This is a genomic window from Bacillus sp. WMMC1349, from assembly GCF_013155385.1.
In the GTDB taxonomy this organism is placed as follows: Bacteria; Bacillota; Bacilli; order Bacillales; family Bacillaceae; genus Bacillus.
Window position 1 is genome coordinate 1,253,701 of record NZ_JABJUQ010000007.1, and the last position, 115,343, is coordinate 1,369,043.

118 protein-coding genes, 8 pseudogenes and 3 riboswitches (2 of these 129 only partly in view) are annotated in these 115,343 nt (G+C 38.0%); of the genes and pseudogenes, 87 read left to right on the plus strand and 39 right to left on the minus strand.

The genetic code is table 11. The features are described from left to right. The 4 genes from HOO54_RS08705 to HOO54_RS08720 all read left to right on the plus strand — a co-directional run. Positions 1 to 464, plus strand: partial view of a DedA family protein gene (locus tag HOO54_RS08705; protein ID WP_172294346.1) — the 3' portion only. It extends 178 nt beyond the left edge of the window; the window shows 464 of its 642 coding nt (coding positions 179–642); its start codon lies beyond the left edge, outside the window; it ends in the stop codon at positions 462 to 464. A 47-nt stretch (positions 465 to 511) separates the two neighbouring features. Beyond that, a riboswitch (yybP-ykoY riboswitch) is annotated at positions 512 to 684 on the plus strand. 49 nt (positions 685 to 733) lie between these two features. Further along, positions 734 to 1,495, plus strand: a complete 762-nt coding sequence (locus HOO54_RS08710; protein WP_172294348.1) for a TerC family protein — start codon at positions 734 to 736, stop codon at positions 1,493 to 1,495. A gap of 259 nt (positions 1,496 to 1,754) precedes the next feature. Next, positions 1,755 to 2,510 carry an RNA polymerase sigma factor SigI gene (gene sigI, locus HOO54_RS08715; RefSeq protein WP_172294351.1) on the plus strand — a complete coding sequence of 252 codons (756 nt, stop codon included), beginning with the start codon at positions 1,755 to 1,757 and terminating at the stop codon, positions 2,508 to 2,510. Further along, positions 2,507 to 3,574: an anti-sigma factor domain-containing protein gene (locus HOO54_RS08720; RefSeq protein ID WP_172294353.1), complete on the plus strand. Its 1,068-nt coding sequence runs from the start codon at positions 2,507 to 2,509 to the stop codon at positions 3,572 to 3,574. The genes sigI and HOO54_RS08720 overlap by 4 nt, the downstream gene beginning before the upstream one ends. An 8-nt stretch (positions 3,575 to 3,582) precedes the next feature. Here HOO54_RS08720 and HOO54_RS08725 read toward each other — a convergent pair whose 3' ends face one another. Both HOO54_RS08725 and HOO54_RS08730 read right to left on the minus strand, forming a co-directional pair. Continuing rightward, on the minus strand, positions 3,583 to 3,777 hold the full coding sequence (locus tag HOO54_RS08725) for an alpha/beta-type small acid-soluble spore protein (RefSeq protein WP_172294355.1): 195 nt from the start codon (positions 3,775 to 3,777) through the stop codon (positions 3,583 to 3,585). Between the two features lie 229 nt (positions 3,778 to 4,006). After that, positions 4,007 to 4,723 (minus strand): DUF1836 domain-containing protein, encoded by a 717-nt coding sequence (locus HOO54_RS08730; RefSeq protein ID WP_172294357.1) that lies wholly within the window; start codon positions 4,721 to 4,723, stop codon positions 4,007 to 4,009. Positions 4,724 to 4,860: 137 nt separating this feature from the next. Here HOO54_RS08730 and htpX point away from each other — a divergent pair, with 137 nt between their 5' ends. The 7 genes from htpX to HOO54_RS08765 all read left to right on the plus strand — a co-directional run bounded on the left by htpX (position 4,861) and on the right by HOO54_RS08765 (position 12,900). Continuing rightward, positions 4,861 to 5,751 (plus strand): protease HtpX, encoded by an 891-nt coding sequence (gene htpX / locus HOO54_RS08735; RefSeq protein ID WP_172294359.1) that lies wholly within the window; start codon positions 4,861 to 4,863, stop codon positions 5,749 to 5,751. Between the two features lie 256 nt (positions 5,752 to 6,007). Next, on the plus strand, positions 6,008 to 7,357 hold the full coding sequence (locus HOO54_RS08740; RefSeq protein ID WP_172294361.1) for a TrkH family potassium uptake protein: 1,350 nt from the start codon (positions 6,008 to 6,010) through the stop codon (positions 7,355 to 7,357). Positions 7,358 to 7,429: 72 nt separating this feature from the next. Further along, positions 7,430 to 9,421 (plus strand): penicillin-binding transpeptidase domain-containing protein, encoded by a 1,992-nt coding sequence (locus tag HOO54_RS08745; protein ID WP_172294363.1) that lies wholly within the window; start codon positions 7,430 to 7,432, stop codon positions 9,419 to 9,421. Between the two features lie 127 nt (positions 9,422 to 9,548). Continuing rightward, positions 9,549 to 9,704 (plus strand): hypothetical protein, encoded by a 156-nt coding sequence (locus HOO54_RS08750; RefSeq protein ID WP_172294365.1) that lies wholly within the window; start codon positions 9,549 to 9,551, stop codon positions 9,702 to 9,704. A gap of 2 nt (positions 9,705 to 9,706) precedes the next feature. Next, complete coding sequence (locus HOO54_RS08755) at positions 9,707 to 9,877, plus strand: hypothetical protein (RefSeq protein ID WP_172294367.1); 171 nt, start codon at positions 9,707 to 9,709, stop codon at positions 9,875 to 9,877. A 315-nt stretch (positions 9,878 to 10,192) separates the two neighbouring features. Further along, positions 10,193 to 12,403, plus strand: coding sequence for a PAS domain-containing sensor histidine kinase (locus HOO54_RS08760; RefSeq protein WP_172294369.1), 2,211 nt, complete (start codon positions 10,193 to 10,195; stop codon positions 12,401 to 12,403). Positions 12,404 to 12,408: 5 nt separating this feature from the next. Continuing rightward, the gene (locus HOO54_RS08765; protein WP_172294371.1) at positions 12,409 to 12,900 is read left to right on the plus strand and encodes a methylated-DNA--[protein]-cysteine S-methyltransferase; all 492 of its coding nucleotides are present in this window, start codon (positions 12,409 to 12,411) and stop codon (positions 12,898 to 12,900) included. A 201-nt stretch (positions 12,901 to 13,101) separates the two neighbouring features. Here HOO54_RS08765 and HOO54_RS08770 read toward each other — a convergent pair whose 3' ends face one another. The 4 genes from HOO54_RS08770 to fosB all read right to left on the minus strand — a co-directional run bounded on the left by HOO54_RS08770 (position 13,102) and on the right by fosB (position 16,512). Continuing rightward, on the minus strand, positions 13,102 to 13,932 hold the full coding sequence (locus tag HOO54_RS08770; protein ID WP_172294373.1) for a translation initiation factor eIF-2B alpha/beta/delta subunit family protein: 831 nt from the start codon (positions 13,930 to 13,932) through the stop codon (positions 13,102 to 13,104). Between the two features lie 5 nt (positions 13,933 to 13,937). Beyond that, positions 13,938 to 14,972, minus strand: coding sequence for an S-methyl-5-thioribose kinase (mtnK, locus tag HOO54_RS08775; RefSeq protein WP_172294375.1), 1,035 nt, complete (start codon positions 14,970 to 14,972; stop codon positions 13,938 to 13,940). Between the two features lie 66 nt (positions 14,973 to 15,038). Continuing rightward, a riboswitch (SAM riboswitch) is annotated at positions 15,039 to 15,176 on the minus strand. A gap of 77 nt (positions 15,177 to 15,253) precedes the next feature. Continuing rightward, positions 15,254 to 16,033, minus strand: coding sequence for a carbon-nitrogen family hydrolase (locus HOO54_RS08780; protein ID WP_172294377.1), 780 nt, complete (start codon positions 16,031 to 16,033; stop codon positions 15,254 to 15,256). Further along, a complete protein-coding gene (gene fosB / locus HOO54_RS08785; protein ID WP_172294379.1) occupies positions 16,030 to 16,512 on the minus strand; it encodes a metallothiol transferase FosB in 483 nt (160 codons plus the stop codon). The genes HOO54_RS08780 and fosB overlap by 4 nt, the downstream gene beginning before the upstream one ends. Before the next feature lie 169 nt (positions 16,513 to 16,681). Here fosB and HOO54_RS08790 point away from each other — a divergent pair, with 169 nt between their 5' ends. Further along, positions 16,682 to 16,921: an aspartyl-phosphate phosphatase Spo0E family protein gene (locus HOO54_RS08790; RefSeq protein WP_172294381.1), complete on the plus strand. Its 240-nt coding sequence runs from the start codon at positions 16,682 to 16,684 to the stop codon at positions 16,919 to 16,921. Between the two features lie 35 nt (positions 16,922 to 16,956). Here HOO54_RS08790 and HOO54_RS08795 read toward each other — a convergent pair whose 3' ends face one another. Next, positions 16,957 to 18,447: a sporulation kinase KinD gene (locus HOO54_RS08795; protein ID WP_172294383.1), complete on the minus strand. Its 1,491-nt coding sequence runs from the start codon at positions 18,445 to 18,447 to the stop codon at positions 16,957 to 16,959. A 184-nt stretch (positions 18,448 to 18,631) separates the two neighbouring features. Between HOO54_RS08795 and HOO54_RS08800 the strand changes: the two genes are divergently transcribed. Continuing rightward, positions 18,632 to 19,087 carry a MarR family winged helix-turn-helix transcriptional regulator gene (locus HOO54_RS08800; RefSeq protein WP_172294385.1) on the plus strand — a complete coding sequence of 152 codons (456 nt, stop codon included), beginning with the start codon at positions 18,632 to 18,634 and terminating at the stop codon, positions 19,085 to 19,087. A 23-nt stretch (positions 19,088 to 19,110) separates the two neighbouring features. Here the strand turns inward: HOO54_RS08800 and motB are convergent, their stop codons facing one another. The 3 genes from motB to HOO54_RS08815 all read right to left on the minus strand — a co-directional run bounded on the left by motB (position 19,111) and on the right by HOO54_RS08815 (position 22,935). Next, positions 19,111 to 19,878, minus strand: coding sequence for a flagellar motor protein MotB (gene motB / locus HOO54_RS08805; protein WP_172294387.1), 768 nt, complete (start codon positions 19,876 to 19,878; stop codon positions 19,111 to 19,113). Further along, positions 19,871 to 20,665 (minus strand): flagellar motor stator protein MotA, encoded by a 795-nt coding sequence (motA, locus tag HOO54_RS08810; protein WP_172294389.1) that lies wholly within the window; start codon positions 20,663 to 20,665, stop codon positions 19,871 to 19,873. Before motA ends, motB begins: the two co-directional genes overlap by 8 nt. 176 nt (positions 20,666 to 20,841) lie before the next feature. After that, positions 20,842 to 22,935, minus strand: coding sequence for an ATP-dependent Clp protease ATP-binding subunit (locus HOO54_RS08815; protein WP_172294391.1), 2,094 nt, complete (start codon positions 22,933 to 22,935; stop codon positions 20,842 to 20,844). Positions 22,936 to 23,161: 226 nt separating this feature from the next. Here HOO54_RS08815 and HOO54_RS08820 point away from each other — a divergent pair, with 226 nt between their 5' ends. The 6 genes and pseudogenes from HOO54_RS08820 to HOO54_RS08845 all read left to right on the plus strand — a co-directional run bounded on the left by HOO54_RS08820 (position 23,162) and on the right by HOO54_RS08845 (position 27,555). Beyond that, entirely contained in the window at positions 23,162 to 24,196 is a 1,035-nt protein-coding gene (locus HOO54_RS08820; RefSeq protein WP_172294393.1) for a YkvI family membrane protein, read from the plus strand. Between the two features lie 73 nt (positions 24,197 to 24,269). After that, a riboswitch (PreQ1 riboswitch) is annotated at positions 24,270 to 24,314 on the plus strand. A 112-nt stretch (positions 24,315 to 24,426) separates the two neighbouring features. Further along, positions 24,427 to 25,086: a 7-cyano-7-deazaguanine synthase QueC gene (gene queC / locus HOO54_RS08825; RefSeq protein WP_172294395.1), complete on the plus strand. Its 660-nt coding sequence runs from the start codon at positions 24,427 to 24,429 to the stop codon at positions 25,084 to 25,086. 1 nt (position 25,087) lies between these two features. Then, a complete protein-coding gene (locus tag HOO54_RS08830) occupies positions 25,088 to 25,231 on the plus strand; it encodes a hypothetical protein (RefSeq protein ID WP_172294397.1) in 144 nt (47 codons plus the stop codon). Then, positions 25,224 to 25,955 carry a 7-carboxy-7-deazaguanine synthase QueE gene (gene queE, locus HOO54_RS08835; protein WP_172294399.1) on the plus strand — a complete coding sequence of 244 codons (732 nt, stop codon included), beginning with the start codon at positions 25,224 to 25,226 and terminating at the stop codon, positions 25,953 to 25,955. Before HOO54_RS08830 ends, queE begins: the two co-directional genes overlap by 8 nt. Before the next feature lie 18 nt (positions 25,956 to 25,973). Then, entirely contained in the window at positions 25,974 to 26,471 is a 498-nt protein-coding gene (gene queF / locus HOO54_RS08840) for a preQ(1) synthase (protein WP_172294401.1), read from the plus strand. A 521-nt stretch (positions 26,472 to 26,992) separates the two neighbouring features. Further along, positions 26,993 to 27,555 (plus strand): annotated as a pseudogene (locus tag HOO54_RS08845) (recombinase family protein). Between the two features lie 316 nt (positions 27,556 to 27,871). Here the strand turns inward: HOO54_RS08845 and HOO54_RS08850 are convergent. The 3 genes and pseudogenes from HOO54_RS08850 to HOO54_RS08860 form a co-directional block, all read right to left on the minus strand. Next, a complete protein-coding gene (locus HOO54_RS08850; protein ID WP_172294403.1) occupies positions 27,872 to 28,393 on the minus strand; it encodes a hypothetical protein in 522 nt (173 codons plus the stop codon). A gap of 2 nt (positions 28,394 to 28,395) precedes the next feature. Continuing rightward, complete coding sequence (locus HOO54_RS24215; protein ID WP_253907644.1) at positions 28,396 to 29,496, minus strand: toxin C-terminal domain-containing protein; 1,101 nt, start codon at positions 29,494 to 29,496, stop codon at positions 28,396 to 28,398. A gap of 41 nt (positions 29,497 to 29,537) precedes the next feature. After that, positions 29,538 to 30,317: pseudogene (locus tag HOO54_RS08860) on the minus strand (ribonuclease YeeF family protein); the annotation flags it as partial. 276 nt (positions 30,318 to 30,593) lie between these two features. Here HOO54_RS08860 and HOO54_RS08865 point away from each other — a divergent pair. Both HOO54_RS08865 and HOO54_RS08870 read left to right on the plus strand, forming a co-directional pair. After that, positions 30,594 to 30,827 carry a hypothetical protein gene (locus tag HOO54_RS08865; RefSeq protein ID WP_253907645.1) on the plus strand — a complete coding sequence of 78 codons (234 nt, stop codon included), beginning with the start codon at positions 30,594 to 30,596 and terminating at the stop codon, positions 30,825 to 30,827. Between the two features lie 61 nt (positions 30,828 to 30,888). Beyond that, positions 30,889 to 31,089 carry a hypothetical protein gene (locus HOO54_RS08870; protein ID WP_172294407.1) on the plus strand — a complete coding sequence of 67 codons (201 nt, stop codon included), beginning with the start codon at positions 30,889 to 30,891 and terminating at the stop codon, positions 31,087 to 31,089. Here HOO54_RS08870 and HOO54_RS08875 read toward each other — a convergent pair. The 6 genes and pseudogenes from HOO54_RS08875 to HOO54_RS08895 form a co-directional block, all read right to left on the minus strand. Further along, entirely contained in the window at positions 31,075 to 31,491 is a 417-nt protein-coding gene (locus HOO54_RS08875; RefSeq protein ID WP_172294409.1) for a hypothetical protein, read from the minus strand. The two genes, HOO54_RS08870 and HOO54_RS08875, sit on opposite strands and share 15 nt — an antisense overlap. 11 nt (positions 31,492 to 31,502) lie before the next feature. Beyond that, positions 31,503 to 31,919 carry a tetratricopeptide repeat protein gene (locus tag HOO54_RS08880; RefSeq protein ID WP_172294411.1) on the minus strand — a complete coding sequence of 139 codons (417 nt, stop codon included), beginning with the start codon at positions 31,917 to 31,919 and terminating at the stop codon, positions 31,503 to 31,505. 201 nt (positions 31,920 to 32,120) lie between these two features. Further along, positions 32,121 to 32,255: pseudogene (locus HOO54_RS24220) on the minus strand (DUF8096 family protein); the annotation flags it as partial. A 515-nt stretch (positions 32,256 to 32,770) separates the two neighbouring features. Next, positions 32,771 to 33,244 (minus strand): antitoxin YezG family protein, encoded by a 474-nt coding sequence (locus HOO54_RS08885; RefSeq protein WP_172294413.1) that lies wholly within the window; start codon positions 33,242 to 33,244, stop codon positions 32,771 to 32,773. Beyond that, a pseudogene (locus HOO54_RS08890) lies at positions 33,237 to 33,410 on the minus strand (DNA/RNA non-specific endonuclease); the annotation flags it as partial. The gene HOO54_RS08885 and the pseudogene HOO54_RS08890, both read right to left, overlap by 8 nt. A 136-nt stretch (positions 33,411 to 33,546) precedes the next feature. Then, entirely contained in the window at positions 33,547 to 34,221 is a 675-nt protein-coding gene (locus HOO54_RS08895) for a hypothetical protein (RefSeq protein ID WP_172294415.1), read from the minus strand. A gap of 244 nt (positions 34,222 to 34,465) precedes the next feature. Here HOO54_RS08895 and HOO54_RS08900 point away from each other — a divergent pair, with 244 nt between their 5' ends. The 5 genes from HOO54_RS08900 (at position 34,466) to HOO54_RS08920 (ending at position 38,496) form a co-directional block, all read left to right on the plus strand. Beyond that, positions 34,466 to 34,996: a serine O-acetyltransferase gene (locus HOO54_RS08900; protein ID WP_216664739.1), complete on the plus strand. Its 531-nt coding sequence runs from the start codon at positions 34,466 to 34,468 to the stop codon at positions 34,994 to 34,996. A 718-nt stretch (positions 34,997 to 35,714) separates the two neighbouring features. Beyond that, positions 35,715 to 36,530: a DUF1672 family protein gene (locus tag HOO54_RS08905; RefSeq protein WP_172294417.1), complete on the plus strand. Its 816-nt coding sequence runs from the start codon at positions 35,715 to 35,717 to the stop codon at positions 36,528 to 36,530. Positions 36,531 to 36,586: 56 nt separating this feature from the next. Continuing rightward, complete coding sequence (locus HOO54_RS08910; protein WP_172294419.1) at positions 36,587 to 37,516, plus strand: DUF1672 family protein; 930 nt, start codon at positions 36,587 to 36,589, stop codon at positions 37,514 to 37,516. Positions 37,517 to 37,529: 13 nt separating this feature from the next. After that, on the plus strand, positions 37,530 to 38,141 hold the full coding sequence (locus HOO54_RS08915) for a Tle-like phospholipase domain-containing protein (RefSeq protein WP_172294421.1): 612 nt from the start codon (positions 37,530 to 37,532) through the stop codon (positions 38,139 to 38,141). Further along, positions 38,113 to 38,496, plus strand: coding sequence for a hypothetical protein (locus tag HOO54_RS08920; protein WP_172294423.1), 384 nt, complete (start codon positions 38,113 to 38,115; stop codon positions 38,494 to 38,496). Before HOO54_RS08915 ends, HOO54_RS08920 begins: the two co-directional genes overlap by 29 nt. 109 nt (positions 38,497 to 38,605) lie before the next feature. On the opposite strand, the gene HOO54_RS08925 is transcribed toward HOO54_RS08920, so the two are convergent. Continuing rightward, on the minus strand, positions 38,606 to 38,794 hold the full coding sequence (locus HOO54_RS08925; RefSeq protein WP_172294426.1) for a YkvS family protein: 189 nt from the start codon (positions 38,792 to 38,794) through the stop codon (positions 38,606 to 38,608). 159 nt (positions 38,795 to 38,953) lie between these two features. On the opposite strand from HOO54_RS08925, the gene HOO54_RS08930 reads away from it, so the two are divergent. From HOO54_RS08930 to HOO54_RS08950, 5 genes are all read left to right on the plus strand, one after another. Then, positions 38,954 to 39,148, plus strand: a complete 195-nt coding sequence (locus HOO54_RS08930; RefSeq protein ID WP_172294428.1) for a hypothetical protein — start codon at positions 38,954 to 38,956, stop codon at positions 39,146 to 39,148. A 94-nt stretch (positions 39,149 to 39,242) separates the two neighbouring features. Further along, positions 39,243 to 40,583 (plus strand): polysaccharide biosynthesis protein, encoded by a 1,341-nt coding sequence (locus HOO54_RS08935; RefSeq protein WP_172294430.1) that lies wholly within the window; start codon positions 39,243 to 39,245, stop codon positions 40,581 to 40,583. Positions 40,584 to 40,638: 55 nt separating this feature from the next. Then, positions 40,639 to 41,106, plus strand: coding sequence for an endospore biogenesis thiol-disulfide oxidoreductase StoA (stoA, locus tag HOO54_RS08940; RefSeq protein ID WP_172294432.1), 468 nt, complete (start codon positions 40,639 to 40,641; stop codon positions 41,104 to 41,106). A 195-nt stretch (positions 41,107 to 41,301) separates the two neighbouring features. Beyond that, on the plus strand, positions 41,302 to 43,188 hold the full coding sequence (locus HOO54_RS08945) for a heavy metal translocating P-type ATPase (protein WP_172294435.1): 1,887 nt from the start codon (positions 41,302 to 41,304) through the stop codon (positions 43,186 to 43,188). A gap of 74 nt (positions 43,189 to 43,262) precedes the next feature. Next, positions 43,263 to 44,357 (plus strand): M24 family metallopeptidase, encoded by a 1,095-nt coding sequence (locus HOO54_RS08950; protein WP_172294437.1) that lies wholly within the window; start codon positions 43,263 to 43,265, stop codon positions 44,355 to 44,357. A gap of 49 nt (positions 44,358 to 44,406) precedes the next feature. Here the strand turns inward: HOO54_RS08950 and HOO54_RS24715 are convergent, their stop codons facing one another. Further along, positions 44,407 to 44,541: a hypothetical protein gene (locus tag HOO54_RS24715; RefSeq protein WP_301539279.1), complete on the minus strand. Its 135-nt coding sequence runs from the start codon at positions 44,539 to 44,541 to the stop codon at positions 44,407 to 44,409. A 211-nt stretch (positions 44,542 to 44,752) separates the two neighbouring features. Here HOO54_RS24715 and glcT point away from each other — a divergent pair, with 211 nt between their 5' ends. The 13 genes and pseudogenes from glcT to HOO54_RS09010 all read left to right on the plus strand — a co-directional run bounded on the left by glcT (position 44,753) and on the right by HOO54_RS09010 (position 61,873). Further along, positions 44,753 to 45,619 (plus strand): glucose PTS transporter transcription antiterminator GlcT, encoded by an 867-nt coding sequence (glcT, locus tag HOO54_RS08955; protein WP_172299447.1) that lies wholly within the window; start codon positions 44,753 to 44,755, stop codon positions 45,617 to 45,619. Positions 45,620 to 45,836: 217 nt separating this feature from the next. Next, positions 45,837 to 47,924, plus strand: a complete 2,088-nt coding sequence (gene ptsG, locus HOO54_RS08960; protein WP_172294439.1) for a glucose-specific PTS transporter subunit IIBC — start codon at positions 45,837 to 45,839, stop codon at positions 47,922 to 47,924. 100 nt (positions 47,925 to 48,024) lie between these two features. Further along, entirely contained in the window at positions 48,025 to 48,291 is a 267-nt protein-coding gene (locus HOO54_RS08965; protein ID WP_172294441.1) for a phosphocarrier protein HPr, read from the plus strand. Then, positions 48,291 to 50,009: a phosphoenolpyruvate--protein phosphotransferase gene (gene ptsP, locus HOO54_RS08970; protein WP_172294443.1), complete on the plus strand. Its 1,719-nt coding sequence runs from the start codon at positions 48,291 to 48,293 to the stop codon at positions 50,007 to 50,009. The genes HOO54_RS08965 and ptsP overlap by 1 nt, the downstream gene beginning before the upstream one ends. A 119-nt stretch (positions 50,010 to 50,128) precedes the next feature. Continuing rightward, entirely contained in the window at positions 50,129 to 50,362 is a 234-nt protein-coding gene (locus tag HOO54_RS08975) for a transcriptional regulator SplA domain-containing protein (RefSeq protein WP_172294445.1), read from the plus strand. Positions 50,363 to 50,395: 33 nt separating this feature from the next. Continuing rightward, entirely contained in the window at positions 50,396 to 51,424 is a 1,029-nt protein-coding gene (splB, locus tag HOO54_RS08980; RefSeq protein ID WP_172294448.1) for a spore photoproduct lyase, read from the plus strand. A gap of 197 nt (positions 51,425 to 51,621) precedes the next feature. Then, positions 51,622 to 52,545 (plus strand): annotated as a pseudogene (locus HOO54_RS25145) (cache domain-containing protein); the annotation flags it as partial. 15 nt (positions 52,546 to 52,560) lie between these two features. Beyond that, positions 52,561 to 53,487 carry a methyl-accepting chemotaxis protein gene (locus HOO54_RS25150; RefSeq protein ID WP_375335829.1) on the plus strand — a complete coding sequence of 309 codons (927 nt, stop codon included), beginning with the start codon at positions 52,561 to 52,563 and terminating at the stop codon, positions 53,485 to 53,487. A 132-nt stretch (positions 53,488 to 53,619) separates the two neighbouring features. After that, on the plus strand, positions 53,620 to 54,405 hold the full coding sequence (locus HOO54_RS08990) for an SDR family oxidoreductase (protein WP_172294452.1): 786 nt from the start codon (positions 53,620 to 53,622) through the stop codon (positions 54,403 to 54,405). 15 nt (positions 54,406 to 54,420) lie between these two features. Beyond that, positions 54,421 to 55,293: an NAD(P)-dependent oxidoreductase gene (locus HOO54_RS08995; RefSeq protein ID WP_172294454.1), complete on the plus strand. Its 873-nt coding sequence runs from the start codon at positions 54,421 to 54,423 to the stop codon at positions 55,291 to 55,293. Positions 55,294 to 55,463: 170 nt separating this feature from the next. Beyond that, positions 55,464 to 57,578 (plus strand): peptidoglycan D,D-transpeptidase FtsI family protein, encoded by a 2,115-nt coding sequence (locus HOO54_RS09000; RefSeq protein WP_172294456.1) that lies wholly within the window; start codon positions 55,464 to 55,466, stop codon positions 57,576 to 57,578. A gap of 213 nt (positions 57,579 to 57,791) precedes the next feature. Next, entirely contained in the window at positions 57,792 to 59,900 is a 2,109-nt protein-coding gene (locus HOO54_RS09005) for a peptidoglycan D,D-transpeptidase FtsI family protein (RefSeq protein WP_172294458.1), read from the plus strand. Positions 59,901 to 60,061: 161 nt separating this feature from the next. Then, the gene (locus HOO54_RS09010; protein ID WP_172294460.1) at positions 60,062 to 61,873 is read left to right on the plus strand and encodes a PAS domain-containing protein; all 1,812 of its coding nucleotides are present in this window, start codon (positions 60,062 to 60,064) and stop codon (positions 61,871 to 61,873) included. Here HOO54_RS09010 and HOO54_RS09015 read toward each other — a convergent pair. Both HOO54_RS09015 and HOO54_RS09020 read right to left on the minus strand, forming a co-directional pair. Further along, positions 61,854 to 63,067 (minus strand): annotated as a pseudogene (locus HOO54_RS09015) (aminotransferase A). The gene HOO54_RS09010 and the pseudogene HOO54_RS09015 sit on opposite strands and share 20 nt — an antisense overlap. Positions 63,068 to 63,201: 134 nt before the next feature. Beyond that, on the minus strand, positions 63,202 to 63,357 hold the full coding sequence (locus HOO54_RS09020) for a hypothetical protein (protein ID WP_172292297.1): 156 nt from the start codon (positions 63,355 to 63,357) through the stop codon (positions 63,202 to 63,204). Positions 63,358 to 63,525: 168 nt separating this feature from the next. Here HOO54_RS09020 and HOO54_RS09025 point away from each other — a divergent pair, with 168 nt between their 5' ends. The 3 genes from HOO54_RS09025 to HOO54_RS09035 all read left to right on the plus strand — a co-directional run bounded on the left by HOO54_RS09025 (position 63,526) and on the right by HOO54_RS09035 (position 66,450). Next, on the plus strand, positions 63,526 to 64,092 hold the full coding sequence (locus tag HOO54_RS09025; protein WP_172294464.1) for an RDD family protein: 567 nt from the start codon (positions 63,526 to 63,528) through the stop codon (positions 64,090 to 64,092). A 45-nt stretch (positions 64,093 to 64,137) separates the two neighbouring features. Beyond that, positions 64,138 to 65,454: an MFS transporter gene (locus HOO54_RS09030; protein ID WP_172294466.1), complete on the plus strand. Its 1,317-nt coding sequence runs from the start codon at positions 64,138 to 64,140 to the stop codon at positions 65,452 to 65,454. A gap of 72 nt (positions 65,455 to 65,526) precedes the next feature. After that, positions 65,527 to 66,450 (plus strand): chemotaxis protein, encoded by a 924-nt coding sequence (locus HOO54_RS09035; protein WP_172294468.1) that lies wholly within the window; start codon positions 65,527 to 65,529, stop codon positions 66,448 to 66,450. 35 nt (positions 66,451 to 66,485) lie between these two features. On the opposite strand, the gene HOO54_RS09040 is transcribed toward HOO54_RS09035, so the two are convergent. From HOO54_RS09040 to HOO54_RS09055, 4 genes and pseudogenes are all read right to left on the minus strand, one after another. After that, on the minus strand, positions 66,486 to 66,944 hold the full coding sequence (locus HOO54_RS09040) for a YkyB family protein (protein WP_172299449.1): 459 nt from the start codon (positions 66,942 to 66,944) through the stop codon (positions 66,486 to 66,488). A gap of 139 nt (positions 66,945 to 67,083) precedes the next feature. Next, on the minus strand, positions 67,084 to 68,385 hold the full coding sequence (locus HOO54_RS09045) for an MFS transporter (RefSeq protein WP_172294470.1): 1,302 nt from the start codon (positions 68,383 to 68,385) through the stop codon (positions 67,084 to 67,086). A gap of 81 nt (positions 68,386 to 68,466) precedes the next feature. Then, a pseudogene (locus HOO54_RS09050) lies at positions 68,467 to 68,823 on the minus strand (L,D-transpeptidase); the annotation flags it as partial. 219 nt (positions 68,824 to 69,042) lie between these two features. Continuing rightward, on the minus strand, positions 69,043 to 69,888 hold the full coding sequence (locus HOO54_RS09055; RefSeq protein ID WP_172294474.1) for a metallophosphoesterase: 846 nt from the start codon (positions 69,886 to 69,888) through the stop codon (positions 69,043 to 69,045). A 149-nt stretch (positions 69,889 to 70,037) separates the two neighbouring features. On the opposite strand from HOO54_RS09055, the gene fadH reads away from it, so the two are divergent. From fadH to moaD, 22 genes are all read left to right on the plus strand, one after another. Beyond that, positions 70,038 to 70,802: a 2,4-dienoyl-CoA reductase gene (gene fadH / locus HOO54_RS09060; RefSeq protein WP_172294476.1), complete on the plus strand. Its 765-nt coding sequence runs from the start codon at positions 70,038 to 70,040 to the stop codon at positions 70,800 to 70,802. A gap of 64 nt (positions 70,803 to 70,866) precedes the next feature. Then, positions 70,867 to 72,087 carry an EAL domain-containing protein gene (locus HOO54_RS09065; RefSeq protein ID WP_172294478.1) on the plus strand — a complete coding sequence of 407 codons (1,221 nt, stop codon included), beginning with the start codon at positions 70,867 to 70,869 and terminating at the stop codon, positions 72,085 to 72,087. Positions 72,088 to 72,542: 455 nt separating this feature from the next. Further along, positions 72,543 to 72,782 (plus strand): YkuJ family protein, encoded by a 240-nt coding sequence (locus tag HOO54_RS09070; RefSeq protein WP_172294480.1) that lies wholly within the window; start codon positions 72,543 to 72,545, stop codon positions 72,780 to 72,782. Between the two features lie 99 nt (positions 72,783 to 72,881). Then, positions 72,882 to 73,400, plus strand: coding sequence for a ribonuclease H-like YkuK family protein (locus HOO54_RS09075; RefSeq protein ID WP_172294482.1), 519 nt, complete (start codon positions 72,882 to 72,884; stop codon positions 73,398 to 73,400). A gap of 136 nt (positions 73,401 to 73,536) precedes the next feature. After that, entirely contained in the window at positions 73,537 to 73,716 is a 180-nt protein-coding gene (abbA, locus tag HOO54_RS09080) for an antirepressor AbbA (protein ID WP_172294484.1), read from the plus strand. A 184-nt stretch (positions 73,717 to 73,900) separates the two neighbouring features. Continuing rightward, entirely contained in the window at positions 73,901 to 74,344 is a 444-nt protein-coding gene (cbpB, locus tag HOO54_RS09085; protein WP_172294486.1) for a cyclic-di-AMP-binding protein CbpB, read from the plus strand. Between the two features lie 108 nt (positions 74,345 to 74,452). Continuing rightward, entirely contained in the window at positions 74,453 to 75,337 is an 885-nt protein-coding gene (locus tag HOO54_RS09090; RefSeq protein ID WP_172294488.1) for a transcriptional regulator CcpC, read from the plus strand. Positions 75,338 to 75,443: 106 nt separating this feature from the next. Continuing rightward, positions 75,444 to 75,911 (plus strand): flavodoxin, encoded by a 468-nt coding sequence (locus HOO54_RS09095; RefSeq protein WP_172294490.1) that lies wholly within the window; start codon positions 75,444 to 75,446, stop codon positions 75,909 to 75,911. Then, positions 75,901 to 76,791 carry a WD40/YVTN/BNR-like repeat-containing protein gene (locus tag HOO54_RS09100; protein WP_172294492.1) on the plus strand — a complete coding sequence of 297 codons (891 nt, stop codon included), beginning with the start codon at positions 75,901 to 75,903 and terminating at the stop codon, positions 76,789 to 76,791. Before HOO54_RS09095 ends, HOO54_RS09100 begins: the two co-directional genes overlap by 11 nt. A gap of 20 nt (positions 76,792 to 76,811) precedes the next feature. Next, entirely contained in the window at positions 76,812 to 77,267 is a 456-nt protein-coding gene (locus tag HOO54_RS09105) for a flavodoxin (RefSeq protein WP_172294494.1), read from the plus strand. A gap of 82 nt (positions 77,268 to 77,349) precedes the next feature. After that, positions 77,350 to 78,060 (plus strand): 2,3,4,5-tetrahydropyridine-2,6-dicarboxylate N-acetyltransferase, encoded by a 711-nt coding sequence (gene dapD, locus HOO54_RS09110; protein WP_172294496.1) that lies wholly within the window; start codon positions 77,350 to 77,352, stop codon positions 78,058 to 78,060. A 68-nt stretch (positions 78,061 to 78,128) separates the two neighbouring features. Next, a complete protein-coding gene (locus HOO54_RS09115) occupies positions 78,129 to 79,262 on the plus strand; it encodes an N-acetyldiaminopimelate deacetylase (protein ID WP_172294498.1) in 1,134 nt (377 codons plus the stop codon). Between the two features lie 44 nt (positions 79,263 to 79,306). After that, the gene (locus HOO54_RS09120; RefSeq protein ID WP_172294500.1) at positions 79,307 to 79,552 is read left to right on the plus strand and encodes a YkuS family protein; all 246 of its coding nucleotides are present in this window, start codon (positions 79,307 to 79,309) and stop codon (positions 79,550 to 79,552) included. 264 nt (positions 79,553 to 79,816) lie between these two features. Beyond that, positions 79,817 to 80,359, plus strand: a complete 543-nt coding sequence (gene ahpA, locus HOO54_RS09125; RefSeq protein WP_172294502.1) for a biofilm-specific peroxidase AhpA — start codon at positions 79,817 to 79,819, stop codon at positions 80,357 to 80,359. A gap of 70 nt (positions 80,360 to 80,429) precedes the next feature. Next, the gene (locus tag HOO54_RS09130; protein ID WP_172294504.1) at positions 80,430 to 80,885 is read left to right on the plus strand and encodes a TlpA family protein disulfide reductase; all 456 of its coding nucleotides are present in this window, start codon (positions 80,430 to 80,432) and stop codon (positions 80,883 to 80,885) included. Between the two features lie 621 nt (positions 80,886 to 81,506). Continuing rightward, entirely contained in the window at positions 81,507 to 82,085 is a 579-nt protein-coding gene (rok, locus tag HOO54_RS09135) for a transcriptional regulator Rok (RefSeq protein WP_172294506.1), read from the plus strand. Between the two features lie 352 nt (positions 82,086 to 82,437). Then, the gene (gene mobA, locus HOO54_RS09140; protein ID WP_172294508.1) at positions 82,438 to 83,016 is read left to right on the plus strand and encodes a molybdenum cofactor guanylyltransferase; all 579 of its coding nucleotides are present in this window, start codon (positions 82,438 to 82,440) and stop codon (positions 83,014 to 83,016) included. A 31-nt stretch (positions 83,017 to 83,047) separates the two neighbouring features. Beyond that, positions 83,048 to 84,058, plus strand: coding sequence for a MoeB/ThiF family adenylyltransferase (locus HOO54_RS09145; RefSeq protein WP_172294510.1), 1,011 nt, complete (start codon positions 83,048 to 83,050; stop codon positions 84,056 to 84,058). 18 nt (positions 84,059 to 84,076) lie between these two features. Beyond that, the gene (locus HOO54_RS09150) at positions 84,077 to 85,369 is read left to right on the plus strand and encodes a molybdopterin molybdotransferase MoeA (protein ID WP_172294512.1); all 1,293 of its coding nucleotides are present in this window, start codon (positions 84,077 to 84,079) and stop codon (positions 85,367 to 85,369) included. After that, positions 85,336 to 85,872 (plus strand): molybdopterin-guanine dinucleotide biosynthesis protein B, encoded by a 537-nt coding sequence (gene mobB, locus HOO54_RS09155; protein WP_172294514.1) that lies wholly within the window; start codon positions 85,336 to 85,338, stop codon positions 85,870 to 85,872. The genes HOO54_RS09150 and mobB overlap by 34 nt, the downstream gene beginning before the upstream one ends. Further along, entirely contained in the window at positions 85,851 to 86,348 is a 498-nt protein-coding gene (locus tag HOO54_RS09160; RefSeq protein WP_172294516.1) for a molybdenum cofactor biosynthesis protein MoaE, read from the plus strand. Before mobB ends, HOO54_RS09160 begins: the two co-directional genes overlap by 22 nt. Further along, entirely contained in the window at positions 86,341 to 86,574 is a 234-nt protein-coding gene (gene moaD / locus HOO54_RS09165; RefSeq protein ID WP_172294518.1) for a molybdopterin converting factor subunit 1, read from the plus strand. Before HOO54_RS09160 ends, moaD begins: the two co-directional genes overlap by 8 nt. Positions 86,575 to 86,605: 31 nt before the next feature. On the opposite strand, the gene HOO54_RS09170 is transcribed toward moaD, so the two are convergent. Continuing rightward, the gene (locus tag HOO54_RS09170) at positions 86,606 to 86,986 is read right to left on the minus strand and encodes a Rok-like winged helix domain-containing protein (protein WP_172294520.1); all 381 of its coding nucleotides are present in this window, start codon (positions 86,984 to 86,986) and stop codon (positions 86,606 to 86,608) included. A gap of 324 nt (positions 86,987 to 87,310) precedes the next feature. On the opposite strand from HOO54_RS09170, the gene yknW (HOO54_RS09175) reads away from it, so the two are divergent. The 3 genes from yknW (HOO54_RS09175) to yknW (HOO54_RS09185) all read left to right on the plus strand — a co-directional run bounded on the left by yknW (HOO54_RS09175) (position 87,311) and on the right by yknW (HOO54_RS09185) (position 89,623). Then, positions 87,311 to 87,958 (plus strand): YknW family membrane protein, encoded by a 648-nt coding sequence (gene yknW, locus HOO54_RS09175; RefSeq protein ID WP_172294522.1) that lies wholly within the window; start codon positions 87,311 to 87,313, stop codon positions 87,956 to 87,958. A 215-nt stretch (positions 87,959 to 88,173) separates the two neighbouring features. Continuing rightward, complete coding sequence (gene yknW, locus HOO54_RS09180; protein ID WP_172294524.1) at positions 88,174 to 88,830, plus strand: YknW family membrane protein; 657 nt, start codon at positions 88,174 to 88,176, stop codon at positions 88,828 to 88,830. 94 nt (positions 88,831 to 88,924) lie between these two features. Further along, positions 88,925 to 89,623, plus strand: coding sequence for a YknW family membrane protein (yknW, locus tag HOO54_RS09185; RefSeq protein WP_172294526.1), 699 nt, complete (start codon positions 88,925 to 88,927; stop codon positions 89,621 to 89,623). Positions 89,624 to 89,718: 95 nt separating this feature from the next. Here yknW (HOO54_RS09185) and HOO54_RS09190 read toward each other — a convergent pair whose 3' ends face one another. Further along, on the minus strand, positions 89,719 to 90,435 hold the full coding sequence (locus HOO54_RS09190; protein ID WP_172294528.1) for a cytochrome c biogenesis CcdA family protein: 717 nt from the start codon (positions 90,433 to 90,435) through the stop codon (positions 89,719 to 89,721). A 555-nt stretch (positions 90,436 to 90,990) separates the two neighbouring features. Between HOO54_RS09190 and HOO54_RS09195 the strand changes: the two genes are divergently transcribed. The 4 genes from HOO54_RS09195 (at position 90,991) to lepB (ending at position 95,238) form a co-directional block, all read left to right on the plus strand. After that, positions 90,991 to 91,746: a DeoR/GlpR family DNA-binding transcription regulator gene (locus tag HOO54_RS09195; protein WP_172294530.1), complete on the plus strand. Its 756-nt coding sequence runs from the start codon at positions 90,991 to 90,993 to the stop codon at positions 91,744 to 91,746. After that, entirely contained in the window at positions 91,743 to 92,654 is a 912-nt protein-coding gene (gene pfkB / locus HOO54_RS09200) for a 1-phosphofructokinase (protein WP_172294532.1), read from the plus strand. The genes HOO54_RS09195 and pfkB overlap by 4 nt, the downstream gene beginning before the upstream one ends. Positions 92,655 to 92,667: 13 nt before the next feature. Then, positions 92,668 to 94,551, plus strand: coding sequence for a PTS fructose transporter subunit IIABC (locus HOO54_RS09205; protein ID WP_172294533.1), 1,884 nt, complete (start codon positions 92,668 to 92,670; stop codon positions 94,549 to 94,551). A gap of 135 nt (positions 94,552 to 94,686) precedes the next feature. Then, positions 94,687 to 95,238, plus strand: coding sequence for a signal peptidase I (gene lepB / locus HOO54_RS09210; protein WP_172294534.1), 552 nt, complete (start codon positions 94,687 to 94,689; stop codon positions 95,236 to 95,238). A gap of 40 nt (positions 95,239 to 95,278) precedes the next feature. On the opposite strand, the gene HOO54_RS09215 is transcribed toward lepB, so the two are convergent. Both HOO54_RS09215 and HOO54_RS09220 read right to left on the minus strand, forming a co-directional pair. Continuing rightward, on the minus strand, positions 95,279 to 95,548 hold the full coding sequence (locus tag HOO54_RS09215; protein ID WP_172294535.1) for a hypothetical protein: 270 nt from the start codon (positions 95,546 to 95,548) through the stop codon (positions 95,279 to 95,281). A 12-nt stretch (positions 95,549 to 95,560) separates the two neighbouring features. Next, entirely contained in the window at positions 95,561 to 95,803 is a 243-nt protein-coding gene (locus tag HOO54_RS09220) for a hypothetical protein (RefSeq protein ID WP_172294536.1), read from the minus strand. Positions 95,804 to 95,950: 147 nt separating this feature from the next. Here HOO54_RS09220 and HOO54_RS09225 point away from each other — a divergent pair, with 147 nt between their 5' ends. Beyond that, complete coding sequence (locus HOO54_RS09225; protein WP_172294537.1) at positions 95,951 to 97,570, plus strand: ABC-F family ATP-binding cassette domain-containing protein; 1,620 nt, start codon at positions 95,951 to 95,953, stop codon at positions 97,568 to 97,570. A gap of 77 nt (positions 97,571 to 97,647) precedes the next feature. On the opposite strand, the gene HOO54_RS09230 is transcribed toward HOO54_RS09225, so the two are convergent. The 3 genes from HOO54_RS09230 to mreBH form a co-directional block, all read right to left on the minus strand. Beyond that, positions 97,648 to 98,880: an aminopeptidase gene (locus HOO54_RS09230; RefSeq protein ID WP_172294538.1), complete on the minus strand. Its 1,233-nt coding sequence runs from the start codon at positions 98,878 to 98,880 to the stop codon at positions 97,648 to 97,650. A gap of 255 nt (positions 98,881 to 99,135) precedes the next feature. Then, complete coding sequence (locus HOO54_RS09235; RefSeq protein WP_172294539.1) at positions 99,136 to 99,267, minus strand: protein YkpC; 132 nt, start codon at positions 99,265 to 99,267, stop codon at positions 99,136 to 99,138. Positions 99,268 to 99,339: 72 nt separating this feature from the next. Next, complete coding sequence (gene mreBH, locus HOO54_RS09240) at positions 99,340 to 100,347, minus strand: rod-share determining protein MreBH (RefSeq protein ID WP_172294540.1); 1,008 nt, start codon at positions 100,345 to 100,347, stop codon at positions 99,340 to 99,342. Between the two features lie 286 nt (positions 100,348 to 100,633). Here mreBH and HOO54_RS09245 point away from each other — a divergent pair, with 286 nt between their 5' ends. The 4 genes and pseudogenes from HOO54_RS09245 to ade all read left to right on the plus strand — a co-directional run bounded on the left by HOO54_RS09245 (position 100,634) and on the right by ade (position 105,113). Beyond that, the gene (locus tag HOO54_RS09245) at positions 100,634 to 100,921 is read left to right on the plus strand and encodes a transcriptional regulator AbhA (protein ID WP_172294541.1); all 288 of its coding nucleotides are present in this window, start codon (positions 100,634 to 100,636) and stop codon (positions 100,919 to 100,921) included. Between the two features lie 309 nt (positions 100,922 to 101,230). Next, a pseudogene (locus HOO54_RS09250) lies at positions 101,231 to 102,539 on the plus strand (ATP-binding protein). Positions 102,540 to 102,607: 68 nt separating this feature from the next. Beyond that, positions 102,608 to 103,270 (plus strand): potassium channel family protein, encoded by a 663-nt coding sequence (locus HOO54_RS09255; RefSeq protein ID WP_172294543.1) that lies wholly within the window; start codon positions 102,608 to 102,610, stop codon positions 103,268 to 103,270. A 115-nt stretch (positions 103,271 to 103,385) separates the two neighbouring features. Beyond that, entirely contained in the window at positions 103,386 to 105,113 is a 1,728-nt protein-coding gene (gene ade, locus HOO54_RS09260) for an adenine deaminase (RefSeq protein WP_172294545.1), read from the plus strand. A 45-nt stretch (positions 105,114 to 105,158) separates the two neighbouring features. Here the strand turns inward: ade and rnjA are convergent, their stop codons facing one another. Beyond that, on the minus strand, positions 105,159 to 106,826 hold the full coding sequence (gene rnjA / locus HOO54_RS09265) for a ribonuclease J1 (protein ID WP_172294547.1): 1,668 nt from the start codon (positions 106,824 to 106,826) through the stop codon (positions 105,159 to 105,161). 4 nt (positions 106,827 to 106,830) lie between these two features. Next, entirely contained in the window at positions 106,831 to 107,040 is a 210-nt protein-coding gene (locus tag HOO54_RS09270) for a DNA-dependent RNA polymerase subunit epsilon (protein WP_172294549.1), read from the minus strand. A 609-nt stretch (positions 107,041 to 107,649) separates the two neighbouring features. On the opposite strand from HOO54_RS09270, the gene HOO54_RS09275 reads away from it, so the two are divergent. Continuing rightward, complete coding sequence (locus HOO54_RS09275) at positions 107,650 to 107,958, plus strand: HAD hydrolase family protein (RefSeq protein ID WP_309244903.1); 309 nt, start codon at positions 107,650 to 107,652, stop codon at positions 107,956 to 107,958. 52 nt (positions 107,959 to 108,010) lie between these two features. Here the strand turns inward: HOO54_RS09275 and def are convergent, their stop codons facing one another. Together def and HOO54_RS09285 are read right to left on the minus strand one after the other, a co-directional pair. Continuing rightward, positions 108,011 to 108,562, minus strand: a complete 552-nt coding sequence (def, locus tag HOO54_RS09280) for a peptide deformylase (RefSeq protein WP_172294553.1) — start codon at positions 108,560 to 108,562, stop codon at positions 108,011 to 108,013. Positions 108,563 to 108,667: 105 nt separating this feature from the next. Continuing rightward, the gene (locus HOO54_RS09285; protein WP_172294555.1) at positions 108,668 to 108,805 is read right to left on the minus strand and encodes a YjcZ family sporulation protein; all 138 of its coding nucleotides are present in this window, start codon (positions 108,803 to 108,805) and stop codon (positions 108,668 to 108,670) included. Between the two features lie 213 nt (positions 108,806 to 109,018). Here HOO54_RS09285 and HOO54_RS09290 point away from each other — a divergent pair, with 213 nt between their 5' ends. The 5 genes from HOO54_RS09290 to lpdA all read left to right on the plus strand — a co-directional run bounded on the left by HOO54_RS09290 (position 109,019) and on the right by lpdA (position 115,085). Then, on the plus strand, positions 109,019 to 109,693 hold the full coding sequence (locus HOO54_RS09290) for a YkyA family protein (protein WP_172294557.1): 675 nt from the start codon (positions 109,019 to 109,021) through the stop codon (positions 109,691 to 109,693). A 487-nt stretch (positions 109,694 to 110,180) separates the two neighbouring features. After that, positions 110,181 to 111,296: a pyruvate dehydrogenase (acetyl-transferring) E1 component subunit alpha gene (gene pdhA / locus HOO54_RS09295; protein ID WP_172294559.1), complete on the plus strand. Its 1,116-nt coding sequence runs from the start codon at positions 110,181 to 110,183 to the stop codon at positions 111,294 to 111,296. A gap of 3 nt (positions 111,297 to 111,299) precedes the next feature. After that, positions 111,300 to 112,277: an alpha-ketoacid dehydrogenase subunit beta gene (locus HOO54_RS09300; protein WP_172294561.1), complete on the plus strand. Its 978-nt coding sequence runs from the start codon at positions 111,300 to 111,302 to the stop codon at positions 112,275 to 112,277. A 107-nt stretch (positions 112,278 to 112,384) separates the two neighbouring features. Then, complete coding sequence (locus HOO54_RS09305) at positions 112,385 to 113,668, plus strand: dihydrolipoamide acetyltransferase family protein (RefSeq protein WP_172294563.1); 1,284 nt, start codon at positions 112,385 to 112,387, stop codon at positions 113,666 to 113,668. 4 nt (positions 113,669 to 113,672) lie between these two features. Continuing rightward, positions 113,673 to 115,085 (plus strand): dihydrolipoyl dehydrogenase, encoded by a 1,413-nt coding sequence (lpdA, locus tag HOO54_RS09310; RefSeq protein ID WP_172294565.1) that lies wholly within the window; start codon positions 113,673 to 113,675, stop codon positions 115,083 to 115,085. A gap of 57 nt (positions 115,086 to 115,142) precedes the next feature. Here the strand turns inward: lpdA and HOO54_RS09315 are convergent, their stop codons facing one another. Further along, positions 115,143 to 115,343: the 3' portion of a hypothetical protein gene (locus HOO54_RS09315; protein WP_253907647.1), read on the minus strand. The gene runs 102 nt beyond the window's last position; 201 of the gene's 303 nt are visible here — the last part of the coding sequence; its start codon lies beyond the right edge, outside the window; its stop codon occupies positions 115,143 to 115,145.

Genomic DNA, 115,343 nt, shown 5'->3' on the forward strand with positions numbered 1-115,343 from the left:
CACTGGGCGGTGTTGTCGGTCCATTAACTCTTTATTGGTTAGGAAGGTATGGAGGGAGACCTTTTTTACAACGCTATGGAAAGTATTTTTTTATTAAGCCGGAAGCGCTTGAAAAGTCAGATCTTTTCTTTGAGAAACATGGCGGTTTTGTTGCGTTTAGCGGCCGGTTTATTCCAGGGGTTAGAACGTTGATTTCAATACCATGCGGACTTGCCAAAATGAATGTTTGGGTATTCTCCATCTATACATTCCTCGCCATTACACCGATTACATTTGTGTATGTTTATTTAGGCTTTTATCTTGGTGAGAACTGGAGTGCTGTCGGTGGATTGTTGGACAAGTATCTTTTACCACTTGGAATATCAATTGCAGTCTTGTCTATTCTTTATCTATATGTAAAGTACAGACAAAATAAAGTGAAAACAGAAAGCCTGGCTTCTTTTTTGAATAAAAATAAGGATTGACAGATAAACGTTAGAGGGTTAATATGATCATATAATTCAATATTTTCTTTTTTCCCAAAGGGGAGTAGCGTCCGGTTTTAAAACCGGAAACAAAGTCGTCAGTTCATGGATCAGTTCCATCGGCTTTGTTGGCATGTATTGATGAAGATATAACCATGTCTAGCAAGACCTTTGCCTAATGTTGGCAGAGGTCTTTTTTGTTTTCTGAAAATACCCTGCTGGATTAGGGGGAATAAGAGAAAGAGACAATACTTAGGAGGAGTTTTTAAATGGATGTAGCATTATTACTTGAATATGGTTGGGTTCTTCTTATATTAGTCGGGCTGGAGGGTATTTTGGCTGCGGATAATGCTCTTGTCATGGCTGTCATGGTTAAGCACTTGCCTGAAGAAAAAAGAAAAAAAGCGCTTTTTTACGGATTAGCCGGTGCGTTTGTGATGAGGTTTGGCGCATTGTTTGCCATCTCATTTCTAGTCAATGTTTGGCAGGTTCAAGCGATTGGAGCAATCTATTTGCTATACATTTCCATCCATCATATTCTAAAACAACATGTTTTCAAAAAAGGCGAAAAAATAAAGGGAACGAAAGAAAGCGGGTTTTGGCCGACTGTGATTAAAGTTGAGCTTGCTGATATTGCCTTTGCCGTCGACTCGATTTTAGCAGCGGTAGCGCTTGCTGTTACATTGCCTTTGACAAACCTTCCTAAAATCGGTGGATTAGATGGCGGTCAATTTATGGTGATCTTAGCTGGTGGTATTATTGGTATTATTATTATGCGTTTTGCTGCAAGTGCGTTTGTCAATTTGTTAAAGAAGCGTCCGAGCCTAGAAACAGCGGCATTTGTGATTGTTGGTTGGGTCGGTGTCAAACTGACGCTTTATACACTTGCCCATCCGCAAATTCATATCATTTCACATCATTTTATTCATTCAGGAACATGGAAGTTCATCTTCTGGAGTGTACTGATTGCGATTGCTCTTGGAGGATGGTTCATGTCAAATCCTAAAAAACAGCAGAATGAGGCTGCATAAAAATAATAAAAAAACTGCCGGTAAATACTGGCAGTTTTTTGTTGGGGAATTTGTCGAAATAACTTTTCATTTTATTAACATGGGTGTTACAAAAACAGCAAAAAACCCCCTTAATCGTCAGCTTCTAATCGAATTAATCTAAATGAAGAACCATCTTGTTTGTCACAATTGAAAAATTAGAAATGTGTTCCACCTCTTCACCTTTGCGAATCCCTAATAAATTAGCTATCATAGATGAGTAGTATAGGGAGGAACTGAGGTGAAACCAGTGCTTAGCCTTGTGTTTAAGACAGGAAAAAAGAAACCGACATTAGAAGAGTCTGTAATCAGCATACAACAAGGAAATCAAAAGTTGCAAAACGAACTAATTGCTCAATATAAACCTTTTGTAGCTAAAACGGTTTCATCTGTATGCAAACGATACATAGATGATAAAGATGATGAATTTAGTATTGGCTTAATTGCATTTAATGAAGCGATTGAAAAATATTCTTCAGAAAAAGGAAATTCGCTGCTTTCTTTTGCAGAATTAATTATTAAACGTAAAGTCATTGACTATATCCGAAAAGAAGCGAGAAATGCTAAAAACGTAAAAATGGATTCGCAAGAAGGTGAAGAACATGAATCTTCTCAAAGTATGATAGAAGCAGAATTATCAATTGATGAATTTAATCGTCAGCTTGAACAAGAACAAAGAAGGGAGGAAATTTTACATTTTAAAGGAAGATTGAAAAGCTTTGGTTTATCGTTTTCTGATTTACTGGAGCACTCGCCAAAACACTTTGATGCGAGACAGAATGCAATTAAAGTCGCATATACGCTTGTTACCCACCAAGAATTGAAGGAGATGCTGTTTCAAAAGAAACAGCTACCTGTTAAACAGCTTGAGAAACTGGTTGATGTTAGTAGAAAAACTGTGGAAAGAAATCGCAAGTACATTATCGCGATGGTGATTATTATCACCGGTGATTACGTTTTCCTTAAAGATTATCTAAAAGGGGTGCTTCATTCGTGAGAAGAGGAATTGTAGTAGAAAAAAATAAAAAATGTGTTACATTGCTAACCCCTGACGGACAATTCTTAAAAGCAAAAAAAACGGAGGGAGAATTTGAAATCGGACAGGAAATTGCCTTTCCTGCAGAAACAAGAATGGAGCGAAGACGTGCAGGTTTTTTTGATTTACTCTCGCTTCGTTCGATAAAAGCCGGTGTTTTCTCAATTGCTGCGATTATGCTGTTTTCTTTTATGTTTATACCTGACTTTTTCAATAATAAAGCCTATGCATATATGACCATTGACATCAATCCAAGCTTTGAATTGGCACTCAATAAAGATTGTGAAGTTGTAGGTCTGGTGGCGCTAAACGAAGATGGAAAAGACTTAATAAACAGTATAGAAAATTGGGAAAAATCGGACTTCAAAGAAGTGATTAGCGAAATTGTGGAAGACAGCGATAAACAGGGATATGTTAAAGACTCAAAAGAAGTTTTAATCACAACTGTTTATGAAAATAATGAAGATGATTCTTATAAAACAATTGTAAAAAGTGAAATTGCCGATGTAACAGAAAAATATGAGAATCAGAATTTTAAGATGGAATTGGTAGAATCAGACATGGGAACAAGGGAAAAAGCCCAAAAAGAAGGGGTCTCAACGGGCCGCTATATCCGTTCTCATGAAAAAGAGACAAAAGATGAAAATGCTGTGGATGATCAAGACAAAAAAGCTGATCAACATCACAAAGATGAAGATAAAAAAGAAAGTAAAAAAGAGAAAGGGATCAAAGATGAGGATCAACCTGAACAACATTCGAATGATGAAGAATCCAAAATAGAAGATCAACCAGATGATGATGATAAAAAACCATTAAATCGAGATGAGACAGGTTCAGATCAGAAGAAAAAGAAAAATGAAGAAACGATTACCCCAAAACAAAATCCTCAAGACAAAAATAGTGACAAGGAAGATGAACAGTTAGAAGAGGGAAGTTCTGAGGATGAGAATGTCAATAAAGCTCCTTCACAAAAGGATAAAAAACCGTCTGACCAAGAAAATCCGCCGAGCAGCCCCGGCGAATGATTTAGGTTTTATTTATTTTTTTCATTTAACTGAGTTTGAGCCTGCTGTACAAGGCGTTTTGTCATTTCCCCGCCAACAGATCCATTTGAACGAGCGACCGAATCTGATCCAAGGTGTACACCAAATTCCTGAGCGATCTCGTATTTGAACTGATTTAATACTTTTTCAGCACCAGGAACAACTAGTTTATTAGTTCTGGTCATGTATTCCACTCCTTTACTTAAGGTTGCTTGTTTAGTTTAAAATAGATGAGCTTTTTTATGCTGGCAATTGTTGATATGATAATGAAAATCACTGGCTATTGTGAGGAAACTGCTGGTAAGTCCGTTGTTTTATAATAAAAAAAGGTGTATGCCTACAATTTGTAGTGCATCACCTTTTTTTAAAAAATCCTTTTTGAGTTTTTCAGTGCCTTCATTGGGAGCCGGTTTTTCACATGTGATATTTGTTAAATATTTGTTGGATCATTGTTTGTGCTGTTGTCTGAATATGGGAGACAACAACTGATAGTACGGTAACTGATGTGGTGTCTTTCACTATGCTCCATTCGTCATCTGAAAGATCATGATAGAATTCGCGAAGACGGTTCGTTTGTTCAATAACGATTGATTTCAGTGCCGATTCAATCCGGATATAATCTTTTATTTGATACACATACTCGAGGACTTTTGCATATCCTTCATAAAAACGAAGCGGGCTAACTACATCGTCTGAACGGTCGGTAATGGTATTAAAAACCATATTTAAAATAGGGCGGATCGTTTCAAAGTCATAAACTGATTTTAAATCCCGTACAATAAGAAGGATAACAGCTTGATCAATCGAGTATTTTTTGCCGAGGTCTGGATGACCCATTAAATCTTTAATATCCCGTTTAATCCAGTTTTGAATGGCTGTTGATTTTAAGCTTGTGAGCTCACATAAATTACCGAGTTCTACAATTTCATTAGTAGAAAGTCCGTGTTCTGTTTTCTGCTTTTTTCGTTCGTATCTCAAGATGAATTCGGGAATCTTTAGTTTATGTTCTGTTTCATGACTGGTTTGATTTCCTGAATTTAACAAGATTGTGAGCGGACTAATATCAAGCTGACCTTTTAAAGCATACATTAATTTTGCCATTTCCAGGCGAGTTAGTTGATAAGGTTCCATGTTCCACCTCGTATGTATTCATGCATTAATAAACATCATAAACATTATCTTACGTCTTATCGCTTGCATTTTCAAACAGATGTTATATAATTTTATTAAACAAGTTCATTTGAACTTATTATAACATGGAGGTTATGATGGGAAAAAGAATTCTTCTCTTTCTGTTGTCGAACATCTTAGTCATTACAACGATCGGTATTGTTTTATCGATTATCAGTTCCTTTACAGGAGTTGGAACGTATTTTACTGCTGATGGAATAAATTTACCAGCACTTCTTGTATTTAGTGCAGTTGTTGGCTTTGTCGGCTCCTTCATCTCACTTTTAATGTCGAGATGGATGGCCAAAATGGCGATGGGTGTGCAGGTGTTAAACCCTGAGAAAGAATCGCTTACCGATGAACAGCAACAATTGGTGGACCGTGTTCATCGCTTAGCACGTGCTGCAGGATTAACAAACATGCCTGAAGTCGGTATTTACAATTCCCGAGAAGTCAACGCGTTTGCAACAGGTCCATCCAAGAGACGCTCACTTGTTGCTGTCTCAACAGGGCTGCTTCAAGAAATGGATGACAATGCTGTTGAAGGTGTGCTTGCCCATGAAGTCGCTCACATCGCCAATGGTGATATGGTGACAATGACATTGCTTCAAGGAATTGTCAACACATTTGTTGTTTTCTTTGCAAGAATTGCTGCATGGGTAGCTACTCGCTTTGTTCGCGAAGAATTGGCACCGATCGTCCACTTTATTGCGGTGATCGTCTTCCAAATCATCTTCTCCATTCTCGGTAGTCTAGTTGTGTTTGCTTATTCACGCCACCGTGAGTTTCATGCAGACAGGGGCGGAGCAGACCTTGCTGGCAAAGACAAGATGATTCATGCACTTCGTTCGCTTGAGCATTATACAGCAAGAATTAAAGAAGAACAAGCTTCTGTTGCCACATTAAAAATTAACGGAAAAAAACAAACTTTACTTTTCTCAACTCACCCGGATTTAAATGAGAGAATTCGCCGTCTTGAAGCAAAATAAATCACAGACTCCTCTTGGATAGGGGAGTTTTTTTATGTTTATATAAAGTGCCTTTGAAAGAAAGTTTTTGTCATTTGCTGAAACATTCGAAAGTCTTGAAGCAAGTGAATTGAAAAATGAATTCAAACTCTGCAAAAGGAATTTATCTCATGATAGAATTGATTTTTTATTCGATGAGCGTATCTGTACATCTAGGAATGTTTCCTTTAAAATGGAACACGTTATGAATAACGACTACAAATAAAAGAGGAATATGATGAAAGTTTTAATGAAGAAAATGTTAAGAGTGCTTTCACCATTTCAATTGATTGCGCTTTATTATGTTTTAGCTGTTACAGTATCCGTTGTTTTATTAAGCCTTCCGGTTGCCCACCAAAAAGATGTAGAATGGTCTTTTATAGATGCATTGTTTACTGCGGTAAGTGCTGTAAGCGTAACCGGGTTGACAGTTGTTGATACGGCTAACACATTCAGTACGACTGGCATTTGGCTGTTGGCATTTATTTTGCAGTTTGGCGGGATCGGAATTATGACACTTGGGACTTTTGTCTGGCTTATTCTTGGGAAACGGATTGGTTTAAAGGAGCGGCGTCTCATTATGACTGATCAAAACCAGACCCATTTATCTGGTCTTGTGAAGCTGATGAAGCATGTACTTGCTCTGATTGTTTTGATTGAGTTAATTGGTGGATTGGTACTTGGATCCTATTTTTTGAAGTATTTTGATTCGGTCGAGGAGGCTTTTATCCAAGGCTTTTTCACCAGTATCAGTGCGACAACCAATGCAGGATTCGATATAACGGGAAGCTCAATGATTCCGTTTCAGGATGACTATTTTGTTCAGTTTATAGTGATTTTGCTGTTAATCTTTGGAGCGATTGGATTTCCGGTGCTCATCGAGGTTAAGGAATTTCTTTTTAGCAGAAAAAAGAATTATATCTTCAGTCTGTTTACAAAGCTTACATCGGTCACTTTTTTTCTATTAGTGGCTGGTGGAGCCATTGGAATTTATTTTTTAGAAGCTAACTTTTTATATGCGGGAAAACCTTGGCATGAAGTATTGTTTTATTCTCTGTTTCAGTCAACAACGACCCGAAACGGCGGTCTAGCTACAATTGATATCAGCCAATTTTCGGATGCAACCGCCTTGTTTATGTGTATCCTAATGTTTATTGGTGCCTCACCAAGCTCTGTTGGTGGAGGTATTCGGACGACTACTTTTGCGCTAAACTTATTGGCTTTGTTTCATTTTGCCAGAGGAAATAAGTCAGTGAAAATTTTCAAAAGAGAGCTCTACCAAGATGATTTGATGAAATCATTGATTGTAACGATGATGGCTAGTTTACTCGTATTTTGTTCAACACTAATCTTGACAATAACCGAAGACCATTCTTTATTACAACTATTGTTTGAAGTATGTTCGGCATTTGGAACGACTGGCTTATCAATGGGGATTACTTCAGATCTTAGTACAATAGGAAAAAGTGTGATTATCCTCTTGATGTTTATCGGAAGGATCGGCATTGTCACACTTCTTTATTTGATCGGAAGGAAAGAGATTGAGGCAAATTTTCATTATCCAAAAGAAAGAATCATTATTGGATAAGGATAAACTTTGTTGATTTCTTTTGTATGGTATAATACTTCATGGCGGACATGAAAAATAGGGGGAAAACAGATGAAAAATAAAATCCTCCATTTGTTTATGGTCATCGGTTTTCTGCTGCTGGCAGGAGCTTGTTCAAATGAACCAACAGCAAAACAAAGCATGGACCAATATGTAGACAAATGGAACAACCGAAACTTTGAAGAGATGTATGACCAGCTTTCAGCTGCCACAAAAAAATCAATCTCAAAGGATGATTTTATTAAACGCCATCAAACGATCTATGAACAGGCAGGAGTTTCTGATTTAAAGGTTTCCATTGTTGATCAGAATGATGAGGATGACAAAAAAGATGTGACAATGATTCCTTACAAAGTCAGTATGAAAACCTTAGCGGGACCTGTGTCCTTTAAGGGAAAAGCAAAGCTTGTAAAAGAAGAAAAGGATGGCAATACATCATGGAATGTTAATTGGAATCCCTCCTTTATTTTTTCTCAATTGAAAAAAGGAGAAACAGTTAAAGTTTCAGCTAAAGAACCTGTTCGTGGTACCATATATGATCGAAATGATAAAGCGCTCGCAACGAATACGGAAGTTCCCGAAATCGGTGTTGTTCCTGAGAAACTCGGAAGTAATAAAGAACAGGTTTTGAAAAATCTGTCAAAATTACTTGATATAGAGTTGGCGGATATCGAAAAACAATTGTCTGCCGGCTGGGTGAAAAACGATTCATTTGTACCGCTTAAAAAACTAAGGCCAGATCAGACGGACATTATTAAAAAAGCGACTTCTTTACCAGGTGTGTTAAAACAAGAAGTTGTTTCAAGATATTATCCTTACAAAGAAAAAGCTGCTCATTTAACGGGCTATATCAGACCGATAACAAAGGAAGAATTAAAACAAAATAAAGAAAATTATAGTGATCATTCATTACTTGGCATTGTCGGTCTTGAACATATTTATGAAAAGACATTACGAGGCGAAACAGGTTGGACAATTACAATACCTGAATCAAGAGCAACGATTGCATCAAAGGATGCCAAGGACGGGGCAGATATTAAAACTGTGATTGATGTTCGAAAACAAGAACAACTATACAACCAATTGAAAGATGATTCTGGTGCTGCTGTGGCTTTGGACCCGCAAACCGGAGAAACATTAGCGCTCGTTAGTGCTCCTTCTTATGATCCAAACGGGTTTTTATTTGGCTGGAAAAAAGGAGAATGGGAAAAATTAAACAAAGACGATGCAGCCCCATTTGCTGCAAAATTTAATAAAACGTATGCACCAGGTTCAACCATTAAACCGATTACAGCTTCCATTGGATTGAAAAATGATGTCATCAAACCTGACGAAGAGAAAAGCATCGTTGGTAAAGAGTGGCAAAAGGATGCATCTTGGGGTGGCTACAAAGTGACAAGGGTATCAGAGCGATTAAGTAAAGTGAATTTGGAAAATGCCTTGATTACATCTGATAATATTTACTTTGCACAAACTGCCATTGATACGGGTGCAGATCGTTTTACAGAAGGCTTAAAATCATTCGGTTTTGAAGAAAAGCTCAACTATGAGTTCCCGACAAGCACTTCCTCGATAGCAAATGATAAAATTGATTCAGATATTCTCTTGGCTGATTCAGGATATGGACAGGGGCAGATGTTAATGTCTCCACTTCATTTGGCAGCCACTTACACAGCCTTTTTAAATCAAGGAGATATGCTCAAGCCATACTTAATAAAAAAAGACGGTGATAAGAAAGAAATATGGCATGAAGGTGTTGTCACTGCTGAAGGTGCGGATACCATTACAAAAGGCTTGAAAGGTGTTGTTGAAGATCAGCGTGGATCTGCCTTTAGACCGGTAGAAAAGGGACTCACAATCGCAGGGAAAACAGGAACAGCAGAGCTAAAAAAGAAAAAGGGTGAAAAAGGAAAAGAAAATGGCTGGTTTACAGCTTACGATTATAAGAACAAAGATCTTTTGATTACAATGATCATTGAAGATGTCTCAGATCGTGGAGGCAGTTCATATGTTGTCAAAAAAGTAAAAAAGATCTTTAAATGAGGGCTATCCAAAAAGTTGGTTTTTTCTAACTTTTTGGAGGCCTTTTTTCTATAAAGTGGATGTGTGGAATCTTTTGTTTAGGCAAGCCTATAGATGAAAAATATGAACAGAAAGGAGAAAGGATATCATGAAACGAAAAGCTGCTCGAGATGAAGCTGCAGTTAACAATAAAACACCTGTTGAAAGCATGAGTGACCATCAATATATGACACAATTTGATGCTGAAAATGGCGATAGAGGTGCTAATCGTAACTCGAAAAATGGAAAACAGGGTGGAGCATGACAATGAAAAAGCATCAAAAAAGTAAAGAAAAACAAAACCATAAAAAACCGATGAATAAACAAGTGCTTGAAGAGGAGTTTTCAAGTGAACTTGGTGATGTCAATGCTTTTAAAATGCTAGATGTGATTGAACATAACAAAACAAAAAAGGCCAAGAAAAACAAACATTGCTGAAAACTTAGCTTTTTGGGGCTGTCCAGTAAGTCTCTTTTTGGACTTTCGGACGCCCTTTTCACGTTTAATAAACACTGATATATCAGCAGTTTGGCAAATTTATGCTCTTTTCGGACAGCTTTTTGATGTAATAATGGATCAATTGGTATTGTCTATCCTGAAGTAATTTAGTAAAACTAAGTACCATTTCCCTGGAAATATTGCAAAGTGAAACAAAAAAATATCCCATTGTTGTAAAAGTTTGAAACAAATGAAGGAAGAACTGATAGATTGTAGAATTATTGGAGGATAGGTTTTGAAGAAGGAGTGTAACAAATGACAGAGACTCTTGATTTAAAAAAATCCTTGAATCTGCAAAACCAGTTAAAAAGCCTGAAAGATGAGAATGATACCTTAAAAACGGAGTTGCATTATTACGAGTTGATGTTCAATGGAACGCTTGACGCTATTTTTATTTTAGACGAGCAAATGAATATCATGAGAGCAAACAATGCCGCTTGTAACATTCTGCAATGTGAAAAAACGGAGTTGTTGAACCGCTCCGCGATCGCGTTTTTGCATGCTGTTTCACCTGAGGAATTAACACGGAATATTCGGTGTTTTTTAGAACGTGGTTATCTAAAGAGAGAAGTAGCCATCAGGTTGGATAATGGATCAGTAAAATATGTGGAGTTTACGGCGAACAAAGGAGTAGGGGAAAATTGCATCTTTGTTGTTATGAGAGACATCTCATCAAATAAGATATTAGAACGTGAACGGACAATGAATGAGAAGCTCTTTAAAGATTTATTTCATAGGGCAGTCGAGGGGATTGTCATTTTTGATAAACAAGGCAGTTTTATTGATGCAAACAATTCTTTTTGCCAAAGCTTTGAGATTGCGACTGGTGAGCTCTCAAACCTGAAACTTGCCGATTTTGTATCCGCTGAAAATACCGATAAACTGAAGAATATGTTAAGAACTCTCTATAGAAAAGGAAAAGCCAAAGGTGAATTGCCAGTACGCCTGCGCTCCGGAACATATAGGCTGTTTGAATTGACAGTCACATCTAATATTTTAAACGGTTTTTATATGTCAATTATGAGGGATATTACTGAAAAGCGTCTCATGGAAAAAAAGCTGTTTAAAAGTGAAGAACGATTTAGAGAAGTGTTTGAAAATGCGATGGATGCAATTATTATCATGAACAAGGATTGGCAAATTGTAAAAGCCAATCAGTCGGCGTGCAAAATTTTTGAATTACCGATGAGAGAGCTATTAACAAAAAAGATCATTGACTTTGTTGACTTAACAGATAAACGTTATTTTTCTATTCGAAAGCGTTATGATGAAAAAGGGGAAATACGAGAAGAACTACAGTTTCGGATGGGAAATGGGCAATATAAAGAACTTGAGTTTACATCAAAGCGGATCATGTTCGGTAACCAGCATTTAACGATTTTAAGAAATGTCAGTGACCGCAAGCGAATGGAAAAAGAGCTGCGGGAAAGTGAACTTAAATTTAGAAAAGTATTCAATGGATCAATGGATGGAATTGTCCTTTTTAACAATCAGTATAAGATCATTGATGCCAACCCTTTAGCAGGAAAAATACTTCACATTCCGATTGAACAATTAAAATCGTTCAATCTTCTCGATATTTTATCTGAATATCAGATTGAAAATGCAGTTTCACAAGTTAAAACGATCTCTTTTGAGGAAATGGATAATGACATTCCATTTTTATTAAACAACCAAAAACAAATTTTAGAGTTTTCTTTTAAGCGAAACATTATTCAAAATATGAATATGGCGATGCTCAGGGATGTGACAGAACGAAAAGAACTTGAAGAGCGGTTGCGCAAGTCTGATACACTTCATGTTGTTGGAGAGCTGGCAGCGGGAATCGCCCATGAGATTCGCAACCCGATGACTGCTTTAAAAGGGTTTATTCAGCTGCTTGAAGGAAGTATTAAAGAAGAAGATCACTCACTTTATTTTAATGTGATTACATCGGAGTTGAAAAGAATAGAATCAATCATCACAGAATTTTTAATTCTAGCTAAGCCACAGGCTATTATGTATGAAGAAAAGAATATTATTAAAATTATGCAGGACACGATGGATCTTCTTCATGCACAAGCGAATTTGGACAATGTCCAGATGCACCTCGATTATTATGGCAAAATCCCACTGATTTATTGTGAACCGAATCAACTTAAACAGGTTTTTATTAATATTTTAAAAAATGCTATTGAGGTCATGCCTGATGGAGGAAATATCTATGTGAAAATTCAAAAGAAAGACACCAGCCATATTACAGTATCCTTGACTGATGAAGGGATTGGTATGGCAGAGGATAAATTAAAGCGTCTGGGAGAACCTTTTTATACAACAAAAGAACGCGGTACTGGACTTGGGTTGATGGTTAGCTATAAAATTATTGAAGAGCATAATGGAGAAATTGTAGTTGAGAGTATAGAGGGGAAAGGTACGACTTTTCACCTGACACTTCCTATTAGACAACACCATGAAGAGGAGGGTTAAAAGCATTGGGCTATTATAGTACAATCAATCTGCCTTTTGGACTAGCATATCTTGTTGAGCAAAATGGGCATTTGACACATTTCCTTTTTGAAAAAGAAAACTTGGGTAGTTTAATCAATTTAGATCTCGAAGAGCGGGATACCGAACTATTAAAAAATGCTAAACTGCAGCTTGAGGAGTATTTTAAAGGGAAACGAAAAGTGTTCACAATCCCGCTGTCACTAGAAGGGACAGCATTCCAAAAAAAAGTCTGGGGAGCACTGCTGTCCATTCCTTATGGAGAATCGAGGAGTTATTCTGATATTGCACATGCAATCGGGAAGCCTCGTGCGGTTCGTGCAATTGGCCAGGCGAATAAAAGAAATGCGCTTCCAATTATGGTTCCATGTCATCGTGTCATTGGGAAAAATCGGACACTGACTGGTTATGCTGGCAATGAGATCGATAAAAAAGCACTGCTGCTTGATATTGAAAAAATTTCTTATCAAGTAAATTGATTAAATATACAGTTCCATTTTTTTGTTTGCAACATATACTTTTATTAAGTTAAAAATGTTGGTGATGGTAAAAAAAGGAGGGCAAACGCATGAAACTGAGTCGCCCGCAAAAGATTGCTGGTTATGCTGAGTGGTTTTTCAAACTTCATGTTCTTACGGCAGAACAAAAAAAGGAAATTATTAAGTTGATAAACAACCGCTTTAAATAAAAAATCTTTTAATTTCATGCTTGTCTGTGATCAGTCCATTTTCTGTAATGATCCCTGATATAAGATGAGCTGGGATATGCCCTCCTTTCGGTGTGTTATGGACTGTTCGCTGACTATCAAAATGACTAGATGTAAAAGCAGGAGCAGCGATAAAAAGCGGGATATCAAATGTTTTAGCTAATACCGCTAACCGGTACGTACCAATCTGACAGGTGTCGTCATCATTTTTGATGATATAATCGGTTCCGGCAATTACAGCTGAAATATTTTTTTTCATTAACATGTAAGTTGCTGTATGATTTTTGATGTATGTAATTTCTGTCTCATGTTGTACTAGCTTCAGTTGATCATCATGCATTTCGCAAGTATAGATGTTAAAGTCAAGACATTTAGTATTTGAAAAAGTATTAGAGATCGTCATGATCATTTCACTGGGATGAAACAGTTGCAAAACATTTTGACCAATCTGCCGGTATATCTCTTCTTCCTTAATCTGGATTTGAATTGCCTTGTGAATAAGAATGGTTTTTGCCTCGTTCACCGATTTTGCACTTTTTGTCTTTTTGATTAGATCTTCCAACAATGATGAGAAACTCGCTGTCGATTTGATCAGTTTATCTTTTAGTGATGTCAGCTGTTTGTGGAAATTGGTAACATTTACCGAATTTATATCTTGGGCGTGAAAAGCAAGTCTGAACACAGCAATACCCATGGTTGGTTTGTTATGAATCGACTCGTATATATCTTCCGTCGCTGTTAAATATTCTGAAAATGGGTTTAAGATTTTAACTGCTGTTTCGTCCTGTTTTGAAAAATCCAACATGTCAATCACTCCTTCAGTACAGTATGAATCATGTCTTTTGTTGTATGGAAATCTTTAGCCTGTTCGATGAACTTTGCACCTATTTTTAAAGCACGCTCTTTTTGTTTGAAACTTCGGTTAGCCAGCCTCATTAATTCACATCCAGCAAAACCCACAGTGTCTGCAAATATTTCTTTTAGTGTTTTTTCTAGAAAATTGTTCGTTTTGTACACGTCTAAGCAGTCTTTTTCCCATGCTTCACTAAAAGAGGAACAGAAAGTTTCCCACATCGTTTCGATATGGTTGAATAAAACAATCTGTTGTTTTTCATTTTTGGATAATGCGGTGAATGTCAGACTAGCGATGAATTGCCCTAAATCAAAACCAAACGGTCCAAAACATGCAAATTTTGGGTCTGTTACTTTTGTTTCGGTTTCTCCAGCCCAAATACTGCCTAGATGGAGATTGCCGTGGATCAGAGTTTCTTCAGAATTGAAAAATCGGTTTTTCAGCTTGTCGATATGAACTTTTAATGTTTCGTTGTTGTTTATTTTCGGCATTTTATTAAAGAAATTCTCCTCCCAAAAGTTTGGGGATGTAAAGTGTTTGATAAGCCGTTTTTTTACCTGGGTGTCCAATGCATAGCTGGAGGAATAAAATAAGGTTTTTCCAAGAAATTCTCCAATATCTGTTGATAGATTTGGATAATCATTCCCATTCATTAATCCTTTTTTGACGATCTGCAAATGGGATAGATCATCTAAAACTGTTACTGCAAGATCTGTATCTGCATAAACCACCTTTGGTACAAGATGAGGAACATATATTGATTGATGAAGAAGTGCGCTATTTTCAATTTTCGCGTACTGATTTGCATCATGTATTGCTTGTTTGATGATTAGCCCTTTGTTTTGAACCTGATCATAAACCTGAAAGATGAGATTGTGATGATCGTTATCCATCTCCCGACAAATTAATTTGCTCCCATTTGAAAAAAAACCAAGCTTGAACATAAGTGCTACTGCTGAGCTTTCTGTTAAAAGATTTTGAACGACAGTCATTTTGCTCCCTCCTAAAAGTAAAAGCCTCTTTCCCAGTGAGAGAAAGAGGCTGATCGCAATCCGCCTCTCTTATCTCTCAGAAATAGATCTGATGGATTTAGCACCGTGCCCTTAAGGCGCAGCTGCGCCCCATTTCACAATGGAATTACGGTCGGTTGCTGTTGGGGTCATAAGGCCAGTCCTTCGCCCAACTCTCGATAAGAGAAAACAGTATGAAATTTTAATGTTTGAATGGTTGTTGAAAATATTAACAGTATTCGCGTTTCTTTGTCAACTGTTTTTTAATATAAATCTTCGCGGATATCTGCAAAAATAGGTATTTCTTTGTGGATTTTTTTTAAATCATGAAGGTCAATTTCCGCTCTGATGACGGCTTCTCCATCTTGAGCTTCAGCAAGAATGTTTCCTAATGGATCAATGATCATACTGTGACCGGCAAATTGGTTTGCTGGATCTTTTCCCGAACAATTGCACGCAGCAACAAAACATTGATTTTCAATGGCTCTGGCGATTAGGAGGCTTCGCCAATGATGAAGTCGTGGCGCTGGCCATTCAGCTGAAACAAACAGTATATCAATCCCTTTTCTAGAATGTTTTCTGATCCATTCAGGGAAACGGATGTCATAACAGATGACACCAGCTGCTTTCATTCCCGCTAGTTCAAAGCAGCCGTCAGTAGAGCCGGAGGAGAGATAAAGATGCTCATCCATCAGTTGAAAAAGATGAACTTTACTGTATTCTTTAACAAGATCTCCACGTTTGTTTGTGATGTACATCGTATTGTAGACATCATTTTGTTTCTTAACAGCAACCGATCCACCAACAATATTGATATTGTTCGCTTTTGCTGTGTTCTGAAGCCATATTTTCGTCTGCTTTCCCTCATCATCTCCAAGCTGCTGAAGGTTCTCCAAATCATAGCCTGTCGTCCATAATTCGGGGAGAATCAACATATCAGAATACCGACTCTCAGCTTCAATTAAACATTGTGCTTTTTTGAAATTTTCTGAAGGATTTCCGTATGATATGGCGAATTGTAGACAAGAAATCGTCCGTTTCAATCTGTTTCACCTCGTTTTCGTAATTTTCGTAATAATTCCTCAATATGGGCTTGATGAAAGGAAAGGTGAGGTTTTTCCTTTTGATAGTATGCAAGTCTGTCGGAAACTGAACCAGTGTGAAGTTCAAATTTATGTCCATCAGGATCTGAGAAATAAATCGAATCTTTATCACCTTTATGACGTTTTCTCCCTTTCAGCACCTTCACACCTAGTGCTTTTAGCTTCGCCTCCCAATCCGGCAAATCGATTTGTGCAATTGAAAAAGCAATGTGTGTGTAGGAATCATGAATCTGTGTTCGCTGAATGTTTTTTTCTTCGTTCAATGCCAGCCAGATTCCGTTTAAATCAAAATAAGCCGTTTTCTCGCTCTTTACAAGCCATTTCGCCGCAAACACCTTTTCATAGAATCTAACAGAGGTTTCCAGGTCAGAAACGGAAAATAGGAGATGATTAATTCCTTTTATTTTGCTACTTTCCATCTAGTATCCACTCCTTTTGTAAGCCGTTACAATCAAGTGATAAATCTATTATACTCGAGTAAACACTTTTTTTAAAAAAATGGGTTTACAAAATAGGTATAATCTGTAATAATGCTCAAGTACGCAAAATTTGGAGATTTGTCACTTTATGTGGTAAGGGGGGAAAAGCATGCACATAGACAGAGAAGCATTGCTAGTTTCCATCAATGAAAAGCGGCAAAAAATGGTGGAAGCTGCTGAAATTCATGGATATACAGGACATGAGACGATTAAACAAAGTCAGGAATTAGATCAATTAATCTATCAATATCAAAAAATGTCTGTGATCGACAATGGTTCGTCAGAACAGCCACTGCATCATTATGTAGACCGCAATGACTGTCTGATTGTTGAAAAATATACGGCATAATGAGATCCGTAATAAGCGGAGGATCTTGAGGCATTTTAATCCGCTTTTTCATTTGATATCGGCAACTTGATCGTTACGGTTGTCCCTTTATGCTGTTCACTTTCTATATGGATCGTTCCTTTATACATAGAGATAATTCGTTTACAAACGACGAGACCAAGTCCAGTTCCTTTTTCTTTAGATGTAATGAAAGGTTGGAAGATTTTGTCCAGCATTTCCTTAGGAATTCCTTCTCCGTTATCTTTCACAACAACTTCTGCCATTTGTTGGTCATGTTCGATTCTAATGGTCAGTTGCCCGCCGTTTTTCATAGATTCTAAAGAATTTTTAGCGAGATTCAAGACAACTTGCTTAATATGATCTTTATTGCAAAAAACGTATGCAGAATTTTTTGCTTGATTATGGACCTCAACCTCTACATTATATAAATGTGCTTCAGAATAAATAATGGGCATAATTTCATCGACCATGTCATTCATCATATTTAACTGCCATTCCTCTGCCGTCGGTTTTCCTAGCACAAGGAATTCACTGACAATTTGATTGATTCGCCTAATTTCCTGATCGATTACTGAGAAGTACATTTGATCTTCCTTTGAGGTATATTTTTTCTGAAGGAGCTGGATAAACCCACTGATCCCAGTGAGTGGATTTCTAATTTCATGAGCTGTGCTCGCTGCAAGGGTGCCAATCAATTCTAGCTTGTGTGTTTCATTTTGGGCGAGCTCCTGCTTTGTCCGCCTTTTCAGCAAAATATACTGTAGTAAGAGGAATAAAATGTTAAGTAAGATAAAAATGCTTAAAAATGAAAACAACAGGCCGCGAGCCATTTGTTTAGACTGAACGGGAGTTGGATAAACTTCAAGCTTCCAAGAAATTTGATCAAGATATGCATCAACAGTTTCACTGTTTTTTTCTGGAGGCGAGCTTCCTGCTGTAAAAACAATTTGATCTTTTTGATTAAGAACTTTAATAGAAAGTTCGGGACTTAACATATCGATAATGTTTTTTAAGTAATCGATGCGAATCGTTGCCATTAAAAAATTTGTCACACGGTCTTTCTCATCAAAAACAGGTGTAAAGATATTCAGCTCATTTCTGTCTGTTGACCCTTCTGTACTGTCGATAATAACAGATTTTTTTGAGTTTTTAGCTTCTTTCAAAACATCCTTGCTAAACAGTATCTTTTTTTCTTGACCAGGCTTTGTATTTAACATGACATCGCCTTTTGTATTCAGCAAATACAGCGCAGAAATACGGGGTTCTTTTTTATAAGTTTCTGTTAGAATTCGTCCAATCTGTGGTTTGCTAACAGGATGGTTAAGGGCTGTTGCCAAAGTACTCATTCGGGCTTCTGTTTCACCAATTAAATAATTGAGTTGGTTGCGATGAATATTCATCGTAACAGACGCTATCCGCCGATGTCTTTCAGCTATATGTTCTAGTCTTTCATTGTATATAAAAAAACTGATAATAAAAGCTGGAATCATGACAAAGCTCAAATAAAGTATAACTTTTTTTAACATTTCACTCTCTCCCAATCACACAGGAATAGAGGTATTATAACACTAGTACGAGCTGAATTATAGAAAGCATGATTAAAATATTTGACTAACATAAATATCCTTTTGTTAAAGGATATCAGTTGACATTTTTCATATAGTTTATTAATGTTTTTCTGTAGTTTGTTTCTTTTGGAGTTGAGAGATCATGAGTAATAGTGAACAGGAACAGTCATTAAAATTATTTATTGTGTTATCACGAGCGTACAGATCAATTAATGATCATATGAATAGATATATTCATCAATATGGCTTAAATCCAACCGAATTCGCGGTTTTAGAGCTGCTTCATCATAAAGGAGATCAACCCCTTCAGCAAATAGGTGACAAGATTCTACTAGCGAGTGGAAGCATTACATATGTGGTCGATAAATTGGAGAAAAAACAACTGCTGGTGAGAAGAGCATCTTCATCTGATCGCCGAGTCACTTATGCACAAATAACCGATCAAGGGGTCAAGCTCTTAGAACAGATATTCCCTGATCATGCTAAAAAGCTGCATCAAATGATTAGTGTATTAAATGCTGAAGAGAAAAAAGCTTGTATTGAACTGCTGAAAAATGTAGGTTTGAACGCGAAAAAACTTCATGATGACAAACAATAAGGAAGCTGCTTTTGGCAGCTTCCTTATTGTTTCGTATTCAAATTTTCTTGACCAATCGGGAGGATGAGAACTTCAACTCGTCTGTTCTTTTTTCGGCCTTCTTCAGTATTGTTTGAAGCGATCGGTTTATATTCCCCATAGCCTTTTGCGCTGAATGTCTTGGCATCTAGTTTTCGGTTTTCAATTAAAAGTCCCATGAAATTGACAGCCCGCATAACACTTAAGTGCCAGTTTGATTTAAATTCAGAATTTCTTATCGGTATATTATCTGTATGGCCGCTAATCACGATATTGCGCGCCGGTTTTAGGACGAGCAAATCGGAAACTTCTCTAGCTAGCGGAATATCTTGTTGACGGATGACCGCTTTTCCAGAGTCGAAAAAGATGTTGTCTTCAATGGATAGAAGGAGTCCTTCATCTGTTAGCTTTGTCGTTACTTTTGCTTCAAGTTTTTTTTCTTTAATAAACTGGTTCACCTGTTGTTGGATTTTTTCCAATGAATGTTTGTCTTCCTCTTTTATACCAGCTTTAGGTTCATCCGGTTTTGTCCCATCATCAGCAGTGTTTTCTTTCGGCGGTGTGAAGCTTGAATACTCCATCATTCCTGTTCCACCAGACAGCACAGTATTGAACGATTTAGACATCATTTCAAATTTTTTGGCGTCAATTGAGCTCATGGCAAACAGTACGATGAAAAGAGCGAGAAGAAGGGTAAGTAAATCCGCATAAGGGATGAGCCAAGATTCATCTACATGTTCTTCATGATCTTTATGCTTCTTTTTTTTAGCCATTTTGATTGTCTCCTTCAGAAACGGCGATATTTCCTCGTTCGCTGGTGGATACATACATTAAGAGTTTCTGTTCAATCACTTTCGGTGACTGTCCTTCCAAAATGGAGAGGATTCCTTCAATCATGACTTCCCTGACTCTCACTTCTGCCTTGGATTTACGTTTTAATTTGTTGGCAAAAGGATGCCACAATACATAACCTGTAAAAATCCCCAGTAGGGTGGCAACGAATGCGGCACTGATAGCATGTCCAAGGGCTTCTGTATCACTCATATTTCCAAGTGCGGCAATTAGTCCGACAACAGCTCCTAAAACACCTAGTGTTGGCGCATATGTCCCTGCTTGGGTGAAGATGCCTGCGCCAACTTGATGTCTTTCTTCCATTGCACTGACTTCTTCTGTCAAAACGTCGCGAATGAAATCGGCACTCTGACCATCGACAGCCATACTCATGCCATTTTTTAAAAACTCATCATCTATTTGACTAAGGTTAGCTTCTAAGGCAAGAAGACCGTCACGTCTAGCAATTTGTGCCCATTCGGAAAACATTGGGATAAGCTCTTCAACTTCGATCATCTTTCTTTCTTTAAACAATATACCGAAGAGCTTGGGAACCTTTTTGACATCCCGCATTGGAAAAGCAATGGTAACTGCTGCGGCTGTTCCGACTACGATGATCAGCCATGCTGCCGGATTGGCAAGAACTGCAGGACTGACCCCTTTCATGACCATTCCGACACCGACTCCAATGATCGCTAAAATGATTCCAATTAATGATGTTTTGTCCATTTTTTCACCAATTCCTTTTAACTAACTTTTCTATAGTTATTATCGGTTTATAGGATTGGAACTTTAGGATGTTTCAAAAATTGCTAAGAATAAGGACTTTTGGATTATGATTAATAAGGGACAAAAGTATTGTTCGATCAAAAAGACCGACTTCTTGAGGAAGAAGTCGGTTACTCTTACATATTTGGTTTAACAGTGATATTATTGTTCTCGACTGTGACAACAACTCCAGAGATCTCTTCGTTTTCAAGCAGGAGGTCAGCTATTGGATCTTCGACTGTTTCCTGTATCGTTCTTCTTAAAGGACGTGCTCCAAATTCGGGATGGCGACCAATTTCAGCGATTTTTTCTTTTGCCTGATCAGAAACCTCGATTGTCAGCTTTTGCTCATGTAACGTTTCTTCAAGCTCTTTCAACAGCAGTTCAGTGATTTTCATGAGATGCTCTTTCTCAAGTGGTTGAAATTTAACAATATGATCAAACCTGTTTAAAAATTCTGGCTTAAAGAAATCACTTAAAGAGTCAATCAAAGATTGTTCACTTAGCAACTGTTCTTCTCTGTTAAAACCGACAGTTGTCTGCTTTTCGGCAGTTCCAGCGTTACTTGTCATAATAATGACAGTGTCTTTAAAGCTGACTGTTCGACCCTGACTGTCAGTGAGGCGACCATCTTCCATAATCTGCAGGAACATGTGTTGAACATCAGGGTGTGCCTTTTCAATTTCATCAAGCAGGACAATACTGTAAGGGTTTCTGCGGACTTTTTCTGTTAATTGTCCTGCTTCATCATGTCCGACATATCCAGGAGGAGAACCAATTATTTTTGAGACGGCATGTTTTTCCATATATTCACTCATATCAAGACGAATCATGGAGTCTTTAGTGCCAAACAGTTCTTCTGCAAGTCTTTTAGAAAGCTCGGTTTTACCAACACCTGTTGGACCAACAAACAGGAATGAACCGACAGGTCTATTTTTTGATTTGAGTCCAGCACGGCTTCGTCTAATCGCTTTAGCAACTTTTTTAACTGCTTGTTCTTGTCCAATGACACGGCTTTTGAGGTTTGCTTCAAGCTCTCTCATTTTTTTCTGATCATCATGCTGAAGCTTGCTGACGGGAATCCCGGTTTTTTCTTCAATGATCGCTTGAATGCTTTTCAGACCGACTGTTACTTGTTTTGTTTCTGTGTTGTGATCAAGTTTATTATACAATTCAGCTTCTTCATCCCGAAGCTTTGCTGCAACTTCATAATTTTCTTCCTGCAATGCTTTTGCTTTTTCTGCCTCTATTTGTTGCAGTCGTTTTGAAGCGTCCTGATCACTGATGATATCGAGTGCTAAATTCGCTTTGGAACCCGCTTCATCAAGCAAATCGATCGCTTTGTCAGGGAGGTGGCGATCTTGAATATAACGGTTTGAAAGGACGGCACACGCTTGAATTGCTTCATCTGTATAAGAAATTCCATGGTAAGCTTCATATTTTTCTTTTAAACCGTTTAAAATAGCAACCGTTTGTTTAATTGTCGGCTCATGTACGAGAATCGGCTGGAATCGTCGTTCTAGCGCAGCATCCTTTTCAATTTGGCGATATTCTTTTAAAGTTGTTGCACCGATGACCTGCAACTCGCCTCTGGCAAGGGCAGGTTTTAAAATATTGCCTGCATCCATAGAACCTTCGGCAGAACCAGCACCCACTAGCAGATGGATTTCATCAATGAAAAGAATCGCATTTTTCCGTTCTTTCAATTCTTTTATCAGCTGTTTCATTCTTTCCTCGAATTGTCCTCTAATTCCTGTATTAGCAACAAGTGATGCGACATCAAGCAAGTAGAGTTCTTTGTTTTTTAGTTTGCTTGGAACAGCACCTTCAGCAATTTTTAACGCAAGACCTTCGGCGATGGCAGTTTTACCGACACCAGGCTCTCCGATTAATACCGGATTGTTTTTGTTCCTCCGGTTTAAAATTTCAATGACGCGTGCTACTTCATGACTTCGTCCAATAACAGGATCAATCAAGCCTGTTTTCGCAGCATTTGTTAAATTGTTCGCTAGTTGATCAAGCAGACCATTTTGCGACGGTGATTGTTGATTTGCTTGGGAAGGCTGACTGAAAAAAGAGCTTCCTCCAAAAAAGTGATCTCCGGAGATATTTGAAGGTTGTGCGATTTTTTTGTAGCAGTCTTCACATAAATCCATTTGTTTTTTTGTAAAGTTGATTTGAATGTTAAGGCGAATCGTCGCCTCATTTCTTTGACATTGTTGACAACGCATTTGCCTAACCCCCTTTAATGATTTTGACCTTTTTTGACCAAAGGTTTAAGAAAAAATGGTCGTTTGTTTGACCATCTCTGACTAATAGTATACATTGACTATCTTTGACTTTCAAGATCTTTGCTTCATTTTTTCTTTTGTTATCGATTGTAAGTTGTTCTTCTATTTTGAGAGCTTGGCTCATATGGTGTAAAGTGAGAAGTCGGGTACTTTATGGGGGATAAGGATGAGTCAATCGAAAGGATCCGCTTTACAACTTGCGTTTGTCTATGTAGGAACTGTGGTAGGAGCGGGATTTGCGACGGGAAGAGAAATTGTGGAATTTTTTTTAAAGTTTGGCTGGACAGGTCTGGCCGGCATTTTGATCAGCGGAATGATGTTTACATTTCTTGGTGCGAAAATTATGTTAATCTCAACGAGGATTAATGCGAAATCATATCAAGAATTAAATAAGTTTTTATTTGGGAAAACATTAGGGAAAATCATCAATGTTTTCTTGCTCCTAATTTTACTTGGGGTTACGTCTGTGATGTTATCTGGTGCGGGTGCCATTTTTAAAGAACAATTAGGGCTTTCTAATCAAATGGGAATGCTTGTGACAATTGTTTTAAGCTTATTCGTCATGATGTGTGGAGTGAAAGGAATATTTAGTGTAAATCTTATTGTCGTTCCCTTATTGTTGCTGTTTTCAACGATCGTCTTGTTTGATTCATTTATTTTCGATGATCCGTCTCTGCATTTTCCATTGGGACTTTCAGCTAATCCGGAATGGTTATTATCTGCTGTCTCGTACGGAGCTTTTAATTTGTCACTCGCCCAAGCTGTCCTTGTCCCACTTGCCTCTGAAATCAAATCGGAAGCCATTATTAAAAAAGGTGCGATTATTGGAGGGTGTTTGCTTACCCTTATATTAACGGCAAGTTTTTTGTCACTGTCAACTTTACCTGATGTTCTTTTATATGAGATCCCAATGGCGCAAGTCGTTTATATTGTTCAACAATCAGTTCATATCATTTATTTGTTGATCATTTTTGGGGAAGTTTTCACATCTGTCATCGGTAATTTGTACGGTCTGGAAAAACAGATTAAGGAATACATTCAAATGAAAAGTTTTTATATTTTTGTCCTGATTCTGGTTACCATTTACTTAACCGGGCAGATCGGCTACGGTAAATTGATATCAACGATTTACCCATTCTTTGGACAGTTGAGCCTTGTGTTTATTTTCTTTCTCATGATGAAAAAAATGCCGAAGTGTTAGGGAGACTTGGCGATCGTCTTGTTTTATGGTAAGATGGCGAAAGAAAAATTGAACAAAATCCGCTTAAAAAACTGCGGGAGAGGTTCTAGCAAAACCCTCTATAAAAAACTAAGGAAAGCTGTATCCTTGGGGTATGGTCTTTTTTCATGTTTTTTTGCTGGACACCTTTCCTTTAGGAAGGTGTTTTTTCATGATGATAGAGTCTATGGAGAAGCGGAGAAGGAGGAATTATGAAACAGGAAAAAGCGATCGTTGTATTTAGCGGCGGTCAAGATAGTACCACATGTCTATTATGGGCATTAAAACAATTTCATGAAGTAGAAGCGCTTACTTTTCAGTACAATCAGCGGCATATTCAGGAAATTGAAGCTGCAAAAAAGATTGCGGAAAAGCTTGGTGTCAAACATCACCTATTAGATATGGCACTTTTAAATCAACTGGCACCAAACGCTTTGACGAGAGATGATATTAAAATTGAAGAAAAAGAAGGTGAACTTCCGTCAACTTTTGTTCCTGGGCGCAATCTTGTTTTTTTAAGTTTTGCAGCAATTCTCGCTTATCAAATCGGAGCCCGGCATATTGTGACAGGTGTTTGTGAGACAGATTTCAGCGGTTATCCGGATTGTCGCGATGCTTTTATCAAATCGTGTAATGTTACTGTCAATCTAGCAATGGAGCATCCATTTGTCATTCATACACCGCTCATGTGGTTGAATAAAGCAGAAACATGGGAGCTTGCCGATGATTTAAATGCCCTTAATTTCGTCAAAAATGAGACACTTACTTGTTATAACGGAATCATGGCCGATGGTTGCGGTGAATGTCCAGCCTGTAAGTTGCGGGCTAACGGGTATTACGAATATATGAAAATGAAAGAGGTGAGAACTTAAAGTGCTTACACATAATGTTGTTGCGAAAATGATCTATGAAAAAGATGAGGGCTTTTTGGAAGAGCTTAATAAACCTTATTGTGTTCAAGTTTTTGTACGAGAAACACTCATCTATCGTGCAAAACAAGGTGATCATCATGGCTAAGCCGATTCCTGTACTAGAAATATTTGGTCCGACTGTTCAGGGAGAAGGGATGGTCATCGGCCAAAAAACGATGTTTGTTAGAACAGCTGGTTGTGATTATTCGTGCAGTTGGTGTGATTCAGCTTTCACATGGGACGGCTCAGCGAAACATGACATTCAATGGATGACTGCACAAGAAATATATGAGTCGCTGCGGAACATAGGGGGTGACGCTTTTTCTCATGTTACCTTGTCAGGGGGAAATCCAGCCCTGTTCAAACAATTAGATGAACTGATTTTCCTTTTGCGAAAAAATGGTATACAAACAGCGCTTGAAACACAAGGGACATTATATCAGGATTGGTTTACAAAAATCGATCATTTAACAATCTCACCGAAACCGCCAAGCTCAATTATGAAAACTGATTTCAAAAAACTTGATGAAATTGTGAGAATGCTTCAGGAAAATGACAGGCTGGCAGCAGCAAGCTTGAAGGTCGTCATTTTTACGCCTCTTGACCTTCAATATGCAAAAGGTGTTCATCAGCGTTATCCATATCTCCCATTTTATCTCCAAGTTGGGAATGATGATATTCATACAGAAGAAAGGGGGCACCTCATCGAAAAGCTATTGCGAAAATATGAAGAACTAGTTACTGCTGTGATGAGCGACCCTGAATTAAACCGTGTCCGCGTTCTTCCTCAGCTCCATACTTTGATCTGGGGAAATAAACGAGGCGTTTAACAAGAAAGGAAGATCAACATGTCAACAAGAAAAGACTCAGAATTAGAAGGGGTAACCCTCCTTGGAAACCAAGGAACGGACTATTTGTTTAACTATACTCCCGCAGTATTGGAAGCTTTTCCGAACAAGCATCAAAATAGAGACTATTTTGTTAAATTCAATTGCCCGGAATTCACATCCTTATGTCCAAAAACAGGTCAACCTGATTTTGCAACCATTTATATTAGTTATATCCCAGATCAAAAAATGGTAGAAAGTAAATCATTGAAACTTTATCTTTTTAGTTTCCGTAACCATGGAGATTTTCACGAAGACTGCATGAACATCATCATGAATGATTTAATTGAATTAATGGACCCGCGTTACATCGAAGTCTGGGGCAAATTCACACCAAGGGGCGGAATCTCAATTGATCCCTACACAAACTACGGTAAGCCAGGCACAACATATGAAAAAATGGCAGAATACCGCTTAATGAATCATGATTTGTATCCGGAGACGATTGATAATCGGTAGGGAGTTGCGTTTGGAGTTGTGTGATCGGAGTGTGACCCGTAGTGTGATGCCGGTGTGGTCACGAATCGACGGCCCTCTTGTGACCACGCGGTGACCAAAATAATACGAATGTGTGACCACGATCCCCGCCTTTTTCGGTGGGGGGTTTCTTTGTATTTGACGATCAAATCTCGCATAAGTCATTTATCTTGACCGGCTACTATAAATGCATTTATTTTGCGAAACTTAAAAACGTAACGTGTCCGATTACTATAACGCGGTAAACACTGGAAGACGCTCGGAGTAAGTACGTCATCCTAATCGAACTATATCGGACTATATAATAAGCCTCGGCCTTCCCACGCGCGACCCCTTGATCATTTTACGATTCTTGACGTTTGAATGCGTTATAACATCGATAAAGTGTGCGTACAATATTATAGAAGTAAAGCGGAATATTTACGATTTATTACGGTTCAATATGTTATGCGTGTAAAGTTCTAAATGTAATCAAAACTTATAATCAAAAATAGGGGATAAAAATGACCGTTTATGGATATGCGCGGGTATCAATGGCGGGGCAAGGTTAGAAGCGCAAGTAACAGCACTAGAGGCGGAAGGTTGCGACGAGTTATTGAGCGAACATTTTACGGGTACAATAACAGAACGACCAGTATTTACGGGACTACTCGCCAAGCTAAAAGAGGGCGACACATTAGTTATAACGAAACTGGATCGTATTGCTCGCAGTGCAACGCAAGGAAGCGAGTTAGTTCGAGAACTTATTGATCGAGGTGTACGTGTACATATTCTAAATATGGGCGTTATGGATAATCGTCCAGCATCGAAACTAATTCGGAATATATTCTTTGCGTTCGCTGAGTTTGAACGGGATATGATCGTAGAGCGCACGCAAGAAGGAAAGGACATCGCAAAGCAACGTGATGACTTTCGCGAAGGCAGACCGCGTAAGTTTAGCAAGCGACAGATCGACCATGCTCTCGACTTACTTGCTACGTACTCATATACCGAGGTAGAACGGATGACAGGCATTAGTAAAGCAACGTTAGTAAGACGTAACCGCGAACGGAAGGTGCAGCTATAAAGGCAGTGTCTTTTTTTTATGCCGGGGGGATGTCAAAAGCTGAGCCGGTTCGTCAGGCGGTTTTTAACTGCGCATTTTAAAAAAATCACTTTGGGAAGCTGTCCGGTAGATTCAAGAAGTACTTGCGCAGCACAAAGGAGTGAAGAATAACGGGGAATAACGGGATTGATGGGATTATGGAACGAAGACGAAGGCGAAGCTTGAGGCGTTATTGAAGTAATTAAAGGGGTGCTATGCCTGCTCGCTTTTTTATAAATCGAAAAAAACCTTGAAAGGCATGAGCCAATCAAGGTTTCTGTTGTAATAAGAATTCAGTTTATAAATCAATTTTTTCGACAAACAGTCCTAGGGCGCTTATTTCTGGAATGATTGGTTCTAGGGATTTTGAACTTTTAACCCCCATTAAATAATCGTATCCGATAAATATTTTTAGCTTTCTCGGAGAAAATATATCAACCCCAATATCTTCTCTTAGCTGTAACCTACATAAACTCTCAACTTCATCAAGACCCGCCTGACTTCCATTAAAATTTGTATAGAAGTCAAGTAAACTTTCGGAGTACAACTGGGAATAAGGTTTTATTAAATTTAAAAATTCGTCTTTTGAGAATGAATGACATAAATTTGCTACAGATAAACTAGTAAGTGAATGAAATTTAATTATTAGTTTCACTGCATCAATATATTTATCCTCAACCCTTATATACTCTTCATCCGTTAGTAATATTCCATCGAAAGATTTCCCAATATCACTGATTGCAGTCCACTCATTTTTTTGATAACATCCAGTTTCATCCCTGAACAAAGGGTCATACTTAGAAATTCTGTACTTGTGCAATATTAATCACCTATCCTATTAAGATTAGCATCATATGTGCCCATCCTAGTGCCTTTACTATTTATAGCTGTCGGGGATTTCGCCATCTTCCAAACTCCACCATTGTGAGGTGGTGAACCATCACCACTTCCTACATCCTGGCTAATGTAGGTTTTAGTTTTCTTATTATAGTAAATTTTCTCGCCATTCCTCGCTTTATAATTTGTTGGTTCATACCCAATCTTCTTTGCTGCAGCTGTTGATTGTTTAGTTGTCATTCTTACCCAAGAATTAACCTTACTAGTACCCTTAGTTCCTTTGTTAACTTTCTCTATTTGAGAATCAAAAGACTTCTTAATGAACTGAATGGCTGCCTTTTGTAATCCTTCAAAACTAAAAACATTTATAGGGATTCCTGCTACCTGCATTTGTGGAACTAAAGGTTTTTTAGCTTTATTAATTTTTGAAGCCGCCTTTTTAGAGATATTGGCGCCTTTTTCTAGCTTTGAGGCTTTTCCTCCTATGTTTCCTACTTTTGTCGCAGAGGTCACAAATAAACTAGCTATAGTTCCTCCTAAATATGTAAAATAATGTGCTTGTGATTCGGCATCACCATGCGTTACTTGCTTATCGTAAGTGTCTTTTAATTCGGTTGTTAAATTTTGAAGGAAGATCGGTGTCTTTGATAGTACCGATTGAGTGTCTCTCAGTACCTGTTCTGGTCCTGAACTATGATACAAATAATTACCTAATGCTGCAAGATTGCGACCAAGTGATATTCCGCCTTTAATAAAATCTTTTCCTAAATCTACTGTAGCTCCACCAGCACCTTTGTAGATATCTTTTACCGCCTTACTATGTTCTTTTGCATGTTCAGGTGGAATATACCACGTACCACCTTCATGTATGAACGGGTTGGGCAATGGATTTTCAAGTTCACTCGACTCGTTTTTTACTCTGCTTTCTGGAATCCGGCTAACGATTTCGTATTTTACAGTTCCATCAGACATGTATTCGCGAACAATTTGACCGTTTGAATACAGCGTATATTTTCCGCCAACAAAGTCTTTACTTGTACCGATCTCATCTGTGACGTATAAAGAAACCGTTGGTTTGTGATCCATTATATTATACAGCTTCCCGTTTATAGTTTGCATGCTAGTATCAATTTCTTAGAGGTAAAAACGGACTCGACTTCATATTTCTCATGTTCCGCTAGTTTTTTAAGCATCATATTCATAGCTAACTTTGACGGATCTTCCATCTGCTGAAGGAGAGAGAGACCTGAAAGGTCTGAAACGCCTTGAGATTTTAAAATCGATCCTTTCTCATAGGTATTAATCTCAATTTTTGGGCCTGACGTATACATCTTTCCAAGTGTTTTCATGTAGGTTTTCATCGTCTCGAGATCGTTTGCAGCTGTCTTCAACTCGTTTGTTTGCTCTCTGTCGAATGTGTTTAGCTTTTCAAGTGTGTCGTTGATCTCTTTCAGCGCTTGTTTCTGATGCTTATCAAAATCACTATCGTCCAACTCGGGTAAATCGACAATATGTTTGACTCTTTTGATAACGTCATTCGTTGAGGAAACCATGCTTTTCGTTTCTCTGTCGGCTTTAGTTAAACCGTCTTCAAGGTCGTTCTCGAGAAAATGTTGTGAGATCAATCCATCATCATGAGATTCTAGTGATTTTAGCGATTTTTTGATTTTCTTGAGTGCTGATGTGTATTCTTCGATAAATAAATCATAGAAACGCAAAAAGGGGGTGTGACACTCCTCGTAAAAATTGCGAATCGCCTCACCGCCTTTTCCCTTTAAAGCATCATCCAGGGCTACGATACCATCAACGCTTTTTTTAATTTTGGCGATTTCTTTGGATTGAACTTTTAATTCGTCAAGCGTTTTATCGATTCCTTCACGCAACGCTTGAACATCAAGAGTTTTCATTGCATTCTCCTTTTTAATACATAAAAATGACATCCAATGAAAAGTTTATCACTTTTATGAGAGAAGCAAATGAATCATTTGGTTTAGGTATATAAACCTAAGTTAAGATATCTATTTATCACTATCTGGCTGGTAAAGAATAATATTGTCTATTGTATACGACCCAGCTTTTGAAAGATGGTTTAATACAGCTAGAATTTTTTCAATGGTGTCAAGTTCTAATCTTTTAGTTTTTCCTTCACAAATACTGGCGAAGAAGTCCGCGAAAAGGTACAGGTGCTTAACGTAGGCCACGATTATGTATTCTATATAGACGAAGAATGGCTTACTCTTTATCGACTATATCACGGCTCTAACGGTCTGGAAATCGGTAAGCATGCAGAATTAATTTACGATTTACCATACGTTTCTAATTCAGTAATGGATATCGAGACAGTCGCGAATATGAACACAATCGAGCTTTTGGCGCACCTTGGCGGAAAATTGGACGAGCTGGTCGATAGAGAGTGACCGCAGTGTGACCGTTTTGTGTGAGCGTTGATATGTCAGGATTTTAACGGAGGATTCCGCCATGCCGATTAAAGAAACAGTTGCTTCTGATATTAAATATTTATTCTTTAAGATTCTTTTCTATATGAATCCAAGCATTTTAGGCTGTTTGCTTGAGGTTCTAAAATATAACTATTTTGCAATGTTAGAGGTAGTGAAAAAATTGTCAAGTGACATTTCAATTATTAAATACATTACTTGTTTAGGCCTATTTTTTTATTAATTTTAAATATTTAGGGTCTTCGTCTTCGAACATTCTGCCTTCTGATTTCTTATTTGCTACAAAAAATAACTCCTTTGCCTTATCGAATCTTTGTAATTCATAGGCTATTTTTCCAATAATAAACTCTCTTTCACCATTGTCTATACGTTCAAGATCACAAATAAACATTAAATCTGACCAGTCCATCGCATCCTGTGGTTTATTTATGAATAGGTAAGTATAAATTATATATTTTACAATATGATAACTTTCATCATATAGAACTCGTGGTTCTGGTAATGCCATCCATGCTTCTTCTAAAAGTTCAATTGACTTCGCATAATTTCCATCACTGTATTCTTGATCACTTTTCTCCATTAAATTATCAACTGATTCTTTTAGCATTGAATTTGGAAATTCCATAATATTCCTCCTTAAATGTGTTCACTTATATATTTTAAATACTTTTTGTCATCTTCTTCAAATAAGCTACTTCCGTCCAACATGTAAGCCCTTAACAAGTATTCTTTTGCTTTTTGTACCTCTTCGCATTCAACTAAGCTTTGGCCAAGCCTCATTAATATAAGTGGATTATGATAGCCATCAGGACTATTTAATGCATTATAGAAACAGTTTTTTGCATCTTCGTATTTTTCTAAAATAAAGTAAGTATCACCTAACGCAATGTAAATCCAACTGCTAGCTTCCCAATCTATTTTTGGAGAAGGTAATAAGTCTAAAGCAGCCTTATACTTTTCTATAGCGTCATCAAATCGATCTTCATCACTCAATTCATCCCCCTCTTCGCATAATCTTACAATCTCATCATATAGATTTTGATCTAGTTCCATTTGCTCTCAAGCTCCTTTTATTTAATTTGGGGGAGATATCTGTCGCGAAGCTTTCCTCCCTGAGAATGATTTATTCTATAATTGCCAAATAGTTAGGGGTCTACATCCATTCTCACATTCTATTAGATTTTGGCCTATAAGATCTACTTATCTTATTCCACCAAGATACTGATTCCGTTCCATGAGGTATATCTGCTTATTTTATAGAATGCCATTTACCATCAATTGATCTTTCAACGAACTTTTAAACACCGTGTAATCACAATTATCACAGCGGTTGTGGTGAACGTCCGGATCCTCTCTGTAGTCGTAAACAGTCGTTGTGTCGTATGATCTATTCGTCCTTAACGCCCATTATAAGAATACGACATAAGCTTGATTGATTCAATGTTATATCAAGTTCCCTTCTTCGTCTTTTCATTGGCATCCAAGTACCCACAGTGTTAACTTGATTCCGAAGCGGTACCTTATAATCTAGCAGCTCGTCATCCACTTAGCGCAATCCATATTTTGATAGATCGATTGAGATAGGAATTTATAAGTGGAGCCATGTCTTGATATTCAAATTTCAAGGCTTCGTAAAGAACGTCTTCAGGCATCAATAGGGAGGGCAAGTAAATATCCTTACCATCCCCAATACAATTGGACATTTCTCAATAGAGAATTCGTTGTTGCACGCATTAAGGTCGGTAGTGAGCCGGAGAGATTTACGTTTAATCCTAACGTGTTTTATCGACAGGCGAAGGCACCGGATAAGACGTTGCTTGCGCTGTTTAACGTGAAGAGGTCGTGATTGGGACGAAAAAAAGCCCTCTCCTCTTTTAATTGAAAGAAGGGGCTTAATACTATTTTTATTTATTTTTTGATTCAATGTATTTCTTTAAAAATTCTTTGTCCTCCTCGTCTTCAGGCCAAAGTCCGAGATAGTCATGCTTCCATATAATTCTTCTTTCATAATCATCAGCTTCAGATAAATCTTCATAATTATAATCGATGTTGAATTCACCATCACTTTGGATAATCATAGTTAGATTTGTCCAAGCTTCTTGATCACTATTCTTAAATTCATACCATAGTTCTGATAAGTTGTCTATTAGTAGTCTCCAAAGTTTACGGTATTCTTCTTTCTCAATCTCAAATAACTCTGGTATATTATGAGAATGTACTGGTGAATCACTTCCATCAGGATAATAATAAAAGAATCCTTTCCGTACATCTTCCAAGATTTCACCATAAATGAAAACTTTTGACCATTCTTCAGGTATAGTCTCTACGATAGTTTCTGCGATTTTTTGATAAATTGTATTTAATCCATTTTCATTCATTATTATTTCCCTCCATGTATATTATCAAATTTAACAAATTTCCATTTTCTTTTCCGACCTTGTATTTTATCTCAAAACTTGTAGGCCTTTGTGAGCTTCCTTTATATATTGGTTTTATTTTAACCTCTACTGATTTTTCATGTTCCAAAGCATCAGCCCATATGCTTTCAAGTTTTTTTCATTCGCCTTTATTTAAGTTGGTGTCCTTAGGTACCTAAGTTCTAGTAGTGATTTTTGTTAGTTTTGGGATGTTATATGTGTAATAATAGGTTCAATTGGCACTAGATAGCTATAATGTTAGTTTATTTATCCCAATAAATTCCGATTTCCTCGAACGAAGCCATACTTTCACTCACACCTTCAGGACTATCTGCTCCAATTATTTTTATTTCACTTTTTGTCAAGGTAATGTATTCATTGGGATTGTTCACTTTTCTCTTAAATATGAATTTTAGTAAGTCTACTTGTTCAGTAGCCATCTCATAATAATCTTGCCAAGAATAAATTGCGGAATCGACATCCATAAACTGCCTCTCTAATAAATAACCAGCATATTGTATTATTTTTACAATATTATCAACTGAAGTAATCGAGTTGTTATCTCCCCAAAATACAGTACTAATAGATGGTGAAGTTCTGCCATCTTCATCTTCTTCAAGAAGATATTCTAAAGTTTCATTTTTTGCTAACTCAAGAACATCCTTTGGTGCACTAGTGAAAAAATCCCAAATTACACCGATATCGTTTCGGATATAGTTCTCATTTCGGAATGCTCCAACAAAATAATGATCTCTGAAACTAATAGTACCTCTTACTCCTGAATCATCAACGACACTATAGTTATTACCATCCCATGAATGTTCATATGACAACTCAGGATAATGAGCAACCATTATGGCATGCACTATCGAGGAAAGTATACAACCGTTCCACAAATTCCCTTTATTTAACTGGCTATTTAAAATCATAGGTTTCATTTTTATCTCCACTCTAGTTAGTCATGTTTTATTTCTTGGATTATCATGAACTGAGGATCACTTATTTGTTAACTTGATTTTCTTTTGAGAAGATACTTGAGCACTACTGTTAACTGTTAGTATCATCTTTATCCCTCAGGATGGTATGATCTTTTTATTATAAACACTGATGCTAAAATGAGGAAAGTTTGATTACAAATAAGGGTTTGTATGCTAAAATTATGAAAAAAAGCAGGTGTTATTTTTGATCTCAACAAAAAAAGAATTGCACGATTATTTAGAACAAGATAAAAAATCTTTAGGAATCTCACACCGAAAACCAAGATTACTAGGGGATGATATTTGGAAATTTCAAATCTGTCTTAGAAAATATGAATATTACGCAAATATCAACTCCAAGTTCCTGAAACATTTTTATAGATATTTACATAAAAAGAAAGGGTTAAAACTTGGCTTTGATATCCCAATTAATGTGTTTGGCCCAGGACTAAGGATCAACCATTGCGGATTACTTATCGTCAATCGCAATGCGAAAATCGGTGCAAATTGTGATATTCATCAAGGAGTTAATATTGGACAGAACCACGACCAATATGATGTTCCGACGATTGGTGATAATGTTTGGATTGGGCCTGGTGCGAAGTTATTTGGCAAAATTAAGATAGCGAATAGAATTAAGATCGGAGCAAACGCCGTTGTGAATAAATCTTTTACCGAAGAAAACATTACAATTGCTGGTATCCCCGCTATAAAAGTTAAAGGGGCAAAACAGTAGCCCGCTCGTCCTGAGCTGGGCTGTATCGTGTGTTATCCATTAACGAGAGCTTTCAAAGTGATCTTTTTCTAAGGTCAATCGACTGATCGTGTCAAAATAATGCTTCTTTAAAAGTAGCCTCCTTTGTCATCTCAATATGTTTTATCACCGCTCATGATCGCTTAATCTATGTATGACACATTCCGAAAACTTTATGTACATGTCTTTAATAAAAGCTGTGCCCTTCACATCCATAAGCATGTTCTTCTAAATTGATGATTACACCATATTTCTGCTAACCCAATCCTATTTTGATTAGCAGCTAAAGTGACAACAAAATCATTACTTGTTGTTTTTTTCTCTAGCTATATATTCTTCTTTTACAACATTTCCAACTAAGTGGACAGTTTTTTCGTGATACCTTAAATCTTGACCACATTCAACTTTTACAAATAAAACCCAAATTTTGATGGTATTAAGCTTTCTCTGATAATATTCATTGTTTTTCCTCCATAATCCCCATTTACCAGTTTAAACATGCGACAATATTGAAGCCAGATTTAAGCCAAATAATTTAAATCATTTGCTTGTTTAGTAAATAATGAAATATACCTATTTTTCACAACTGTTATGTGGTTCTAAACTCTCATTCTTCTCTTTTGGACGAAAAATACATATCGAATGAAATATGGTTGGTTTATAATAAAACGGTTCGAAAAAAAGTTGGAGGAATTTTATAGTGAAGAATCAAAAAATAATCTTACTTAGTATGTCAGCGTTATTATTATTAGGCGGATGTCGTGCTATAGAAAAACCAGAAAAGCAACTTAATCAAAAAGAGTTAGAAAGTGTTAAAAAATTTGGAGATGAAATGTCAAAGGAAAAAAAAGTCGATAAAAAGTATCACGGTAAAATTAAGAAAGTGGTTAGGAAGTTTTTTCTTGATAAATATAAAACAAAGGTGAAGGTCAATAAAATTGTTCGAAATGTCAATAGTGTTAGAGTGTTTGTCGAATCTGAAGGGCAGCCTCATTTTTATACAGAAGCCAGCCTTATTATGCTCAATGAAGATGATATTCTAGCTGGGGTTCATGCAGAAAAAGAGGATGTTGAGGAAGCGATTAGAACTGGAATTTATGCAATGGCTTGCGATAAAGAATTCAAAACACTTGACAATTATTTAAAAAAAGCGACTTCGAAATATCATGTCAAAGCATTAAAGCAAGAGGTTCGTCTTAAAGGCTACACAACCCCATATTACAATATATCAATTTCCTCTGATGCTTTTGGTGTTGACCTAAACAAAATGTATATGAAAAATCCCAAACGAAGCAAAGAGGAATGGCGGAAAATCTTAACAACACATCAATTGAATGATAAAAAAATAAAGATCAACATTCAATTGTATTTGGAAACAAAAAAGTTGAAGGATGATCGTTCAACCTTAAACAAAATCATTCGTGATCTAAAGAAAAAGGATGATATAGCTCCGGGTATATATGAAGTACACATAAAACAAAAACAGATTGAAAAATCTACCAATCGCAAAAAATAATTGTTCTTGTGGGGTACTGACAATGACTAAATACTTGAATAATTGGAGAGTATCAAATGGTGAAGTTAAAAAAACTCTTAACGTTATGTATTGGAATCCCATTACTTTTGGGAGGATGTATGAATTTGCATGGTGAACATGATAAAAAAATGACTGCTGAAGAACGGCAAAAACAATTCGAAAAGGAAAATTATCTCCGTATTCAAGATTATACAGGACAAGGCTATGAATTGGATGGTGGAACACAAACAGCCGGAATCGCCAAAGCCCATCACGCTGAAATCGAAAAAGCAGTCAAGAAATTTTTCTTAGACAAATATAAAACAAAGGTGAAAGTCCACAACATTGTCGGTGCACTTCAGGCAGCTACTGTGTTTGTTGAATCAGAAGGTGAACCGCATTTTCATACATATGCCGTTGTCCCGATCGATCTAGAAACGAAAAAAGTTTTAACAGATAAAGTTTTTTCTCAGGAAGGGCAAGTTGAAGGTGCAATTAACACCGGTATTTATGCAATGGTTTTTGATCAAGAACTTAAAAAGCTTGATGATTACTTAGATCAAACGGTGAAAAAAGAACCGATTGTCGGTACTAGACAAGAAGCAGTTAATCATATTGGCGGAGAAGGATACAGTACGGTTTATTACTATATAACAGCTTTTGGTGATAACCTTGATAAAGCTTATTTAAAGTATTTAAAAGATCCAAATAAAAGCAAAGAAGATTGGAAAAAAGAACTTAAACATAAAAAAATAGATCCCGAAGAATTTGATGTTACTATCCATTTGTATATGGAAAACCCAAACACAGAACCAGACAAAACAATCTTCAATCAGATTGTAAAGGATATAGAAAATATGAAGGGGCTTGCACCAGGATTATACAGTGTGTTTTTACATGATAATACAATTAACAAAAAAGCGGGTTCAAATTCAAAAGACAATACGCTTGAACGAACTGATCCGAATGACATTATCAAGAAGTAGGAGTATTTATTAAATGAGAGATGAAGCAAAAAATGCAAAAAATAAAAAACCAATTAGTGAAGATAAAAATTTAGTAGAACTAGCAGGATACCATTCTTATAAAAATCCTACAGAAAAACGAAAACTTAATGTTGACGGACATATTTATAAAGTAGTTAATGCAGTTTACAAAGACTCCACCGGTCTTGACGTAATGACAGTAAAAAACTTAGAAACAGGCGAATACACCATCGTCTACCAAGGAACCAACCTAACCAATGGAGACCAAGACCTTGACGCCGATAAAGATCTTGCCATAGGTAGGACACATGAACAGTTTAAAGCAGCACGTGACTATTTTGATGAAATGAAAAAAAAGTATGGTGATAAATTAACATCTGTTTGCGGCAATTCGCTTGGTGGTGGTTTGGCGAATGATGTGGCTGTGAAACACTCTGATTTGAAGTGTGTGACGCTTAATCCGTCGGTCTTGCCTGAAGGGGAAGTCGATCATGATCAAGATTATCCGAATATCACAAACTATTTCAGTAAGTATGATCCGCTGACATCTGCGGAGTCTGGTGCGATGATTGCTGACCGAATTCCGGGAAAAGTGATTGAAATACAGATTGGGATGGAAAAATGAGAAGAGCATTAATGGAGTAGTTAAAGATTTGGAACAGGTAGAATCTGACGTTGAAAAGTACCGTAAAGGTATCGAAATTTTCACTCAATGCTTGTATAATTTGCCTTTATTAATAAAAGAATTCAAACCATATATTGACACCGCCATTTTTGAACCGCTTGGCTTCAGCAACATCAATATTTATAATACGGCGGCTGTGTCAACTTTAGAAGAAACAGAATTCCTCTTTTTAGACATTGTTTATCAGTTATCAGATCATAAAGCAGAAGCGATTACCGCCTTATGTCATACAGCAGAAGAGATTGTAAAAACGCTCCGACTATTCAAAGGCGATGTCACAAGGGCAACGATGTAGGAGAACCGGGAAAAACCGCCAGACAATGAGCCTAGCGGTTTTTCAATTTTTGGAAGAACTTGCGAAGTACATTTTAAGGTTCTGAGTGGAATTCTTGTGAATGGGCGATTTAATGTAAGGAGTCTTTTATAATTTTATAGTTTTTATGATTGACGACTGTTAAAGAATCCAATTCTAGGTCTCTATAATTATCCATAATGGTGACATCGACAATTACTGAGTTTTCATTAACTTTTTCGACAACTCCGGTCAGTCCATTTTTAAATTCAATGACATTTCCGACTTTTGCAATTTTCAAAACGACTTCCTCTCCTTTTAAAAAAATAACCTATTGAAAGTATTTTGCAATATTTTCATTGAGAAGTAAAGTAATTTGACACACAAGTTCCGTTCCATTGTCATCAGCAATGACTAAGTGATATAGTAACGTCATAAGAGAAAGAAGGGGAGAGAACGATTGACAGATGAGCATGTAATTGATTTTATAAAACAGTTAAGGGAAGGCGACATTCACGAACTTCGTGTGAAAAAGGAAGATTTTTTGTTCTTTAGATCTATTTTGACAAAACAGGAAGATTTCAAACACTTCCACGGTGTTGCCCAACGAGGTGGTGACATCATTTTTCAATATATGACAGAACCGAGAAGTTGAAAAGTTTTCTCACATGGTGAGAAAGCTTTTTTTAATATTTTTTAGACTTGTCTCATATGATGAGGTAATAATCAGTGAGACAAGGGGAGACCTCATGAACCGTTTTGTGAAAGGAATTATTCTTCTGTCGCTAGCCGCATTTTTTGCGGAATGCCTAGAGTTTGTTATTAACATGATTCTCGCTCGAGAACTTGGAGAGCATGGCATGGGGCTCTATATGAGTGTTTTGCCCTCAATATTTTTAGTTGTTGTTATCGCAAGTCTTGAGTTGCCTGTTTCGATATCAAAATTTATTGCGGAATCTAATCCGAGGTTACATGAAAGTATGTTAAAACATGCTTTTCGGATGACAGCAGTTTGTACCGTTTTTTCTACGGCGATAGCGGCCATCATTCTTCCATTCATTCCTGTTTTTGACTCCTATCATCCCTTGATTAGAGGAATTGTGATTGGGATGATCCCCGCTGTTGCATTTACATCGATTGCGCGTGGCTACTTTATGGGTGTTCAGGAAATGGGGAAAATTGCAATAGCGAATGGACTGAAAAAAATTTTTCAGCTTGTCGGCTTGTTTTTGTTTTTTCAATGGTATTCCTTTTCATTACATACATCTGTACTTATTTCATTGTTTGTTCTGTTTGCAAGTGAAGTGGTTGTGTTTGTTTATTTATATTCCCAGTTTCTTTTGGCAAGACGCGCAGTTGCTGAGGGGAGACATGTCCATTTACGGAGAAACGATGTTTTGAAACGGCTCTTGACTGTTTCCATTCCCACCACAGGTTTGCGGATTTTTCATGCCATTGCCAATGCAATTGAACCTTTTTTAGTGAAAGGAACATTGCTCATTGCAGGTGTTTCGAGCACGGCAGCTATTGATCAGTTTGGTATGCTGTCAGGTGTTGCCATGACGATTGGCTTCTTTCCGGCTTTTATCGCTCATTCATTAATGATTGTCATGATTCCAAGTATTTCTGAAAGCTATGCATATCAGCAGTATGACAAGGTGATCAAGCGGATTAAACAGGCGATTTTCATCACATTGCTTTACGGAATACCATCTGTTCTTGTCATGTATCATTTTGCAGAACCGCTGACCCATTTGTTTTTTGATTCAATTAAAGCTGCTCTTTATTTAAAGTTGTTATGGCCGTATTTTTTATTTCACTTTTTTGTCATGCCTTTGCAAGCTTGTTTAATTGGAATTGGGCTTGTCAAAGATGCATTTTATCATAATGTTTGGGCCAGTATCGTATCGTTTTTAATGATGTATCTGTTTGGATCAATGGAAAGTCTACAAATGGTCGGTATCATTTTAGCGATGAATACGGGGATGATTTTGCTGACAGCCCTTCACTATATCACAATTTGCAAACAATTAGGTGTTTCTCTGTTTTTGACAAATAAAACAGGTGCACCAACAATGGAAAGCCGCTGACTTCATACTTTTTTGTTTTCGAGGGGAAGCTAAACAAAAAAGAAAGGAAGATCAGATGCGAAAACAAGGAATCATTCTCTGTTCACTCATTTTTTTGCTTTTGATAGGATTTCAGCTGGAAGCTTCTGCTGTGGAGATGAAAACAATAGAAGGACAAAGCATTAAGGTTCCGGCACAAGGTCGAAAAACGATCATCCATTTTTGGACTAGTTGGTGTCCTCCGTGTCGAGAGGAACTACCACGTTTTCAGTCCTTTTATGATCAACATCAGTCAGATGTGCAATTAATCACGATTAACTTGTTGAATGCTGAACAAAACGAACGAGCAGTGAAACGATTTATTAAAGCAAATCAGTTATCATTTCCAATCGTGTTTGACCGAACAGGTGAAATGATGAAAAAATATAACGTGATCACGATTCCTTCTACCTTTTTTCTAAATGAAAAAGGGAAGTTGGAAAAATCAATTGTTGGACCGATCACTGTTGAACAAATGAAAACATGGTCTGAGAAAAAAAGCTAAGTTTTTCAGCTTTTTTTATAGTTACTAATGATAATTGTTATCAAAAGCAAATTATAATAATTATTGATATTAAAGATAACAGTTGTATGCTATAATTGTTTTATAAAAGCTTTTAAAATGCTGCCTAACGGCGGCAATTTGTTTTTTAAAAGGAAATTGATGATGATTTGCATTATCAATTAGGAGGCATAGAGGATGAAATTACAACATACATTTAAGCTGATTGAGAATTGGACAAGACATGGTGAATTGGTTGCTGCGCTTTTATCAGGCGCATTGATTCTTGGTGGATGGTTTGTATCTGGTCATGAAACATTATCGATCATCCTTTTCCTATTCGCTTTTTGTATCGGTGGGTTTGCAAAAGCAAAAGAGGGGATCAAGGAAACCATAACTAATAAGACATTAAATGTTGAGCTGCTAATGATTTTTGCTGCAATCGGCTCTGCGATGATCGGTTACTGGGCGGAAGGCGCCATTTTAATTTTTATATTTTCACTTAGCGGTGCTCTTGAAACATACACACTTGACAAAAGTAAACGAGATTTAACGTCACTCATGAAATTAGAGCCTGAAGAAGCCATTTTGCTTGAAGCAGGAGGTCAAAAAAAAGTAGCAGCCGAGGAATTGAAGACCGGTGATTTGATCTCAGTTAAACCAGGTGAGCGGATCGCTGCCGATGGAGAAATTGAATCAGGTGCAACAAGTGTTGATGAATCCGCTCTTACAGGAGAGTCGATCCCAGTAGAAAAAACGATCGGAGATCAAGTGTTTTCAGGGACTGTTAATTTGAGCGGATCTTTGACAGTACGCGTTCTAAAGGCGAATAAAGACTCGCTCATTAAAAAGATTATGAAGTTGGTAGAGTCGGCGCAAAACAGTGTTTCACCTTCACAAGCTTTTATCGAACGCTTTGAAAATATGTATGTGAAAGGGGTTTTGCTGGCTGTCGGATTGCTTTTGTTTCTACCTCATTTCGTGCTTGATTGGAGTTGGGGAGAGACGTTTTACAGAGCGATGGTCTTTATGGTAGTCGCCTCACCTTGCGCACTTGTCGCTTCAATTATGCCGGCTGCATTATCACTGATTTCAAATGGAGCAAGACATGGCTTGCTTGTCAAAGGAAGTGTCTTTCTTGAGAAACTTGGTGAAACAAAAATAGTCGCGATGGACAAAACAGGAACAATCACCAATGGTAAACCCGCAGTTGAAGATTTGATATTGACTTTTGGGATGACAGAGATGGAATGCTTAGAAGCGGCCGCTTCAATTGAGAAGCAGTCCAATCATCCGCTTGCACAAGCGATTGTCAAATATGCAAAAGCTAAAGGGGTGAATCCAGACATCACTGTGTCAATCGAAGAAACATCAGGTTTTGGCGTCAAAGCGCAATTTAAGGGGGAAATGTGGCAAATTGGAAAAGCTGAATTTGTCATGGAAGAAAAACAAAATGATCAGTCGTTTAAAGCTTCAGTTCAATCAATTGCCGCACAAGGAAAAACGCTAGTCTATGTAAAAAAAGGCGAGCGTGTTGTCGGATGTTTTGCTTTAAAAGATCAAATCAGACCTGAAGCCAAAGCGGTAATAAGCGAACTTAATCAACTTGGGATTCAAACAGCAATGTTGACCGGGGACCAGCCTGAAACGGCTAAAGCAATTGCAGAGGAAACGGGTTTGGGTATTGTTGTTTCCCAATGTCTCCCAGACCGAAAAGTGAAGGAAACGCAAAAGCTGAAACAACAATACGGAACAATTGTGATGGTTGGTGATGGCATCAATGATGCGCCAGCACTTGCTACAGCAGATGTTGGCATTGCGATGGGCGGAGGGACTGATGTTGCCTTGGAAACGGCTGATATTGTCTTAATGAAAAATGATTTAACAGGCTTGATAAAAATGGTCAAGTTGTCACGAAAAATGAATCGAATTATAAAACAAAATGTTATTTTTTCTTTAACCATCATCTGTCTGCTCATCTGCGTTAATTTCCTGCAGATTCTTGACTTGCCGCTCGGGGTTATCGGTCATGAAGGGAGTACACTGCTAGTGATTTTAAACGGATTAAGACTATTAAAATCTTAATCTCCAAACAAACAAAGAGAAAAACTGATACAATAATAGATGTCGAACAATTGATCTAAGAAGGAGGAAGCGAATTGGAAAGAATTGAATACATCTCTTCCTGGCTGAAAGAAAAAGATTATCAATTAGCTTTTATTCATTCGAAAGAGAATGTCTTTTACTTAACAAACTTTTATACAGAACCTCATGAACGGTTGATGGGTGTGTTTGTCTTTCAAGATGAAGAGCCGTTTTTTGTTTGTCCGCAAATGGAGGCAAGTCAGGCGAAAACAGCCGGTTGGACATATGATATCATCGGGTATGAAGATCATGAAAATCCGTGGGAACTGATCTCAGCCACTTTGAAAAAACGCAACTTACAATTTGAAAAAGTAGCGGTCGAAAAAGAAACGATATCACTTTTCCGTGCAGAAATGCTGAGAACTGCAGCAAATGGTGCGGATTTTGTTTCTGTAGAAGACAAACTAAACGAATGTCGTGTTGTCAAAGATGAAAAAGAAATTAGCATTCTCCGTGAGGCGGCAAAACTTGCGGATTATGGAGTTGAAGTTGGAGCTAATGCTTTAAAATCAGGTATTTCTGAAATTGAAGTTGTTGCTAAAATCGAATATGAATTAAAGAAAAAAGGAATTCAAGGGATGTCATTTTCGACCATGGTTCTATTCGGTGAGAAATCAGGACAGCCCCACGGGAACCCAGGAAGCAGAACGCTCGACACTGGTGATTTTGTCCTGTTTGATTTAGGTGTCATCATTGATGGATATTGTTCAGATATTACGAGAACGCTTGTCTATCAACAGGTCAACCAACAGCAGAAAGAAATTTATGAAACAGTTCTTCAAGCTGAAATGGCTGCACTTCAAATGAGCAAGCCAGGGGTGAGAATAGGAGATCTTGATTTGAAAGCGCGCGGCATCATCGAAAACGCAGGATTCGGAGAATATTTTCCGCATCGTCTTGGTCATGGGCTCGGGATTTCAGCCCATGAATACCCATCGATGAGCCATAACAATAACGGGCTATTAAAAGAGGGAATGGTCTATACAATTGAGCCTGGTATCTATATACCGGAAATCGGTGGTGTTCGAATCGAAGATGATGTGCTTGTCACTTCAGACGGAGTTGAGACACTCACTCTTTATCCGAAACAGCTAACAGTGATTTCTTAAAAAGTGTGACCCTATAGAGTAAGACAACTCTACAGGGTCTTTTTGTGTGTCAATCTTTAGAAATAAAAAAATCATCAAAAGAACGGAACGGTTTGACTTTATGGTTTTCGTTAAGCGGTTTCATCGCCGCCTTTGCTGATACAACAATAATTATACATAAGAGGATCAAAATAAAGATAGCCATTTTTTCCTCTCCTTTCCCATTAGAGCGTAATCAGTACCGGTACGGTTTTATCTTAAAGTGTGAAATGCATACCATAGCAAGCATTTATTTTTTTCTATGAAAATCGTTATGTTTTATGATCAAATGGGTGTGAAGTTTCGACAGTTTTCATCAAAATTTCTAAAAAAAAATTGACGCGCTTTCATGAGTCTTGTACGATATGATAGATCGAATGACAAAGGAGTTGAGGATCGTGAATAGATCCTTCGCGGTTGAAAAGGTACTCAACAACAACGTATTAATCGCACTTCATGAAGATTATCGTGAGGTTGTCTTGATTGGAAAAGGGATCGGGTTTGGGAAAAAGCGTGGAGATCTTATTGAACATGAGAATTATGAAAAAATGTTTGTTCTCGAAGATGATAAAGAGCAAACCCAGTATAAGAAACTCCTTTCATATGTCGATGAAAAAATGGTTGATATCGCCAATGACGTGATCTATCATGTTGCACAAAAAAGTGGTCAGCCTTTAAATGAACATATTCATGTCGCTTTGACAGACCATATCGCATTTGCGGTTATGCGCCTAGAAAAAGGATTTGATATGAAAAATCCATTTTTGCTTGAGACAGAATCACTTTATCCCAAAGAATATGAACTTGCCAAAGAAGCTGTTGAGATGATCAATGAACAATCAGACATCAAGCTTCCAGAAGGAGAAATCGGGTTTATTGCCCTTCATATTCACAGCGCTTTGACGAACCGTCCTCTGTCAGAAGTGAATCAGCATTCACAGTTGATTTCGAAACTTGTGCAAATGATTGAAGACGCTTTCGAGATGAAAGTGAATCGAGAAAGTGTTAATTATTTGCGGCTGATCCGCCATTTGCGGTTTACGATTGACAGAATTAAACGGGAGGAACCGATCCAAGAACCAGAAAAATTAATGTTGTTGTTGAAAACGGAATATCCGTTATGCTATAATACTGCTTGGAAGATGATCAAGGTCTTGCAGCAAGCGCTTAAGAAACCTGTTCATGAGGCAGAAGCCGTTTACCTGACATTGCATTTGTATCGTTTGACTAATAAAATTTCATAACGCCTTTATAACGTGTTACTGATTCGATCAGGCATGAGTGAAAAAGGGAAGAAATGAAGACGCTGTCTTTTATTTCTCTATACCCATAATCACTCATGCCTTTTTTGCGTTTTGTTGATGAAATGTAAACGGTTAAAGTGTAAAAAAATGCCTATTGAATATTAGTAATGAATTTTTGCAGCAAGGTCAAACTACTCTTAGAGGAGGTAATAAAACTATGTTTAAATCATTATTTGGTGTTTTACAAAAAATCGGGCGAGCGCTCATGCTTCCAGTTGCCATTTTACCAGCTGCAGGGCTTCTGCTAGCGATTGGTAATGCGATGCAAAATGAGCGAATGATTAATGTCGCACCGTTTTTAAAGAATAATGTCGTTCAGTTGGTTGCAAAAGTGATGGAAAGTTCAGGAGACGTTATATTCTCTAACTTAGCATTGCTATTTGCTGTCGGGGTGGCGATCGGTCTTGCAAATGGAGACGGTGTCGCTGGTATTGCTGCTATTATCGGCTACCTTGTCATGAATGTAACGATGAGTGCGGTGCTAATTAAAATTGGTCCAATACCTGCTGATGCAGTTGAAAGAGCAAAATATTTTGCTGAAAGCCATCCTCAATATACGACAATGCTTGGAATACCTACGTTAGCCACTGGGGTATTCGGCGGGATCATCATTGGTGTTCTCGCAGCTGCGATGTTTAATCGCTTTTACAGAATTGAACTACCGCAATATTTAGGCTTCTTTGCTGGGAAACGTTTTGTACCGATTATTACATCTATCTGTGCATTGCTCCTTGGTTTACTTATGCTGTTCATCTGGCCGCCAATTCAAGGCGCATTAAATAGTTTTTCAACAAATTTGCTTGCCGCAAATGAAGCGTTTGCTGCCTTTGTCTTTGGAGTCATTGAACGTTCATTGATCCCATTTGGTTTGCACCATATTTTCTATGCTCCGTTCTGGTATGAATTTTTTGAGTATACCAATAAGGCTGGAGAATTGGTCCGCGGTGACCAAAGAATTTTCATGGCACAAATTAAAGATGGTGTTGATTTGACAGCGGGTACATTTATGACTGGTAAATTTCCGTTCATGATGTTCGGGCTTCCTGCTGCAGCACTTGCGATTTATCATGAAGCAAAACCTGAAAGTAAAAAGCTTGTTGCTGGTATCATGGGGTCTGCTGCATTAACATCTTTCTTAACAGGGATTACTGAACCGATTGAATTCTCATTCCTGTTTGTTGCACCAGTCCTTTTCGGAATTCACTGTATCTTTGCCGGCTTATCATTTATGTTAATGGATATATTACATGTCAAAATCGGGATGACATTCTCAGGCGGTTTGATCGATTACTTCCTATTCGGTATTCTGCCGAACCGGACAGCTTGGTGGCTTGTTATTCCTGTCGGGTTAGCACTGGCGGTTATTTATTACTTCGGATTCAGATTTGCGATTCGCACGTTCAACTTAAAGACACCAGGACGTGAGGATGCGGCTGCTGAACCAGCTTCAGAAGCTGGACAACCAATAGGAGATCTTCCATATGAAATTTTGACTGCCATGGGTGATAAAGAAAATATCAAACACCTTGATGCTTGTATTACAAGGTTGCGTGTAACGGTCAATGATCAGAAGAAAGTTGACAAAGAGCGCTTGAAAAAACTTGGTGCTTCAGGAGTCCTTGAAGTCGGAAATAATATTCAAGCGATTTTTGGACCAAGATCTGAAAACTTAAAGTCGCAAATGCTAGATATTATGGCAGGACGTTCACCACGACCTGAGAAAGTATCTCCAGCTAATGAAGTTGAGCAACAAATTGAAGACGTTATGGTTGAACCTCTACAAAATGAGGCGGGTGAAGAAGTATTTGTTTCACCGCTTGCTGGTGAAATTCACCCAATTACAGATGTTCCTGACCAAGTATTCTCAGGAAAAATGATGGGTGATGGATTTGCAATTCTTCCATCAGAAGGCACTGTTGTCTCACCTGTCAGAGGGAAAATTATTAATGTCTTCCCGACAAAACATGCGATTGGTCTTCAGTCTGATGGCGGTAGAGAAATTTTAATTCACTTTGGAATCGATACAGTAAGCTTGAAAGGTGAAGGTTTTACAGCATTCGTTTCTGAAGGTGATCGGATTGAACCAGGTCAAAAACTGCTTGAAGTCGACATTGAAAATGTGAAAGATAAAGTTCCATCTTTGATGACACCTGTGGTATTCACAAACCTTAAAGAAGGTGAAAGTGTCAATATTAAGGCAAAAGGAACTGTCACACTTGCTCAGGAAGACATCATCAGTATATAAATTTTCACAAAATAGCCGTACTTGTCAGATGACACGTACGGCTGTATGATATAATATTGTGAATGTACTATAGCTTTAATTAAAAGGAGATTGATAAAAAATGGCACAAAAAACATTTAAAGTAACCGCAGATTCAGGAATTCACGCGCGTCCAGCGACAGTTCTTGTACAAACAGCAAGCAAATATGATGCTGATATTAATTTGGAATATAACGGAAAAACCGTAAACCTTAAATCAATTATGGGTGTTATGTCACTTGGTATTGCCAAAGGAGCTGAAATTACGATTTCTGCTTCAGGTTCTGATGAAAACGATGCACTTTCTGCTCTTGAAGATACTATGAAAAGCGAAGGACTTGGCGAATAATGCTTGAAATGAAAGGTATTGGTGCTTCAGCCGGTATTGCAATTGCAAAAGCATACCGGCTTGAGGAGCCGAATTTAACAGTTGAAAAGAAAAACATCTCTGATTTTGAGGCAGAAGTTAAACGTTTTGAAGAAGCTATTGAACAGTCCAAAAAAGAGCTTGAAACAATTAAAAGCCATGCTTTAAAAGAGCTTGGTGAAGATAAAGCAGAAATTTTTTCAGCACATTTATTAGTATTAAGTGATCCAGAACTTTTAAACCCTGTGAAGGACAAAATCAAATCTGATTCTGTTAATGCAGAGTTTGCCCTCAAAGAAACAGCTGACATGTTTGTGTCAATGTTTGAATCGATGGACAATGAGTATATGCAGGAACGTGCAGCTGATATTCGTGACGTCACAAAACGGGTCACAGGACATCTTCTCGGTGTTGACATTCCAAATCCGAGTCTGATTTCTGAAGAGGTTATTATTGTAGCTGGAGACTTAACACCGTCTGATACAGCCCAATTAAACCGTCGTTTTGTGAAAGGATTCACAACAGATATCGGTGGACGAACTTCACACTCAGCGATTATGGCACGTTCATTGGAAATTCCTGCAGTTGTTGGAACAAAAGCAGCAACGAAGGAAATTCAAAACGGTGTGCTGGTCATTGTCGATGGTATTAATGGCGATGTGATCCTTGATCCTTCACAAGAGACAATTAAACAATATGAAGAAAAACATCAAAGCTTTTTAGCACAAAAAGCTGAGTGGGCCAAGCTTGTCAATGAACCAACGGTTACAAATGACGGTCATCATGTCGAACTAGCTGCCAACATTGGAACACCTGATGATGTAAAAGGTGTCTTGGAAAATGGAGGCGAAGCAGTCGGACTTTACCGTACAGAATTCCTTTACATGGGCAGAGACCAGCTTCCAACTGAAGAAGAACAATTCGATGCTTACAAAACCGTTCTTGAGCGTATGGAAGGTAAATCTGTTGTTGTACGTACATTGGATATCGGTGGTGACAAAGAGCTTCCATATTTAGAACTACCAAAAGAAATGAATCCTTTCTTAGGGTACAGAGCGATTCGTCTTTGCCTTGATGAACAGGAGATTTTCAGAACACAATTACGTGCGTTGTTACGGGCAAGTACATATGGAAACCTGAAAATTATGTTCCCAATGATTGCCACTGTCAACGAGTTTAAAGAAGCAAAAGCTATTCTTTTAGAAGAAAAAGCTAAACTTCAAGCAGAAGGTCAAACAGTTGCTGATGACATTGAAGTTGGTATGATGGTTGAAATTCCAGCTTCAGCGGTTATTGCTGACCAATTTGCGAAAGAAGTTGACTTCTTTAGTATTGGAACGAACGATTTGATTCAATATACAATGGCTGCTGACCGGATGAATGAACAAGTTTCTTATCTTTATCAGCCATATAACCCTGCCATTCTTCGCTTAATTACAATTGTAATTGAAGCGGCCCATAAAGAAGGAAAATGGGTTGGAATGTGCGGCGAAATGGCCGGTGACGAAATTGCGATCCCAATTCTTTTAGGTCTTGGTCTAGATGAATTCTCAATGAGTGCAACTTCGATTCTTCCGGCGAGAACACAGATCAGCAAACTGTCTAAAAAAGAGACAGAAGCTCTTAAAGAACAAATTTTATCGATGAGTACGACAGAAGAAGTTGTCCGATTCGTAAAAGAAAACTTCCATCTATCTTAAATCATCTAACAAACTAAAAACCTAGACGGCATGCTGCCGTCTAGGTTTTTTTATTTTTCTGGAATGAGTCTTTCACACTCGGGGATAATACAGGTAGCTATTAGGAAGGAGAATGTCTCATGAAAGAAGATGGTATTCAAGCTGGGGATCAAGTCTATGTTATTTACCGTAATCCCCATGCTGCAAATGTTGCCAATATTAAAGAAGCAGAAGTTGTTGAACATCCGCTTCATGATGGTGAGCTGGCTCTGTTTCTGTATGATACATATCATGCGCTAGCTGCTGATGATGCTGTGTTTTCTTCTTATGAAGAGGCGGAACAGCTTTATCGTCATTTATTTGATGATGCCTAAAAACAAATCAAAAAAGGATGTGTCTGATTTCAAATGGTTAAACCGTTTGTACCCCAACTCGTTTATATTGAACCAAGGGCTTTAGAATATTCACTCGGCAGAGAATTAAGGGACAAATTTATTAGTATGGGTGTTGAAATAAGGGAAACGACATCACATAACCAAGTCCGTAATATACCGGGGGAAGGTCATTTTCAAAAATACCGAAATGCAAAATCGACGTTAGTCATTGGTGTTAGAAAAACATTAAAATTTGATTCCTCAAAGCCATCGGCTGAGTTTGCCATACCGTTTGCAACAGGATGTATGGGTCATTGTCACTATTGTTATTTACAAACAACGATGGGAAGTAAGCCATATATTAGAACATATGTTAATGTTGAAGAGATTCTTGAACAGGCTGATCAATATATGAAAGAACGTGCCCCTGAAGAAACTCGTTTTGAAGCTTCTTGTACATCTGATATTGTGGGAATCGATCATTTAACACACACGTTAAAACATGCGATTGAACACTTTGGAAAATCAAATCTCGGTAAATTGCGATTTGTAACAAAATTTCATCATGTTGACCATTTACTTGATGCTAAACATCATGGAAAAACGCGGTTCAGATTCAGTGTGAATGCTGATTATGTCATTAAACATTTTGAACCAGGTACATCACCGCTCGACAAACGGATTGAAGCAGCGGTAAAGATTGCTGAAGCAGGCTATCCGCTTGGTTTTATTATCGCGCCCATTTATATTTATGACGGATGGCGGGAAGGGTATAGGATATTATTAGAAAAATTAGATGATGCCATTCCGCTTCACCTCAGAAAAGATATCACATTTGAAATGATTCAACATCGATTTACGAAGCCGGCAAAAAGAGTCATTGAAAAAAATTATCCTAAAACAAAACTAGAACTTGATGAAGAGAAGCGCCGCTATAAATGGGGAAGATATGGAATTGGAAAATATATATACCAAAAGGAGGAAGAAACTGAACTCCGTGAAGCATTAGAATCGTATGTAGATGGCTATTTTCCAGAGGCAAAGATCGAATACTTCACATAACATGCAGCTTTAGCTGCATATTTTTTATGTCTTAAATATTAGAAATAAAAGCCGATAAAAAAGGTACGAAGGCGTAAGCAGAGGAGGGATTTAGCATGTTTAAAAAACTGCACATGAAAATTGCTGGTTTTGTTACGATCATATTAGTTTTAACGGTTCTAATTCTTCAATTCTCAACAACATCGATTTTAAAGTCGATGCTTCAAGATGAGGCAAAGGCTTCAACGTCAAGTATTCTTGGTTCACTTAAAGGGAATATCGAACTTCAGCTGAAAAGTTATGAAATGACCTTGGAACGAATCGGTTCCGGAAAAATGGCTACTTCGTTTTTAAGTAAAAAGGATAAAAAGACAACAGAATTGATCAATGATGAGTTAAAGCAGATCAAGGACAAAGATGGCTATGTCAATTTAGCATACATTGGTACAGATCAAAAGGAAATGGTTACATTCCCGAAAGTTACATTTGACAAGGGCTATGATCCAACTGCAAGACCATGGTATAAAGCAGCAGCAGAAACCCCTGACCAAGTCATATGGACAGAACCATATGAAGATGCAGCCACGAAACAGATGACCATTACGGCAGCAAAAGCAATCGTTGTCAACAATCAAGTAAAAGGTGTTGTCAGTTTGGACCTGTCATTAGATTCAATGAACAAAATCATTAAAAATCAAAAAATTCCTTATGACGGTTCTGCATTTATCATTGATAAAACTGGGGTAGCAGTGGCACATCCTTCAAAACAAGGAGAAAATTTATCAAAAGATAACATGTATAAAGAAATCCTCTCTGCCAAAGACGGGATCAATATTGGTGAAGAAAATGTCATTGCTTATCAGTCAATAGACGGAACAAGCTGGAAGGTAGGGGCAGTATTTCAATCTGAAAAAGTGCTTTGGATAGCTAAAGAGATGAATAAAACAGTTATGATGATCTCGATCATTGCCTTAATCGTAGCAATCGTTCTTAGTTTCTTCATGGCCAAAACGATTACCGGACCGATTAAACAGTTGATTTCCAAAACAAAAGCAGTTGCTGATGGAGATTTAACAGTTCAAACAGTTGTTAAATCAAAAGATGAAATCGGAATGTTAGCAGAAGATTTTAATAAAATGGTCGAAAATATGAAGGATATGATCATAAAAGTCAAGTCTTCCTCAGAACAAGTATCTGGATCAACAAACCAGCTGACTGCAATCTCAGATGAAACAGTATCAACAAGTGATCAGATTGCAAAGGCAATCGAAGAAGTGGCAACAGGTGCTACTGAACAGGCAGCAGAAGTTGAGACGATTAACGAAAAATCAGAGAAGATGTTTGTCAAGGTGAAAGAAATCGAACATCATGCTGACAGCATTCAAAAGCTATCAAAAACATCAGAAGATGCAAGTTATAGTGGAATTGATGCTCTTGGACAGTTGTTGATGAAATCGAATGAAGCGAATACTGAAAATAAGAAAGTTGAACAAATGCTTCAGAAATTAGAAGAAAAAACGAAAAACATTGAAGAAGTTGTCACGGCTATCTCAGCCATTTCTGATCAAACCAATCTTTTGGCACTTAATGCAAGTATTGAAGCAGCTCGTGCCGGTGAAAGCGGCCGCGGTTTTGCTGTCGTTGCAGATGAAGTCAGAAAACTAGCGGAACAATCAGCGACTTCTTCACAGCATATCAGAGAAACAGTGAAGCAAATTCAATTAGAAACAAAAGAAGCTGTCTTAGCTATGACTGAAGCAAGCAAAATGAATGGCGAACAAAATCAAATGATTCATGAGACAGGTGAAGCACTTAACAAGATTACAGTAGAAATGCAATCTCTAGTGAATTCAATTGATCATGTCTATTCTGAAATTACTGCTATGAGTGGCGAACAACAAAAAATGACTGACTCTATTCAAAGTATTTCAGCCATTTCACAACAATCTGCAGCAGCAGCAGAAGAAGTCAGCGCGTCGGCAAACGAGCAGCTGACAGCATTAGAAACGATTGCGAAATCAACAGAGTCTCTAAACACGGCAAACAAAGATTTAGTGGATGCAATTCACAAATTCAATATTTAGTTGATGATCCACCACCTTCTAACTTCCTTTCATACAGACAGATGAAAGGGAGTTTTTTTATGTGACAAGGGGACAAATCATTACGATATTGAACGACATGTTACAATATAAAAAGAAGGGAGCTGATGATGGATGGATCTAGAACTAAAAGGAAAGACAGCGCTTGTGGCGGCAAGCAGTAAAGGACTGGGAAAAGCAATTGCCGCCGCTCTTGTTGAAGAAGGCGCAAATGTCATGTTAACTGGCAGACATGAAACAGCTTTAAAGAACACTGCTAAAGAACTAACTGAGCTTGGTAAAGGCTCTGTCACATATCATGTTTGTGATCATGCAAACGCAGCTGAGATTAGTGAATTGGTCAAAAAAACAGCTGAGGTGTCAGGATCGATCGAGATGCTTGTCAATAATGTCGGCGGACCAAAAGGCGGGAGTCTATTGGATCTGACAGATGAGGATTGGATTCAATCATTTGAGTTGCATTTGCTCAGCTATATTCGCTTGATCCGTGAAGCACTGCCCTATTTGCAGAAAAATGGCGGGCGAATCATTAATATTGCATCATCATCAGTTAAACAGCCAATCCCTGGACTTTTACTCTCCAACACCTTCCGAATGGGAATCGTTGGACTGACAAAATCGCTAGCAGACGAGTTGGCAAAGCAGCGCATTTTAATCAATACGCTTGCTCCGGGAAGAATTGCTACAGACCGTGTGGCAGAGCTTGATCGGAAAATCGCAGAAGAATCCGGTTTATCACAACAGCAAGTGCGAGCAGACTTTGAGCAACATATTCCGCTAGGGTTTTATGGAAAGCCTGAACAATTTGCACAATATGCAAGCTTTCTTTTGTCAGAACGAAATACATATATGACAGGGCAAACGCTTTTAATAGACGGTGGAATGGTAAAAGCCATTTAAAAGGGGAGAATCAACATGGAAAAAACGGTCGGATTTATTGGTCTTGGTGTGATGGGAAATAGTATGGCTTCACATATAATGGCTGAAGGATATCGAACAGTTGTTTATACAAGGACAAAACAGAAAGCCGCAAACCTTTTGCGAAAAGGTGCCATTTGGAAATCCTCTGTAAAAGAAGTAGCAAAAGCAGCAGATGTGATCATGACAATGGTTGGCTATCCGCAAGATGTTGAAGAGGTCTACTTTGGAGGTGAAGGACTGCTTGATCATGCTAAAGAAGGTTCATATTTGATTGATATGACCACTTCAAAACCTGCGCTTGCCAAACAAATTGCGAGAACTGCAAAAGTAAAATCACTGCATGCATTGGATGCCCCAGTTTCAGGAGGAGATGTTGGTGCCCAAAATGGAACATTGGCGATTATGGTTGGTGGGGACCAAGAGGCATATGAAGCGTGTCTTCCGCTTTTTTCGATCATAGGTGAAAACATTCAATATCAAGGACCGGCAGGCAGTGGTCAACATACAAAAATGTGTAATCAGATTGCAATTGCCTCAGGGATGGTCGGTGTTGTGGAGGCAATGGTATATGCGAAAAAGGCGGGACTTGATCCTGAACAAGTATTAAAGAGTATAACAACAGGTGCTGCGGGAAGCTGGTCACTTTCCAATCTTGCACCAAGAATGCTTAAAGGGGACTTTCAGCCTGGCTTCTATGTAAAACATTTCATTAAGGATTTAAAAATTGCCATTGAAGAAGCAGAAGTGATGGGCGAGAAAATGCCGGGACTGGAGCTTGCCAAAACCCTTTATGAGAAACTTGCGGATCAAGGTGAAGCAAACAGTGGCACTCAAAGTTTATTCAAACTTTGGATTGGTGAAAAATAAACGGAACACCGCTTGCATCCCAGTGGAATGCAAGTGGTGTTTTTATGTACGTGACAAAAAAAGAGAAACTAAATAGGTCTTTGATCCGTCCTATTAAAGTAGTAAAATTAAAAATTGCAAAAAATATCATTCTAAAAAAAAATTCACATCATGAAGGGAGAGAATGCTCAGTGACAAAACCTGGACTTGATCCTGTTGAAATAAAAAAATCTAGACGTTCCCGCCTCTGGCGGATTAATCTGTATTTCTTTGCTGTATTCAGCTTGTTTGCTGCACTCATTATCAAGCTAGGCGTTGTACAAATTGTCAAAGGTGAAGACTATGAGGCACAAGCTTCAAGAGTTGATGCAAAAGTTGCCACATATCCGGCTCCACGCGGGAAAATGTATGACAGATACGGGCGTGTTGTCGTTGATAACCAAAGTGTGCCAGCTATCACATACACGAACATGAAAGGCACGGAAACAAAAGAAAAGGTGAAGACAGCAGAAAAACTGGCAAAGCTGATCGATATTGACACCTCATTTTTGAAAGAGAGAGATTTAAAAGACTACTGGCTTGCCACACATGAAGAAGATGCAACTAAACTGTTGAGTGATAAAGAGAAAAAGTTAGACGCTAAGAAAACATATGCACTTCAAGTGGAGCGTGTTCCTGAACGCGATATCAGCGCTCTGAAAAAAAATAAGCAAGAGCTTGAAACGGCTGCTTTTTTCAGAAGATTTTCCGGCGGATATGCCTATGAACCGCAAATCGTCAAAGCGATGAATCCGAAAAAATCCTCTAAAGATAGTGACAAATTGTTGGATGAAAAGTCTTCCAAGCAGCTGCCTGCCAAAGATTTAACTTATGAAGAAGTATCACGCGTGTCAGAGCATTTGGAAGAGCTGCCAGGGGTCGATGTGATCATGGACTGGACGCGCAAATATCCATATGAAAAAACACTGTACTCTGTTCTTGGCGGTGTCACAACACCTGAACAAGGGCTGCTCAAAGATAGAGAAGATTTCTATTTGACAAGAGGATATGCAAGAAATGATCGAGTCGGCAAAAGCTATCTTGAATATCAATATGAAGAATATTTAAATCCGAAAAAAGCAAAAGTGCAATACAATGAAAACAGAGCAGGCAAAGTCATCGGTCAAGAAACAATTGATCAAGGAAGACGCGGTTATGATCTACAACTGGCATTTGATATCGAACTTCAGCAAAAAGTAGAAAAAATCATTGAAGATGAACTTGATCGGTTCCGTGGTTCCAATCCTATGCTTGATAGAGCCTTTGTGGTGATGATGGATCCGAATAATGGTGATGTCTTGTCAATGGCGGGAAAGCAAGTTGTTGACGGCAAAATCACTGATTATGCGATCGGTACATTTACAACACAATATGAAATGGGATCAGCTGTTAAAGGTGCAACAGTGCTTGCCGGTTATCAGGACGGTATGCCACATGGGCAAGTATATGTTGATAGACCACTAAAACTAAAGGGTTATAACAAAACCAAAGGCTCGTGGAGAGGAAATAACATTCATGCAGCTGATGAAGTCGAAGCGCTTCAAAAAAGTTCAAACGTTTATATGTTTTTTGTGGCAATGAGGATGGCAGGGATCACATATGTTGAGAATGGTCCTGTTCCAGCAGATCTGGAAGATTTAAAGAAGATGAGGTATTATTACAATCAGTTTGGGCTTGGTGTGAAAACAGGTATTGACTTGCCGCATGAATCAGCAGGGATGCAAACAAACCCAAAAGTGGTCGGCGGACTTCTTCTTGATGAAGCAATTGGACAGTTTGATACATATACACCGCTGCAACTTGCACAATATATGTCAACAATTGCGAATGGCGGATACAGGGTGCAACCGCGAATCGTCAAAAGTATCCATCAGCCTGAAAGTGAAAAGCTAGGACCAGTTATTGAAGAACGATCTGCAAAGGTTTTGAATCGAATCAATAATTCTGCCAGTGACATTGAAAGAGTCAAAATAGGCTTGAAAAAAGTGACGCAAACTAGGGAGGGAACAGCGCACGATGCATTCGATTATGATGTATCAGGCAAAACCGGAACAGCAGAAACAAACTATTACGGTGACAAAAAACAATACTTCGGAGATTCGATAGACAATATCACATTTGCCGGCTATTATCCATCAGAACATCCAAAGGTTGCCTTTAGTGTTGTTGTTCCATCTATTAATGATCAAACAAAAATGAATAAAATAATTGCTGGGAAAGTCATCAAAGCTTATGCAGAGTTGCAGAAAAAACATGACAAACATTAGATAAAAAAGAACACGGATTTCCGCCGTGTTCTTTTTTGATATGCATTTTACACCCTTCACTATACTTGGAATAGCTTACAAAAAAAGAAAACCAAATGATCTTTTTATTCGTCCTATTAAAGTAGCAAAATTTAAAACTGTAATGATGACAGTAAAAGTGTTAAAATATAATTTTCATATAAATATCGACATGATGAGGGGAGAGAATGTTGAGTGACAAAAACTGGACTTAATCCTGTTGAAATAAAAAAATCTAGACGTTCCCGCCTCTGGCGGATTAATCTGTATTTCTTTGCTGTATTCACATTGTTTGCTGCACTCATAATTAAGCTAGGCGTCGTACAAATTGTCAAGGGTGAAGACTATGAGGCACAAGCTTCAAGAATCGATGCCAAAATTGCCACATATCCGGCTCCACGCGGAAAAATGTATGACAAATACGGGCGTGTTGTCGTTGATAATCAAAGTGTTCCAGCCATCACATACACGAACATGAAAGGAACGGAAACAAAAGAAAAGGTGAAGACAGCAGAAAAACTGGCAAAGCTGATCGATATTGATACCTCATTTTTGAAAGAGAGAGATTTAAAAGACTACTGGCTTGCCACACATGAAGAAAAAGCTGCGGGTCTGTTGAGTGATAAAGAGAAAAAGTTTACCGCTAAGAAAACATATGCACTTCAAGTGGAGCGTGTTCCTGAACGCGACATCAGCGCTCTGAAAAAAAATAAGCAAGAGCTTGAAACAGTTGCTTTTTTCAGAAGATTTTCCGGCGGATATGCCTATGAACCGCAAATCGTCAAAGCGATGAATCCGAAAAAATCCTCTAAAGATAGCGATAAATTGTTGGATGAAAAGTCTTCCAAGCAGCTGCCTGCCAAAGATTTAACTTATGAAGAAGTATCACGCGTGTCCGAGCATTTAGCAGAACTGCCAGGTGTCGATGTGATCATGGACTGGACGCGCAAATATCCGCATGAAAAAACGTTGTACTCAGTTCTTGGCGGTGTCACAACACCTGAACAGGGACTGCTCAAAGATAGAGAGGACTTTTATTTGACAAGAGGTTATGCAAGAAACGACCGAGTCGGCAAAAGCTATCTTGAATATCAATATGAAGAATATTTAAATCCAAAAAAAGCAAAAGTACAATACAATGAAAACAGAGCAGGTAAAGTCGTCGGTCAAGAAACAATTGATGAAGGCAGACGCGGCTATGATCTGCAATTATCTTTTGATATCGAACTGCAACAGAAAGTGGAAAAAATTATTGAAGATGAGCTTAATCGGTTCCGTGGTTCCAACCCTATGCTTGATAGAGCCTTTGTGGTGATGATGGATCCGAATAATGGTGATGTCTTATCAATGGCGGGAAAGCAAATTGTGGACGGCAAAATCACCGACTATGCGATCGGTACATTTACGACCCAGTATGAAATGGGGTCGGCTGTTAAAGGTGCAACAGTGCTTGCCGGTTTTCAGGACGGGATGCCGCATGGTCAAGGCTATTTTGATCAACCTATAAAACTGGCAGGTAGTGAACCAAAAAAATCATGGAAAAATCTTGGCTATGTTAATGATGTTAGTGCACTTCAACAAAGTTCAAACGTTTACATGTTTAATGTCGCAATGAGGATGGCAGGGTTCACATATGTAAAGGATGCCCCCTTTCCGGCAGATCTTGAAGATTTAAAGAAAATGAGATATTATTACAATCAATTTGGGCTTGGTGTGAAAACAGGTATTGACTTGCCGCAGGAATCAGCTGGAATGCAAACAAAACCAAAGTCGGTCGGCGGACTTCTTCTTGATGAAGCGATCGGCCAATTTGATACGTATACACCGCTGCAGCTTGCTCAATATATGTCAACAATTGCGAATGGCGGATACAGGGTGCAACCGCGGATCGTCAAAAGTATCCATCAGCCTGAAAGTGAGAAGATAGGACCTGTTATTGAAGAACGATCACCAAAGGTTTTAAATCGAATCAATAATTCAGCCAGTGACATTGAAAGAGTCAAAATAGGCTTGAAAAAAGTGACACAAAGTGCAAACGGAACAGCGCACAATGTCTTCGATCATGATGTATCAGGTAAAACCGGAACAGCACAGGCATCTTACTACGGTATCAATAAACAAATGTGGGGAGAAGAGGTATACAACTTAACCTTTGCCGGCTATTATCCGTCAGAACATCCAAAGGTCGCTTTTAGTGTTGTTGTTCCATATCTTAATAACGATAAAGCGAAGATCAGCAAAAATATTTCTAAGAGAATCATCAAAGCCTATGCCGATCTACAAAAAAAACATGACAAACATTAGACAAAAAAGAACACGGATTTCTTCTGTGTTCTTTTTTTGTTTGCAAATTTTGACGAAACCTAGAAGTTTTGAAGGAGATTTTTCGTATTTTAGCGAATCTTTTTAAACAAAATTGTTTTAATGAATGCTGGTCATGAATAAGGGTATAAAGGAGGGATATGATGGAACAAAAAACAAAACGTTTTGAGCAATATAAACCCCATGTGAATTTACAGGCAGTCCTGTCAGCAAACGGCCGGTTTATCTACATATCTGCCAACTGCAAAGAAATGCTGGGCTACAAGCAAAACGAACTGATCGGTACGTATTTGAAGGACTATTTACACAAAGACGATCTTTTTCTGGTAGAAAGCTATTTTTACAATGAGCATCATTTGTTGCCATGCACGTTTAGATTTGTAAAAAAAGATTACACATTGATTTGGATCGAAGCAGCGATTGATTTTGTGACGACACATGTTGGTGAAAAAGAGCGGGAAATTGTTCTCAAAATGAAAGTGTTTGAAGACCGTCCCTCTACTAAGAAGAAGAATTCTCATGAGGAGACCGGACCGGAAAAACCGGGCGCAAATCCGGTCAAAGAAGAATTTCAAGCGATGATTGAAGGGTTACCCAGTCCTTTGTGTATCAGTGTTCAAGGGAAAATTGTCTATGTCAATGATGCATTTGTCAGTCTTCTCGGAGCAGAACATCAACAGCAAATTATTGGCAAGTATTCCTACGATTTTATTGAGAAAGAGTATCATGACATTGTCAAAAATCGCATCATGAGAATGCAAAAAGGACTTCCTGTCGGAATGATTGAGCAGACATGGAAAAAGCTGAACGGTCAGAAAATTCATCTTGAAGTCAAAGCGGCCCCGACTGTTTATCAAAACCAAAAAGCGGAACTGATATTGTTGATAGATATTTCATCAAGAAAGAAATTTCAAACGATATTACAAAAAAGCAGGGAACGTTACCAATTGCTGATCCAAAATTCAATTGATACAATAGCTGTTATTCATAAAGGCAAATGGGTATTCATGAACGAATCAGGGATTCGTCTGTTTGAAGCGAAATCATATGAAGATTTAATTGGCAAAAATATTGATGAACAGCTTCATCATTGTGACCATGAAGAAGTGAAAGCAAGGCTGAAGCGAATCGTGGATCGCAAATCTGAATCTGAAATCATTAAACAAACTTGGCATACTTTTGGCAACCGCCTCATCTATACAGAAATGGTCTGTATTCCGACGACATTTTTCGGTGAAACAGCTGTTCAAGTCATCTTAAGAGATATTTCTGAACGAAAACAGACAGAAGAGTTAATGGTGCGTTCTGAAAAATTGTCAATTGCCGGTCAGCTTGCCGCCGGAATTGCTCATGAAATTCGCAACCCGCTCACAGCGATTAAAGGATTTTTACAATTGATGAAGCCGACAATGGAAGAAAACGAGGATTATTTTAATATCATTTTTTCTGAATTAAGTAGAATCGAATTGATTTTGAGCGAGCTATTGATGCTAGCAAAACCTCAGCAAAATGCATTGCAAGAAAAGCTTGATCTGATCAAACTGATTCGCGAAGTAACGGCTCTCTTAGAAACACAAGCTAATTTGAACGGCATCATCATGAATACGAATCTCTCAAATGAAAAGGTTTGTATAAAAGGGGATCAAAACCAGTTAAAGCAAGTATTTATCAACCTGATAAAAAATGCTGTTGAATCAATGCCAGATGGCGGTACTGTTCATTTAAGTGTGACAGAAACGAAGCAAGCTGTGACCGTTATCGTTCAAGATGAAGGAAAAGGAATCCCCGAACATGTTCTTAAACGGATCGGTGAACCTTTTTTGACAACGAAAGAAAAGGGAACAGGGCTTGGACTAATGGTTACCTTTAATATTATTGAAAACCACAATGGTACAATCGAAATCGATACTCAAGAAGAAAAAGGCACAACGTTTGTCATATCTTTTCCAAAATAAAACAACGGCTCAAAAAGCCGTTGTTTATGTAGTCTCAATCGTCTGTCTTTTCTTGAATACAAATGATTCCAGTCGATCAAGTCCTTCCCGCAGTGTATCGGGTGAGTATGCATAAGAAATCCTCACATAACCTTCCCCATACTTGGAAAACGAGCTGCCCGGTACAATTGCCAGTCCCTCTTCCTTTAGAAGTGATAAGCAAAAATCAAAAGAAGGCATTTCAAACGATTTAATTGAAGGAAAGATATAAAATGCTCCTGACGGTTTAATGACATCAAGCCCCATTGTGACAAGTCGATCATAAACATAGTCAAGCCGTTTTTTATATTGTTCCTTCATGATCAGTGAGTCATCAACGCCATTTGTGACAGCTTCTATGGCTGCTTTTTGAGAAATGGAAGAAGCGCATGAGACATTGTACTGATGGACTTTTAAAATGTGTTTAGCCACCTCTTTTGGGGCAAACAAGAACCCGATTCTCCAGCCGGTCATACTGTGGGATTTGGAAAGCCCGCCAATCACAATGGTTTGATCCCTTAAAACGGAAGCAATCGAGTGATGCGGCCTATCAAAAGTGAGTTCACTGTATATTTCATCTGACAAAACAAACACATTCCGTCCTTTTAAAAGGGCGGCAATGTCTTTTAGTTCGTCTTCTGTAAGTGTCATTCCGGTCGGGTTTGACGGATATGAAAGCAGAACACATTTCGTCTTTGGTGTTAGAGCTTCTTCGATTAACTTAGCTGTTAATTTAAAGCCGTGGGATGTGGTGTCAATGATCAGCGGAGTGGCGCCGCACATCCTAATAATCGGTTCATAACCGGGATAAACAGGACCTGGAAGAATGACTTCATCACCCGGTGATAAAATCGTTCGAAGTGTTGCATCAATCGCTTGGCTCGCTCCGTTTGTAATAATAATTTCGCTATCTGCTTCATAATTTAACTCGGTTTTCTTTTTCATATATAATTGGACAGCCTGACGCAATTCCGGATATCCGGCATTATGCGTATATGATGTATCATTGTCATCTATCGCTTTTTTTGCAGCTTGCTTTACATGATGGGGGGTGAAGAAATCAGGCTGGCCAATTGTCAATGAAATGACATTTTCATACTGGGACACAAGGTTTGAAAACTTACGTATCCCCGAGATTTCAATTTGTTTTACATTTGAATTTAGCAAATGTTCCATTTTTCATCACCTTAACAATATGATCTTTTATCTTAATTTTACCATCATTAGTTGAATTGTCATCTTTTAAGCCATGTATATGCAAAAAACAACATGGCTAGAAGAAAAAAAGAAGACAATCAAGTGATTGCCTTTCAATACCCATATTCTGAATCAAGGTTTTCTTTCCAAGAGAGATAAGTTTGCTCAACATTTTCTGAACATGTCTTCACCATTTCTAAATAAATGGTTTTACTGATTTCTTCCATCACGGTGACTTCCTGATCTTTGATCATAATCATAGTTCCCATCATCAAAACACCTTCCTTGTAAAAAATCCTTCATTATTGTAACATGAAATCTTTGGAATTCAATGTCCATATTGTGAGCAAAACTTTAAATTTAGTTTAAAAAAATGTGATCAATATTGCTTCAAAACGGAAATTGCTAGTAACATATAAAAGTTAGGAGGTAGAAATTTGGAATTAAGTAAACATGAAACAGCGCCTATTTTAGATAGGAGTGAATATGCGGGGATTGCACCACGTTTTTTAGCTTATTGTATTGATCTGGTAATATCTATTTCTCTGTTACTGAGTATATTTATGGCAACGGAAAAGCTCTTGAAAGATGATAGCATCTTTGATTGGGCAATCGGTTTTTTGCCTGATTCAAATGATCCTGAGTCCTACTTTTGGAATACGGTCTTGATGCATTTGATCTACTTGGGCGCTCTGGTGATTGAGGGTGCTGTCAAGGTTTTTCCTGGGTTTATTATTTTTTTTCTTTATTACACACTGATGGAGTCATCGAAATGGAAAGCAACCATCGGTAAAAAAATAATGAGAATTCAAGTCGTGGATAAAGTAAAGAGAAGAAGAATTTCCTTTGGCACTGCTGTTGGTCGGTTCTTTGGGAAATTCAGTTTATCCCATATGTATTATATCGGTTTTATTTTTGCCTTTTTTACTAAGCAACAGCAAACACTTCATGATCTTTTAGTTAAGACAATCGTTATAAAAAATCTAAGTACACATTCTAGCTGAAGAGTGCTGTGTTGTTTCAAAAGGACAATAAAGGGGGTTTTTTTAATGAATATTCAGCCAGAACAAGAGAAAACATTGAAAGATGCCCAGAAAAAAGGTATAGCATTGTTTTTGAGTTTGCCGATCCTTTCATGGGCACTATATGATTTTGCGAATACGATCTTTTCATCAAATATTGTCACAATCTTTTTTCCTTACTATTTAAAAGAGGCTGTCGGAAATAGTGCTAATATGGATCAACTGGCAAGCACGTTTATTTCATACGCAAATTCTGCATCAAGTATCTTATTGGTGATGTTTACCCCGTTATATGGTGTTTTGATCGATAGGACAGGCAGGAAAAAACGGTATATCGCTCCGTTTACACTCATTTGTGTGACGTCAACTATTTTAATGGGAGTATTTGCAGGCGTTTCATTTTCACAAAAAATAGCAGGTGTTCCATTGCAATTACTAATCGTGATCGTCCTGTTTGTGATCGCAAAGTTTTTTTATAACTCCAGTTTAGTGTTTTATGATAACATTTTGCCTGATTTAGGAACAAAAGAACAAATCCCTCTCATATCAGGGTTTGGAATTGCTGTCGGCTATATCGGTACATTGGTAGGATTAACGGTTTATGCTTTCGTAGGAGACCATCAATTCCATCGAGCATTTATTCCGTCCGCTCTATTAGTTTTATTCTTTTCCCTTCCATACATTTTGTTTGCAAAGGAGAAACGGAAAACGGAAGCAATTGAGAAAAAATCGTTTTTTAGCGGATACAAAGAAATCATTAAAACTTTTAAAGATATTCGTTTATATCGTTCCGTTTTTTTGTTTATGATCGCTTACTTTTTTCTCAATGACGCGCTTGCGACAACCGTTGGGATTATGGCAGTCTATTCAGCGACAGTATTTGGTATTGCAGGTAAACAGTTCATTGGGGTATATCTAGTCTCAACGATATTCAGTATTATCGGATCTTTTTTGTTAGGGTATGTCACCAAAAGGATTGGCGCAAAAAGAGCGGTCAGCCTTGTGGGTATTATCTTAATTATTGCTTTAACAATCGGTACCCTTGCCACATCAGAATCGATGTTTTGGATAGCAGGCGGATTATTTGGGGTCGCGCTTGGAGGAAGTTGGGTTACCTCAAGAACATTCATTATCGAACTAACACCTCCGCATAAACGCGGTGAATTTTTCGGTATGTTTGCATTGTCTGGTAAGATTTCTTCCGTCTTTGGTCCATTAGTTTATGGTTCAATTACATTATTGTTCCATGATTTAGGGAATGTAGCAAGCCGAATGGCATTTGGTTCTTTGATTTTATTGACTTTGGCTGGTCTCATTGTTCTTCGACGTGTAAAACCAAATTGAGCAGAAACATCAACTTTTACATAAAGATGCCGATATTAAAAATAAAATAGATATAGATAGAGAGGGATATCCGTGTCTTTAAATAAACAGGAGATTTTATTAAGTTCTGGAACCAATGAATTGGAAATTGTCAAATTTGAAGTTGGCTGCAATATATTTGGTATCAATGTAATGAAAGTGAGAGAAATTATTCAACCTGTCGAAATTACAAAAGTACCTCATTCCCAAAGACATGTGGAAGGAATGATCACACTAAGGGGAGAGATTCTTCCTGTAATTGATTTATTCTCGTTTTTTGGAGTAGAGCATGGAGAAGAAGAAGAAAAGCAGGAGAAATATATCGTAACTGAGTTTAATAAACGCAAAATTGTTTTTCATACAGGTCCGGTTTCTCAAATCCACCGGGTTTCATGGGAAGAAATTGAAAAGCCGACTGCATTGAATCAAGGAATGGAAAGGCATCTTACCGGGATTATAAAACTTGATGGAACAATGATTTTCTTACCTGATTATGAAAAAATTATTTATGATCTGGAATCTGAATCAGGTGTTAACCCGTATGAAGTAAAAGACGAGACATTTGATCAGCGAAGAACATCTAAAAAGCTGGTGATTGTTGAGGATTCTCCTTTACTTCTCCGTCTTTTAGTAGAAAAATTAAATGAAGCGGGCTACAACAATATCATCTCATTTGAAAATGGAAAAGAAGCTTATGATCACCTGATGAACATGATTGAAGATGGAACACCGCTTGATCAACAAATTGATTTAATGATTACTGATATTGAAATGCCGCAAATGGATGGACACCGTTTAACAAAGCTCATCAAAGAAAATCCGTTAAGCGGTGGGATACCGGTCTTGATTTTCTCTTCACTGATCACAGATGACCTTCGCCATAAAGGGGAGAAAGTCGGTGCTGATGAACAGATTAGTAAGCCAGAACTGAACGAGTTAATTGAAAAACTGGATAAATATATTATGAAAAAAAATTAACAAAAAGAGCCTCAGAAAGAGGCTTTTTTTGTTCATCAAAAATAACTCTCACCGAGGCGTTTAAATACTGGTTTTGCCGCTTGTTTTCGGCTTGTCACAAGTGATTTTTCTTTTAATCCCGTATAGTTTTGGAGAAGCTGTTTCGCAATGTACAGAGACATTTGCGCTCTAGGATTCCGATATGAATGATTAAGTGTACCTAAGTGTGGGAGATTTTCGAAGTCTTCTTTAGTTGGAGGCATATGAAAAACGTAGTCTCCGAGAGATATAAGTACATCTGATTGCTGCTGACTAAATTTTGGGTTTTTTGAAAAGTGGAGCCCAATCTTTTTCCCTTTCCCTTCATTGATCAGTTTTTGTAATGCCTTTTTTTTCAGGAGATATAGGAATTTGGGATTAGTTGCTGTTTTAGCGTGACGATTGACTGTATAAATTGCTTTTGAAAGGTTTTCAATTGTTGGTTTTAATTCTTTAGTATGATTATAGTCGTCCATTTTTTGTCTCCTATCCATGCTTTCCTCATCACCTCCTAAAGATGTAAGGGTTATGTCTAAATTATACGAAATACAATGGAAAATGCAAATATTTCATAAAAAATACGCAATTTTTTTGTTAAATTGCGTATTTTTTTCTTTAGTTGATCGAGTTCATTTTTGCTTTTGTATTTTTTTGTCTTTTTAATGTTTCATGAACATCAATTTCTGCAGTCTGAATGCTTAATTTTGGCAAGGTTATAAAATAATACAAACCTGCTAAAAGTATAGTAGCTGCCAAACCGTAATATATATAATTGATATTACTAATCATTGCAGGGAATAACAGAGCAATCAGACCGAGTGCTGAAGACTGGGCGATCATCATCAGCGGATCTGTCCAGCCGCTTACTCTCCCCATTAATCTAGGATGAACAATTTTAGGAATCCAGCCTCCAAGTGCAGTATTAACAGGCCCAATACATGTTCCAGCCAAAAATGCAGCAGCATAATAAACAATTAATTGATCTGTGAATCCTAGTAAAATAATGAATGCTCCTGCAATCAAAATGGGCACTGACATCAAGAATTCCGGTTTCACTTTTTTAGCAAGCAGAGCTCCGGTTACAGCTCCTATCAAAAGTCCGCTGCCGAGAACAATAGTAAAAAGTGATGTATGCCATTCATATGATTCAGGAGAAAGTATATATTTCATTTTAAACATGGGTAATACAGCTAATCCGCCGCTGACAAATCCAAAAACAAAGTACCCGAATACTAAAGATGCAAGCAACTTGCTTTTTAAAATATAAACGATACCTTCTTTAAAGTCATGCATGGAATCTTTCACAGCAGAGTTTTTCCAGCCGTTTTTTCCATTTGGCTGCCTTGCTTCAATCGGTATATCACAGGAACGGATTAACAGACCAGATATGATAAAGCTGATAAAATCGAGAGCGATTGCTCCATGCAGTCCGATTGTTTTATACATAAAGGCTCCAAGCCCTACACCAAACAGCATAAATAAACTGAAAAGCATTTGATTAAGTCCAGCGGCTTTTACATATTGATCTTTTCGCAAGATAGCCTGAACCAAACTTGCTTCAGCAGGAAAGAAAAATTTTGTCACCGCACTTCTGATAAACAGAACGAACAAGACAAGCGGAATCGATTCGAGAAATAATACAAAAAAGAGAACGACAGTCAATCCTGCTCTAATCCAATCACAGTTTTCGGCCACTTTCTTGCGGTCAAAACGGTCAGCGACCACACCAACAATAAAGAAAACAAAAATCGTAGGGAGTGAATACATCAGTTCAGCAATTGTCGTATAGACCGGCTGGCTACTGAACCTATCGAGCAAGAAAAAAGCGAAAGCCAAATTCCCCACTGTTGTTCCCATTTGCGAGGTAAATGCTGCAAAAAAGAGCCGAAGAAAATTACGATTTTGAAAGATATCCATAAATATATATGCTCCTTACTCTAAAGGTCCTATTATATTTTAATACAAGATGGGGTGATTGTTCAAATATGCAGAGTGTATTTAGGGTGTAATGATCACTGGGGTGCCGTTTGGGACAATCGAAGCCAGTTCTCTGACATCTCGATTATACATTCGAATACATCCTTTTGAAACAGCTTTTCCAATTGAAGACGGGTTATTCGTTCCATGAATCCCATAACCCTCTTTTGATAGTCCTAGCCAATATGCACCGAACGGTCCACCGGGATTTGCCTGTCGATTGACAATGATAAACTCACCTTGGGGAGTTTTCTTGACAGTTCTTCCTATGGCTACTAAATAAGTTTTTATCAATCTGTCCGACTGATACAATTTCAGTGTTTTATTCCTAAGAGAGACGACAATCTTGTAAGGGATGGTGTTGGCGTCTCTTAATCCATCTGAATTTGTCCTGCTTTTCCATGGTTCTCTGAATTCCATTTAACAGACATCTCCTTTTTGCTAAAAACGAAAAAAGAGCTTGTTCCGTTGCATTTATTAGACGAAAAAAAGCTTTGGAAGTTTCTTTTTTCATTAATATCAGGGTAGGTAGTTGTTTCCTTTTTTAAAATATATGCCTGTATTCCTCTTTTTGCGACAAAAGCCTTGTCATTTATCTTATTCACATTTTAGTTCAAAAACAGTTATTTCAGGTTTTGACAAAAATCGCAGCGGTAGTCTTGTTGTCCCAATGCCGCGATTGACATAGATTTGCATCCCATCTCGTACATACAATCCTTCCGTATAGATTTTCCCATATGGAGGGGTAATGAGTGGGCCAAATAGCGGGAGCCTCACCTGTCCCCCATGGGTATGACCTGATAATTGCAAATTGACAGGGAAATCTGTGGCAACTAACGCAGCATCTGGCTGATGAACAAGTAAAATCGAAAAAATATCCTTACTAAGTTTTGATAACACTCCTTCAACATTCGGTTTTCCAAGCATGAAATCATCTAGTGAGGCAATCTCAATCACACTGCCACTGCTTAATTCAAGTTTGATCAAATCATTTCGTAAAACGTGAAAACCAGCGGCTGCCATAAGGTTTTGATAAATAGTTGTTCCATAACCGCCATGATCATGGTTTCCGTAAATCGCTAACTTTCCACATCGTGCATGAAGCTTTTTTAAGACGAGACCGGCTTGTTCATGATGTGGGAAGTGAGGCGGATCATCAATTAAATCTCCGCTAAACACGATCAAATCTGGATTTAAATTGTTTACTTGATCGACTATTTCTAATAGCTGATGAACTGTAAAGTCATGACTTAAATGAGTATCACTAAACTGGACAATTCGAAATTGATGAAAAGCTTTAGGGATAAGTCGATGTTGAATAGGAATAACATTTGTTTCAAGCATACGGGGTTCAAGAAAACGGGCATAACCCAATGTAAACCATCCTGTTGTAAAAAGACCGAGCAAACCTTTTAAAAAATCTCTCCTAGTTAAATTTTTCATCATCAACCAACCTTTAATAGAATCCATACAGTATATCTTTTTAAAAAGCAAATTAGGACAACCCCTTAAGAAAAGTTAAACTTTTTTAAACAGTATGATAAAATAGATAGTGAATGATGATTCATTCATGACAAGGGGGATAAATGAAAATGGACAGAAAAGTTGTGATTGTGACCGGAGGGTCAAATGGTATGGGAAAAGCAATTGCTAAAAAGCAGGCTGAACAAGGCTGGAATGTGATGATTACGGGGAGAACGAAAGAAAAGCTTGAGGCTACGAAACAAGAAATTGAAACGTTTCCGGGACAAGTTGGGATTTTCCAAATGGATGTCAGATCTGTTGAAGAAGTGGAAGCGATGGTGAAGGAAACGATTGATTGTTTTGGGACAATTGATGCTTTGGTAAATAATGCAGCCGGAAATTTTATTTGTCCAGCTGAGAAACTGTCTGTTAATGGTTGGAAAGCCGTCATCGATATTGTTTTAAATGGAACATTTTACTGTAGCCAGTCTGTTGGTCGTTATTGGATCAAGGAAAAGAAAAACGGAATGATTGTGAACATGGTGGCGACTTATGCATGGGGTGCTGGAGCTGGTGTTATCCATTCTGCAGCAGCAAAAGCCGGCGTTTTGTCGTTGACGAGAACGCTTGCTGTTGAATGGGGGAGAAGATATGGTATTAGAGCAAATGCTATCGCACCCGGTCCGATTGAAAGGACAGGCGGGGCCGAAAAACTGTTTGAATCAGAGGAAGCAGCAGAGCGTACAATGAAAAGCGTTCCTTTAGAAAGACTCGGAACTCCTGAAGAAATTGCAGGACTAGCCTCATATTTGTTGTCTGAACAAGCTGCATATATAAATGGAGAATGTGTAACAATGGATGGTGGTCAATGGCTTAATCCGCATCCATTTTAAAATGATCAAAGCGAGAGGCGTTATGGTATAATCAGACAAAGACTTGAGAAGCTGGTGATATACCATGTTGGATCCACTTGACATTTTAACAAATATTGAAGATGTTATCCCTTATTATCAAGCTGTTTTCAGTGCTGAAGAGCAAAAAGTGATCGGCTATGAAGTATTGGGACGCATTAAGATGAAATCTGGAGTGAAGAGTCTAGGGGCGTTCTTCTCTGACCCGTCAATCCCAGAAGAATATAAAGCTGAAGTTGAATTAAGGGTCGTTCGTCAAGCACTGGGTGCCTTTTTAGACACCGACTGTGACCTTTTAATTTTTATCAATCAAGACGCAAATGTGTTGATGATGGATCATGGAGAAGGATTCCTCAATCTTTTGATGGAGTATAAGGAAAAAGGTATTGAGCTAGATCGTTTCGTAGTCGAAATAACAGAGCAGAATTTCGAAGGAGATATAGAACAACTGCATCATGTACTAACATATTACCGTACATATGGTATTAAAGTGGCTGTTGATAATATTGGTAAAGATAGCAGCAATCTCGACAGAATCGCACTGCTTTCGCCAGACTTGTTGAAGATCGATCTACAGCCGCTTAAAATGGCTTCTCCTTCACCATCCTATGAATATGTTCTTTATAGTATATCATTGCTTGCGAGAAAAATCGGTGCGGCATTATTGTACGAAGATATTGAGGCAAACTTCCAACTTCAATATGCTTGGAGAAACGGGGGCCGCTTTTTTCAGGGACATTATTTACAATCTCCACAACAACAATTTGTTAAGAGGAATGTCTTAAAAAAACGTCTAAGGGCTGAGTTTCACCAATTTATTTCACATGAGAAAAAGAAGCTAGAGATTTTGTTTGAGCAGTCAGACCAGTTTGATAAAAGGATTCATCAGTTGGTGACCGATCTTAAAAAAGGGAACCAAAGTGAGGATGATTTTTTACTCGGTCTCGGAAATGGACTGACCGACTGCAGTTTTAGAATCTATATGTGCAATGAAGATGGTGTTCAACTAACGAAAAACGTCTATAAACAGGACGGGGAATGGATATTTCAGCCGGAATACATCGGGAAAAATTGGAGCTGGCGTCCGTATTTTTTGGAAAATATCATCAAAATGAGAACGATGAGAAAAGGGTTTTTCAGTGATTTATACAGTGACAATGAGACAGGAGAAATGATTCGGACGTTTTCTTATCCGATGGATGACGAGCGGTATCTTTTTATTGATCTGCCGTATTCCTATCTTTATGAGCAAGATGGTCTGATTTAAAGGAAGTTTTAAACTGCACTTCATTTTAACGATTGGAGTGCAGTTTTTTTATTTTCTGTCATTTTGGGGTTGACAATGAAATTGATAATCATTATCATTTAACTGTAGAGAGATATCCTCTCTGTTCCCCAACCCCTTATCAGATCAAGTATAAAAAAAACTTGGCGCTGCCCCCGCCAAGTTTTTTTGTTTACAGAAACAATCAGGAATAAAACAAGCCAGATGATCAATAAATTTTACTTATGAGCACACATACTGGTAGTTGTCCTAGGGAAAAATGATTTTGTGTATACTTGTTCATTGAAAACTCACACTATAAAAAACAGTTTTTCTTTTTCGCGATTCGAAAGGAAAAATGTCATCAACTGATACTTTGTGGTATGATGCGTGTAGAACTTGTATTATAATTAATACTTGTTGATCCTGAAGTGTTTTTGAAAGGAGTCTTTTTTAGAATGTCACAATTAATGGGTATCATCACGAGACTGCAGAGTCTTCAAGAAACTGCGGAGTCCTCGGGCGAACCGACACAACGCAACTTTGAAGTAAACGGGGAAAAAGTATGTAGTGTGAAATATTTTGAGAAAAACCAAACGTTTGAATTAACGGTCTTTCAAAAGGGAGATAAGCCTACAACATTTCCGTTTGATAACATTGATATGATTTCAATCGAAATCTTTGAACTACTTCAGTAATAAAGGCATGATAAAGCTTTTCCAAGCGTCGTTTTCCTGAAAGCTCTCGGTTAAAGTATTTATCTTCGGTATAGATCTTAGATGTAAAGGAGCATTCAAATGGCTGATTCCTTTCTTTTTTACAATCTTTCTGAAGATCAAATGACATTTTCTGAAGTCATTGAGAGACTGAAAACGTTTATTCGTCAAGATCCGCGTGCAAGCTATCTTTTGTCCGTCGGAACAGACTCACAGATTCACAGTCATGCTACAAAGTTTATAACCGCTGTTCATTTGCATCGAAAAGGCAAAGGAGCGTGGGGTTGTTTAAAACATACAGTTGTGAATCGACCGATAAACAGTCTGAGGGAAAAAATCTCGCTGGAAACAGCCTACAGCCAAGAAATTGCAGGATATCTTCTTCACGACTATTTGACTGAAATCACGGATCTGCTCCTTCCTTTTACAGATGAGGGAGCAGATTTAACCCTTGAAGTTCATTTGGATATCGGGAAAAAAGGGCTGACAAAAGATTTGATTCAGGAAATGACTGGACGGATTACATCGATGGGGATCAGTGCGAAAATTAAACCTGACTCCTATGCAGCTTCGAGTTATGCAAACCGCTATACAAAATAATTTTTCTAAAGAAAAGTGTCTATATGTCGAAATGTGCGGTTGACGTTTAAAACTCAATTTTTTATTCTAACCCTATAGAGGCTAAAGAGAGATGGTAGTTTCTGATTTAAGCAAATCAATAGGGAGCTGATTAAGAATGGATCGCTTTTCAGAAGAAGAGAGAAGGCTGTTACTTAATGTCCTGTTAGATCATGAATACGCGGTAGAGTTACTGAGCAGTGAGATCAATGATATAGAAACGGGTTCAAAACGTGTGGATAACCTCACCTATAAAAAATTGGTTACCTTATACGACCGTGTTCGGTCAGAAAACTAACTCACATTATATCTATTGATACTCGAGAATTGAGTATCTTTTTTATTTCATGGTCAGCTCTAAATCAATCATCAGTCTTTGAATAAGAGGAAATTTTTCGACAAAACCTGATAAAGTTTATATTATTGTAATATAGGGAAAAGACTTGTTGCTAGATTAAAGTTAAAAAGGAGTCGAAGAATCTATGATTAGTTTGCAGTCAGATGAACTTCTTGAAACAACAGTCGGTCAACATATGATTGACGCTGATAAAGTTGCTCATGTCCAGGTTGGAAATAACTTAGAACATGCACTTCTAGTATTGACAAAATCCGGTTATACAGCAATTCCTGTGCTTGATGCGTCTTTTCGTTTACACGGATTGATCGGAACCAACATGATTATGGATAAGATTTTTGGTTTAGAAAGAATTGAGTTTGAAAAGCTGGAAGATATACATGTCGAAGAAGTGATGTTAACTGATATTCCCCGTCTTAACATAAGTGAGCCTATTTTAAAAGGGTTCGGAATGGTCATCAATCATGCGTTTATTTGTTGTGAGAATGACGAAGGAGTTTTTGAAGGGATTTTTACACGTCGTGTTGTTTTGAAACAGTTCAATAAATATATTCGAACATTGAATAAATAGGCGCTGAAGCGGCCTATTTTTCATTTCTGCCGCTTTTAAGCTTGCGAAAGAAATGACAGGTCGATTACAATCAATGATAAGAGAAACTTATCGAAAAGAGGAGTGTACATGCAGCTTCAGGAGCTACATATGCTTGTCATCTTGGCAGAGGAATTAAATATGCGCAAGGCAGCAGAGCGACTATTTGTTTCACAACCAGCGCTGTCCCAGCGGCTGCAAACGATTGAAAAATCATGGGGAACGAAAATTTTTCTAAGATCACAAAAAGGTCTCACTGTAACATCAGCAGGAGAAAAAATTATTCAGTTTGCAAAAGATGTCACAAGAGAGCAGGAAAAGGTCAAAGAAAATATAGATGAGTTAGAAGGAGAAATCCATGGTACCTTAAAACTTGCAGCAGCATCAATTATTGGTCAGCACTGGCTTCCTAATATCTTGAAAACTTATGTCAAACAGTATCCGAATGTTAAGATTTCACTTATTACTGGATGGAGTAGTGAAATGCTGAAAAGTCTATATGATGATCACATACATCTCGGAATTATTAGGGGAAATCCGGAATGGAAGGGTCCTAAGCATTATTTAATGACTGATGAACTGTATCTTGTCGATACTGAAATCAGAACAATTGATGATATTGCGAAAACGGAACGGCCGTTTATCCAATTTAAAAGTGATAGCACTTATTATCAACAAATCCAGCATTGGTGGCACCAGAAGTTTAAAATGTCACCAAAACAAACGATTATCGTCGATCAAATTGAGACATGCAAACAAATGGCATTTAATGGAATTGGCTATGCGATCCTTCCGTCTGTCACACTTTCCGATAGCGGCAGTCATGTTCATAAAATTCCTTTGCTTGATACAGAAGGAAAAGCGATTGGAAGGGATACATGGTTGTTAGGGTATGAAGCTGCTTTTGAGCTGAAACAAGTACAGGCTTTTTTAGAAATTGTCGAATCTCTACTAAAAAAACGAATCATGTTTTAACAACCCAGTTTTCCATAAGGAAAGCTGTTTTTTTATTATACTTATTGACAATGATAATCATTATCACTTAAAGTATAAATATAAAACATTCGTTGAGGTGATTCACTTGGCTAAAGCGCTGATTGCGTTTGCTAGTATGTCTGGCAATACTGAAGATATTGCAATAGTGATCAGGGACACATTGACAAAACATTCCCTTGATATCACGTTTCTTGAATTAGATCACGTTGAAATCGATTCATTACAAACATACGATTATCTATTAATCGGTACATATACATGGGGGGATGGTGATCTTCCTTATGAGGCGGAGACATTTTTCGAAGAGGTTGCTTCATTAGATTTAAAAGGGAAAAAAGCAGCCTGTTTTGGTTCTGGTGATTATGCATATCCTAAGTTTTGCGAAGCTGTAAACACGTTTTACAGTATGCTTGAACAAACAGGTGCTGACCTTTTTCCTGAAACACTTAAAGTTGAGCTTGCACCTGAAACAGATGAAGATATCGAGTGCTGCCAAGAGTTTGCTCTAAGTTTTGTCAAATGGGCAAAGCGGAGCGAGTCATATGTTTCATAAAGGAGCAACGGCTGTTACAGCTTCAAATTCAGGTTATTTTGTAGCTGTAAAACAAGAGGGGATTTTTCATTACTCATTTGAATTCGGCTGGAAACAACTTCTACAATTGAAAACAAAAATTTGTTCGATCACATACATTGGCCATTATTTATTTGGAGTAGGTGAATCAGGTACAATCATTAGATCATCTGATCATGGATTAACTTGGACAATTTCCAGTTTTCCGACAAATGCAACAGTTTGGTCAATCACAGGATGTGATAACGGGTTTGTGTGTGCTCACGGGAAACATTGTATTTATATCTCAGAAGATTTTGGAGTGTCTTGGAAAATCGCTAAACCGTTTAAAGATTTTACTATACCACCTGTTATCCGTTCTCTATGTCTCTATCAAAACCATCTTTATATTGGAACACAAATTCATGATCAATGTGGAGGTATTTGGGTATATGATTTAGAAAAAGATTCAGTTTTTTTGATCAAGAAAGAAACGGACCGTATGACAGCTTCCATGATCATCTTTAAGCAAACATGGCTTGTTTGTGCGATGGGCTCAAAAAAGGGTCGGTGTGCTGCCATCGATGTCATCAATATCCACACAAATGAGCATAAGATCATTAGATCGGGAATTGTAGATAAAGAAGATTCTTTTCTTGATATATCGGAGAATCGCGGTGTCATTTATGTAACATCTGCTCAAGACACTGAAGGATTTTCTAGAATCTATCAGTTCGATTTTGATAAACAAGAACTGAAATGGTTTGAATCCATTAAAGGACATGGGTTTAGGGTAGCTAATCAAAAAGAGCATTTCTTTTGTGCCGGTCTTTATGAATGTAAATTTGTCAGACCTTATGAGCAGTCCGCCCTCGCTCATTAACACCTAAAGTAGGAGGAATGATGTTGGAAAAAGTTTTACTTGTATATGCAACGATGTCAGGAAATACAGAAGCAATGGCAGATTTAATCGAAAAAGGACTGTTAAAAAAAGAAGTTATCGTTGACTGTCATGAAGCGATGGATATTGATGCTGAGCTTTTTAATGAATATCAATGGATCTTATTAGGCGCATATACATGGGGAGATGGAGATCTTCCTGATGAAATGTTAGACCTTTATGAAGATATGGATGATTTAAATTTCAACGATAAGAAATTTGCTGTATTCGGATCAGGAGATACCTCATATGAACATTTTTGCGGAGCTGTCGATATCCTTGAAGAAAAAATTAAACAACTCGGCGGCGAAATTGTGCTTCCGTCCGTTAAAATCGAAATGAATCCTGAAAATGAAGAAGAAAACCTACTGATAGAATTTGGTGAAAAATTCGCAGAAAAGTGCAAGGCGTCACTTTGAAAACAGCGTCTTCTTTTTTCTTGTCTTTAAATCTGACCTTTGATACAGTAATGAGGTAGAAAAGAGAAGGAGGATGTACATAATGAAGATGATGGACGCTAATGAGATTATCTCGTTTATTCAAAATAGTAAGAAATCAACACCTGTTAAAGTATATGTGAAAGGTGATCTTGAAGAAATCGATTTCGGTGCTTCAGCAAAAACATTTTTAACAGGAAGCACAGGTGTGGTATTTGGCGAATGGGAAGAGGTACAGGTTGCACTTGAAGCAAACCAAAGCAAAATTGAAGACTACGTTGTCGAAAATGACCGCCGCAATTCTGCAATCCCAACTCTTGATATGAAAAACGTGAAGGCTCGAATTGAACCAGGTGCGATTATTCGCGATCACGTAGAAATCGGTGATCGGGCTGTTATTATGATGGGAGCATCCATCAATATCGGTTCTGTCATTGGAGAAGGTACGATGATCGATATGAACGTCGTGCTTGGTGGACGTGCGACAGTGGGTAAAAATTGTCATATAGGAGCAGGCTCTGTCCTTGCTGGTGTCATTGAGCCGCCTTCAGCAAAACCTGTCATCGTTGAAGACGATGTTGTCATCGGTGCAAACGCCGTTATTCTTGAAGGTGTGACAGTTGGAAAAGGAGCTGTCGTTGCCGCTGGAGCGATTGTTATTGAAGATGTTGAGCCATATACAGTTGTAGCGGGGACACCAGCTAAAAAAATTAAAGACATTGATGAAAAAACAAAAGGTAAAACTGAAATCAAACAAGAATTGCGTCAACTGTAAATAAGCAAAGAAGTAGCGCGTGGACCTGAACAAGTCCACGCCTTTTCATATGCCAGGAGGTTTGAAAGATGGAATTGGAGCACTTAACAGCTATTCGCAGAGATCTGCATCAGATCCCTGAGCTTGGATATCAAGAATATAAGACTCAAAGCTATATTTTGAACCATTTAAAACGGTATCCAGCCAACAGGCTTGAAATTGAAACTTGGAAGACAGGTTTATTTGTTAAGGTGAAAGGAACGGCGTCCAAAAAGATATTAGCTTATAGAGCGGACATGGATGGACTATCCATTGAAGAAGCTACCGGTTATCCTTTTTCTTCTGTTCACCAAAATAGAATGCATGCATGTGGACACGATTTCCATATGACGATCGCGCTTGGAGTGCTTGATTACTTTGTGCATCATCCGGTAAAACATGATCTTCTCTTTCTCTTCCAACCAGCTGAAGAAGGACCTGGCGGAGCTGAAGCGATGATTGAGTCTGCCGCCTTCAAAAAATGGGAACCAAGCATGATTACTGCTTTACATATTGCACCTGAGCTTCCTGTTGGAACAATTTCGACTAAAGGCGGTCTTCTCTTTGCCAATACCTCTGAGCTTGTCATTGAGTTGGAAGGAAAAGGCGGACATGCGGCATATCCTCATCTTGCTGAAGATATGGTCGTGGCGGCCAGTTCGTTAGTGACGCAAATGCAATCGGTTGTCGCTCGAAATGTAGATCCGCTTGATAGTGCTGTCATCACAATTGGAACAATTACTGGCGGATCAGCCCAAAATATCATCGCTCAAAATGCCAAGCTGGAAGGAACGATTAGAACGTTATCACCTTCAGCAATGGAGCAGGTAAGAGCGAGAATAGAAGCGATGGTAAAAGGGTTGGAGATCGCTTATCATTGCAAAGGAACTGTCACGTATCCATCGGCATACCATCAAGTTTATAATTCAGCTGATTTAGCTGAAGACTTTATGAAGTTTGCTGCAGAGCATAAGCTTGCCGATGTGGTTTGTGCCAAAGAAGCGATGACAGGGGAAGACTTTGGGTTTATGTTAAAAAAATACCCGGGTTTTATGTTTTGGCTTGGTGTCGATTCCCCTTATGGACTTCATCATGCCAAGCTTCAACCGAAAGAAGCAGCGCTTGAGACGGCGGTTCGTTTGTTGACGGCATATTTTTCAGATCATGCCAATCAGAAGGTATAAAATCTCAGCAAAAACGCCATCTTAAATGCTGGAGGTGTATCTTCATGTCAAAAAAAATCGGAATTGAACAATCTCTAACAGATGTTGAGGCTGCATTAAAAGAAAAAGGTTATGAGGTTGTGATGATGAAAACGCAAGATGATGCAAAAGGCTGTGATTGCTGTGTCGTAACCGGTCTGGATTCGAATATGCTCGGTATTTCGGATACGACGACTGGAGCTCCTGTTATTGAGGCGTCAGGTCTATCCGCAGATGAAATTTGTCAACGAGTCGATCAAAAAATTCATTAAGTAATGGTGAAACCGAAGTGAAGTGCTTCGGTTTTCTTATTTATAACCAAGCTGATGATTTGTCTCACAATGGGACAACATGTTAAAATCTTTTTAGAGAACCCTTACAAAATAGTGATTTCTTATTTAAATTAATTATCAGCTGATATTGACTAAAAAAATGATTGCCTTTATAATTATTTGTGTAATGTTGTTAACTAAATGAGAATTTAAGATTTGAATTCTCATTTCATCCACAAAAAAATTATTGGAGGGATACATAAAATGGCAGAACGTATGGTAGGTAAACAAGCCCCGCGCTTTGAAATGGAAGCAGTTCTCGCAAATAAAGAATTCGGAAAAGTGAGCCTTGAAGAAAACATGAAGAATGATAAATGGACAGTTCTTTTCTTCTATCCAATGGATTTTACTTTCGTATGTCCGACAGAAATTACAGCAATGTCTGATCGTTATGATGAGTTCGAAGATCTTGATGCAGAGGTTATCGGTGTTTCAACTGATACAATCCACACTCATTTAGCTTGGATTAACACAGATCGTAAAGATAACGGTCTTGAACAGTTAAAATATCCTCTTGCGGCTGATACAAATCATGAAGTATCTCGTGAATATGGTGTCCTTATTGAAGAAGAAGGTATTGCTCTGCGCGGATTATTTATTATCAATCCTGAAGGTGAGCTGCAATATCAAACAGTATTCCATAACAACATCGGTCGTGATGTAGATGAAACACTGCGTGTTCTCCAAGCTCTCCAAACAGGTGGACTATGCCCTGCAAACTGGAAGCCAGGTCAAAAAACACTTTAATTCTACAAGATGCTAAAAGAAGGTCTAACAATTGTTAGACCTTTTTACAATCGTAAAAGGAGAGAAAAAAATGAAATTACGTCAGCCTATGCCAGAACTTGTTGGTGCGAAAGAATGGTTAAATGGAAAAGTAACAAAAGAACAGCTGATTGGTGAAAAACCAACGCTAATCCATTTCTGGTCAATCAGCTGTCACTTATGCAAAGAAGCTATGCCGCAAGTCAATGAATTTCGCGATCGCTACAGTAATAAACTGAATGTCGTTGCTGTGCATATGCCCCGTTCAGAAGATGATTTAAATATCGATAAAATAAAAGAGCTGGCAATAGAGCATGATATGACACAGCCCATTTTTGTCGATAGTGATCATAAACTAACAGAAGCTTTTGAAAATCAGTATGTCCCTGCTTACTATGTATTTGATAAGAGCGGTCAACTTCGTCATTATCAGGCCGGTGGTAGCGGTATGAAAATGCTCGAAAAACGTGTGAATCGAGTTCTTGCAGAAACTGAACAAGCAGAATGACACAAAGGGCTGTCCAATAAGTCAATTTATTGACTATTGGATGCCCTTTTCACGTTTAACAAATTTATCATTCATCTTAAATGATAGCAGTTAACAAGTTTGCTCTATTCGGACAGCTCCGTTTTCTAACACTTTTCAAAAAAAAATTTCGTTTTTTTGTACGTTTCTTCAAATGAATCGTAAGGCACTGTTTTTCAAAAAGAATGAGTCTTTTTTCCTGTTGTTTAAGAAACGCATTTTACTCTTTATGATGACAGAAAACAACTCTTCTCATGTAGACTCGACAAAACATTTAAATTTTTAGCAATTTTTAAATGATACTCATTCCTGTTTAATTATACTTCTTATCATTAAGCATTACTTTCATTACTTTGAAATTACTTTCGTTACAAAAGTATTTTTTGAGTTTTCATCATTGCTTACCATTTTTCGACAATAATAATAAAATAGGTCAAATGACTTTGGGGACCCTTGTAAGATTCAGTCTTTTTTAAAATTTAGTTCTATTTTCTTAATGGGAAATAACAGTAGAAAAATGAAAAAATAGTTGATAAAATTAGTTTGATAATCTAATATTTTTATTAGAAGGTTTATTGATTTTGATAGGAGGGGTAAAGCAGTATGTTTAATGAGAGAGAGGCATTGCGTTTACGTTTGGAACAGCTAAATGAAGCTGAGGTAAAAGTCATTAGGGAGTATCAAATTGAGCGTGACAATATATATGCAAAGTTGCGTGAATTAGATCGGCCAGCCAGCTTCAATGATACAAGAAAAGATTACCGTCCAGAACGAAAAAGTGAACAACTCCCAGTTTTAGCTGAACTGGCTGCACAGGAAATGAAGAGTTACCAGAAAAACCCACAATCAACCCAAAATTTGCAGAATCCACAAAAGCCAATTTCTACACTGCCTGCTGGAATTCCAGAAGGTGCTACTCGGCGTAGAAGGGGTACTGCACGTCCAGGTTCTAAGGCGGCAAAATTGCGTGAAGCGGCGATTAAAACGTTAAAACGTCACAATGCAGCAATTAAAAGTTCTGAACTTCAGAAAGAAATAGAAAAAGAAAGCGGACTTGATATCCCGAATATGACCACTTTTATGCAAAGTTTAATTAAAATGTATCCTGAAGTTAAAAAACCATATCGCGGTCAATATATATTAGAGGGAGATATCTCTACAGAATCTGACCAACAATCCTAAGATTTATTTCAGTTAGCATGTAATCGTTAACAACCATTTTTTTCAACTAAGCGTCTTAGAAACTGCTTGAGGTACACGACTCAAGCAGTTTTTTGTAAAATACATAAACATGCTGTAGCGCCATCTAGGGATCAATTCCGCTTATTGCTTATATCGGCTGTCTTTCCTCCATATTTTAGTTTTGGAGGAGACAGTTTTTTTTATTTACAGTTATAATAGAGTGATTCAATTTATTTGTAAATTATTGCCCTGAGTTTAAAATAGTATAGAAACGGATTTTTTTCACACCCACTATTCTCAAAAATATGTTACAACTACAATATGTAGATTGCTTTTGCGAAAGGGTGAGAATGTGAAACCCGTTCATGTTTTATTAGCTGGCGGATTATCCCGCCGTTTTGGAGAACCAAAGGCTTTTGCCTTGTGGAGAAATAAATCTCTTTATCAGTGGTGTAAACAGGCTATGGGAGGTAAAGTGGTAATCTTAAGCCATTCTGAACTGTTAGATCGGTTCAAAAATAATGGAGAAATATCAGTAATCGAAGATATTGACCCATTTAAAGGAAAAGGGCCATTGGCTGGAATATATACGGCGATGGAACGTCAGGATGGAGATTGTTATGTCGTATTAGCCTGTGATATGCCACTTATTCGCCAACATACAATTACAGCCTTAAAAAAATCAATGTCTTTAGAAACAGATGCTGTTGTGATTGTTGCCAATGGACAGGTGCAGCCGCTTGTGGCTGTTTATCATAAAAGAGTCAAACCTATTTTATATGAACAGCTTTGTCAAAATGAACTAAAATTAAGCGACTTCCTTGCCCGCATTCGCGTGACATATATTCACGCTGAGACGATAGGAGCGAAGGCTAGTGAGTTTTTCAACATTAATGAGAAAGCGGATTTAGAGGGATTGCAGGGACGATAGAAAAGTAAAAAAGTAGAGGAGGTGCTATTGGGTGTGTGAACGGTATTCAAGACAAACCAGATTTCAAAACATTGGAGAAGTTGGGCAGGATCTCATGAAAAAAAGTCATGTTTTGGTTGTCGGAGCCGGAGCGCTTGGCACAGCTGCTGCCGAAGGATTGACTCGTGCCGGTGTTGGTGTTTTATCTATTATAGATCGAGATTATGTGGAATGGAGCAATTTACAAAGGCAGCAGCTTTATACGGAAAAAGATGCAGAAAATCGCTTACCGAAAGCGATAGCAATTAAGAACCGTCTTTCAAAAATAAATCGTGATGTTACACTGTATACATATGTTGCTGAAGGAAATGCCGAAACATTGCTGCCATTAATAGAAGAAGCTGATGCCGTTGTTGATGCCACGGACAATTTTGAAACCCGTATGATGATTAATGATCTGTCACAAAAGTTGAACAAACCCTGGGTTTATGGCGCATGTGTTAGCAGCCAAGGAATGTATATGACCATTGTTCCAGGGGAAACACCTTGTCTACGATGTTTGTTTGCAGAAATTCCAATTGGTGGGGAGACATGCGATACTGCCGGCATCATTTCACCTGCTGTCCAAATGGTGTCGGCTTTTCAGCAGACCGAAATACTAAAACTTTTAACCAATCAAACTGAAGCACTCCAAACTTCGTTTGTCACATTTGATTTATGGACAAACACCCACTTTGAGATGAAAGTAACCCGGAACGAAAAGTGTGCGTCTTGCGGACAAAAGCTGTATCCAAGTCTTCAAAACTCACAGCAAAAGAAAGCTGAGGTCCTTTGTGGAAGAGACACTGTTCAGATTCGCAATGAAGGATTAAAACGTCTATCTAAACAGGAGCTTATGCAAAAACTGGACGGAATTGGCAAAGTAGATGCAAATGATTATCTTGTTCATGTCGTATATGAAACGTTTCGTATTGTTATTTTTCAAGATGGAAGAGCACTTGTTCATGGTACGAATGATATAAAGGAAGCGAATTCGGTGTTAGCTAGAATGATCGGTATGTAGCGTGAGGAGGTTTTTGGAATGATTGAAAAAAGAACGCCAATATCCGTTTTTGAAGCTGTTGAATCGGTTGTCCAATATCAGAAACATGGGGAAACAGAATGGGTCCAATTGGAAGACAGTCTGCACAGATATTTAGCAAAGGATGTCAAAGCTGATCATCATGTCCCTGCTTTTGACCGCTCACCATATGACGGATTTGCCATTAGAGCTTCTGACACAGTAGATGCCACCAAGGATCATCCGCTTCAATTTGAAGTCATTGATCATATCGGAGCTGGGGCTGTTTCTCATAAACAGCTTGGTCCTTTTCAAGCAGTTCGCATCATGACGGGAGCACAAATTCCTGACGGGGCTGATGCTGTTATCATGTTGGAGCTTGTTAAAACATATAGAGAAAATGAAAAAAACTATATGGTACTGAAACGTTCAGTACAGTCTGGAGAAAACATCTCAAAAAAGGGAGAGGATGCGGAAAAAGGATCGGTTCTTTTAATGAAAGGAACGAGAATTACACCAGGGGTTATCGCCTTACTTGCTACATTTGGGTATGCGACTGTTCCTGTTGTGAAAAAACCGGTGATTGGTATTATTGCCACTGGTACAGAACTATTAAATGTTAGCGATCCTCTTGTTCCGGGCAAAATTCGCAACAGCAATGCTAACATGGTAATTGCGCAAGTTGAAGAAGCAGGCGGTAAACCTCTCTATTTAGGGAAGATTTCTGATCAATTGAAGGAAAGTTTTGAAGTCATTGAAAAAGCCCTTAAACAAGTAGATTTTCTAATTACAACCGGCGGTGTTTCTGTTGGAGATTTTGATTTTTTGCCAGATATATATGAAAAACTCGGTGCAAAAGTTCTTTTTAATAAAGTAGGCATGCGTCCTGGCAGTGTGACAACGGTTGCTCAAGTAAACGGGAAATTGTTATTTGGACTGTCAGGAAACCCATCTGCTTGTTTTGTAGGGTTTGAATTATTTGTGAAGCTGTTGATTCGTCTATGGCTGCTTGATCAAAAACCATATCCTTTAACAGCAAAGGCTATTTTAATGAAGAGTTTTCCTAAACCGAACCCTTTTACCCGTTTTGTCCGTGCGCATGTTTCAGTGAAAGATGGCATATTTCATGCTATACCTGTTGGATTGGATAAATCGGGTGTTGTGACTTCACTTGCGATCGCAAATGGACTTATCATTTTGCCAGGCGGCACGAGGGGCTATCAAGCTGGAGAACATGTCAATGTGCTCTTATACAGAGATGAGAACGGATGTGAACAATTGTGTCCCGAGATTTTCCAATCCTGCAGATCGTAGGCTATCAAAACAGCGGTAAAACAACGTTTATGGAATTGCTGATCAAAAGGCTTGCACATCAGCACATGAAAGTCGGTTGTCTTAAACATCATGGTCATGGAGGTGAGCTCGCCTCTGCAACAAAAGGGAAGGATACGAACCGATATTTAGAGGCTGGTTCAGCGATATCCGGTGTTGAAGGTGGTGGCGTTTTTCAGCTAACAGCACACAGAGATCTGCTGCTTGAACAACTCATTCCCATCTATGAGCTTTTAGCAATTGACTGCCTGTTAATCGAAGGATTTAAACAAGCAGCCTATCCAAAAATCGTCATGGTCAGAGATGAAAAGGACAGGCAATTACTCGTACAATTAAAAGGTATCATTGCTGTGATATATCAAGAGCAAAAGCCGCAACTTTCGCAATTAGATTTTCCTGTTTTTCATATTAAAGATCCAAGTGCAATTTCATATATATTCAACTATTTGAAGGAGGAAGGCGCTTGCCTGAACGATTTAACATAACCAAGAAACCAATTGTGATCGAAGATGTCGTTAAAAAAGTTGAGTGCAGAGAAGCTGGGGCCATTACCACATTTATTGGGACAGTGAGGGAATGGACAAATCAGCAGAAGACACTTTTTCTAGAATATGAAGCCTATGTTCCAATGGCAGTCAACATGTTGAAGAAAATAGGCGATGAGATCAATACAAAATGGCCGGGGACAAAACTGGCGATCACCCATCGGATCGGGAGGCTTAATATTTCTGAAGCGGCTGTTGTCATCGCTGTTTCTTCTCCTCACCGAAAAGCGGCTTATGAAGCGAATGAGTACGCAATTGAAAGAATCAAACAAATGGTTCCGATTTGGAAAAAAGAGTATTGGGAAGATGGCGAGTCCTGGATTGGTGATCAGCTCCAAACAATTGCTTATCCTGAAGGAAAACCGAGCATGAAAACTGTTTCTCCTGACAGAAAAAGGGGTGATGAAATTGATTAACATTCTTTTATTTGCCAGTCTTGCAGAACAAGCTGGTACACAGAGCATTTGTTTTGATCAAGAAAAAACGACAACAGACGATATCACTTTATACTTGAAAGAAACATATCATCTTCAAGGAATAGATCGGGCAATGGTTGCTGTTAATGAGGAATATCGGAGGGGAAATAGTGAAGTAAAGTCAGGTGACACTGTTGCATTTATTCCTCCAGTTAGTGGTGGATGAAAAAATGTTTGGCAATCGGTATAGCATAAAGCTAAAACCGATTGCTATTGTTTCTCGGATGATTTTCAAGATAAAGAAAACATCCGCGCCGTTCTTTGGAAATATTAGGTTCTATTTTTTGGATCAGATCATAGAGCTCACTAATACGGTGAACATTAAATTGGGTACGCTCCTTTAATTTCTTTTTAAGTTCTTTTGTTGTTACAATGTTTCCTTTTTGTTGTTTAATAATTTCAACGCAATGTGCTGCATAGTACTCTTTATTGGAACGTCTATGTTTTCGGATATTTCGATCTAACTCTTCTAATCTTGCATAAATGGCTTCCCTTTCCTTTCGATAATCCTTCCAGACTTTTTGTTCCAATTCAGCTAAGTGGAGAAGCTGTTTTTTTAAAGCCTCTCGATTCGACATTGAAATCAACTCCGTCACTCTAATTTGATAACATTTTCTATTATTTTACATCATTTTACTTCAAACATCAAAAAATTTCCTATAAGATTTTCAAAGTTTTTGTATTTGAAATATCAGATAAGCGGAAGGAATAGATTAGATTGCTGTTCGTTAATTTAGAGACTAGTGGAACTTCAAATGAGTGAAAGTGAAGAAACAGATGATGTATTTTGAAAAAATAAATCAAATTTTGGAAGCATACAACCGAGATTTAAAGTATAATAAAACTTATAGTTTGTCAGTTACACATACATCATCAGGTAAATAGGTTGGAGGTTTTTTACGATGGAAACGAAGTTAGAAAAACACTTAGACAAAAAACCCTCTATTTTGGGGTTGTTTTTAAAACCGGGTGTGCATTTTGAACGAATGAGTAAAAAGCCAAGTATATGGCTACCGTTTATTATTGTTCTCGTTATTAATCTAGTCGGAGTTACATTAGCTAGCTTGAAGATTGATTATGAGAAATTCATGAAAACAACAAATTTTCAAAAAGAGTACATAGAAAATCCTGATGCTGAGCAAGCTCATTTTATAAGTCAGATCATAGGGAGTATTATTGCTTGCATCATATTGGTTTTAGTTGCTTCATTTATATATTGGCTCTGTGTCAAATTATCAGGTGGTACGACTACATATTTAAAAATGTTATCAATGTCGTTGTTCGTTAGTATTGTTTTCAGTTTTACTACACTTATTAGAGGGATTTATATATATCTTACTGATCATTATATAGAAGGTAATGTTACAACACTAGCACATCTTATACCGTCTAAACCACCACTTACTGGTATTTTAAATTCAATTGAGCTGTTTTCAATTTTAGGCTTTTTCTTATTAGCGATCGGTTTTGAAAAAGTCGGTGGAATTTCTAAAAAGTCTGCATGGATCAGTACGGTTGTCTCGTTCATCCTTTCAATCTTAGTATTGTAAAGGGTGCGTAGAAATATATGTAGAACTTGTGAAAAAATGCAGATCAGTATTGCCTGTACTGCTATAAAGTGCACCTCAATTTAGAAAAATTGAGGTGTATTTTTTATCTCTTAAAACTTAATTTAAGCTAATTTTAAAGTTGAACTCTTGTTTTTTATGTTAACTTAAAAAAGTTGTGAGATTGATCTAAAGAAAAGTGAAGGAGAAACTAGAAAATGAATGAAGAAATAGTAAAACTAAAAAAGCCATCATTGTTTGGTATCATCACAAATCCTGTCAAACAGTTTAATAGAATCAGAGAAAGACCAACGGTTTGGCTACCATTGGTTATAGTAGCGATATTATGCTCCGCAGCTGATTTCTTCTTGGATTTAAAATTTCCAGATGATCATTCTGTGTTTGTTAATATTAATCTAGAGGGGGCAGGAAAATATTTCCTTTATGGCATTTTGATTGTCATCGGCAGTTTTCGATATGCTTTTTCTTATGTAATCAGTGCCTTAGTGTTATGGCTCATTGCCAAAATTGGCGGTGGGAAAACTAATTTTGTCACAATGTTTTCTTTGTCTATTTATATTTCCATTGTGACTGCAATTTCAAGTTTAATGATCAGTATTGCATGCTACTTTAAAGGTTCACTAGACCCATTAATGCTAACTAATTTGTCAGGATACATTGAAGTTGATCTGCCATTTGTGATGGTATTGTTGATGATTGATATTTTTACGATCTGGAATTTAGTATTAACTGCTATTGGTTTACAAAAAACTGCTGGAGCTTCAAAGGTGGCATCATGGATTGGTGTTGCCATTTTGTTTGCTTTATCGTTGCTCCTAGGTTATTTATATGGTTTGTTACTAATGATCAATTGACGTAATAGGCAGCTGCTTAGTTGTAGATCTCGAGTTTTACATTTGCAAACATATTAAGTTGGCTTAAACAAAGAAATATTAGGAGGGTCAAAAAGTGAGTGTAGAGAAAACAGACATAAAGAAGCCATCATTACTAGGCATCATCACACATCCTGTCAGGCAGTTTGAGAGAATAAAAGAAAGACCAACGATTTGGCTGCCGCTCATCATCGTGTTGGTGTTATCTTCTCTGGCTGATTATTTTAACAGATTAAATTATCCAAAGCTTTATAATGGAGAGCGATCTTTTGGAAGTTATGTTATTCATGGTACTGTTAACCCTATTCTGCTATTTGTGATCATTACATTAATATTATGGATGATCGCTAAATTGGGACGTGGTAAAACTAATTTTGCCTGTGTGTTTTCTTTATTTATTCATGTATACTTTTTAACAGCAATGAAGGATCTCATCGTTGCACTCATCAAATATTTTTCAAATACATCACCAGACGTATTTTCCTACATTTCTCTTACAGGCTTCGTTCCAGCCAATAACTATTTAACGGGATTTTTAGGAATATTTGATATTTTTTTAATCTGGACGCTTATATTATTAGCGATCGGTTTGCAAAAAACAGCCGAAGCTTCAAAAACGTCTTCATGGGTTGGTATTGCAGTGTTATTTTTAATATTGCTTGGTTTTTTGTTCATCATATTGGCCATTGCGTTTTTGGTGGTCCAGCTATTGATGGCTATTGTAGATATCTTTGAATCGATCAACTCTCTCTTTAAACCGTTTTATACTCTATAAAATTCGATATCCTCGGGCTAGGAAAACCAAGAGGAGTAGCAAGTCACCGATAATCAAAAAAGATGGCGTCATTTTGCCATCTTTTTTTACGGAGATCACGATAAAAAACCAGTAAGGTTAGAATACCATATATTAATCCACATCATTTTGTTGGTGTACAAAAGTACGCCAACAATAATAAGAATACCCCCGCCAATTTTCATAAAAAGATTAGAGTACTTAAGAAAAATCTTTATTTTTCCAATAAAAAATGACATAAGTAAAAATGGAATGCCAAAACCTAAAGAATAGGCTGTCACATTAATAAATGTATCAGCTGGTGTGTTAGCAGGGGATGCGATGTTAGTCGATATAATTGCTCCAAATATAGGTCCGATACAAGGAGTCCACCCAGCAGCAAAGATAATTCCGATCAACATTGAATTAAGTATTCCGATTTTCCCCTTTCTAAAAGCAAAGCGGTGTTCTTGCAGCATGAATTTTGGTTGGAAAATCCCTAACAAAAACAATCCCATGATTGTAACAAAAATTCCACCAAGCATTCGGATTAAAGTTTGATTCTCGGCAAAAATTCTGCCAATTGAACTTGTCGAGAACCCCAACACATAAAAAATGAAGGAGAATCCTACTAAAAAAGATAAGGCATGAATACAAACAGCTCTTGTGATACTGGTTGATTTATGATGTTTTAAATCGTTAACAGATATACCAGTTATATAAGAAAGAAATGAAGGATAAAGAGGTAAGCAACATGGAGAAACAAATGATAGCAAACCGCCGCCAAAAGCTAACCACCAAGTAACTTGTTCCATCATATTGACTCCTTTTCTAAAGTTATTCTAAATGCGAAATAGATCAATTTAACTTAACTTCGTTCATTCACCATTTCTATAGACAACGTTACCATTACATATAATGGATTGTCTACCACAATATTAGGGAAATGTTTTCTGTCAGAAATGATAAGCTGTTCGTCATGATCGATTTTACACGTCTTTCTTCTTTGTTTGATCGGTACTACTAAGCCTTCAGAAAGCACAACACAAGATTTAGCCGAGTGATTCACTTTCATTCATGTGTATATGTACATGAACAACTTCCGGTCAGTTCCCTCTCCTTTTTTACCCAAATTTCTTTTTAGAGAATGATTAAAACGAATTAGAGAATAATTGTAATGTCACATATTTTTGCGAATTGTCATTGTTTATCTAGTTTACAAATAGAACACATCAAGTTAAGATGATAAAATGTGAAAGATTTTGATGGTTATTGAATGAATTTGAAAGATTTTTGTTGATTTTTGTCGAAACAGCGTTTACAATGACATTGTAAGCAAAATGAATGCGTTTCCAAAAAGGGGTGATTATGTGCTTACTCCTGAACGACATCAGCTCATCATTGATAAGATAGAGCAGGATGATGTCGTGAAAATTCAATCTTTAATGAATTTAACAAATGCCTCTGAATCAACGATCAGAAGGGATTTATCAACACTTGAAGCTCGTGGATACTTAAAGCGTGTTCATGGAGGAGCATCTAAGATTTCCGATATTCGGAAAGAACCGGATATGCTTGAGAAATCATCCAAAAACCTTCATGACAAGAAAAAAATTGCCCAAGAAGCTGCTGCATTGCTTGAAGAAGGTGATTGCATATACCTTGATGCTGGAACGACGACATTACAAATGATCGATTTTATAGATCAAGAGAAGGATATTATTGTCGTCACTAATGGAATCATGCATATCGAGCCACTCATGAAAAAAGGAATCAAATTTTATTTATTAGGTGGCTATGTCAAGCAAAAAACAGGGGCAATTCTTGGCGGTTCTGCTTTAACGTCCATTAGCCAATATCGGTTTGATAAAAGTTTTCTCGGTGTCAATGGGATTCATAAGGAAGCGGGTTACACCACTCCTGACCCTGATGAAGCGCTGTTGAAAACGAAGGCGATTCAGCAGGCGAAACAAGCTTTTATTTTAGCTGATGCTTCAAAGTTTGGAGAGATTTCTTTTTCTGCCTTTGCAAGTTTAGACGACGCAGCTATCATTACAGCAGGATCTGGCAAACATTCATTTGATAACTATCAAGAAAAAACTGTCGTAAAGGTAGTGAAATCATGATTTATACTGTAACACTCAATCCATCGGTCGACTATATTGTCCATGTCGAATCATTTTCATTAGGCGGGTTAAATCGTTCAGCTTATGATACGAAATATCCCGGTGGTAAGGGTATTAATGTCTCAAGGGTATTAAACAGACATGATGTCCCATCAAAAGTTCTTGGTTTTGTTGGCGGTTTTACCGGGGACTATATTAGATCCTTTCTCGAAGAAGAGAAGCTTGAAACAGCTTTTCATGAAGTAAAGGGAGATACCCGGATCAATATCAAGTTGAAAACCGGAGATGAAACGGAGATAAACGGCCAAGGACCTGCCATTAGCGAAGCAGATTTCCGAGAGTTTCTAGCGCAATTTTCCGCGCTGAAAGAAGGGGATATTGTTGTGATGGCGGGAAGCATTCCAGCGTCATTACCGCAAGACACCTATCAGAAAATTGCTGAAGCATGCAGCAAGCAAAATGTCCGGGTTGTTGTGGATATTTCAGGTGAAGCACTTTTGAAAGCGGCTGAAATGAATCCACTGTTAATGAAGCCAAATCACCATGAACTTGGTGAAATGTTTGAAACAACGATCAACACTGTAGAAGATGCGATCCCATACGGAAAAAAATTGATTGAACAAGGGGCGGAAAATGCCATTGTATCAATGGCTGGTGAAGGTGCTCTTCTATTTACAAAAGATCAAGTTTATTATGCAAATACTCCGAAAGGAAAGCTTGTTAATTCTGTTGGAGCTGGTGATTCAGTTGTTGCCGGATTTCTTGCCGGTATCCAAAAACAGCTTGATATTACAGAAGCATTTCGCTTAGGAGTCGCCTCAGGTAGTGCTACAGCATTTTCGGAAGAATTAGGAACAGAAGAACTGGTCCAAAAGTTACTTCCTGAAGTTCAAATCAGAGCCATCTAAAGGAGGAAAGGTTATGAAAATAACAGAGTTACTAACGAAGCAAACCATCAAGTTAAACCTTGAGAGCAGCCAGAAAGAAAATGTTATTGATGAACTTGTAACAGTTTTGGATCAGGCTGGAAAACTGAGTGATAAAGCAGGCTATAAAGCAGCTGTTATCAATCGTGAAAAGCAAAGCTCAACAGGAATCGGTGAAGGGATTGCGATTCCGCACGCGAAAACAGCAAGTGTTAAAGAACCAGCGATTGCTTTTGGTCGCTCAACAGCAGGTGTTGATTATGAATCATTGGATGGACAACCAAGCCATTTAGTTTTCATGATTGCTGCCACTGAAGGAGCCAATAATACCCACCTTGAAGCATTATCAAGACTGTCAACTTTATTAATGAGAGAAGAAATTCGTAAAAAACTCCTAAACGCAGGAACAGAAGAAGAAATCATCGATATTATTAACCAGCATGATAAAGATGATGAAGACGAGCAGGCTGAAGAGTCTAGGACTCCATCTGCAAAAGGAAAAGTTCTTGCAGTTACAGCATGTCCAACAGGAATTGCCCACACCTTTATGGCAGCGGACGCTTTGAAAGAAAAGGCAAAAGAACTCGGTGTGGACATTAAAGTAGAAACAAACGGTTCAGGAGGAATTAAAAACGCGTTAACTCCACAGGACATTGAGGATGCTGTGGCAATCATTGTGGCGGCGGACAAGCAAGTAGAAATGGATCGTTTTGCAGGAAAGCATGTCATTGAAGTCCCAGTTACTGCTGGAATTAGACGTCCGAAAGAACTGATTGAGAAAGCGTTAAAACAGGATGCACCAATCTATAAAGGAACAGGCGGCAAAGCAGCAGCCGATGATGATGGAGCTGCAAAAGGCGTCGGCGGCTTTTATAAACATTTGATGAGCGGTGTCAGCAACATGCTCCCATTTGTTGTCGGAGGCGGAATTTTAATTGCGATTTCGTTCTTCTGGGGAATTAAATCAGCAGATCCCAATCATCCGACTTATAATGAATTTGCAGCTACATTGATGGATATCGGTGGCGGTAATGCCATGAAATTAATTGTTGCCGTCTTAGCCGGATTTATTGCGATGAGTATTGCGGATCGTCCTGGATTTGCACCTGGTATGGTCGGTGGTTTTATGGCGACGCAAGGAAATGCGGGCTTCTTAGGTGGATTAATCGCCGGTTTCTTAGCAGGTTATATTATCCTTCTTTTGAAAAAGGTATTTGCTGGACTTCCACAAACACTTGAAGGATTAAAACCGGTCTTAATTTATCCGCTATTTGGGATTTTCTTAACGGGCGCAATTATGCACTATGTTGTCAATCCTCCTGTCAGTAGGATTATGACTGGTATGACAAATTGGCTAGAAGCACTTGGTACAGGAAACCTTGTATTAATGGGTATTATACTAGGCGCTATGATGGCAGTTGATATGGGTGGTCCGATCAACAAAGCGGCCTTTACTTTTGGGATTGCGATGATTGATGCTGGAAACTTTGGACCGCATGCGGCAATTATGGCAGGCGGTATGGTTCCGCCGCTTGGTATCGCACTGGCAACAACATTCTTTAGAAACAAATTCACAAAACGTGACCGTGAAGCAGGGATTACTTGCTACTTTATGGGCGCATCATTTATTACCGAAGGTGCCATTCCGTTTGCGGCAGCTGATCCGGCTCGGGTTCTTCCGGCATGTATTATCGGTTCAGCAGTCGGCGGTGGTTTGTCACAGCTTTTCAATGTCACGCTTCCTGCACCGCACGGTGGATTGTTTGTTATCTTTACAACGAATCACTGGTTTTTATATATTCTCAGTATTTTGATCGGATCGGTTGTCACAGCTCTCATCCTGGGTATATTGAAAAAACCGGTTCCGAAAGAAGCATAAACAGTGTGAAGTGTCGCTTTTGCGGCACTTCTTTTTTATGAACAGTTTCAAAATTATGTATTCATCTATAACATATGATAAAGTATAAGAAAGTCGATTGTTTAGATTTGACAGACTGTTTTAGGAGGAAGAATATTGACTGAGGAAAAATCCGCCAAAAAAAAGAGTTCTCTTTTTGAATGGTTTAAAGCCATTATCATTGCCATTGTCTTGGCCGTTGTGATCCGTATCTTTTTATTTGAACCGTATTTAGTGGAAGGGACATCGATGGATCCGACATTACATGATGGTGAACGGTTATTCGTTTATAAAACGGTGAAATACATTGGTGAATTTAATCGGGGAGATATCGTGATTATTGATGGAGATGAAAAAAATATTCATTATGTAAAACGTCTCATCGGTCTGCCGCATGATACAGTGCAAGTGAAAAATGATACACTTTATATTAACGGAAAAAAAGTAGCCGAGCCATATCTTTCAGAGAAGCGTAAAGCAGTCAGCGGTATACTAACGGATGATTTTGGACCTGTAAAAGTCCCTGAAGGCAAGTATTTTGTTATGGGTGATAATCGTCAAAGATCAATGGATAGTCGGAACGGACTGGGGATGATTGATAAAGATCGAGTTGCCGGGACATCACAATTTGTGTTTTTTCCATTAAATGAAATCCGTAAAACAGACTGAAAATGCCTGATGTCCATTTGGACAAACAGGCATTTTATCATCAGGATGATAGTGAGTACAGGACGACGATACACAGCACAGTCATAAATACTGATGCTGTAATGAGTAAAACACTGTACAAAATCCGGATTTCCGAGGCCTCTTTTCCCCGCTTTGTCAGGAATCGCTTCGCTGCAATATGCACAAATGTGTAAATTAGCGCAAAACCAAGATAAAGGCCAAGATCTCGGGCGGTAAAACCGGTCACTGCAACATAAACTCCAGCAAAAAAAATAAACATACAGTATTCAGTCAAAGTGATAAGCTTCATATTTTCCTCCGTCTAATGGTCCGTTTTTTCTCCAAACATTACTTTTTTATAATATATCTTTTGGAGCCATCCTACAAGAAGACCGAAGCCAATTAAAAGACAGGAAAAGATAAGGAATTCTATTGTCCACATATAAAAGCCTTTGAACAGGCCAATCGACATTGTTGATATCACCATAGCAAATGAAATGAAAAACGCCTGCCATGGTCTGTTGTTCACCCATTTTCTAATATCTGGATCATCTTTTAAATTCATTTTCCCACCCTCCATTCTTCATTAATTGTAACATATTGTCATCATTTAAATGCAATAATTGATTTTGATTGATGCAAAGCAAGGCGTTTCTCTTCGGGAATATTCGTGTTATACTTCTTTAAGAAGTATAATGATGGAGGATATTCAATGATAGCTGTGAGTAATGTTAGTTTACGGTTTGCGGATCGGAAACTATTTGAAGATGTCAATATTAAATTTACACCTGGAAACTGTTACGGTTTAATTGGTGCAAATGGAGCAGGTAAATCAACGTTTTTGAAAATTTTATCTGGTGAAATTGAGCCTCAGACAGGCGATGTTCATATGAGTCCTGGTGAACGTCTAGCCGTCCTGAAACAAAACCATTTCGAGTATGAGGAATTTGAAGTATTAAAAGTTGTGATCATGGGGCATAAGCGTCTCTATGAAGTGATGCAAGAAAAAGACGCGATTTACATGAAAGCTGATTTTTCTGATGAAGACGGTATTCGTGCGGCTGAACTTGAAGGAGAGTTTGCGGAATTGAACGGCTGGGAAGCCGAAGGAGAAGCCGCAATTTTACTGAAAGGACTAGGGATTTCTGAAGATCTTCATGAAAAGAAAATGGCAGATTTGGGCGGAGCTGAAAAAGTTAAAGTTTTGCTAGCTCAAGCGCTGTTTGGAAAACCGGATGTTCTTCTCTTGGACGAGCCGACAAACCACTTAGATATTCAAGCGATCCAATGGCTTGAAGAGTTTTTAATCAACTTTGAGAATACCGTAATCGTTGTTTCGCATGATCGTCACTTTTTAAATAAAGTGTGCACACATATTGCTGATTTAGATTTTAATAAAATTCAGGTTTATGTCGGAAACTATGATTTTTGGTATGAATCAAGCCAGCTCGCACTAAAAATGGCACAGGAAGCCAATAAGAAAAAAGAAGAACAAATTAAACAGTTGCAAGAGTTTGTCGCCAGATTTAGTGCAAATGCTTCAAAGTCAAAACAAGCAACTTCAAGGAAAAAGTTGCTTGAAAAAATTACGCTGGATGATATAAAGCCATCATCACGAAAATATCCGTATGTCAATTTTTCCCCAGAACGTGAGATTGGTAATGATGTGCTTGTCGTCCAGGATCTTTCGAAAACGATTGATGGTGTAAAAGTACTTGATTCCGTGAGTTTTATGATGAATAAAGATGATAAGATCGCATTTACAGGACGGAACGAACTAGCAACGACAACGCTTTTTAAAATTTTGGCAGGAGAAATGGAGCCTGACAATGGAACATTTAAATGGGGGGTAACAACTTCTCAGGCATTTTTCCCGAAAGATAATAGCGAATTTTTTGAGAACAGTGAGCTAAATCTTGTTGATTGGCTTCGCCAGTTTTCACCAAATGACCAAAGTGAAAGTTTTCTTCGCGGGTTTTTAGGGCGAATGTTGTTTTCAGGAGAAGAAGTGTTGAAAAAAGCAAGCGTCCTTTCAGGAGGAGAAAAAGTCCGCTGTATGCTTTCGAAAATGATGCTTTCTGGAGCGAATGTTTTAATGTTGGATGAACCGACAAACCATCTCGATCTTGAATCAATTACAGCATTAAATAATGGCTTGATCAGTTTTAAAGGAGCCATGTTATTTACTTCTCACGATCATCAGTTTGTCCAAACGATTGCCAATCGCATTATTGAGATCACGCCAAATGGTATCGTTGATAAACAAATGAGTTATGATCAGTTTTTAGAAGATCGGACAGTCCAAGATAAATTGACTGAATTATATGGTTGAGCAAGTATAATGAAAGCTAGTTGACAAAGTCGTGAAAAACCGGCTTTATCGACTAGCTTTTTTGAATGTTTAAGGTTTTAAAAAGCCCATTCACCGTTGCGGAAGATGGCTTCTTTTTTTCCGTCAGCCGTTATTCCATCAATATCCATCTCTCCAGAACCAATCATAAAATCAACATGGGTGATACTTTGATTCAAACCGTTTTGAGCAAGTTCTTCATGTGTCATTTGTTTCCCGCCTTCAATATTAAAGGAATATGAACTTCCAATGGCGAGGTGGTTTGAAGCATTTTCATCAAACAATGTATGATAAAATAAAATATTGGATTGGGAAATTGGTGAATTGTGAGCGACTAAGGCAACTTCACCTAAATAATGTGATCCTTCATCTGTTTCGATCAATTCTTTTAAAATGTTCTCACCATGTTTAGCTTTTATATCAGTAATCCTTCCGTTTTCAAACGTCAATGTAAAGTTTTCAATGATGTTTCCAGCATAGCTCAATGGTTTTGTGCTTGAAACCGTTCCATTCACGCCATCTTTTTTAGGAGCGGTAAATACTTCTTCTGTCGGCATATTGGCCATGAAAGGAACACCTTTATCATTCATGCTGCCGGCTCCGACCCACAGGTGTTTTTCTGGGAGCTCAATGGTCAAATCAGTTCCTTTTGCTTGATAGTGAAGGGTTTGAAAATGTTTTTCGTTTAACAAACTGACTTTTTCAGAAAGTGCTTGGTCATGTTCTTTCCATGCTAGAACAGGGTCTTTCTGATCTACACGGGTTGATTTGAAAATTTCATCCCAAAGTTTTGTTACTGCTTCTGTTTCGCTTAACTCTGGAAAAACCTTTTTTGCCCAACTAGGTGAAGGTGCAGCGACCACCGTCCAGCTGACTTTATCAGATAGAATAGCTTGTTTATATGTATAGAGTGCTTTTCCAGTTGTTTTTTGCTGTGTAGAAATTCGTTTTGAATCGATTCCTTTCAAAAGATCAGGACTTGAGGAGACAACAGTAATAAAGGCAGCACCTTCCTTCGCGAGTGTTTCAAGTCCTTTCGCTTCCCATTCAGGATACTCCTCAAAGCTTTCAGAAGGGGCGAGTTCATATTTCAACCTTGTCACAACATCATCCTGCCAACGGACTGTTACATGTTTTGCACCTCTTTGATATGCGTTTTTCACAAGGAGACGGGCGAAATCGCGAACTTCTGTTGAGACATTGATCACGACTTGTTGTCCTTTTTGAACATTTACACCGACTTCTGTGACGAGCTGTGCATATTTGTTTAAATTATTGGTAAATGTATTCATCTGCAAAACCTCCTTTAGTATCTTAAACATCATATCAAATATTAGCTGGAAAAGAAAAAAAGACGGGCTGTCCTGAAAGTCGTGTGGATGAATAAAAATTGGGGAATTTGCTCGCTTTCCGCGGGCGATCCGCGAGCCTCCTCGGAGCTCGTTCCTTGCTCCTCTTGGGTCTCGCCTGGCTCGCTGTTTCCGCAGGAGTCTCGCAATTCCCCTGATTTATGTTGAAAAAGGGCTTTTAGACAGCTGTCGCCTTATTTAGCGATTGATTTTGCTGGTTTGATCTGCAGGGGGGGACGGCATATTAGCCAGTGATATGCTGATCCCCCCGAGAATAATACTGCTCAAAATCATTGTGATGGCTACACGTCTCCCTAGATCTCTCAGCATGTTTTTCCTCCTTATCATGACTCCATTTTTCACAATATGAAGGAAGTGTTTAAAAAAGACGTATATTTTAAATTACTTAGCGACTTTCCGTAATTTATCAATGACTTCAAGAGAACGACCAGTACCAATTACAACCGATTCTAATGGATTTGCAGCGATATGTACCGGAACCACGATTTCTTGAGTGAGCCATTCTTGTATACCGTTTAAAAGTGCTCCTCCCCCTGTCAAAATGACACCGCGGTCAACAATATCTCCGCTGAGTTCTGGAGGGCAGTCTTCCAGCGTAGCTCTAATGGCTTCAAGCATCTGAAGAAGCGATTCACGCATAGCTTCCTGGATTTCAATGGATTGAAGTGTAATCGTTTTAGGTAGACCGGTCACAAGATCACGGCCTCTAATTTCCATCGCTTTCGTTTCATGTTTAATTAAAGCATACCCAATATTCATCTTGATTTCTTCTGCGGTTTGATCACCGATTAATAAATTATACTTTTTTCTAACAAACATGATAATATCTTCATCAAGTTGGTCACCGCCAATACGAATGGAATGGCAGGATACAACGCCTCCGAAAGAAATAATCGCTACTTCTGTAGTGCCTCCTCCAATATCTACAACAACATTTGCAATTGGTTCATCAACGGGCAGATCTGCTCCAATTGCAGCAGCTAAAGGTTCTTCAATTAAATGAACATGTTTGGCTCCACAGTTTTTGACCGCATCGCTGATCGCTCGTCTTTCAACGGCGGTAGATCCTGATGGCGTACAGACGACAACACTCGGTTTTCTAAAGGTATGTCCAATATTTTTACCGGCTTTCTTCATGATCTGTTTTAAGAGGTCTGTTGTCATTTCATAATCAGCGATAACGCCGTCTTTCATTGGCCTTATCACCGCAATTTTATTCGGTGTCTTACCAATCATGCTTTTCGCTTCAGTTCCTACTGCCAAAACGGTTTTTGTTGCCTTATCAATGGCGACAACTGATGGTTCATTAAAAACGATACCTTTGCTTTTACTGTAAACTAATATGTTTGCAGTTCCTAAATCAATTCCGATTTCAGTTGTTTGAAACATGATTTCCACCCTATCTCTATTTTAAATTTTTTGGAAAAACGAAATGTTTTTTCATGCTGAAAAAAGAACTCCATTTAGATTATCTCAAAAAAAACTCTATTTTTGGGGGTTTGTGACGTTTTGAAAAAAATTTGTAAAACGATAGACTCATATTTACAATATAAAAAATGTTTTATTTTTTATGACGTGAATTTTTAGGGAAACTTTTTTTAATGGTTGTACGTCTATCGTTATGCTAAGAATAATATCTTAGAATAGATATAAATATAGGAAGAAGGCGAATGTTTTGAAAGCAATTGGAGTTGTAAGAAAAGTAGATGAACTCGGTCGGATCGTGATGCCGATTGAGCTAAGGAGAGCACTAGGGATAGCGATCAAGGACAGCATTGAGTTCTTTGTCGATGAAGATAAAATTGTGATGAAGAAGTATAAACCTCATGGAGTTTGTCTGATGACAGGAGAAATTATGTCAGAAAACCACGAATACACGAATGGAAAAATAACACTGAGTCCTGAAGGTGCCAAATTGTTGCTAGAAGAAATTCAAGCAACACTAAACCAATCGAAAGCATAATCATTTCCCCTGCCTTTCATCCGGCAGGGTTTTTTAATAGAATAGAATCCTAGGTTGCATTCAGCGATGTATAAAAAACCCTCCAGATGAGCTAAATTGCATCCAAGGTGAGAAAATCAATAAAAAAATTTGCGAATATTTCGTACATTATGAGCAATCTGGTTTGTCGGCACTTGTAATTTGTATGCTAATGTGAGATATGATCATCAAAAATTTTTTTGTGAAAACAAGATCTATTTAAACAACCTCTAAAAAGATAACGTAAACAATGTTACAATAAACTGAGAAACACGAGTGGCAGGTGGGGGAATGAAAAGATATCAAGGGCGGATCATTGCGACCTTGTTAGCAATGACCTTTATCATGTTTTGGAATTATTTATTTTATGGGATACTAGGGAATAAAATTAATTGGCCTGTTGATGTACTATTTACAATGGTGACATTGATCAGTGTCTGGTGGCTCACTCTTTATATTGATGAATCAAATCAGCTTGTCCATAAATTGAAGGAAAGCGAGAAAAAATATAAAGAACTCTCAGATGAAACAAAACGAATTATGGATAACCTTCAGGAAATTGTGTTCCAAACAGACAAAAAAGGATTCATTACTTTTTTAAATCAACCATGGACCAATTTGACTGGCTATAGTATTGAAGAAAGTCTTGGAACCATGTATAACGACTATTTTGATCAAGAGGAGCGAGTCACAAATCATCTCGTCTCTCATTTGGAAAACAAACAGTCTGAAGGTAGAATTGAAGTGATGTATCATCGTAAAAATGGCAGTAAATTTTGGGGTGAAGTTCACTATAAATTATATTATAAAAATGGTCAATTCATTGGGAGTTTAGGGACACTGACAGATGTAACGGAACGAAAGAAAACTGAAATGGAACTGTTTAAATCAAACCAGCGTTTGGCTATGCAGTCACAAAAGCTAGCGATGGCAGGGCAACTTGCAGCTGGAATTGCACATGAGGTCAGAAATCCACTGACAAGTGTTAATGGTTTCTTACAGTTAATGAAATCAGAGTACCCTGACAGAAGCGATTATTTTGATATTATTTTTTCTGAAATTAAACGGATTGATTCTGTATTAGGTGAACTGCTCGTTTTAGCAAAACCTCATCAGGTAAAGTTTAAAAAAGTCAATATTCATTCGGTGCTTGAGCAGGTCATCACCTTGCTTGAAACAAATGCCGTTCTTTCTCATATTAAACTTGAAAAAGTGTTTCATACCGAAGAAAGTTTGCAAGTAAATGGTGACGAAAACCAAATTAAGCAGGTGTTTATCAACTTAATTAAGAATGGGATTGAAGCAATGCCTGATGGCGGGAAAATCACGGTTTCTACGAAAAAGGAAGGAAACTATGCGAAAATCAGTTTTAAGGATGAAGGAACTGGAATAGCACAGGATCATTTAAACAAACTTGGCAAGCCTTTCTTTTCAACAAAGAAAGAAAGAAGGAACAGGGCTGGGATTGACCATTTGTTTTAATATTATTAGTGCTCATCATGGTGAAATGAAGATTGACAGTGAATTGGGCAAGGGCAGTACATTTCATATTTTGCTACCACTTGAAAACACAGAGTGTTGCCCTCAAACGATATCATGAAAAAAAGAGGAAAAATATTTTTTCGTGTGATAGAATTTGTTAAAGATTGATCCATGGAGGAATTACCGATGAAAAGAGAATTTGCAGTAATTGGACTTGGCCGGTTTGGCGGAAGCATTTGCAAGGCACTAAGTGAAGAAGGACTTGAGGTCATGGCGATCGATAAAGACGAGGATCGTGTGAATGAATATGCAAAAATTGCTTCACATGCTGTGATAGGAGATACAACAGATGAATCTGTGCTTAAAAATCTTGGACTGCGTAATTTTGACCATGTTATCGTAGCCATTGGCGAAAATATTCAAGCAAGTATTTTAACTACGATTATATTGAAAGAACTCGGGGTTAAAATGATTACGGTTAAAGCTCAAAATGATTATCATGAAAAGGTGCTTTCGAAGATTGGAGCTGATCGAATCGTTCATCCAGAACATGAAATGGGGAAACGCATCGCCCATAACATTGTGTCAAACAATGTTCTGGATTATCTCGAATTATCTGATGAACACAGCATTGTAGAGATTGTGGCAAATGGCAAATTAGCAGGTAATACATTGCTTGATCTTGATATTCGTGCACGATATGGAATCAATATTGTTGCCATCAAACGCGGAAAAGATGTCATCGTTTCCCCGCTTGCTACAGAAGAAATTCAAAAAGAAGACGTATTAATTGTGATTGGTTCTATTCCTGATATCACAAGATTTGAAAAAAAAGTCCTACAGCATTAATATTAAAACCGACCCGTAAGCTACTATTTAGCTTACGGTTTTTTAATTGACTGAATCATGGAATTCCGATAGGATATTGAACTAAATACTATTAACTAGAGAGGATCGAATAGCTTTGGACAAAAAGAGGTTGATCGACCGGCTTGACACTGCCAGTCATCGTAAGAAAGCTGATACTGTGGTCAAAAATGGGAAAGTCATGGATGTTTTCAATCAAACATGGATTGAGACAGATATTGCGATTACAAATGGTGTGATTGTCGGTTTAGGTGATTATGAGGGAAAAGAAACCATTGATGCCAAAGGGCAAATGATTGTTCCGGGCTTTATTGACGGTCATGTCCATATCGAGTCTTCAATGGTCACACCGCCTCAGTTTGCTAAAGCAGTCATTCCTCATGGAGTGACGACCGTTATGACAGATCCTCATGAAATTGCTAATGTCGCAGGTGTTAAAGGGATTCATTTTATGTTGGAACAGGCTCGTTTAACACCATTGAACATTTATTTTATGCTCCCGTCTAGTGTGCCAGCAACAGCATTGGAAACATCGGGAGCGGTTTTACATGCTAAAGATTTACAACCATTTTATCGTTATAAAGAAGTTCTTGGGCTTGCAGAAGTCATGGACTATGTGTCAGTCGAAAATGCAGATGAAGAAATGACGCAAAAAATAATGGATGCCCATACCGCAGGCAAATGGATTGATGGTCATTTGGCAGGTCTTTCAGCTAAGTTTGTCAATGTTTATCGAGCGGCAGGTGTTTTAACCGATCATGAAGTCACAACACCAGAAGAAGCCCTTGATAGAATCAGTCGAGGGATGTACGTCATGCTGAGAGAAGGATCTGCTGCTAAAAATGTTTCTAAAGTGTTACCTGCTGTTAACGAAAAAAATGTCAGGCGTTTCTTTTTTTGTACAGATGATAAACATTTGCTTGAACTGATTGAGGAAGGAAGTATTAACTATCAAGTAAAACTGGCGATTCAACAGGGGCTTGACCCATTTTTGGCTTATCAAATGGGGAGCTTCAATGCGGCTGAGTGTTACGGTTTAACAACAAAGGGAGCGGTCGCCCCTGGTTATGATGCGGACCTTCTCTTTATTAGTGATTTACATCAGGTGAAAATTAATGAGACAATGATCTCTGGTGTGATTTACCGTGAAGAAGATGAAGGTGTGCTACCTAGCATCCAAGCAGACTCAAAGCTGCTGCAATCTGTCCGTTTGGCTCAGGGTTTGAATGAGGAAGATCTTCAAATACCGCTATGTCAAAATAAAGATCTGCATGTGATCGAGATTATCCCTAACCAACTTGTGACAAAACTCATTTTGGAACAGCCGGCAAAAGATCAAGTGTTTTTCAAGGCAGACCCTAAAAAAGATCTGTTAAAAATCGCAGTTATTGAACGACATCAAGGGATAAAGGAGATCGGCCTTGGGATTGTAAAAGGATTTGGGATAAAAAATGGTGCGATCGCTACAACAATTTCTCATGATTCTCATCATTTGATCGTTATCGGAACAAATGACGATGATATATTAGCGGCAGTCGACAGACTCGGTAAAATCGGGGGAGGGCTGACTGTTTCAAAAGGGGGAAGAGTGCTCCATTCTGTTGCCTTGCCAATTGCTGGTCTTTTGTCAGACAAGCCACTGCAAGAAGTGAACGAAAGCTTAGTAACTCTTGAAGAAGCCTTAAAACAAACGGGGTTTTCTGAAACATTTAATCCGTTTTTAACACTATCTTTTTTAGCATTGCCTGTCATTCCTGAAATCAAAATAACGACAAACGGATTGTTTGATGTCAGAGCGTTCAAGCATATTCCAATTCAAAAATAGACAAATAGCCAGTGGACAGCTGTCCACTGGCTTTCATTTGTCTATTTATACTTCCATAATAATTGGCAGAATCATCGGTCGCCGTTTTGTTTTTTCATATAAGAAAGGTGCAAGCGTGTCTGTAATTTCATTTTTGATTTCAGACCACTGTGTTGTTTTGCGTTCCATCACCTTTTGAAGGTGTCCGGAGATCAGTTCTTGGGCATCATTAATCAAATCACCAGATTCTCTCATGTAAACAAATCCTCTAGAGATGAGATCAGGTCCCGCGGAAATTTTGAACTCTTTCATATTTATGCTGACAACAACAATTACGAGTCCTTCTTCAGAAAGAATCCTCCGATCACGCAAGACAATATTACCGATATCGCCAATTCCGCTTCCATCAATATAGACATTGCCAGATGGAATTTTTCCAGCGATAGAAGCCTCTTCATTTGTTAAAGCAAGTACTTCACCATTGTCCATGATAAAACAGTTTTCTTCAGGTATTCCGCAATCTGTCGCCAATTTGACATGCATTTTTTGCATTCTGTATTCACCGTGAATAGGCATAAAGAATTTTGGTTTAATCAGGCGAAGCATCAGTTTTTGTTCTTCTTGACCGCCATGTCCTGACGTATGAATATTATTTAGGGAACCGTGAATTACATCTGCACCGGCACGATAGAGTTGGTTAATGGTCCGGCTGACACTGATCGTATTTCCGGGAATCGGCGATGATGAGAAAACAACCGTATCCCCGGGATTAATAGAAATTTGCCGATGTGTGCCATTCGCTATTCTAGAAAGGGCAGCCATCGGTTCACCTTGACTTCCAGTACAAAGAATCGTCACTTTGCCAGCGGGAAGTCTGTTGATCTCATTGGCTTCGATAAATGTATTTTTTGGACATTTTATATATCCAAGTGTTTGTCCAATTTCAATAGCTGATTCCATGCTTCGTCCAAATACAGCCACTTTCCGGCCGTTTGCAACAGCCGACTCAATGACTTGTTGAAGGCGATGGATGTTTGAGGCGAAAGTGGCAAAAATGATTCTGCCCTCCACTTTACGGAAAATATCGTCAATGCTTTCGCCAACTTTGCGCTCTGACATAGTAAAGTCGGGTATTTCACTATTCGTACTGTCCGATAAGAGACAAAGCACACCTTCTTTTCCGATCTCAGCCATTTTTGTTAGGTTGGCAGGTTCGCCTACCGGAGTAAAATCAAATTTAAAGTCGCCGGTATGTACGATATTTCCCTGTGGCGTTTTCACGACAATTCCGTAAGAATCCGGAATACTATGGGTTGTTCTGAAAAAAGAAACAGAAGTTTTTCTGAATTTTACAATATCTTCTTCTCCGATCAGATGCAGCTTAGTTTGTCGAAGTAGACCATGTTCTTCAAGTTTTTTTCGTAAAAGACCGATCGCCAGCTGTCCACCATAGACAGGAATATTGACCTGTTTAAGCAGGTATGGAATACCGCCGATATGGTCTTCGTGTCCATGAGTGATGAATAGTCCTTTAATCTTATCTTCATTTTTAACTAAATAAGTGTAATCCGGAATCACATAATCGATGCCAAGCAATTCATCCTCAGGAAACTTAATTCCTGCATCAATCAGGATCATTTCATCTTGAAATTGCACACCATACGTGTTTTTGCCAATTTCACCTAGACCTCCCAAGGCAAATACGGCTGTTTGATCGTTTTTAACAAATTTCATTCATTCATAACTCCAATACTTTAAAATTTTCACTTTGCTTTTCATATTCTAAAAACACATCATCAACTTCCTGTATAAATTCAATGTTGTAGTTGTATTTTTTTAATTTAGATCTGACTTCACGTTCAGATTGGGCTTCCATAAAAATTGTATCTGTTTTTTCACGAACAGGTACTTCGTCAGAACTTGCTTGATAAAATACCTTATATATCATCCAAATCTCTCCTTAACTGCCGATTGTTAGACTCATCTTTCTATTATATGCGAAATTGCTTCATAAGAAAAGCATCTGAGAAAAAAAGGACCCTTCAGTCAGTTGAAGGTCCCTTCTTAAGCAATCGACTTTCTACGCATCATGCCATTCAATTGTTTTTTTAATTTTTTTCGAAGGCGGCGAAGCATTTGTGAGTTCCTCCTTTCGTTGACTTGTCCCAATTCGATCTTTTATCTTTACTTATAGTATATGATGAAATTGTTGATTGTTACATGGATATTATTGGTATGTGGATGTAAAAAGGTTTTTTAATTTGACATACTTTTGTATGATGAAATGGAGAAAAAAATAATGCTAAGGGAGAAGGATTCGTAGTTTTTGAATAGTTGACGGAACCATTTATGATCATGACACATTCACGAAAGCACCAAAAGGACCATGCAGCTGGATGATCCCTGTTCAAGATTACTGAAATCTCTGAAGAACTCGGTATTGAATCATTTATGTTTTATACAAGAGAGAAGAGGGGATGGGTACAGGTGTTGCTGATCATCCTTATATACATGTGGGTAGCCTAAAATTGAAGCACCCAAAACTTGACCGTTTCTAATATTATTTTGTGATAAAACTGAAGAGATGATGTATAGGCATTTTCGTGAATTCGATTTCGTTCGCTGGCATAGGTGGTTGACCGATATTCTTCCAGTTAGCGGTTCAAAAGTTGAACGGCTTAAAAAAGTCATTGAAAAACTTTTGTTTGAAATAACAGGTACTGTTGTATTTGGTGATGGTTTAAACGATCTAAAGATATGGGCAATGCTGTACGAGAACTCGGAGGATGTTGCTCATTTTGTTACGAAGCCTGTTGATGAAGACGGGACTATTTATGCGGTTGAAGCCCCCGGACTTTTAAAATAAGCAGAAAAAGCGGATCAAAAAAGTATGATCCGTCTTTTTTACAGCATATTGGCTAGACATTTACCGGAGTTGCATTCTCAGGCTCTTTCAGCGGATTTTCTTTATTAATATGATCATAGAACATGATTCCATTTAAATGATCGATTTCATGTTGAAAAACAATTGCGGGGTATCCTCTTAAGCGAATATTAATCTGTTCACCTTCAAGAGTCGTTCCTTTTACTCTAATTCTGGCGTACCTTGGGACATATCCCGGAATCGGTTCATCAACAGAAAGGCAGCCTTCACCACTTGACAAATAGCTTCTTTCGACAGAATGGCTGACGATCTTAGGGTTAAAAAGTGCATAGCTATACAACGTTCCATTGCTTTCAACATGAACAGCAATCATTCGCTTGCTAACATTAATTTGCGGTGCGGCAAGCCCGACTCCAGGCCGAAGATTATATTCCTGTGCCATTTCAGGATTCTGACTGTTTTTAACAAACTCAATCATTTCAGTCAGCTGTTTGATTTCTGTTTCATTTGCCGGTAATTGAACCTCTTCAGCGACGGTTCTTAAAGCAGGATGACCGTCGCGGACAATGTTTTCCATTGTGATCAACATCTTCACTCCCAGTCATTAATATGTAAAGTATAGCGGATTTTACGCATGCCGTGCAATCATGAAGAAATGACCAGCCGTCATTAGGCTGGTCATTAAAATGGACTAGCAGCCCAAATATGCAGCACCTACAATAATTAACAATATAAATAAAACAACGATCAATGCAAAGGTGCGGCCATATCCATAACCGCCATATCCGTATCCACCATACCCATACCCAGGGCAGCAATAACCGTACATAATGAAGACCTCCTCCGTTATTTTACGCAAAGCCTTTCTTTGGTAGGCATAGCGTCTAATATAAATTATGTAAAAAAGAAAAGGTTGTATAGTTAAATGCCTATTTTTTGCAAATTTCAGGAGGAAGTTGTTCTAATTGAATAAGAGCCGCATAATCATTTTGTAATAGCATGTCCCAAGTGTATTTGTCTAAGAATTGGAGGTATATATTATATGAAATCTTTTGAAAAATATATATTATTCGGTATTGCCGTTTTATGCACAGTTGCGTTTTTGTTGACAGGATGTATGTCAAAAGATCCTATTCAAAATCTTCATGAGTCACTGGAAAAGATCGTTAAGTTAGAAAAACCCTTTCGAAAAGCGCAAAAATCTCTGAGAACCTTAGAACAAACTGAAGGAAAGTTGTATAAAAAGATGATTAAGCTTAATATGGATGATTTTGGACAAATCATTAAACTTTCAAATCAGGCACTTAAACACGCAAAAAAACGTCAAGAACACTTAAACTTAGAAAAAGAAAGTATCGAAAAAGCAAAAAAAGAATTTAAAACAGCTCAATCAATGGTTAAAGAAATAGAGGATCAAAAGGTTAAAAAGAAAGCAAAAAAATTAATCTCTCCGATGGAAAAACGGTATAGAGCCTATGATCAGTTTTATAAAAATTATCAAAAAGCGATCCATCTTGATAAACAATTGTACAAGCTCATGCAAAACAAGAAAGTTAAATTACCGGATTTAGAGGAACAGTTAAAAAGTATAAATAAAAAATATAATGAAGTGCTAAAGCAAAATGCAGTATTTAATGATTACACAACAAAATATAATAAGGCAAGAAAAGATTTTTATGAGGATCGTGGCTTTAACATAAAAGAAAAGAGCAAATGATCGTTCTAGACTGTCGAGACATCTCGACAGCTTTTTTTTAGGGATGAATTAGCGTACAGACAACCCATATATATTGCAGTTTTGTTCATTGCTTTGTCTGTTTCAAAACAATCTTTTTCACGATTCTGTCACATTCATTATAATACAGTTTTATAACTATACTAATACAGTTTTGTTCATTTGGGAAATATTGTTTCTGAATCAAGTGAAGCGAATACATTTCTTTTAATTCAGGAACAAATTAATTGACGGGTTTCATCTGCTAGTGTAAACTTAGCCTTGAAGAAACTAGTTGTATTAGTTTTTTAAAGTTTTTTATTGATACAGTTTTAGGTGATTTTCGTATTTTTCATCATATGAATTTGACAACAATGAGAACAGATTATGCGCTTAGAAATATGCGAGTTATGCCCTTAATTTAAGGACACCCTATTGAGATAAGGGTGTACATCTATAACTGTCAAAAGAAAGGAAGAGGTGACTCTGGATGGCTGCAAAAACAAAAAAGACGATTATTGATAGCAAAAAGCAATTTGATGCCATTAAAAAGCAGTTTGAAACATTTCAAATTTTGAATGAAAAAGGCGAAGTCGTAAATGAAGCGGCAATGCCTGATTTAACTGATGATCAATTGAAAGAATTAATGCGTCGCATGGTATATACGCGTATTTTAGATCAACGTTCAATTTCCTTGAATCGCCAGGGGCGCCTTGGTTTTTATGCGCCAACTGCCGGTCAGGAAGCTTCTCAAGTCGCTAGCCATTTTGCACTGGAAAAAGAAGATTTCGTACTTCCTGGCTACCGTGATGTTCCGCAGTTGATTTGGCACGGTCTTCCACTTTACCAAGCATTTTTGTTTTCTCGTGGACATTTTCGTGGAAATCAAATGCCGGATGATGTCAATGCGCTTTCACCACAAATTATTATCGGTGCGCAATACGTTCAAACAGCCGGTGTTGCACTAGGTTTGAAAAAACGCGGCAAAAATGCTGTTGCGATTACTTATACGGGTGATGGCGGTGCTTCTCAGGGGGATTTCTATGAAGGAATCAACTTTGCTGGCGCTTATCATGCTCCGGCAATCTTTGTTGTACAAAACAACCGTTATGCGATTTCTACACCTGTGGAAAAACAATCAGCAGCTGAAACTATTGCACAGAAAGCAGCATCTGCCGGGATTGCTGGTGTTCAGGTAGATGGAATGGATGCCTTGGCAGTATATGCTGCAACTCGTGAAGCTCGTGAACGTGCTGTCAGCGGTGAAGGACCTACACTCATTGAAACGCTTTGCTTCCGTTATGGTCCTCATACAATGGCCGGTGATGATCCAACAAAATATCGCACGAAAGAAATTGAGAATGAATGGGAACAAAAAGATCCATTAGTCCGGTTCCGCAAGTTTTTAGAAAACAAAGGTTTATGGTCTGAAGAAGAAGAAAGTAAGGTTATTGAAGAAGCGAAAGAAGAGATTAAGCAGGCGATCAAAAAAGCTGATGAAGAACCAAAACAAAAAGTAACAGACTTGATCGACGTTATGTATGAAGAACTTCCTTACAACCTGGCAGAGCAAAAGGAAATTTATAAAGAGAAGGAGTCGAAATAAGCCATGGCGCAAATGACAATGATTCAAGCAATCACTGATGCGTTACGCACAGAACTAAAAAACGACGAAAATGTCTTAGTGTTCGGGGAAGACGTTGGTGTTAACGGCGGTGTGTTCCGTGCGACTGAAGGGTTGCAAAAAGAGTTTGGCGAGGATCGTGTTTTTGACACACCTCTCGCAGAATCTGGTATTGGCGGCCTTGCACTCGGATTAGGCTTGCAACATTTTCGTCCAGTCATGGAAATTCAATTTTTCGGATTTGTCTATGAAGTGATGGACTCAATTTCAGGACAAATGGCACGGATGCGCTATCGTTCAGGTGGACGCTGGAACTCTCCTGTTACGATTCGTTCTCCATTTGGTGGCGGTGTACACACACCTGAGCTTCATGCGGACAGTTTGGAAGGACTTGTTGCACAGCAGCCGGGACTTAAGGTGGTCATTCCTGCAACTCCATATGATGCAAAAGGGCTTTTGATTTCCGCTATTCGTGATAATGATCCAGTTGTTTTTCTTGAGCACATGAAACTCTATCGTTCATTCCGTCAGGAGGTTCCTGAAGAAGAATATACAATTGAAATTGGAAAAGCTGATGTGAAACGCGAAGGATCAGACATTTCCATCATCACCTATGGCGCAATGGTACATGAATCACTAAAAGCAGCAGAAGAACTTGAAAAAGAAGGTGTATCTGCTGAAGTTGTCGATCTTCGCACAGTAAGCCCGCTTGATGTTGAGACAATCATTGCTTCAGTTGAAAAAACAGGCCGTGCAATCGTTGTTCAAGAAGCGCAAAAACAGGCTGGTGTAGCAGCAAGTGTCGTTGCAGAAATTAATGACCGTGCTATTTTAAGCCTTGAAGCTCCTGTGTTACGAGTGACTGCACCAGATACAGTATTTGCATTCTCACAAGCGGAAAGCGTGTGGCTTCCAAACTATAAAGATGTACTAGAAACCGCCAAAAAAGTATTAAACTTTTAGTCTTATCCTGTAAAGGGAAGAGTTTATCTCAATCTTTTTCCTTCATTTCATGAATTGCCGGCTAACGGCTAAATCAACTATTGAAAGATTTTAGGAGGTCGAGAACTGTGGCATTTGAATTTAAACTTCCCGATATCGGGGAAGGAATCCACGAAGGTGAAATTGTTAAATGGTTCGTTAAACCAAATGATGAGGTTGACGAGGATGATGTTTTGGCAGAGGTGCAAAACGATAAAGCGGTTGTAGAAATTCCTTCACCTGTTAAAGGAAAAGTATTAGAATTAAAAGTTGATGAGGGAACTGTCGCAACCGTCGGACAGACCATTATTACATTTGATGCACCAGGATATGAAGATCTTCAATTTAAAGGAAGCGAAGAATCAGACAATACGAATTCCGATGAACAAGCTCAAGCAAAAGAAGAGGCTAAAGAACCAGTAGCTGAACAGGACCAAGAGGATGCAGATTCAAACAAACGCGTAATTGCAATGCCTTCTGTTCGTAAATATGCCCGTGAAAAAGGAGTAGATATTGCTAAAGTTACAGGTTCAGGCAAAAATGGACGTGTACTGAAAGAAGATATCGACAGCTTTGTAAACGGTGGAGCAACTGAAGCAACTGATAGCCAAACAGCGGAGAAAGAAGAAGCGGCACAACCAGCAGCTCCTGTTCAATTACCAGAAGGAGAATTCCCTGAAACACGTGAAAAAATGAGCGGAATTCGCAAAGCCATTGCAAAAGCCATGGTGAATTCAAAACATACGGCTCCACATGTTACATTAATGGATGAAGTCGATGTGACAAACCTTGTTGCTCACCGTAAACAGTTTAAACAAGTTGCGGCTGATCAGGGAATTAAGCTGACTTATCTGCCTTATGTAGTGAAAGCTTTAACATCAGCTCTTAAAAAATATCCTGTCTTAAATACATCAATTGATGACAACACAGACGAAATTATTCAAAAACATTATTACAACATTGGTATCGCTGCTGACACTGAAAAAGGCTTGCTTGTGCCTGTTGTTAAAAATGCGGATCGCAAAGCCATTTTTGAAATTTCTAATGAAATTAATGAACTTGCGACAAAAGCGAGAGAAGGAAAACTTGCTCCTGCTGAAATGAAAGGCGCTTCTTGCACGATCACAAATATCGGTTCTGCAGGCGGGCAATGGTTTACACCAGTCATTAATCATCCTGAGGTTGCCATCCTGGGAATTGGTCGTATTGCTGAAAAAGCGATTGTTCGTGACGGTGAAATTGTCGCTGCACCTGTTCTGGCACTTTCTTTAAGCTTTGACCACCGGATGATCGACGGAGCCACAGCACAAAATGCTTTAAACCACATCAAGCGTTTACTAAACGATCCACAATTAATTTTAATGGAGGCGTAATGTAATGGTAGTAGGAGATTTCCCGATTGAAACAGATACTCTTGTGATTGGTTCAGGACCAGGCGGCTATGTAGCTGCCATTCGTGCTGCTCAACTCGGACAAAAAGTAACAATAGTTGAGAAAGCAAACCTTGGCGGCGTTTGTCTGAATGTTGGCTGTATCCCTTCAAAAGCATTGATCAATGCGGGTCACCGCTATGAAAATGCAAAGCACTCTGAAGATATGGGAATTACAGCTGAAAATGTAAAAGTCGATTTTACAAAAGTTCAGGACTGGAAAGCTTCTGTCGTGAAAAAGCTGACTGGCGGTGTTGAAGGTCTTTTAAAAGGCAACAAAGTCGATATCGTCAAAGGTGAAGCGTATTTTGTAGACAATCAGTCTATTCGTGTGATGGATGAGAACTCAGCTCAAACCTACACATTCAAAAACGCAATCATCGCGACCGGTTCCCGTCCAATTGAATTACCGAGCTTTAAATATAGTGAGCGTGTCTTAAATTCAACAGGTGCACTGGCTCTTAAAGAAATTCCTAAAAAGCTCGTTGTGATTGGCGGCGGGTATATTGGAACAGAACTTGGAACAGCATATGCAAACTTTGAAACTGAAATTGTGATTCTTGAAGGCGGAGACGAGATTCTGCCAGGTTTTGAAAAACAAATGAGTTCTTTAGTCAAACGTAATCTTAAGAAAAAAGGCAATGTTGAAATTTATACAAAAGCGATGGCAAAAGGTGTGGAAGAAAAAGCAGACGGTGTCACTGTTACGTTTGAAGTGAAAGGCGAAGAAAAAACGATTGATGCCGATTATGTACTCGTCACAGTCGGACGTGTGCCAAATACTGATGAGCTTGGGCTTGAGCAAGTCGGTGTGGAAATGACAGATCGGGGTATCATTAAAACCGATAAACAATGCCGCACAAGTGTTTCTAACATTTATGCAATCGGTGATATTATTGACGGTCCTCCGCTTGCGCACAAAGCATCTTATGAAGGAAAAATCGCTGCGGAAGCCATTTCTGGAGAACCTGCAGAAATTGACTATCTTGGAATCCCTGCAGTTGTGTTCTCAGAACCTGAGCTTGCGTCAGTCGGTTATACTGAAGCACAAGCTAAAGAAGAAGGTCTTGAAGTAACTGCGGCTAAATTCCCATTTGCTGCAAACGGTCGTGCACTATCATTAAATGAAACTGACGGTTTCCTTAAACTTGTGACACGCAAAGAAGACGGACTTGTTATCGGGGCGCAAATCGCAGGTGCGAGTGCTTCTGATATGATTTCAGAACTTAGCTTGGCCATTGAAGCAGGCATGACTGCTGAAGATATTGCAATGACGATTCACGCTCACCCAACATTGGGAGAAATTACAATGGAAGCAGCTGAAGTGGCAATTGGAATGCCGGTTCATGTTGTAAAATAAGAAAAACCGCACTCTGATTGTGATCATGACAATCAGAGGTGCGGGTTTTTTATAGGATCATTTATTCAATTTTTTTTCAAGAGAATTTAAGATCTTTTCTTTATTTCTTATCTTTCCTTCAATTTTAACCAGTACTTTTTTATTATCAATGAGCAATAAACAAGGAAATGTATTCACTTCTTTTTTCCATTTTCCTTTTTTATTTAAAATATTCATATTTGCAACCTGTTTGGGATGTTTCTTTTTTAATTCTAGAAG

Bases quoted from the DNA above. Each gene is read 5' to 3' on its own strand.
- HOO54_RS08710 (WP_172294348.1), top strand. From the start codon at position 734: ATGGATGTAGCATTATTACTTGAATATGGTTGGGTTCTTCTTATATTA.
- HOO54_RS08725 (WP_172294355.1), bottom strand. From the start codon at position 3,777: ATGACCAGAACTAATAAACTAGTTGTTCCTGGTGCTGAAAAAGTATTA.
- HOO54_RS08730 (WP_172294357.1), bottom strand. From the start codon at position 4,723: ATGGAACCTTATCAACTAACTCGCCTGGAAATGGCAAAATTAATGTAT.
- htpX (WP_172294359.1), top strand. From the start codon at position 4,861: ATGGGAAAAAGAATTCTTCTCTTTCTGTTGTCGAACATCTTAGTCATT.
- HOO54_RS08740 (WP_172294361.1), top strand. From the start codon at position 6,008: ATGAAAGTTTTAATGAAGAAAATGTTAAGAGTGCTTTCACCATTTCAA.
- HOO54_RS08745 (WP_172294363.1), top strand. From the start codon at position 7,430: ATGAAAAATAAAATCCTCCATTTGTTTATGGTCATCGGTTTTCTGCTG.
- HOO54_RS08750 (WP_172294365.1), top strand. From the start codon at position 9,549: ATGAAACGAAAAGCTGCTCGAGATGAAGCTGCAGTTAACAATAAAACA.
- HOO54_RS08755 (WP_172294367.1), top strand. From the start codon at position 9,707: ATGAAAAAGCATCAAAAAAGTAAAGAAAAACAAAACCATAAAAAACCG.
- HOO54_RS08760 (WP_172294369.1), top strand. From the start codon at position 10,193: ATGACAGAGACTCTTGATTTAAAAAAATCCTTGAATCTGCAAAACCAG.
- HOO54_RS08770 (WP_172294373.1), bottom strand. From the start codon at position 13,932: ATGTTGGATTTTTCAAAACAGGACGAAACAGCAGTTAAAATCTTAAAC.
- mtnK (WP_172294375.1), bottom strand. From the start codon at position 14,972: ATGACTGTCGTTCAAAATCTTTTAACAGAAAGCTCAGCAGTAGCACTT.
- fosB (WP_172294379.1), bottom strand. From the start codon at position 16,512: ATGGAAAGTAGCAAAATAAAAGGAATTAATCATCTCCTATTTTCCGTT.
- HOO54_RS08790 (WP_172294381.1), top strand. From the start codon at position 16,682: ATGCACATAGACAGAGAAGCATTGCTAGTTTCCATCAATGAAAAGCGG.
- HOO54_RS08795 (WP_172294383.1), bottom strand. From the start codon at position 18,447: ATGTTAAAAAAAGTTATACTTTATTTGAGCTTTGTCATGATTCCAGCT.
- HOO54_RS08800 (WP_172294385.1), top strand. From the start codon at position 18,632: ATGAGTAATAGTGAACAGGAACAGTCATTAAAATTATTTATTGTGTTA.
- motB (WP_172294387.1), bottom strand. From the start codon at position 19,878: ATGGCTAAAAAAAAGAAGCATAAAGATCATGAAGAACATGTAGATGAA.
- motA (WP_172294389.1), bottom strand. From the start codon at position 20,665: ATGGACAAAACATCATTAATTGGAATCATTTTAGCGATCATTGGAGTC.
- HOO54_RS08815 (WP_172294391.1), bottom strand. From the start codon at position 22,935: ATGCGTTGTCAACAATGTCAAAGAAATGAGGCGACGATTCGCCTTAAC.
- HOO54_RS08820 (WP_172294393.1), top strand. From the start codon at position 23,162: ATGAGTCAATCGAAAGGATCCGCTTTACAACTTGCGTTTGTCTATGTA.
- queC (WP_172294395.1), top strand. From the start codon at position 24,427: ATGAAACAGGAAAAAGCGATCGTTGTATTTAGCGGCGGTCAAGATAGT.
- queE (WP_172294399.1), top strand. From the start codon at position 25,224: ATGGCTAAGCCGATTCCTGTACTAGAAATATTTGGTCCGACTGTTCAG.
- queF (WP_172294401.1), top strand. From the start codon at position 25,974: ATGTCAACAAGAAAAGACTCAGAATTAGAAGGGGTAACCCTCCTTGGA.
- HOO54_RS24215 (WP_253907644.1), bottom strand. From the start codon at position 29,496: ATGGATCACAAACCAACGGTTTCTTTATACGTCACAGATGAGATCGGT.
- HOO54_RS08870 (WP_172294407.1), top strand. From the start codon at position 30,889: ATGCCGATTAAAGAAACAGTTGCTTCTGATATTAAATATTTATTCTTT.
- HOO54_RS08875 (WP_172294409.1), bottom strand. From the start codon at position 31,491: ATGGAATTTCCAAATTCAATGCTAAAAGAATCAGTTGATAATTTAATG.
- HOO54_RS08880 (WP_172294411.1), bottom strand. From the start codon at position 31,919: ATGGAACTAGATCAAAATCTATATGATGAGATTGTAAGATTATGCGAA.
- HOO54_RS08885 (WP_172294413.1), bottom strand. From the start codon at position 33,244: ATGAATGAAAATGGATTAAATACAATTTATCAAAAAATCGCAGAAACT.
- HOO54_RS08895 (WP_172294415.1), bottom strand. From the start codon at position 34,221: ATGAAACCTATGATTTTAAATAGCCAGTTAAATAAAGGGAATTTGTGG.
- HOO54_RS08910 (WP_172294419.1), top strand. From the start codon at position 36,587: ATGGTGAAGTTAAAAAAACTCTTAACGTTATGTATTGGAATCCCATTA.
- HOO54_RS08915 (WP_172294421.1), top strand. From the start codon at position 37,530: ATGAGAGATGAAGCAAAAAATGCAAAAAATAAAAAACCAATTAGTGAA.
- HOO54_RS08935 (WP_172294430.1), top strand. From the start codon at position 39,243: ATGAACCGTTTTGTGAAAGGAATTATTCTTCTGTCGCTAGCCGCATTT.
- stoA (WP_172294432.1), top strand. From the start codon at position 40,639: ATGCGAAAACAAGGAATCATTCTCTGTTCACTCATTTTTTTGCTTTTG.
- HOO54_RS08945 (WP_172294435.1), top strand. From the start codon at position 41,302: ATGAAATTACAACATACATTTAAGCTGATTGAGAATTGGACAAGACAT.
- HOO54_RS24715 (WP_301539279.1), bottom strand. From the start codon at position 44,541: ATGGCTATCTTTATTTTGATCCTCTTATGTATAATTATTGTTGTATCA.
- glcT (WP_172299447.1), top strand. From the start codon at position 44,753: ATGACAAAGGAGTTGAGGATCGTGAATAGATCCTTCGCGGTTGAAAAG.
- ptsG (WP_172294439.1), top strand. From the start codon at position 45,837: ATGTTTAAATCATTATTTGGTGTTTTACAAAAAATCGGGCGAGCGCTC.
- HOO54_RS08965 (WP_172294441.1), top strand. From the start codon at position 48,025: ATGGCACAAAAAACATTTAAAGTAACCGCAGATTCAGGAATTCACGCG.
- ptsP (WP_172294443.1), top strand. From the start codon at position 48,291: ATGCTTGAAATGAAAGGTATTGGTGCTTCAGCCGGTATTGCAATTGCA.
- HOO54_RS08975 (WP_172294445.1), top strand. From the start codon at position 50,129: ATGAAAGAAGATGGTATTCAAGCTGGGGATCAAGTCTATGTTATTTAC.
- splB (WP_172294448.1), top strand. From the start codon at position 50,396: ATGGTTAAACCGTTTGTACCCCAACTCGTTTATATTGAACCAAGGGCT.
- HOO54_RS25150 (WP_375335829.1), top strand. From the start codon at position 52,561: ATGATCATAAAAGTCAAGTCTTCCTCAGAACAAGTATCTGGATCAACA.
- HOO54_RS08990 (WP_172294452.1), top strand. From the start codon at position 53,620: ATGGATCTAGAACTAAAAGGAAAGACAGCGCTTGTGGCGGCAAGCAGT.
- HOO54_RS08995 (WP_172294454.1), top strand. From the start codon at position 54,421: ATGGAAAAAACGGTCGGATTTATTGGTCTTGGTGTGATGGGAAATAGT.
- HOO54_RS09010 (WP_172294460.1), top strand. From the start codon at position 60,062: ATGGAACAAAAAACAAAACGTTTTGAGCAATATAAACCCCATGTGAAT.
- HOO54_RS09020 (WP_172292297.1), bottom strand. From the start codon at position 63,357: ATGGGAACTATGATTATGATCAAAGATCAGGAAGTCACCGTGATGGAA.
- HOO54_RS09030 (WP_172294466.1), top strand. From the start codon at position 64,138: ATGAATATTCAGCCAGAACAAGAGAAAACATTGAAAGATGCCCAGAAA.
- HOO54_RS09040 (WP_172299449.1), bottom strand. From the start codon at position 66,944: ATGGACGACTATAATCATACTAAAGAATTAAAACCAACAATTGAAAAC.
- HOO54_RS09045 (WP_172294470.1), bottom strand. From the start codon at position 68,385: ATGGATATCTTTCAAAATCGTAATTTTCTTCGGCTCTTTTTTGCAGCA.
- HOO54_RS09055 (WP_172294474.1), bottom strand. From the start codon at position 69,888: ATGAAAAATTTAACTAGGAGAGATTTTTTAAAAGGTTTGCTCGGTCTT.
- fadH (WP_172294476.1), top strand. From the start codon at position 70,038: ATGGACAGAAAAGTTGTGATTGTGACCGGAGGGTCAAATGGTATGGGA.
- HOO54_RS09065 (WP_172294478.1), top strand. From the start codon at position 70,867: ATGTTGGATCCACTTGACATTTTAACAAATATTGAAGATGTTATCCCT.
- HOO54_RS09070 (WP_172294480.1), top strand. From the start codon at position 72,543: ATGTCACAATTAATGGGTATCATCACGAGACTGCAGAGTCTTCAAGAA.
- HOO54_RS09075 (WP_172294482.1), top strand. From the start codon at position 72,882: ATGGCTGATTCCTTTCTTTTTTACAATCTTTCTGAAGATCAAATGACA.
- abbA (WP_172294484.1), top strand. From the start codon at position 73,537: ATGGATCGCTTTTCAGAAGAAGAGAGAAGGCTGTTACTTAATGTCCTG.
- cbpB (WP_172294486.1), top strand. From the start codon at position 73,901: ATGATTAGTTTGCAGTCAGATGAACTTCTTGAAACAACAGTCGGTCAA.
- HOO54_RS09090 (WP_172294488.1), top strand. From the start codon at position 74,453: ATGCAGCTTCAGGAGCTACATATGCTTGTCATCTTGGCAGAGGAATTA.
- HOO54_RS09100 (WP_172294492.1), top strand. From the start codon at position 75,901: ATGTTTCATAAAGGAGCAACGGCTGTTACAGCTTCAAATTCAGGTTAT.
- HOO54_RS09105 (WP_172294494.1), top strand. From the start codon at position 76,812: ATGTTGGAAAAAGTTTTACTTGTATATGCAACGATGTCAGGAAATACA.
- dapD (WP_172294496.1), top strand. From the start codon at position 77,350: ATGAAGATGATGGACGCTAATGAGATTATCTCGTTTATTCAAAATAGT.
- HOO54_RS09115 (WP_172294498.1), top strand. From the start codon at position 78,129: ATGGAATTGGAGCACTTAACAGCTATTCGCAGAGATCTGCATCAGATC.
- HOO54_RS09120 (WP_172294500.1), top strand. From the start codon at position 79,307: ATGTCAAAAAAAATCGGAATTGAACAATCTCTAACAGATGTTGAGGCT.
- ahpA (WP_172294502.1), top strand. From the start codon at position 79,817: ATGGCAGAACGTATGGTAGGTAAACAAGCCCCGCGCTTTGAAATGGAA.
- HOO54_RS09130 (WP_172294504.1), top strand. From the start codon at position 80,430: ATGAAATTACGTCAGCCTATGCCAGAACTTGTTGGTGCGAAAGAATGG.
- rok (WP_172294506.1), top strand. From the start codon at position 81,507: ATGTTTAATGAGAGAGAGGCATTGCGTTTACGTTTGGAACAGCTAAAT.
- HOO54_RS09150 (WP_172294512.1), top strand. From the start codon at position 84,077: ATGATTGAAAAAAGAACGCCAATATCCGTTTTTGAAGCTGTTGAATCG.
- HOO54_RS09170 (WP_172294520.1), bottom strand. From the start codon at position 86,986: ATGTCGAATCGAGAGGCTTTAAAAAAACAGCTTCTCCACTTAGCTGAA.
- yknW (WP_172294522.1), top strand. From the start codon at position 87,311: ATGGAAACGAAGTTAGAAAAACACTTAGACAAAAAACCCTCTATTTTG.
- yknW (WP_172294524.1), top strand. From the start codon at position 88,174: ATGAATGAAGAAATAGTAAAACTAAAAAAGCCATCATTGTTTGGTATC.
- HOO54_RS09190 (WP_172294528.1), bottom strand. From the start codon at position 90,435: ATGGAACAAGTTACTTGGTGGTTAGCTTTTGGCGGCGGTTTGCTATCA.
- pfkB (WP_172294532.1), top strand. From the start codon at position 91,743: ATGATTTATACTGTAACACTCAATCCATCGGTCGACTATATTGTCCAT.
- HOO54_RS09205 (WP_172294533.1), top strand. From the start codon at position 92,668: ATGAAAATAACAGAGTTACTAACGAAGCAAACCATCAAGTTAAACCTT.
- HOO54_RS09215 (WP_172294535.1), bottom strand. From the start codon at position 95,548: ATGAAGCTTATCACTTTGACTGAATACTGTATGTTTATTTTTTTTGCT.
- HOO54_RS09220 (WP_172294536.1), bottom strand. From the start codon at position 95,803: ATGAATTTAAAAGATGATCCAGATATTAGAAAATGGGTGAACAACAGA.
- HOO54_RS09225 (WP_172294537.1), top strand. From the start codon at position 95,951: ATGATAGCTGTGAGTAATGTTAGTTTACGGTTTGCGGATCGGAAACTA.
- HOO54_RS09230 (WP_172294538.1), bottom strand. From the start codon at position 98,880: ATGAATACATTTACCAATAATTTAAACAAATATGCACAGCTCGTCACA.
- HOO54_RS09235 (WP_172294539.1), bottom strand. From the start codon at position 99,267: ATGCTGAGAGATCTAGGGAGACGTGTAGCCATCACAATGATTTTGAGC.
- mreBH (WP_172294540.1), bottom strand. From the start codon at position 100,347: ATGTTTCAAACAACTGAAATCGGAATTGATTTAGGAACTGCAAACATA.
- HOO54_RS09255 (WP_172294543.1), top strand. From the start codon at position 102,608: ATGAAAAGAGAATTTGCAGTAATTGGACTTGGCCGGTTTGGCGGAAGC.
- rnjA (WP_172294547.1), bottom strand. From the start codon at position 106,826: ATGAAATTTGTTAAAAACGATCAAACAGCCGTATTTGCCTTGGGAGGT.
- HOO54_RS09270 (WP_172294549.1), bottom strand. From the start codon at position 107,040: ATGATATATAAGGTATTTTATCAAGCAAGTTCTGACGAAGTACCTGTT.
- HOO54_RS09285 (WP_172294555.1), bottom strand. From the start codon at position 108,805: ATGTACGGTTATTGCTGCCCTGGGTATGGGTATGGTGGATACGGATAT.
- HOO54_RS09290 (WP_172294557.1), top strand. From the start codon at position 109,019: ATGAAATCTTTTGAAAAATATATATTATTCGGTATTGCCGTTTTATGC.
- pdhA (WP_172294559.1), top strand. From the start codon at position 110,181: ATGGCTGCAAAAACAAAAAAGACGATTATTGATAGCAAAAAGCAATTT.
- HOO54_RS09300 (WP_172294561.1), top strand. From the start codon at position 111,300: ATGGCGCAAATGACAATGATTCAAGCAATCACTGATGCGTTACGCACA.
- lpdA (WP_172294565.1), top strand. From the start codon at position 113,673: ATGGTAGTAGGAGATTTCCCGATTGAAACAGATACTCTTGTGATTGGT.